We start from the raw sequence: 81,171 nt of genomic DNA on the forward strand, positions 1-81,171 counted from the left end.
TTTACAACTAAGAATGAAGGGGGCACCGGAATCGGGCTCTCTACCGTGAATTCAATCGTAGAGCAGCTCGGAGGGGCTATTGAGGTTGATTCACAGCAGGGAGTTGGCACTGAGTTTCGCATCATCTTTCCACTCCTCGCCGTAGAGGAGCAGACGGAGCTCTTGCAGGCGCAGGATGACTCGAAACCTCTCAAGGGGCGCGGTGAGCGAGTGCTTGTTATTGATGATGAATATGCCGTGCGTAATGTGCTGGGCCTTAGTCTTAGCCACCTTGGATACGCGATTGAGACCGCAGCCTCGGGGCTTGAAGGTATCGAGAAGTTTGTTAACGCCGGTGGGGATTTCGATCTCGTGATCCTCGATCTATTAATGCCGGGACTCTCTGGCGAAGAGGTCTTTAACCGGATCCTGGAGATTAATAGAGGCGCGCGTGTTCTGATCGTCAGCGGCTTTAGCTCTGAGCATGTTGTCCAGCGCATCCTTGAGTCTGGGGGTAGGGACTTTATTCAAAAGCCATTCTCAATTGAAGTTTTATCTAGAAAGGTACGCGGGTGCTTGTATGATTAAGGAGTACAAGGTCCGCAACATAACGATCAGTCCTGGGCTCGTTCTCTCCCCTATGAGCGGCGTAACTACTAGACCATTTCGCAAACTTGTTAAGCAACTAAACCCCAATTCTGTCGGATTATTGGTGAGCGAGTTCGTTTCCGTAGAGGGCATGACGAGGGGCTCGCTCCGCACACTAGAAATGATGCGATTCTCTGAGGAGGAGCGCCCATACTGCGTGCAGATCTTTGGGTACGAAATTAACCGTATGCGCGATGCCGCTTTGATGGTTCAGGATCTCGGCGTCGATATAGTTGATATTAACTGCGGCTGTCCAGCTCCTAAGGTCGTTAAACGGGGGGGCGGTTGCGAGCTGATGCGACAACCGGAGCACCTCGTGCAGATCGTGCGGGCGATTAAGGGCGCAATCTCTATTCCACTCACCCTTAAGATGAGGGCCGGATGGGATGATAGCTCGCGTAACGCAGTAGATCTTGCCAAAATACTTGAGTCTGAAGGGATAGAGGCGCTCGCAGTTCATGGTCGTACTAGGGCGCAGCTCTATCGTGGAGAGGCGGACTGGAGTTTGGTAGAGCAGGTGGCTAATGCGGTCTCTATTCCGGTAATGGGAAGTGGGGATGTTGTTGATCGCGCATCAGCGGAGCAGCGCTTAGTAGGCAAGGTCGCTGGGCTCTTTATTGGCCGCGCCAGTATGTCGAATCCGCTCGTGTTTAGTGAGATTATGAGCGGGGCACCGAGCGCTTTGCGTGGTAATCAAAAACTTATGTTATCAATCCTGTTTCGTTACATAGAGTTGTTGCGAGAGGACTTTCAAGATAGCGCCTGTCCTGGAAAGCTTAAGCAGCTCGCCTCTCAGATGTGTCGAGGGGCGCCGTGGAGAAAGCAGCTCCTGACCATCAATACCCTCCCAGAGCAGATACAGCTTCTTGAGATGGTGCGGGATGGCGCTTGGAAGGGTATCATCGGGGGTGAGCTAGTTGAGGAGGCCCCTGTGCGAGATGAAGATGGGTCTTGTGACCAGTACGCTATGGAATAACTGTGGAATAAGGGTGGAATAAGGGCGTAATAAGAGCCTAATAAGAGCAGAGTAACGGAATTTAAGAGTGCTAAGAATAAATAATATCTACCGAGGTTTTGGCGAGAAAGAGGTGCTCAAAGGGGTCGCCCTTACGCTAAAGCCATCCACTATCACCGGTTTAATCGGGCCAAGTGGTGGTGGTAAGAGCATCCTGCTGAAGATTATTGCACATACATGCAGCAGTGATGCCGGCACGGTTGAGTTCGAGGGGGGGTGCGGCGTTGACGACGTGGCCCTTATGTTTCAAGAGGGGGCGCTCTTTGATTCTCTCTCCGTATACGATAACGTGGCGTTTCCATTGGTACAGGGCAACGTACCCACAAATGGATTGCCTACCGAGCAGCGTGAAATGGTGTGCAGTAAGGTTGGCGAGATCTTAGCGCGGGTAGGACTTACCAAGGCGGCCTACAAGTTACCGGGACAGTTAAGTGGTGGGATGAGGCGGAGGGTTTCTCTTGCGCGCGCACTCGTAAGCCGACCACGTATCTTGCTACTCGATGATCCAACGAGTGGGCTTGATCCTGTGGCGAGTAGCGTCATTATGGAGCTAATCGTAGAGCTGCACCGCGATTATAAGCCGATTACTTTTATCGTTAGTCACGATCTGCGAAGGCTCTTGCCAATAGCGGATCGTATCATTGCGCTCTTTGATGGTAACGTAGCGTTTGATGGCTCACTTGACGATCTGCGCCAGGGAGCTTCAGCATCGGTGCGTAGTTTTGTCGCCTGTCGCTTCGAACTCGGAACTCCGAGTATAGAGCCGTCAGTTATTGTATAAGGATTTATTGTGGCATTCATGAAGCATAGAGCGATAGAGGAGTCCCGTGAGCGATTTCTCTCAGGTATTGGGGTACCTAGTAAGGGCACCTTCGTAGCCGATGACTTTCAACAGGCAGCTATCTCAAACTTAGCGGCTGGTATCGACACACTCGTAGTTGCCCCTACCGGCTCAGGCAAGACCTTTATCGCTATTCAGGCGATGCGAGACTTACTTAAGAAGGGAAAGTATCCGATCTATACCACCCCGCTTAAAGCGCTTTCGAATACGAAGTATACCGAGTTTCAAAATACATTTGGGCCTGAGCACTCTGTCGGATTGCTTACAGGTGACAGAAAGATTGAGGGGGATTCCGATATCGTTATCGCGACGACCGAGATCTATCGTAACGAGCTCTATCGAGGCTTTGGTCGATACTCGTTAGTTATTCTGGATGAGGTGCACTATATCGCAGACCCGCAACGCGGTGCCGTGTGGGAGGAGAGTATCATCCTAACGCCTAGCACCTCTACCCTGTTGATGCTCTCCGCTTCAATCTCAAACGCCGAGGAGATCGCGTCCTGGATTGAAGAGGTTAGAAATAAGGAGTGTCGTATCGTTCAAAAGATAGAGCGCCCGGTAGAGCTGCGCTATGGATTCCTTCATCCACGTTACGGTGTTATCCCACTTAGTGATGAAAAGGGGCACCTCTCACCAGAGGTTGCGCACTACTATAGTGGTGCTAGTCTTGACGGAGACGGGATGCGTGTCTCAGGCTCGTATCAGGAGCAAGGGGGCTCGTACGGACGTTCGCGTAACGGGGGTGGTAGGGGCCCGCGTGGTGGCGGTGGTGGCGGTGGTTCACGTCGCGGTAGTAGCTCGGGTCGGGGGCGTAGATAGTTATGCAAGATTTTCCAGTTACGACTATCCTACGAGAGCTTGAAAGAGATGGCCTGTTGCCTGCGATCCTATTCAGAACGGCGCGCAAACAGTGCGATGCAGATATTGATAATCTGCACCGTAACGAGCACGCAATCATGCCGGCAGAGCAGCAACAAAAACTAGAGGCCGAAGTTCAGATTATTATCAAAAAATATGGATTTGAGCAGGAGTTCGTTACGACTTATCCGCAATACAAGGCTCTCATAGCGACTGGGGTTGGGGCGCATCATGCAGGACAGCTTCTGATCTGGAGGCTTCTTCTTGAGGAGCTAATGTCACGCAGCATGCTACGCATGATGGTAGCAACTGGAACGGTTGCTGCAGGGGTAGATTTTCCAGCTAGAACCGCCGTAATAACGGCACACAGTAAGCGTGGCTCAGAGGGCTTCAGCGTGCTCTCTGCCGCTGAATTTCAACAGATGGCGGGGCGAGCAGGGCGACGTGGTAAGGATAAGGTAGGGGTATGCTTAATTACCCCCAGTAAGTTCTCGGATGCACGGGTTCTGCTTGAGGTCTCAAAGCGACCACCTGAGCCACTTAAGTCAGCATATTTTGCAGCGCCCTCAACGGTGCTCAATCTTCTTAAGTACCGTAACGTTGACGATCTGGAATTTACTGTTGAGCGTAGCCTCGGCGCATTTATTAATCGACGCGATGCCGGCAGATTGCGTGAGGAAGCTATTAACGAGCAAATGGAGATCGAGGGTGATTTAGAACTTAAGGGTGAGCCTCGCAAAAAAGCCGACAAGCGGGTTCGCAGAAAGTTGCGCGAAGCCGATGAGATTGAGAAAAAGCAGGAGACCTCACTTGAACTCTCACTTGATGGTCTACGTAAGCTTGGGTATGTCGATGGGGGCAGCCTAACCGATAAGGGATATTGGGCGGCGGAGCTCTGTACGAGCCTAGTCCTTCAACTTGCTGAGTGTATCGAAGATAAGCTGTTTGATCAGTGTGCGCTCTTTGAGTTGGTGGGGCTTATCGCCAGTATCGCAGGGGATCAACATAGACAGTATTTTAAATTAAAGAACAATCCTATCAAGCCTGAACTATTCACCAAGATCGGGGCAATTGTGCAGCGTATTAGGGACAACTATCATGGGCCGGGTGCAGTAGATGTAGCGGTATTGCCGGATGCCGCTCTAACCGTTATCACATGGATGGACTCGGAGTCGTGGGTGGAGTTCTCTGGTTTGCTAAGGTTATCTGGAGTTGCAGATGGCGATGTGGCGCGCCTGGTCAGTCAGACCGCTGATCACCTTAACCAAATAACCCGTCTTGAAAAAACCCATCCTATCCTGGCGCAGTCCGCCAAGGTGGGACGCAGCAGACTACTGCGCCCGCCGTTTTCGGAGAGTCTGATTACGACGTAGATAAAGATTGTGGAGCTTTTCACGGAAACACTTCTGGAGTAGAAATGTATATTATGATGATAACTAGATTCGCGTGCGTTAGCCCCGATTAAGGGGCGAGTTTGCGGAGCAAACAGGGGTGGGAACAAACCCCTCAGGGGTCGATTTGCGGAGCAAATCGGGGGTGATAATACTGACTATTCACCCCCTTAAAATGAGCGTCCCCGATCAGGGGACGACAAGAAAGGTGGGGCTTTAGGACCGATCGCAAGATTAAATCCTTTTAACCACCGACAAGTTTATACTGGGGTGAATAGTTATGAAGATACTGGTAGCGGTAAAACGTGTTCCTGATTGGCAGCTTAAGCTCAAGCTTCTGGCCGATGGATCCGGAATTCAGACTGATGGCGTCAAATGGATCTTAAATACCTTTGATGAGATAGCTGTTGAAGAGGCTATCCGCCTTAAGGAAAAAGGTGTGGCGAGCGAGGTAGTCTTGGTCAGCATTGGGCCGGCCGATATGCGTGCTCGACTCGAATACGCGCTTGCAATGGGGGCTGATTCAGCGATCCTGGTAAAGCACGATGGTCCAGCTGACTCGGACCTCGCCTCACGGGTCATAGCCGAGGTCTTTAAGCGCGGCTCCTATGGGATGATCCTAATGGGTAAGCAGGCGATAGACTCAGACAGTAATCAGACGGCGCAACTGGTGGCAGCGCGCCTTAATCTGGCGCAAGCATGCTTTGCATCAAAGGTAGTAATTGAGGGACCAAACGCACTCGTCACCCGCGAGATCGACGGGGGGCTTGAAACGATAAAGATACCGATGCCGTGCGTTGTATCAACTGACCTGCGTCTTAATGAGCCGCGCTATGCAGCTCTGCCTAATCTCATGAAGGCTAAGAAGAAGCCTTTTGAGGAGTTGAGTCTTGAAGCGCTTGGGGTCTCTCCACAGCTCAAGCTAGAGGTGCGTAGGCTTTCATTGCCACCAGTGCGTAAGGCTGGTCGCAAGGTCGCCGATGTGGCGGAGCTTATAAGCGTGCTGCAGAACGAAGCAAAGGTATTTTAGGGGGTTCAGATGGGAAAAGTTCTGGTTTTTATTCAACACGATCAAGGAAGGATCCTCAAAGGATCGCTTGTAGCTCTTACCGCAGCACGACAGCTTGCGGCAGCCTGGCACTGTGAGGGCTTGGTTGCTGTAACGCTTGGGCCAGGGGCGCAGGTTGCGGCTAACGAAGCTAGCTCTTATGGATTCAGCACCGTGCGCTTCTCTGAGGCAGCGCTATTTGAAAGATATCGAGCTGAGCCATACAGCCGCGCCATTACGCTGGCGGCCAAGGAGCTTGGAGCTGATTGCATAGTGGCGCTTGCAAGTAGCACCGGCAAGGACTGCTTGCCTCGAGTAAGCGTGTTACTCGACGCGGTACAAGCCTCTGAGGTGGTCGCGGTAAATAGCGATGGAACCCTTAAGCGTCCGATGTATGCTGGAAATATCATGGCCGATGTTCAGCTCGCTGCTGGCAATAGGGTGGTGACAATTCGAGGAACCGCCTTTGCGCCTGCCACTAAGGAGGAGGGCGGGGGCTGTGAGGTGCAGAAACTACACCTTGCTGGAGATCCTGAGCTATACGAGCAGCCCCGCTTCGGCGAGATAGTTAGCTATGAGCAATCAAAAGCTGATCGGCCAGAGTTATCAGATGCGGCGGTAGTAATAAGCGGCGGGAGGGCGCTCGGCTCAGCCGAGAATTTTGAGAAGGTTATTTTCCCCTTTGCAGATGCGCTTGGGGCCGCTATCGGGGCCTCACGTGCCGCGGTTGATTCAGGGTATGCCCCGAACGATTGGCAGGTGGGACAGACCGGCAAGGTTGTTGCGCCAAGCCTCTACATCGCCGTAGGTATCTCTGGAGCCATTCAGCATCTGGCTGGCATGAAGGATTCTAAGGTAATCGTTGCAATTAATAAGGACCCAGCGGCTCCGATCTTTGAGGTAGCTGATTATGGTCTAGTGGCCGATCTCTTCGTGGTTGTGCCGGAGCTTGCGGCGGCCATCAAGAAGGCCAAGGGGGCTTAATTTATGATAAGGCGAACATGGATACTATTATCTATGTTTTTAAGCTTAGGAGCTGCGCTCCTAATAGTGCTGACCGCCTGTTCACGAAACGCACCGGCGGATGGGGTTGATCTGATCTTCAAAAAACCGAGCGGTGAGAAAACTGAGGTGTTTCGCATGGAGGTAGTGGCGACTAATTCAGATCGCATGCGTGGTCTAATGTTTCGCAAATCGCTGGCTTCAAATGCCGGCATGATATTTCTTTTTCAAGAGGAGCGTGAGCATAGCTTCTGGATGAAGAACACCCTGATTCCGCTCGATATGGTGTTCGTCTCAAGCGCTTGGAAGGTCGTTGGAGCTCTTGAGAACGTGACACCACTGACCGAGGATCCTCGGACCGTAGGAATTCCGAGCCAGTATGTACTTGAGTTCAGCGCCGGAACGATTAAGCGTCTCGGTGTTTCAAGCGGTGTAGCGGTCGAGGTGACCGGGCAGCTGCCACCGATTCAGTGATAGTGGTATGATATCTTCAAAGGACCCGCAACAGAGAGTTGTATATTCAACTGAGCATGGAACCATCTGTGGGGGTTGTAATAAGCCGCAGCTAAAGTGCTCCTGCTCTAAGGATGCGCGCGGCGCCGTTATCGGGAACGGTAACGTTCGGGTTCGTCGTGAAACTAAGGGGCGTGGTGGAAAGACTGTAACGAGCATATCTGGATTAGCTATGAGCCAGGACGCTCTGACCCTGCTCCTAAAGGATTTCAAGCGGTTATGTGGAACCGGCGGAGCCCTTAAGGATGGGGTGCTAGAGTTGCAGGGGGAGCACTGCGACCAGGTTCTGCAGGAGCTTGCTAGTCGAGGAATTAGAGCCAAGCGTAGTGGTGGCTAGAGGGCCCCTATTACATTATAGTCTCAGTCGAGTTATTAATGTAGGTGGTGCTTATATGTTTGGTGGCGGAAATAAGATAAAGCTAAGCGATACGGTATTTCAGAAGGCCAGGGTGGCTGCAGGCATCCTGGGGTGCTCACTAGAGGAGTTTATTGAGCGCTCTATTGAGGGCGAAGCTGAGAGAACGATGGCGCAAACCTCGAATAAAGAGCCTACTCAGGCTGAGGTTGATGAGATCTCTAAGCAGTTACAGGGGCTGGGCTACCTTGAGTAACGCTATCACAGCGCTACAGGCGGCTCTGGCGGTGATCTTCGATCTACTTTGGAGGCCCTTACAGCTATTGGGTGTGGGGTATCAGCTCGTTTTAGTAGCAATTATTTTTGGAATCGTGATGGTGCTCCTGTACGGGAGGATCTCAAAGCAGGCAGCGATCAAGCGAGTTAAGAATGAGATCGCAGCGGGGCTGATTGAAGTCGTACTTTTTCGGCGCGATATTCAGATCTCCCTTAGGGCGCAGGGGCTCCTCTTACTCGCAGGGATGCGTTATTTCTTGCTTGCGATGGGCCCGGTTCTTATCCTCGCCATTCCGTTTACTATTATCTTTGGGCACCTTAATCTGCGCCTCGGAGCGCGACCTTTTGCCGTGGGTGAGGAGGGGGTGCTTGGGAAGTTCCCTCTGGAGGTTATCGGGGATAGAACGAATAAGTGGTCCGCTGATCACTGCTTTGATCCAGCGCTTGTACCGGGTGTGATCCTCTCAAATAAAACCGAGTGGAAGCAGGGCCCGTGTGGTATCTGGGATCTAGCTCCTAGTATACTAGCAAGCTTTGGACTTCCTGTGCCTCCTGAGATGGATGGAACGCCGATTCTAAAAGCCTAGAGTGTGGAGCTAAGTAGGGCGAGCGCTACAACCTCTTTAATGCTGCTCTGTACGGTGTTTAATGCGGTATCAACTCGTAGGGCAGGGTGCTGCGGCTCCTCGTACGGGTCATTTATGCCGGTAAAGTTCTTGAGCTCCCCGGAGCGGGCCCTCTGATAGAGCCCGTGCGGATCGCGGCTCTCACAGATTGATAACGGCGCTGTGATATAAACCTCAAGGAACCTATCGGCTCCAATTATCTCCCGTACAGTCATACGGTCCTCTGCGTAGGGAGAGATAAAGGCGCAGACAACAGTTATTCCAGCCTGATTCATTAGCGTTGCAACCTGAGCGGCGCGCCTAAGATTCTCTAGGCGATCCTCTCTAGAGAAGCCGAGCCCATTATTAAGTCCCCGACGTAGATTGTCGCCGTCAAGGAAGTAAACCGGTAGGCCCTCGTCAAAGAGCGCACGCTCAACACCCTTTGCTATTGTAGATTTGCCCGAGCCTGAGAGACCGGTCATCCAGATGGTCATAGCCTTATGGCCAGAGCGTGCCTCACGCTCGCTTTGAGTAACTAGGGTAGCCTCTTGATGCAGATTGCGACCGGGTTGCTCGGTATCTTCATCGCTAAGCTCGTCTGACCTACCACGATCGATAATCATACCCGCCCCAACCGTAAGAAACGTTGTGGGATCGATAAGTATAAAGTTTCCTGTGGCGCGATTCTTCTGATAGGGGTCGATAAAGAGTGGAGTTGTGGTCGTAAACGAGAGGCGTCCGATCTCGTTAGTTGTAAGGGGCTCGGCGGGCATCCTACCCAGTGTGTGAATATCTATCTTGTAATTTACTTCTGAGATGTAAGCTTTAGATTCCCTGGTAGTGTGCCTAATTACATAGCGTGTACCGAGATCCATCGGAGTATCTCCGAGCCAAACTAGCATGGCATCGAACTGAGTCGTTACGCGCGGCACGTTTTTAGGTCTAACGAGCATATCGCCGCGCGATATATCAAGTTGATCTTCGAGTTGTATCACGACAGCATCTCTGCTGCTTGCCTCATTAAGCTCCAGCGTTGTGACCTGTGGGCCAGCTTTGATAATCCGCTTAACGCGTGAGCGTGTCATGGCGGGCAGCGAAACGAGCTCCTCTCCGACTCGGATGATGCCAGAGCTAACGGTGCCGGCGTATCCACGGAAGTTCTGATGCGGATTGATTACGTACTGAACCGGAAAACGGAGGTCCACTAGATTCTGATCACCTGCGATATAGACATTTTCAAGGTGCTCAAGAACGGTCTCTCCGCCGTACCACGGCATCTTTCTGCTACTCGATACTATATTATCACCCTCAAGCGCAGAGACCGGAATAAACTTAATCTCACGAATGCCTAGCTTGGCTGAAAACTGTGTAAAGTCTGAGACGATCTCCTCAAATCTTTGCTGCGAGTATTCGACCAGGTCCATCTTATTGATTGCCAGCACTATACGGGGCACACCGAGCAGTGCAGTTATAAAAGCGTGGCGCTTAGTCTGCTCAATAATACCTGTGCGTGCGTCAACAAGTACTATCGTTAGATCGACGTTTGAAGCCCCAGTTGCCATGTTGCGTGTGTACTGAACGTGCCCGGGAGAGTCGGCCAGGATAAAACGGCGGCGCGGAGTTGCAAAATAACGGTAGGCAACATCTATAGTAATGCCCTGCTCCCGTTCGGCCTTAAGGCCGTCGGTAAGGAGTGCTAGCGAGAGGCGTGTTGAGCCGCTCTTTTGTGCCGCTACTTCAAGAGCAGCAAGATGATCCTCATACACGTTACCAGAATCGTGTAGCAATCTACCGATCAGTGTGGACTTACCATCATCGACGCTACCGGCTGTTGAGAAACGCAGCAAAGAGGCCGGTAAAGTAGGGGTATCGAATGTTTGTGGTGCAGAGCTCATTAGAAGTACCCCTCCCGTTTTTTAAGCTCCATCGAGCCATCAGTATCGAAGTCGATGATACGGGTAGCTCGTTCTGAGGTCTTCACATGAAGCATCTCGTTAACGATCTCCTCCAGTGTCGTGGCCTCTGAGCGCACGGCGCCGGTACAGTGATAACATCCAAGACTTCGAAAACGACACACGACCTCTTCAATCCTCTGACCAGTGAAGGTTCTAGGATCAGACTCCATTACTGGGATTAGATTATTACCTCGAACTACCACCTTTCTCTTTTGGGCGTAGTAGAGCGGGACTATTGGGATCTGCTCTTTTAGGATGTAGCGCCAGATATCCTGCTCGGTCCAGTTCGAAAGCGGAAAAACCCGCATCGAGTCGCCCTGAAGAAGTTTACCATTGAAGAGGTTCCATAGCTCAGGTCTTTGGTTACGGGGATCCCACTGGCCATGTTTATCGCGGAAGGAGAAAACTCGCTCCTTAGCGCGACTGCGTTCCTCCTCACGGCGAGCACCACCGATAGCAGCATCAAACTCATTTATCTTAAGCGCTTCGAGCAGTCCGCCGGTTTTAAGTAGGGCGCAGCACTGTTGGGTTCCTAGGGTATATGGATTGGCATCAGCGCTTAAGGCCGCTTCATTTCTATGAATAATTAGGTTTAGTCCGAGCTCACGAGCTGTCCTGTCCCTAAATTCATACATCTCTGGAAACTTATAGGAGGTGTCTATGTGCAGCGCTGGAAAGGGGATCTTTCCCGGGAAGAAGGCCTTCTGTGCTAGCCGTAAGAGCACTGAGGAGTCCTTACCAACGGAGTACATAAGAACGGGGCGCTCAAACTGCGCCGCGACCTCACGCATGATATAGATGCTCTCAGCTTCAAGTTGCTCTAGGTGAGATGGTGGATGCATATAGCTCTGATTTTTAGCATGCAATGGGGCTCGGTAACAGCTCTAGGGCCCCTTTCTAACATCTTTAATGTTGCATAAATTAAGTCAGTTGATGCATCATAGCAGACTATGAATATATCAATAATATCAGGTAGCCACAGGGAAAATTCGCAATCTGAGCGCGTGGCTCGCTACATCGAGCAGGACATTAAATCTCAGGGTATGCAGGGCACTCTAATAACCCTTGCAAAGAACCCACTTCCGCTCTGGGATGAGGGTGTATGGAGCGGGGAGCCCCACTGGGAAGCGACCTGGGGTCCAATAGCAGAGACCCTACAAAAGAGTGATGCGCTAGTTCTAGTCTCCCCAGAGTGGTCTGGCATGGTGCCTGCAGGCCTAAAGAATTTCTTACTTCTGTGCGGTACTAAAGAGGTTGGCCACAAACCCGCCATGATAGTATCAGTATCGAGCGGAGTTGGTGGAAGTTATCCGATCGCAGAGTTACGGCTCTCATCGTACAAGAATAACCGCCTAGTATATGTGCCCGACCACGTAATAGTGCGTAACGTTGAGACGATGCTGGTTGGTGATACACCAGCAGATGATCGTGATGCAGAGATCCGTAAGCGACTGCATTATTCACTTGAGATCCTAGCCGAGTACGCCAAGGCCTTTAAGGGTGTACGCGCCAGTGGAAAGATTAATGTAAAGGACTTCCCCTACGGGATGTAATGTAATGCAGGGTTAAGCAAGCTTTGGCAAACCCTCCCAAGGTCCGATAACGTTACTTATCGGTCAATTATGCGACCAGCTTGAATATAGCGTGGTGGCCCCTCTTTCGATTCATCCCCGCACACGCGGGGAACACCTCCCCACACCGATCTACTCTCTCGATCTTATCGGTTCATCCCCGCACACGCGGGGAACACAGCTAATTAAATCGTGCAACATCTTTGTTTAACGGTTCATCCCCGCACACGCGGGGAACACCTGTATTCTTCCGCTTTATCTGTTGTTGTCGACGGTTCATCCCCGCACACGCGGGGAACACGGGAATTCATAATGTCGCCTCCAACGCTTCGGGCGGTTCATCCCCGCACACGCGGGGAACACACTTGCTCGTCGCTTAATTCTAATCGTATTAGCCGGTTCATCCCCGCACACGCGGGGAACACAGATGCGCTCTCAGACTGCTACTCAACGTCACCGGTTCATCCCCGCACACGCGGGGAACACACTCAGGCTCGAAAAAGAGTTCGGCATGACACCGGTTCATCCCCGCACACGCGGGGAACACGCTCAGATAAAGATAAACGAAAACTGCCTAAAACGGTTCATCCCCGCACACGCGGGGAACACAGCGGTCCAACAGGGGATCACAACGGATCAACCGGTTCATCCCCGCACACGCGGGGAACACTGTTCCCGTAACTTACTAATATCAGTACGTAAGTAGCTAGCCCTCATACTTACCGAAAGTTGTGACTTGTTTTATGGGTCTTTAGGCGGCAGAAATGAAACTAGCTTCATTCCGTCCAGCTCCACCGGAAGACGACGGTTGCTCCCAAGTGTAAAAAAATCAAACCCCGCCTCGGTATTAGTAGTCCAAGCAATTACAGCATTCCCTTCAGCCAATCCCTGTTGTACCTGAAGGCAAATCATAGCCCTAGTTTTTTGAGACACATCACCTATATAAACTCCCGCTCTGACTTCAATAAGCCAGACTGCTAAGCGGCCTCTTATGCGCTGGGGTATGTTCTCAGTTACGATGACCAACATCCTTATTCCCATGTTGTTCGGGGATGGCTACTGGAAGTGCCTCCGCGTGAGCAGGCGGCTTTTCAATCCCCCCGGCAGCCAACACCTCTTCTATAAGAGGAATCAACCTTTGCAAAGTTTTATTCGCCCGAAAACTGTCTCGACACTTATGCCTAACCTCTCGCTCAATTGGCCCCTTAGGCGAGGCGGCTACCTCGAAGGCAATCGGAACTACTGTGTCAAACTTTAATATATCGGCAATATCATACACAAACGATTGAGGCTTTCCTGTATGAAGAAATCCGATTGCCGGAGCATACCCAGCCGCCAACACGGCGGCCTCTGTAACTCCATATAAGCAGGCCGTTGCCGAACTTAAACTTCGATTGATGTCATCACTCGCCTCCCAGCTTTGAGGATCATACTTTCGCCCTTTCCATGCTACCCCATATCGTTTGGCGAATTGCTGGTATAAGGCCTTCACTCGCCCGGCCTCAATACCCCTAAGTTGATTTATGCTTCTATGTTGTGGGGGTGCCTCTCCAAACCGCATCTCGTACATTTTGCACACTACTTTAAGACGCAACGTTTCATCTAAGGCAAGTCTAGCTTGGTAAAGGAGTCGATCAGCTCTGGCTCCGCCAGGCTGTCCAGATGCGTAAAGACGAACTCCAGCCTCCCCTACCCATACGAGCAGACATCCAACATAAGCGGCGAGCTTAACTGCAGCATGCGACACTCTGGCACCTGGCTCGAGCATCAAGCACGTCACCATACCGATAGGAATGTGCGTCCGTACACCAGCTGCATCAACAACAACAAATGCACCATCTAGTACGTCCAGCTGCCCCTTCTCGATGAAGAGCATGGAGACCCTTTCTTTTATCGGAATTGGCTTAGGCGCTGAAAAATCGTTCATGTGACGGGTCTAATCAGCATAAGCCCACACCCGAACCCCTTGGCTGGCCCTAGCCCATTTTTGAGGCAGAAAAGAAATTTGTCACTATCAACTACTTGCAGCACTCCTGATATGTCAACAGTTGAGAGCGCAACAGCGTGAGAGGTTCGCCTCTTAAAAAAGCGGCGTTGAGTATATTCAGAAAACAAAAGAGAGTCGGCCCTGATTGAGAAACCATTTCTCTCAGCCCGTGCTTCGATCCATCTGCTAATAGAAGTTGAGATAATATCTTGCATAGAACTGCACTCTACGCCCTGTGCTCGGCGAATAAATTTCTCGTTCATTACGACATCGTGCCTGGTAGAACGCGTTTTTTTGCTACCTGCTAGAGGTACTACCTCATGATATTTAGCAACAATAGGATTGACCCTGACGGAGAATTGAAAACAATCCCCAGCCGTTATAACCGGCTCAAACCGTTTCGATTCTATTGTGAATAATGGATGCTTCTCCGTAATAGAATTGATCGACAGGATATAAAATGTTGGGATACCACCAGCTACTTGACGGTAAAGAAACGACCTTTCCTGCTCTGGGCCGCTTGACGCTATCTCCCAGATCAATTGATGAACTCGATATTCGTCATGCAGAGTTTTGGCTGCATCTTTTGGGCTTCGAAAAGTTATCTTAGAAAAAAACATCGCGTAAATTCTCCTTTCCTACGGCATTTTTACATAGCCGATGGACTCAGATCTCATTCCAAACTGCCAGCGATGGCGACTTATTATATCATCGCTTCGCTGAATAGTTCTCGTTGCGGTAATCCCTGCATTAATACCCGCCTCCCATACTATACCTGTATCGCTACCAATGTTCCTAAAAGGCACCCATGCTTTTTCTCGGACTTCAGAAGGGACGGCGAACTGCTGCTGTATAGAGAGGAGTGTGGGCCCCTTCACTATTTGGGCAAGAGTAGGCATTGCAAGTGGACAACTCTTTCGACCTAGATATAATGGTCGTTCCGGAAAAATTAGCTTCTCCTGTAGTTGAATGAGTGTCTCAGCATCTCCAAAGCAATAGACTGAGAAAACCGCATCACAGAGATATTCTCGAGACGATAAAATAGTTTCCAGATCTTCGGCTTGAAGCTCAGCAGCTCTTGTCCGATATCCAGCGCCTCGTTTATTAGGCGGCACCTGTACGGTATGGTAATCCGATATCATAGTTTCTTCACCATCGATACGAATAGCAAAGTTAAGCCCATTATTGAGCGCAAGTATTCGGCTCTCATCTACACACCGATCCAGTCCCATAGCTCCCGCAAGGAGTCCTATAAGCGCAGATTTGGATGGATATCGAAAGCTATTTCGGATCTCACCAACAGCAATATCCCCCCAGGACTGGAGCGGCGAATAAAGAAAGAATGCTAAAGCCTGATTCATAACTACTCAATAGTGGATCCAAAGCTGATTAGCTCGCCTAAGGATCCTTGCTTAGTCGGCACGCTCAATTCATATCGAGAGTCAGCACATTTGCCGAACACCTGATCAAAACTATCCCTAGTATCCTGAAGTTGAGCAATTGCATCCCTCAATACATCTTGTCCTCCTATGGGGTTCAAAAAGCTTGATGATAAACTTCTAGGCTGTCTCGTGCCTCGCTCTACCAATACATAGGATGCATATGAACCATGGGCAAAGCTATTCTGCTTACCTGATGGACTGGAGGTACAAACGGCCTCTATAAGCCCCTTAAGCCCTGCGGAGGCAAGCGCCCTATCCTTTCCTAAGTTAGTTACCAAACGATCAAGATCGATACACACGTACTCATAAAACACTCCGGAACCGAACTCAGTTATGCCAATATGAGCGGCACCCTCTCTCTCAAATGCCCCCTTGAGATCATCCACGGCAGTAAAATAATCATCCTCTAGCGTAACCTTCTGCACACTAAAGGCATGAGCAACCTGCACAGCTGCTTCCACGTTGCATTCCTGTGCAGAAGCAAGCATACGACCAAACATGGCCACGTCTACACCACCAGGGGCCTTTTTGAGCACACTTGCTAAGTCTTCATCTGAGCAATCCCCCCCACTTGCAATATTCGATAGAAGATCCTTGATAGCTTCAAGCTCTAGCGTGCCAAGAAACACCAACTGCTCTGCTTTAAGACTATCTTTATCTTTCTTAGCCTCTTTCTTCTCTCCCGCGAAGATAGCGACAAGTTTCGAAGCCACGTTCTTAAGCTTATCCGCACTGATTCCAAGCTCTAGCCCGAGCTTCTCAACGTAGTGCCCGATCTCCTTGGTCCGGATACCAAGATTGCCCTGCAAGTTCTCGGTAAATATGCGTGATGTACGCCATGCTCGCTTGAGAGACTGCGACGATATGCGAAGCCGAGTTGCACCCCCTACCACAGCGGTCTTGGGTCGCCCTAAATCATCTCTATTCAAATTGGATGGTGGATATGAGGTTAGAGTATGAATCTGCACAAAGTTAGCCATTTTTTCTCCTGATATGTAAACTATTCTTTACCTACTTAATATGCTCATAGAAATCTGTCGCGAATCTCTTCTTGGCTGTATCCCCCCAAAAGAAGATGAGCTTTGATAACTCAGCGGGATTTGCTCGCCCACCCAGCAATGCAAGCACTCGTCTCCATTGATCCAAGAGCCTATCGTAATTACCACGCTCCTCCTTAAGTAGTCGTCGCATCCGATTTTGAATTGCTGCTTTTTGTTCCGCCGCCTTCCCTAGTTGCTCACCCATAGACTCATTACTAGCCTCCTCCACCCAAGCCAATGTTCCAGCTATGAGAGCTACAGTTTCTATTGACACTCTACTATTCTCAAGAGACTGAAATGCACGTCGTAGCGAATGGACTTCGGGTTCCAATATTATTTCAAGAACAGAGCCGCACCTCCGCAACCTTGCTCTAGCACCGGGGCATTCTTTGAGCCGGCTCCACCACTCCGCTGCTAGGCTCCCCACCTCAGTTCTCAAATTAGCCGTGCTCATACTTTCGCCTCCTGCTCAACATGTCTGGTCTTTTTCTTAGCCCGTTCCAAGAGTACTGGGGCAGATAGTGGAAGTTCCAGCATTCCCTCAAGCTTACTCCACCGCTGCTTAAAAAGCTTTTGCAAAAATGCTCTGCCAGCAAACACGCGAGGAGAGTCCACTCCCACTAGATCTCCCCCAAGAAGCAGTTGGTCAAAAGTATTACGTGTGGTGGCTACTACTACCTGCAACCACTTAGTCTTGCATGCGATTCGACTAGATTCATCGGATTCTGAAAGCACTCCTGCTAACGCAAAAAACTCGCCTTCGAGCGAATTGTTAAGCTGCTGAGCATATGAAGCCATGTGCGACTTTTTTCCTAATGCAATTTTAAGGGCTTTCTTGAGAATATCTCTTGCTTCCTCAGCTGCCGAGACCAATCCAAACATGTCTTTTGCGTACCGCTCCACGCTGCTCTCATCAGGAAATAGATATAGAGGAAGCTGACTTTGTACCCAATTGCGGGGCTTCGCATCGTGCATGGCGTATCCGAAACACAGCAGGCGCGACGCACCCTGCTGGTTTTCAGCTTGCTGTCGCCTGACGACTAACGCTGGCTGAGCTCCTTGAGCCTGCGCTACAAGGCCTAACCAATTTCGGAACGAAATCCCCGCCTGTGGCGCTTTAACTGTGAATAGGAGCCCCTCTTTGGTTCCCCTATATGGGGTAAGTGGGTGTATCCAATTCTCGGAATAATTAGCACCGTAATTTTTTGTCACGTAATGCTCGCACCCTCTATCTGGCGCTAGTGCTGTAAAAATGTTGCAGGCTCTTTTATCTGAGGAAAAAAGTAACCTTATGCGCCTTGAGCAAGCCCAAAACATGAGGAGCGGATGGGCGTCTGCTGGCTCAATCTTTTCATCATTTTCACTTGTACGAGTTTGCGTAAGCCATGGAAAAATAAGCTCTTTTGATCTATCAACACTGTCTGATGAGTAGTTAAGCTCCTGGCTTTGAAGAACATTTCTCCAGACTGTTTCCCACAGAGAATCTCCCTCAAGCACAGATGTCAGCGGACCCCCTCCTCGTAAGGAGGTTCTATGCCCCTGCCCTCCAGACGGTGCATTTAATTGAAGGGTCAGGAGTGCTAGTGCCGCAGCAGGAAGAGATAGGAAGGGGGATGAACCGCGTTTTACAAAGAAATCCTTGTTTAACTTTTCAGATTGCTCTCCAGGCTCGTTGATGATTAAACGATTTATAGGGACAGGATCATTCAGGGTGTCTAGAGACACTTCTATATCCTGCATGAATCGAGGACCATCGCCGTCAAGATTAAACGCAAAGGTAAATTGTGCGAATCTTTCTTGTAGAACGCTTGGATCGGGCGGAGTTGCAAGAAATCGCCGCCAGCTCCTCTTATCATCTGGAGGAAAGGCTGTTTGGACTAATCCAATTAAAAACTGAAGAAGCGCCCCATTAAAGTCAGGTCGTGGACTAGCTACGTCGATTGCAAAATCTTGCCCCTGCAACGAAACCAACTCATGGGGCGCTATAAGGGCCATAGCCCCGGACTGTAGCCTTACTGGGATCCACCGTTCCCTGAGTAAATTAAAGCAATTCATCCACCAGCAGCTCCAAACCTGACTTTTTATCGTACTTAAAAAGGATCTGTTCTTCACCCTTGAGCTTCATTAGAGAGCCAGAAAAGTACCCTTCTTTTGAATGCGCCACAACAAAATTCCGCCAACGATGCTGAGGCTGATTTTTCAAAAACTCCAACGCTTTACAGCACGCTTGAGAATAAGCCTCTGGCGATAGCTCCCTAAAACCCCTAGGTAAGGAGATCTCGCTTAACTCCCACCCATTAGGCCCCTGATAAATTGGTACAATACCTAGCTCGCACTCCCTTACGAGTGTCACGATACGCTGTTCGTTTGTTAGCCGCGTCGGCGTATCGACATCTGACGACCACTCATTACTGATGCAGTTATATCCGTCAATAATTTTGAGTATATTAATACTTGCGATACTAGTCTTTCCTCTATCAGCTCCCTCCGCTCTATCTTCAACTTCAACAAGCTCTGGTGGTAAGTGTGTCGAATAATCATCTCCATAGACCGCTTCAATAAAGGGACGAAGATCCTCAGGGACCCGTAACTCCTTTTTCTCGAACAGGCACTTTGCTGTTAAAAACAACTGCCCATGATGAGGATAGACGAAACTAGCTGGCCTTGAGAAGGCGGAGTACCAATCCTTCCCTGGACGATCCGTAATGATAGGACCATAGACATACAGAAGCGGCTTGCCTCTCTCGTCTGCGCCAACAATTCGATTTCCACTAGCGTCCCGAGAGTGCCGCATGAGACGCCCCGCTCTTTGGATAATCAAATCCATAGGAGCCAGGTCTGTTATCATCACATCGAAGTCCAGGTCTAGGGATTGCTCTACTACCTGAGTTGATATCAAAATACGCCCAGATCGATCTTTTGCTCCTCCATTAGGTCCGAAGACCTCAAGCACGCTTTCCTCTATTTCCAGCCTATCTCCGAAACAGAATCGCGAGTGAAAGAGAGTTACTTTGCCGATGGCATTAGCACCAGACTGCTGGAGGTGCTCACTAACGGACTGATACGCTAAGCGAGCATCCTCAATTGAATTTCTAATCCAGCAAACGCTCTTTCCTGCCTGAACTGCCTTCGCTATCTCAGCCTGGACCGAAGATTCTTCCGATACATAGCAAATATCAACAGTTCTCCTTACTGAAGTTCTCGTGGAAAAGGTCTTTCTAACAATATCTGCTCTAGAAACTATCTCCATTGATGGATATGGATTATCTGGCAAGCGTTTAACAGAGAGATCTGCTCCAAGCCCTTTGCGGTAAGCCGCAATAAATTTATCTTTCAGTGATGCAGGAAGGGTCGCAGACAGCAGAATTACTGGGGCTTGAAAAGCACCCTGAAACTCAAGCAACGCACAAAGCAGTTTAGTCATGTACGTGTCGTAGGCATGAACCTCATCAATAATAAGAACGCTTCGAGCTGCCCCAAAAAGCCGTAAACTTTGGTGCCTTATTGGCAAGACCCCTACGAGAGCTTGGTCAATAGTTCCTACCCCAAAGGAAGCCAACAACGATTTTTTGCGAGAATCTGCAAACCACGCTGCGCAGCCTACTTCGCCAGGCTCATCGTCACCTGCGACAGATGTTGTGGCAGTCTCTGGGAACATGAGCTGACTAAAAGAATGGCTCAGGTCTCTCCGTGAGTGCGACAGGACTAATGATGGCCTGCTATTCTCGGTGAATACATTTTTAAAAACATTCTTTACTCGCTCAAACACGCCATTAGCCGTTGCCATGGTGGGAAGAGCAAAAAAGATACTCTGGGCGAGGCCATGTTCAAGCAAGCGATGCGCCAACGATATTGCCGCTTCTGTTTTCCCCGCACCCGTTGAGTCCTCTATTATAAACAACTGCGGCACAGCAGGAATCTCTACTGTCGCACACAGGTCTTGCAGAGGGGTGGGCTGTTTTATGTGACTAAATATGACTTCTACTCCGCCAAAGGACCTGACGGAACACGGAAGGATTCCTAGTTCATGGATCGCCTTTTCTGCGAAGGGAATCGCGCAATCATTCCAATAGTCACTTAAAGCTATGCGTGTGGACTGAAATGGAAATCGTTGTGAGCTTGAGCCTATCCAATCACACAGAACCGCAAATCCTGCGAATATCCATGCGCCAGTGCTTGTCAACCGACAATCTTGCGAGTACGTAGTATCGGAGCAGACGCGGATCGGTTTAATACATAGCAAAGATGAAACATCACTTACGAACTCAGCTGCGGCGCTCTCAAAGTCTAGCGGAAATAATGGGGTACTAAGAGCCATTGCCTTAGCTCTATCAGGGGGCATGCCGTGATGTCCAAATACGGCCCTTAGTAACGGATCCAAAACATCAAGGGTATCATCAACATTCGCGCACCCTTCAATAATAGGCGCCGAGCCTCCAAACAGAATCTCTTTAATTCGAACACTCTTGTGCCTAAATAACAACCAACCGGCGCTATCATGACGCAACAAGTATCGAGCATTACTCTCCTTGACTAAAAGTTGCCGTAATAGATCGGGTCGAAGATTTTGAAATGATTCGGCAAACTTTCCAATGTCATGCAAGGCCAAGAGTAGGGTAAAAAGCGATCTACTGAGAGGTTTCGCGCAAGGATGTAGAAAACAGGATAATCGCTCCTGTAATTGATCATCAAGAGACAATAAAACGTGCCCAACCGCTGCTACATCCAGATTATGGTATGGCAACAGGTGAAAGCTGTTGGAGTTCTCTTCGGCTTTAGCCCAAAAGTTGTAGTATGACCGATTGGTGTTGTTCATACCTATTGTAAAGCAAGGTTTAATTTACAGCAAACTCTATTTATAACACCACATCTACTGGATCCATAAACATGCGTCTCGCCAGGATGATGCAGGTCCGCTAAGTGGGGTTGTTGCTATAAAATCAAAGACTGACGGAGGGGGGCCTGCTCCCGCCTACATCAACGCCGGCTTATGAGTTCCAGCATCGCCTGCAAGGATCATAACTGAGTTGCATGAGAGCTCAAGACAGAGAAGGTCTCTAGGCCCTAGCTTAATTCGACGACGCTCCTCTTCTGTGCGGCCCGTTACGATACGGAGCCAGCAGACCTCCTCGCCACTTAACTTCCCCTGCTGTCCGCGTGGCTTATCTCGATAAAGTTTAATGAGGGTATCTGAATCGCTCTCGCTCTCACCACTCTGCAAGACGACGTTCTCATCGAGCGCTTCAACACCGTAAAGAAATGCGCGTGTGGTTGCCCAAAGCCCTCCAATAGCATCGATCGGAAGCACCATATCTAGGCTACCCGGGGCGCCAGGAGCTTCGGAGCCCTCAATTATCGGTGTGTAGAAAAGTCTAAGACCCTGCGCTTCTGGGATTAGTTGCAGGCGTCCAAAGGATTTGTTGATCGAAAAAGTAACTCCGCCGCGGTACATAGAACCTTCACCTTTTTTAAAACCTGTGCATAATAGAGACGTTAGTCAATTTGCAAGCGTAAACTACAACAAGCATACTACAACCCCTAAAGATACTTACCTACTAGTCTAAAAGCAAGATTATCTCATTTCCTAAGCTTAAGGGGGCCCGTTCGTGGCCCCTTAGGAGGATCCTTCGGGGGTACTGGCGCCTTTGCTTCACTTGCTTTCTTAGCAGTTACGCTCTCTGTCGGGGGCTCGGGAGCTCCCTGCTGCGTAGTAGTAGTGGCAGAAGCGGGCTTTGCAATAGTTGTTACGACGCCCCGCGGCCGTGCTCCACCGCGCGGCATCATATTTAACTTAAATGATGAGGGCGTTCCAGGCTCTGAAGAGGCAGAGGCGGACGAAGCGCCTCGTGCGCCCCCTGATTTATCACGCGGAAACTCAGGCTCTGCAGCTTGCCGTGGTTTAGAGGCAAACTTGGCTGAGATCTCATCCTGCTCCTGAGAGAGGATCTGCTCATCGACCCAATCTGCTAATCCGATCTCATCAACTTCAAATCGCTCCGGCTTAACAACAAACTCTCGCCCCTCCCAGGTTTCTGGCAGGCTAGCGTTAAACCAAAACGAGCGCCCCTTGACGATCTTGCCGTTTCCTAGATCGAACCAGGCCAAACCCTTCTCTGCCGACATCTCATGCTTAAGCTCTTCGGCGCTAACGAGATCCTCCTCATCCTCTGAATAACTAACAGTTTGAGACTCCCCACCTGTTCGGCGCGCACTAATATCAAGCGGCCCTTTTAGCAGTGTGCTAGAGAGCCCCGTTGTAACGCCAGCACCGATCGATTTTTTGGTGCTTGTAATCTTTCCGAACCACTCGGTCATATCAGCGGCGGTACGGTTATCCCCGATACGCATCATGACCTTTAAGTTTACGTTAGCCATCACGCGTTCATAAAACGCCTCACTCAATCCAGCGGCCGCATCGGTAAGTCCACCTGTCGACTGCGCGCCGAAGAGCAGCGCAAAGCGGCCACGTCGCGCAAGCTCAAAGAGGTTCGCCCAGGTTGGTCCAAAGGTAGAGGATCCCTCGTCGATAATAACTAGGTGCGGGTCCTCAAGGTTGTGAATGCGTGAAGAGGTAATCTCACCGATCGATACCTCAAGGTCTTCACGAAATATTTTGACCATTCTAGCCGCACTCTCGGCCTCCTCTAACCTTGGAAGCATGTAGTAGATGATCTTTCCGCGCAGAATAGCGTCGGTAAGAACGAGGTCGGTATACTTAGTGCAGAAGACCTCACCCACCTCGCTGCCTGCAATTGCGTGCAGTTCAGAGGCGATACCCCGTAGGTTATCGGTAATACGAGCTGTATCAAGCACACCCTTTACGCTGCGATAGCTGGATGCCAGATGGCCGAGCTCCACCATGGCCTGGCGGGCTCCGATCTTATTAAGCATGTTTCTGAGGTGCGGATAAGCGATCTGAAATGCTGAGAGCGATACGGCGATATCACGAATAGACCACGCTAGGCCAAAACTCTCCATGGCGCGCACCATGCGATAGATTGAATCGGCTGCTAGTCGGTCGTAGTGCTTAGTTGAGCTCTGATCCGATGTTGGTGGGAGCCCTGCACGCAGAACCTTACGCGCCTTAACGTCGGCGCGCTGATTCGTCATTACAAAGTTATATGCATGCACACTTTCGAACGGATCGACGATGATCAGATCCTCAATTCGGCCGGTCACCATCGCCATTAGGATAATATGAGCGAGGGTCGTTGAATCACGCTTTGCGTCTATGAAGGTACAACCACTAGCCCTGCCACGCGCCATCTGTTGAAAGATAAGGGATTCAAGCCAGAGTGTTTTTCCTACTCCAGTCTTTGCAAACACGGCACCATGTGTGCATATCTCATCATCATCTACCCAGAGCGGTTTTCCTGAATCTAGCTCAAAACCGATCAGATACTTGTCGAGCATCTTTTTATTTTTAGCACGCGCATCCTCGACCGCATGGCCTAGGCAATCCCGTTCAGGTGGCATTCCCAAGACCGCCTTACCACCCCGAAATATAGATTCCCTTTGGCGCTCAAGCTCAAGAGCATACTGCTTGCCCCATTCAAAGGCGGTGCGACCAAAGGCCGCGGCAGGTATTAATCCCAAGCCGAAAAGAACCATCGGATCGGCAGAGGCGAGCGCTGGCGACATAGCAGCTCCAAATGCCCCTAGCGAGGTCAATCCAGAGGTCAGTAGCGATCGTTTGATCCGTGCCTCTCTGATCGCCGTATAGTCTGTTCGTCTATAGTTACGTGCCATATATTAAAGTCGTTCCTTTACGCACTAGCTGGACTCAGTTCCGAAGGTGACTCGTCCGCAGGTTTTTCCTCTATGCCCTGTAGCAACTTTTCGTAATCCTCTGTCGTTTCCGACATAGTTGCCTTATCTGCATATTTAAAGCGCGAGCTCCAACTGCGGCCCCAACGTTGCTCAAGCTTTGCGCCGCGCAGGGGAACCATCCCGGCCTTGCCAAGCAGGCCGAGTGAGTTAGCCCCTTCTAGTCGTTCCTTTGACTTAAACACGGAGAAGATTACAGAGCTATCTGGAACGGTATAATCCCCTACCCGCCTAGCTAGCCAGCCGTACGATGCGAGCACTATGCGCATAGCGGACCAGTCTCTGAGATCCTGCGCCGAGATTGCGTGCAATTTTTCAAGCGTTAGAACCTCCTCGTTGCTTAGAGGTGGCATGATTCGCTCTAGTGAGTTACTGGCGAATGAAGGACCGTCCCCCTTTTCTACCGCGATGGCTTTTAGCCTCTGGCGCGAACTGGCCGCTGCTAAGAGCACCTCCATGCGCCTAATCTCTAATGGCTTAAGGGTCTCTCGAAGGAGTGCAACAACCCGCGCTACAGGTATAAAGAGTAGATCTGATCCGGTAGCATAGCTATTCTGCGCTATATCAGAGATCGATCCAATTGAACTCTCTAGAAATTCACTACTCCACGCAATATGTGACACACGCACAAGTCCAACTAATTCAACTTCGTCCGCTACATCTATTAGCTCATGTGGACAGGCCAAAAAGATCTCCATCCATTGCCTGAGTCCCCAAACATCAGAGCGCAGATCCACCGGCATTCGAACCGGTGCAAAGGCGCTTGAACGTGCGGCATAGATTAGCGATCGTCTAATACGAGAGCGTGCGTCAAAGCTGTAGTCCTGCGGGTACTCAAGCACCGAGTGTAAAACAGCGCGCGCGCTCAAATGCGGGAAGTTAGAGCGGCGGATCCAACGCCCCCCCTCATACGAATGTACCAGCACCTTTCCGCACTCAAGAGCAAGGATTGTGGTTGCAACCTCAGCCGCCGGAATACGGCCAAGCTCCTGTCTAAGAGCCGGTGTGAGCACTCGATGCAGCGCTGCACGTACCAATAGTGCGTACTCTTCGGAATTAAGGGGCTGTGCGTCTCCACTTGGGTGCGGTTCTTCTAATCCAGCATGCACCTCTCCAGCAGCGTACAGGGCGTGTAACGAGAGTGCTGCAGATAGGAGGTCCTCCGTATGCTCCTTAATGCTACTAGTAGCGAATGCAGTTGCGAGTAGGGACTCCTCCTCTTGCAGCGCCACATAGGGAGCGATCGCGCCGTTTTTAACAATAATTGCGGTGAGAGCTTCGTTGGTACCGTTGACTGCGCCGTACTCATTTAGAACCCGCCATACTCCTGAGGCGCGCGCTTCAACTGCTGTAGAGAACTGCGGACACGCAAGCCCACGGATCTGAATATCTGGCGCGCCTTCGGGAGTTACCGCATCTAGGCTGGCTCGCGCACCGGAATAAAAAAGGCGTCCGTTACCCATCTGTCCGAGAGCATCCGCGCCGACATAGGCCCGATAGTAACGCAGCCCAAAAAAGAGCGCTACGATACACGCCACGATCCAGACACGGAGTGAGGCTATGATTAGAAAGGAGAGCCGCAGCAAACCCTCATGCAGTGAAAGGTATATCTGAGAGAGTAGTCCTATCTCGCTAGCTGAAGCATAGGCGGCCGGACTTGCCAGGGCATTCCCAATAAGGATAGCGCTAATGTCGTTGAAGAGCTGTGCTTCGGTCTGAGTTCCGTGACGTACGAACCACTGCGAGTATTCGCTGAGATCCAAAGAGAGGTTCTCACCCCAAGCGCTACCAGTTTCAAGTAGTTGCTTGTTAAGCTGTGCTATCTCTGTGACCTCTAGCTTGGAGCGCTGCACAAAGTAGGTGGTTATAAGAAGCGCAAAGATAACCACGAAGAGCGCAACAACGCCCTGCACGATAAGGCGAGATGCCCCCCCCCTCTTCCGGCCAGCGTGGTGGAGAAGATCCATATCGTTACTGTCTGGCGTAGAACGACCCTCTGCCACTAAAAGCCCCTTCTAAATAAAACCTGTTACTACAGCCGCCTTGCCCCTACCAGGCAACGTTTAAGGAGTATCATTCCCCCTTGTTATCAGATCAAGCGACGTATCTAGACTATCAGTCTGGCCCAAACACCCTGATCGTACCAGATCCGAGCGATAGTAACCCGTTAAGTCACGGATCTCTGACCCCTCAGCATATCCATCTAGAGACTTAATAGCGTAAGCCGCGTAAGTCCCCTCATAGGAGGGTATCTCAGCTACCTAACTATATCTCGGTATAATTATCGATTTACAGAATAGCTGAGATCTCTCCAGTAGTAGGGGTAAAAGTGGCGATAGATACACATGGTAGGTGAGAGAAATTAGATTTTACGAAAAAAGCTAAAGGAACCAGATGGTTACGGCGAAGAAGGGGTGTGTGGGGATGATAGTGGGAACGGCGCTGCTGTGGAGCTCGCTCGGCTATACCGAAAATAAACGTGCTCCAATAGGGCTAGGAGAGGCCAATCAGGAGACCACTGCCGAGGCTGTGGCGCACTATGCACGCTCCAGGGCGCTCTTAATCTCGGCCCTGAACGAGTTCGATACGGCGAGGAAAATAGCTCGTCCTGACGAGCTGTTAGACCCTGTTAAGTGGCGTAACACACTGATTGATCGTGCCGAAGATCTGGAGCGGGTTCTAGATCCGCAACCTAAGGCCACGAAGGGAGGGATAAAATTTTCGGCGGATCCACGACTTTTGCCTGAAGCAAGTAAGTAATGAGCGTTGATTACTAAAAGAGGCTTGAACGATCTATGGATAACGGTGAAGTAATACCCTGCTTAAACGAAGACTGGACCTTTGCCGGTTGCAAGCTCTTTGAATGGATGGCCGGACTGACCAGTGCTTTTCTTGCTAGTGCTCTGGTTGAGAAGCCAGCGCAACATATGCCGATGTTGGTGTTGATCTGGATCGGTATCACGCTCGGGCTGGCAACTATGCGAAAAAAGTTTCCGGATGAGGAACGTGGAGTGAGAAATGTGTGCATGGTGGCGTGTGGATTCGAACCCCCAGGTATTCCCGCTCCTTCGAAGCTACAACCACGCTGGAGTGGTGCTCCGATACGGAAGCTGAATCCACTGAGTCTCTACATGCAGCTTGAGTTGGATGCCGTGGTAAATAAGCCGCGTAACAAGGATCCAAGGGCGTAACGAGAAGGTGGTAAAAAAGGTTTGTAATGAGCAAGATTAAAGAGGTTACACAGGGCATAAAAGATCGAGTTGCAGATACGCAGCTAACGGCAGCTCGTGGCAGCAACGATACGATCCGTTTGTGGGAGAATTATAAGGATCAGGCCCTGATGTGGCGATCGCTCTCACTTATTCAGTTTCCAACGACCCTAATCGCTGTAATCTTTGCCTTAGTCATGTGGTCCACGCGCGAAATTATCCTGAGCGTGCCATCAAAGCCGATGCCAGGCGTGTATGCAGCTCAAGATATTCCTGATAACGAGTTTATCAATGTAGCCAACGATTACATTAACATGATCGCTACTTACCAACCCGGAACAGCTCGCAAGCAATTTGATATAGCGAGCAGCATGCTTAAAGAGCCCCTACTTACGAAGTTCAAGGAGGAGATGTTACAATCAGAGCTACCTGCCATCGAGAACTCAATCCGTACTCAGGTGTTCTTTGTTGATCCACTTGCCACGCGCGTTGAGCGAACTGGCAACAACGTAACGATATCAGTCACTGGCGAACGGTGGAAGGTGATAGCAGGGGCCGAAGTTCCAACCGTTACCAGCCGCTACCGAGTTGAGATGACGACTATCCCACGTAATCCGATTAATCCGTACGGCATTGTTATCACCAACGTTGTATTTACTCCAAACACACGGGGAGAGCGCAGTGGTGACCCGCTGAGAGGAACAGGAGCCGACTAATGAAGCGAGGAAATAGTATGTATTATAATGTATTCACCATACTTCTCGGAATAACTGTGGCGCTCGTTGCGCAGCCATATAGTGCATCTGCGCGTGATGTTCAGTACCAAAGTGGCAATGGTGAGATAGAGGTGTGGATTAATATTGGAGAACCAACCGAGATCGTCTTTGAAGGAGGTCGCATCAAGGATGGTTTTAAAAACTCGAACGCCGGCATAGCCATCGAGAACAAGGGAAATGCGCTAGTCGTGTTCGGAAAAGAGAATATCAATGAGAACGGAGAGGCGATCCTAGTACGGCTAGACGATGGCAGATCTTACCCACTCCGTATTCGGCGCGCTACTGCAGAGAGCCCACGAGATGCCCAGATTTCAATCGGAGATGGCAAGGGCGCCTTTGGTGCTCCAGAAGAGGAGTCGATGCCAGAGCCGTATAAGGAACGTGGCTATGAGTACGCGCCAGCAAGTAAGGTTTCTGGATTGATGCGTGAGATGGTTCTCGTTGCAGAGTTCGGCAAAAGGTCGATAGCAGGTTACCAGATTAGTGAGAAATTCAAGGGACAAGAGGTTGTCAGCGATGGTGCTGTCTTGGCAAAGATCGACAAGATCTTTATCGGCGCTAACCTGTGGGGGTACGTACTGGATACAACCAACCTGTTGGACCAATCGCAGAAGCTTAATGCAGCTACGTTTCGTATCGATGGAACACGCGCCGTATCGGCATCCTCCTGGGAATTAAGCGCACGACCTCTTAACGTAGAGGAGCAGATATCAAATAAACATAACGCAAAGGTCTATATTGTAACGCGAGCCCGTTAACGAGCAGGTGAAGTATGTCACAAATATTGAAAGATTTCATGCTCCGGTTGCGGAGCGACAGGAAAACGCAGGTCATAACGGGAGTTGTGGGTATCGCTATATTATTCCTGATCTTCGGTGAAAGTGGCGGAGCCCGTCGTCGACAGAAGGGCGATCTCAAGCAGGTAAACGTTGGAGCAAACGATCCTAATGAGCGTTGGACCGATCTGGTTGAGCGCTTTAACGGACAGTTAAACTCCCTGACCCAGAACACAAACGCACTGCGTGAGGATGTTGATACACAAAAGAAGGCCATGCAGGAGTATGAGGCAACTACGGCAGAGATCTTTAAGAAGATCCTTGAGCGTCTAGCTGAACTTCAAAATTCGACATCTACGGCCGGCGGAAACACAGCGCCGAAAGATCTAGGTGATATAACCGGACCAGGGCTAGCTAGCGCTGATCCGAACGAACTTGAGTCTATCGCCGCTTCCGACGCTATTCCAGCGCAGCCCCCTGCTCCACCAGTTAAGGTTCGCCTGGCGGCTATTATGCCTGGTGATTCTGTGCGAATTAAGCTCCTGGCAGGTGTAAACGCACCGACCGATGGAACGCCGTATCCCGTTGTTCTCAAGTTAATCGGAGATATTATCGGACCGGATGGCAACAGTATTCCGCTCGGTGAGGCGCGTGTTATCGCAGCAGCGCAGGGCTCCCTGACAGATTCTCGTGTGCTCTTTCGATTGACCAGACTTAGTCTACGACTTCCAAACGGACGCCGTAAGGAGTTCACCATAGATGGCTGGATCGTAGGTGAGGATGGAATTCGTGGTATGGAGGGGGTTCTGATAGATCCAATAGGTAAAGCTATCGCCGGTGCCGGTTTCGCCGGAGGTCTATCAGGATTGGGACAGGGTTTAGCCGCTGCAAATAGAAACACCTTATATTATAATAATAGCGGCAGTCAAAGTTCACAGTCACAGGTTGACCAGAGTCAGATCCCAGCATATGCGGGAGGGCTCGCACTCTCATCCGCAGCTCAGGAGTGGCAGCAGATTATTCGTGAGCGTTTACAGCTCTTAGTTCCGGTTGTTCAGGTGCTCTCAGGACGCGAGGCTACGGCGGTATTCTCGCAGTCGCTTGCTATTCCTGACCTGCTTGAGCAGATCGACGATGAGAACCCCTCGGTTGTATACACGTCATTAGATTAACGGTTGAGGTAAGGCGCATGAGAAAAGTAGCAACATTAGTAATTCCGCTCCTAGCGAGCGTGTGTTCGGGATGCAACCAGGTCGGAAACATCCTCAATCCATTCTATGAAAGCCCATCAGAGGTTGCGTACTTTGGCGAGAAGAACGATGCGGCTCTGAATGACTCCGGCGGTGGAAAGGCAACACGCGCACGTGAGGCGCTTGAGGCCATGAGCAGCTACCAACGAACGCTCTCACCGCAACCGAGTAATCCGGTTATTCAGCCCGCCGTTGTTCGGCTAATGTGGATACCTGATCACCTAAACTCTCACGGAGATCTTGTTCCTGCTCACTACTATTACCTTAAGGTAAAAAAGGATGCTTGGGCTGTTACAGATGCATTCGAGATCGAGGGCCAGCTCGGTGGAGCCCAACAGGGCTCGGCCGTTGGCTTCGTTAATCCGGAGGATATTCGCTAATGATTATGCGAGGATTTCTTCTATTATCTCTACTGCTAACAGTTTCCGGCTGCACTAAGGGGCCAAAGGAGTACCAACCGTACTCTGCGACTAAGCGTACTATCTTTCTCCCTGCTGTGCGCAGTGCAGGGGCTGAGCCGGTTTATGCACGCACCCGTTGGACCCATCCCCCAGAGGTTCTGCCACAACGTGAGCGCCCTGGAACTAAGGACTCAATTGAGGGCCGTAGTGCCCCGATGCTTCGTCCAGTATTTCACCTTGAGTTAAAAAACGCCTCGCTTGAGGAAACTGCGCGGGTCTTAGCCGCAACCTCACGTTATGAAAGCTACGCAGATCCCTCTATAGCCCTGCATAAGATCACAATTGAGAATCTCGGCACAATTGACGAACTCGGGCAAATTATAGAGAGAAAGGCGCAGATTCAGGTTGTTATCGATCATCAGAATAAGGAGGTGCGATTTCTGGCCCCAACGGCAGAACAGCCCCGACTTTTTAAAGAGTAATCGAAATGGGTATTAATAGGTTAACGCGAAATAGGTTGTTTCAAGATGAGGAGCTCTTTAACAAGCTGCTCCCGTTTGCACGTTATGATCAGGAGAACGAACTCTTCATTCATACCGACGCATCGATCTGGTCGATGTGGGAGCTGCAACCTAAGTGGATCACCAAGGTATCAGATGCAGAGGCGTTCCAGCTTACAGAGCGTGTTCAGGAGCTGCTGGATTCACTGGAACATACTATCTCGGCACAGGTTTCCTGGATAACGACCTTCGATGTTGAAGATCTGCTACGTAACTGTATCTCCTCGTATCCGATCTCTGGGCCGGCCGGCTGGATGACTAGACGCTGGGTTCGCTCTATCAGACTCGCTAGTCAGAGTCGCTCGCTGCAACGTAGGCCGCGTCGACTAAGACTCTTTATCTCTTTTCGCTATGATCCACCCTGGGAGGGCAAGGGACTACTTAACCAGATCGCTCGTACAATAAAGATGTTCATGTACGGAGCGGTTGGTCTGAGTGCCGAGCAACGCCAGGCCGAATACATGGGCTTTGCTAACAAGTTTAAGGGCATCATCGATGGCTCGGCGGCCAAACTAGCTGACCTCGGATTTTATCCTAAACGGGTCGATGGTCAGTCTCTAATCAACCTACTTTATCCTATCCTTAATCGTCGTAGCGTTAAACCGGGCAAACATAGGCGTGGACGTACCACTGCCGTTCCTGTGCCTGAGTACGATCCTGATGATCTGCTAGCAAATCAGATCTCTGAGACCCCCGTAGAGCATCCTCGTGATGGAATTATTCGCAAGGATGGCCGTATATTCCGTTCCGTATCGATGGTGAAGCCCCCCAAATCCTGCATGCCGCTTATGATTGCGCCGTTGCAATCAGCGCCTTATGAAAACATTATAAGCGTCACGTTCTCTAAAGATCCCAAGGAGAAACAACTTGAACGGCTCGATAGACTCGATGGCACCCTCGGTATGCGAGAGCGTGCCTGGGGCGGACGATCCAATCAGAAGGTAAGCCATCAGATCTCAGCCATTAGAAACGCACGCCAAGAGCTATACGATTCACGAGAGCAGATCGTGCGTGTTGGGGTGCACCAGACCTTCCTATGTCAGAACGATGACGAGGCTATACGCGCAACGGCAGAAGCAGTCGCCACCTTTCCACAGCTAAACGGTGCGCGCGGCATGGTACATGAAGTTTCTGATATGGCGGTGCTCATTAACACCCTGCCAGGCGCCTACGATCCAGCAAGTGACGGTGCAGGCTGGACAACAGTTGTACAATCATCAAGGGCCGTTCGAATGTTTCCGTTGTGGGGTAACTGGCGCGGGAGCGCTGGAGCCCAGATTCTCCTTCCAAGCCTTTGGAATCGCGAGCTGATTGGTTTCGATCTCTACGACTCAAACATAGCGCCGAACGTTTTGATTAGCGGAGTGTCGGGAGCTGGTAAGAGCTATCTGATGTGCTTTTTGATCTCGATGCTCAATCGGGGCCACTACGCCACACTCTCAGATGGTAGGATTATTGAGAGAAATCCGATCACCTTCATATTTGATAAGGGTATGACCGGACAGCCGTGTGGTTTTGAAAAGCTCGCTAAACTTTTCGGGGGGCGTGTATACGAAGCAACCCCCTCTAAAGCGCCTGCTATGAACTTCCTGGCGCGTCTTGGAGCAATAGCTCCAGACTCTCGAAACGACGACTATAAGGACCTCGTAGATATGTGCGCGGATGTGGTCTGCGATATGGCTACCGATGGCACTAATATTCCAGACCGCCTTGAGCGCGGAAGTGTTGCTGAGTCCCTGATTGAGGCTCACCGTATTTATCGCAGCGGCCCTATGCGTCGTGAATTTATATTGAGCGATTGTGTGTCGGTTCTGCGCGCACCACGCCGAGTTGATGAAACAGATGATATTGCACGACGGCGCCAACGCATAGCGCTCCTAATAGCCGACTACTACGGCGAGGGAACCTATGCTCGATTCTTCGATAGACCTGGCTCACTCAAGCTCAAAGAGCGCTTTATTGTATTCGATCTTAAAGCTTTGAGTCGTAACCCTGACTTGCAACGTGTCTTTCTTAAGATCGCGATGGTCTGGGCGGATACCGTCATGAACGATCCGAGCGAGCTTGATACTCGTAAGATTCTGGTCTTCGATGAGGCACATGAGCTAATCGGAAAGACCCAGGCTAATACTATTGAGACAGCTTTTCGTCTCTATCGTAAGAGAAAGGGGATCGTTATCGCAGCATCACAATCAGGAGAGGATTTCTACGTTGGATCTGGTGGACAAGCGATCGTACAAAATAGCGCGCATAAGATCTTTTTGCGCCAGGATCCAAATAAGTTCCACCTCACGGCGCAGGCTTTCAATCTAACCCCACAGCAATCAGATGTGATCATGCGCTTACGAACTGTAAAGGGGGTCGAGTCTCAATTCTACCTAATCTCGGATCTAGGTGAGTCGGCGCTTGTATTGCCGGTAGAACCTGCTTTCTACTGGGTCAGCACAAATAACGGAGACGATAATCAGCTTTTTAGTGATGCTTTAATACGACATAATAACGATTTCAGTAAGGCTCTAGAGGAGATCGTTCTGATAGCTCCATATGGGGCCAAGGATCTCCAAGAGCGGAGGATGGGGGGCGCAGGCTTCCAGCCGGACGATGCAGGTAGTGTATCCGGGGCATTAAATTCGATATTGGAATCAGGATTAAGGGATTCAAATGTTTAGGAGGGTGTGGGTATGAAGATCTCATTAAATACATTAAGATTAAGCACAGTGGTGCTTGCCATCTCAACGCTCCTCCTAGCAGGGTGCTCTAAAACGACACAGACCGAGATAGTTCAGCCTGCAGTTATTGAATATCAGGTTCGTAACGTTCCCGGTGTTGTTGAGTATATCTGGGAGGAGCCGATGGTAGATGTCGTCGATGTTCCGCCGGGGCTTGATCCAGAGGGACATTATTATCGACCTGGTCACCAAGAGGTTATAGAGATTCGCCAAGGGCGTTGGGAGTACTATAAGCGTCCGAAACAGAAATAGCGGAGCATGAAAGTATGAGTCTGATTAACTATAAAAATTTATTTGCGCCACTCGGTAGCAAAATTCAGATGGGTGCTCTCATTATTCTGGCATTTCTCGTTTTTGTTGTGCGGTTAGCCGGTTCGACCATCGAACAAAACGCTCCGATCGAGCGGGACAACGGTTCAAAAGCGCAGTTTTCTAATTTTCTTGATGACCAACAGCAACTGATGCAGTCCGGTAAACAGGGCAAGGGCGATAGTAAGCTCAATGACCTGCTAGATAGCACCAGCAAAGGTAGCACTAACCGTCCACGGGGCAATCCATCAAATGAGATGGAGCCGGAACGGTTAAACGATATTAAGAGGAAGCTTGGGTTAGAGTAGTAGTGTAGCTCTAAAGCGCTAGATTCTAGGAGGACAGATAAGGGTTTTGCTTAGGTCAAAGAAGGGTTGCAGCAAATAAAGTGAAGCAACCCTGCCCACTGTAGCGATCAGTGGTTAGTGGCCGAAAAGGTTAACAAGGGTCTCCTATAGATGAGAACGGTCTTTTTTAGTATTTATTGGATAAAGCTCTTAGCGCTTAGCGGCGCTATTGTAGCAGGTGTTATCACCTGCTCGCCGCTAGCCTATAGTCAGCCTAGGGGTGGGCTTGAGGGCTCGGAGGACCTGCAAAAGACCCTTATGAACGCCGAGCTAGCCATAATGGAGGGGCTCTCTGTGCAGGCGCTAGGCGCACAAGCTCCAAATTCTACCCTACCTTCTACCCTGCCTTCCAGCCTGCCTTCCAGCCTGCCTACCAGTCTGCCAATCGTAGTGCCCAGCAAAAGATCAGTAGTAGCGCCACTACCGGTAGTTACTAAGCCAAAAGCACCGACAATTCAGGCTCTCCCCGTGATTCCAGCTATTGGTAAAACTGCGCCCTCTGCCCCTAATACAGCAACGCTGATTCCAGCAAAACAAACTCAGCCAGCAGCTAATACAACCGATCTGCAGAGCCAAAACGAGGCTCTGCGCCGCGCGCTTAAGGCGCAAAATGACCGAATTACTCTTCTAGAACAGGAGCTTCAGGAGTCGCGTAACGAACACTCCCTCGCTGAGGTCGAAGCACGCAGACTTTCAACTATGGTTGATGCCAAGACCCGCGCCAGCCTCGGTAAGTATAACGTCCCTATGCCAGCTACCTATTCGCAGCCGGTGATAGAGACGCAAAAGGTTGCCCCTCTGCCGCACAACATTCCAGTTGATGTTAAGCCACCTAGCCCAAACGCAGAGCTTCAGATCGCAACTATCTCAGTTGATAAGGCCGACCTGCGCCTGGGACCTGGCAAAAATAATTCTGCTCTGATGTCGCTCCGTCGTGGCTCGCGCCTCGCCGTAGAGGCACGCCAAGGTGAATGGTATCGGGTCTTCGCTCCCAATGGACAGAGGGCCTGGGTGCACGCAAGTCTAGTAACTTTTGGCGAGGGGGCCTCAAGCCTTAATGACGGTAGCTCCGTTCGGGTGAAGGGCTTCACTACAAACGTTGAAGAGGAGGCGTTTAGACGACTCCAAAAGATGAATGCTGGAAACTAGCGTATGCTTTCAACCTCTGCTAACCGATATCTGGCTACTCTCCCTCTCACCTTCTTGGTGTTAACTCTTCCTACTATCTTTGCTCTAACTCTTCCAACGCTCGTTTACGCTACTCCCACTAAAGCGACAGAGGCTCTTCAGGCTATATCTACTAAGTCGACCTTCGTTTATCCCGTAATGGGCCCCCGTAAGTCGGGTAACTTCGGAACCCGCAAGCACCCAATTAAGCGCGTTCACCAACACCATCACGGTATCGATCTAGCTGCTCCACAGGGTACTCCGATCCGATCTATTGCAGACGGGCAGGTCATCTTTGCGGATCCTTACGCCGGCTATGGAAAGTTAGTCGTAGTAAAACACTCAGGGGGTCTCACCAGTCACTATGGACACTGCGCCGCGTTCAAGGTGCAGCCGGGTGCCACGGTTCGTGCCGGAGATATCCTAGCTACAGTTGGAAGCACCGGCATCTCAACCGGGCCACACCTGCACTTTGAACTGCGCAAAGGTGGCATTCCACTTAATCCTGAGCAAATCTTGCCCGGGCTTGCCAGCGCCTCTGAGGGATAAACTGCGGCAGCTTAATCTCCCTGTTTTATGCTATTTTCTGCTATTCTCGCTGGAAATAGCTACTTAGAGCCTAACTAGGCTACCCGGCTAATTGATCTAAAAAAACAATTCCAGGTGCTTCTTTTATTAGTCTGTTATGCAACACAGCTGATCGAATCTGCTATAACCTTTAATGAAACTGGGGCGTGCTAGTTCACGCCGTTAAGAAACAGATAGAAACGAAACAACAAATAAGTTAATAACGAGGTCATATGAAAAAGTTAGTAAAAATTGTATCTGAGAAGATTAAGACGGCGTGTCAGTACACAGCGGCATCATTCGCTGCTCCAAGTGAGGCGCAGGTACGTACGATTATATTTCTTGCTGGAATAAGCATGCTTGCAATAAGTTTATCGCTTGATGCTACTGCCCAGGGAACAGGAGGAGGAGGAAATACGTACACGAAATATAACGATGCTAAGGTCGCAAATGCGGTTAACGCAATCATGACGTACCTTGAGGGTTCGTTCGGAGCGTTAATCATGGCTGCATCTGGAATCGGCGCGATTATGAGTGCTGCGTTTGGTCAGTATAAGGCTGCCCTCAGCTTGATGGTCGTAGCGGTTGGCGCATTTATTTTGCGCTCAATCATGTCGACCTTCTTTAATGACCAGAATATTCAGAACTAAGAACAAGCCCCATACGGGGAGTTCTTGTTGGGCGTCAGGGGAGAGATCTCCTGACGCCTTTTTTATTGTGGTGCTGGGAGCCGCCCCTTCTAGGACAACTTCCCCATCACCATCTTAAGAAGTGCGGCATCCTTTTCCTTTGAGATACGAGCCTGCAGGATCTTTTTCTGCGCGCTATCCCTTGGATCTAGTCGAGCGTAAGCTAGGGTGCGAGCCAAGGGCTCTTGGTGCTGTGCAAGGAGCTCCAAAATCTCTATAGAACCGACCCATTCGTTGTGCCTTAGGTAACGAGCCGCCTCTAGATTAAAGATATCTGAGCTGTCCTGTGCGCTTCTAGCCAGGAGTAACAACAACACCGTATCGGGCGCGGGCCTTAGACCGAACCAGGCCGCTATAAATGGGGTGCGCTTACCTGCCTCCAATTGAAGAGCTGAGATAAGCGCTATGGTTTGCTCACGCGTTAGTCGGTTCCCCTCTCCAGATAATAAGAGCAGAAGGTTAGTATCGCTCTCCTTAAAATAGCGCTCCCTGAGCATGAGAGCAGCCCCCTGCCTAACTCCCTGCAGGGGAAAGGTTAAGAGATCTCCATACTGTGAAATAGTGAAGGATCGTTTCGGTAGTTTGTTAAGAAGTAATGATAGTTTATCGATGCTCCCTATGGAGCTCCACTTTGCGAGGTCCTCGATATCAAACCAGCCGAGCACCTGTCCTAGCTCCCCTCCCCTATCTCTAATGGCTGCTAGAAGCTGCACCGCCGCTGCATCGTTCTGAGCAACGATAGGCATAAGGATAATGAGACGCGCTAGGGTGCCCTTGGAGCTTGAATCTCCCCCCATAAAGGCCTCAAAGAGGTTAGGGTTGGTATTACCAGAGATAATTCCGGCTAGGGCTAAGCTCTCCGGCGCACCGGCCGACGAGATCCCAAGCTCCCCAAGCTGTCTAAATACCGATCCTACGGGATCGGCAAGGTTTGTGAAGAGAGAGAGCGAAAGAAGCTTTAACTGAGGGCTTGGATTATTTGGCTGCATCTGACCAGCAACGGCCATAATTACAGCAGGGTGCAGCGAGGCTAGCGGTGGTATGCCCTCTAGCCCCTGCGGTAGAAGGGGTGCCAAAGTCAGGCTCAAAACCGCCTCCTGATCAGCTCTTGATAAATCTTTGCGCCATAGATCGGTCAAGGCAACCCTCATTAGGACCGCCGTAGTTCCTGCAGGATTAGCCCCCGCCATAATGGATTTAACAATGGTGTTCTCCGCCGATGGTTCATGCTCTAGAACCGCTGCTCTAGCAACGCGCAACATACGCTTGCGATCAGCGCTCTCCCAGTCGCTCTCATACTCGGCGTTACGATCGGGGGCTAAGATCGGGATGCGGTGCGCGATCTGAAAATATAACGAGGGATAGCGATACCGTATCAAGAGGGTTACACCCAATAGAAATACAGCGATAAGCCAGAGCTTTTGGAAGCTGCGGGGCTCTCCCCTATGAATGGGATTCTGAGCTTTGCGGGATGACGCATTGTTGCTATGTGCGAGTGTTGCGTTATCAGAAGAGCCAGGACGGCGTACCAATCGACCAGCGCTCGAAGGAGGGCCTACGTTTCTAACGTTAAACACCTCCTCTACTTCCTCCAAAAAGGGACGTTGTCGGGGCGCTGGTAGGGCAAGGCGCTCTAGAATCTCCCGTTGCTGCGAGCTAACCCCATCCCCTAGCAACTCTGTAAGAATAAGACCCAATCCGAAAAGATCGCTAGTATGAGGCACCTCCTCATCTGGGCTCACCTCTGGTGCTAAAAAACGATCTCTTGAGCCGTTCAATGCACCAAAAAGTGGATCGAGTAAGCTTAGCGAGCCCCCTGAGTATGCGAGGTTAGAAAGGGAGAGGTGTCCGTGTACCAGATTTCTCGCCTTGAGCTGGCGCACCTGTTGAATGACAAGAGAGGCAAGGGCTAGGTTCTTAACCCCTGCTATAATCTCGCCCAGCTCTAATTGATCTGCCAGTGTCTGGGGTACGTACGCCCTGATAGAGAGAAATTGTTTGAGGTGCGCTCGTCGCTCGATCCGAATCGAACATCCCGGTAAGGCCGAGAATCCCTCCATCTCAGCAGAGTAGGTTTTTAAGAGAGCCTCACTCAGTGGTCGGGAGAATCGCAATAACACCACCCGCCCACCATCTAGGATTAGGGGCCGAATATCCCACTCTTCATCCCCAAGCTTGGGCCCAAGCATAACATTTATGCATACCGCCCCGGCTGGGAACCATTCACGGTAAGAATCCAAGATACGCTGCTGCGCTGAGTTTAGTTCATCGGGTAAAATAAGCTTCATAAGATGCTAAACCTCTTAGCGGCGCTCCTGAAGCACGCTATCGATCTCCACTTTCAGGCGTGGCAGGATCTCCTCATACGAGAACTGTCCTACCAGGGTACCTGCACGCTTGAGATTGACGTGAGTCGGGGCACACCACAACCCGAGATCGGCATCATCTGTCTCGCCTGGACCGTTAACTCGGCATCCCATTACCGCAATCGTCAGCTTTTTATCGGCGAACTGTAGGGTCATCTCGCGAACCTGCTGGGCGAGTTCAACAAAAGCCTCGTTCTCTACCCGTGAACACGATGGGCAGGAGATGATATTTAGCCCCTCGTGCTCAAAGCGCGGCACCGAACGGAAACGTCCGGCATAGATATCCTCTACGATCTTTTTGGCAAGAAGGACCTCCTGATGCTTCTCGCTGTGCGGTAGGGTGAGCGAGACCCTGAGCGTATCGCCTATGCCCTGCACGAGCAGGTTCTCAAATGCAACGCGGGTCTTAATCTCACCCATCGGAAGCATGCCCGCCTCGGTTACACCGAGGTGTAGCGGAATCTCTGGAAACTCAACTGCGAATTTGCGGTTGATATCGATCACATCGTTTGGGTCCGAGCTTTTAAGGGAGACCACATAGTTTGTGAAGCCTAGATCTTCAAGGTAGCCGATATGCTCACGAGCGGAGCTCATTGCAACCTCTAGCGGGTCCTCTCCGTGCGCGGCCAGGGCTGGATCGAGTGAGCCAAAGTTTACACCGACACGAATCGCTAGGTTGTAATCACGCGCCACACCTACGATATACTTAACCTTCTCGTGCACCGGAACGCTTGTCTCATGGTGATAGAGGTGTCCCGGATTGTAGCGGATCTTTTGAACGTACGGAGCAACGCTCTTTGCAAGCTTATAGCTCTCCTGTAGGTCAACAACGAGGCGTGCGCTGGTGCCCCTACGCAGCTCTGCAAGAGCCTCAACATCTCTGCGGCTATCGATGGCGATGCGAATAATGTCGGCGCCGTGTTGTTCAAGCAGTGCGATCTGAGCGGCGGTTGCGACTAGATCCTGGGTCTTGGTGGCGCACATCGACTGGACCGAGATAGGGCCAGAGCTGCCGATTACTAGATCCCCAACCTGAACGGTCCTGGTGCTGCGCCGTTTAATCTGCACTCCAGAGGTAGCCCCAATCTGTGCCAAGCTCTCACCCATATAAACTACCGCGCTCCGCATAAGTTGCTGTTAAGACGAACTAGAGTCTAACTTTTTAAGCCCCTTAAGGCTATATCCATAGAGCTACCTAAGTAGCATTTCATGCCCCCATAAAATCCCCCTGTTAAGACCGTATTTTTGTTGTATCATTGGGTGGTTAGGTCAGGCTTTGTAGGAGTATCTGGATGCAAAAATTTGCTCTATTGGTGATAGCAAACGGATGTAGCGGTAAATTACGTTAAGCAAAACCCACAAAATGCCGTAGATGGCTTGTGACATATACGAGGGATATACGACATAAACCGACTTACCTCTGAGAGTACCGTTTAGGAAAAATTATGACGAACATTGATGACCTTGGAGAGATCTTTGCAAAAATAACAGAGGAATATGAGGAGCCGGTTCCGATCGGGGGGCGCTGCGAAAGCCGTGTCTATTATCGTGTCGGAGATCTGAGTGATGCGGAACTTGATGCATGCGCCGAATATGTCGCAGGGCGCATTAAAAATGTAGTCTCCCCACAAAAGCCGCAGCTGTTTCTAAAGCTACCCGGAGGATATTCGTTCTTTGCTGAGCGGCTCTGTGCAATCTATTCTGAGCTCTATAACAAGGGCAAGGAAGTTCCCCTTGAGCAATATATGGAGAGCAAGATGGCGAACGGTCACGGGGAGAAATATCGTGGCTACTCCTCCATCCTGGTTACCGATGTAATCACCACCGCGCGCTCAAGCCTTGAGGCGCACACACGAGCGACCCTACGTGGGGTTCCGGTACTGTGTTGGGCAACCCTTATTGATAGAACCTTCGGGCCTGGCCCAGTGCCGGTTGTGTCTGCATTCACGGGCGCGCCGGTAAGGGTTTTAACGCAGGTTGGGTAAACTCAGTACTGTCTTAAAGGTGCCTTAGCGTCTCTTAAGCTGAATAACCTTTGCGGAAGTGCCGACAGCTAGCTTTAGTTGCGGTATGCTAGCTGACTCTTCATTTCGCTCGTTAATCACCTGTTCACCTAGCAGTTCAAGGGTTGAGAGCACCGTTAAGCTCTCTTCGGAGAGATCTGCTGCTGGACGAACTACACGACTTCGCTTAATCAGTACATCTAGCTCGTGATGAACAGCCTGCCCGGCCTGAACCCTAGCCTTTAGGCTTACCAACAGGGTTGCAAGCGAGGTCGCCTTAATAAAGTCCCCCTTCTCTGCACACGCGATTAGATCACGTTGCGCAAGCACTAGCTCGCTCTCACTGGCACGCCAAAGGTTCTGAAACTCGTTGCGCAGCGCAAATACGTCGTAGATTAACTTCTTAGTGTTAGGTGAGTCTGCTGCTTCTGTAAGCTTACGTAGCAACAGTCCATTTATATCGCGCCACTCTGATACCTGTGCAGCTGAAAGCTCGACAGAGGCCCCCTCCATCCGCACAAACGAGGTGTTGCCTGCGCTATTGTATAACCTTAAAGCTCTACGGCTTTTTTGAAGTAACGCCATTACGCGGGAGTGGAAGGATTCGGATTCCATTATTACTATCTCTTAAAGTAACTAGTCAGCATATTCCAAAAATATTCGCATACAGTAATGGCAGTCAATAGCCCCTCAGGGGCCGATTTGCGGAGCAAATCGAGGGTGAAAACATTAACTGGTCACAAAATCTGCCGTCCCCGATCAGGGGACGACCAATCGAATTACCTATAAAACTTCGCCGTAATCTGAGTAGCTTGAATCGCGACATTAAACTACGGTGACCAGTTATCTCTTAAAAATCTAACGTGCCGACTTTTAGCAGCGCTTTGAGGGATAATCAACATCTATATCTAATACGTCGTTATACGCTACCGGATATCTCCATCACACCATGAAAGGTTCCAGCTACCTAGCAAATTACGACAAGCGGCCTTCGATAAACTACGGTGACCAGTTACGCCAACCCATGCAGGTCTAGCGCCGCCCAACGCAGCTTTATCTTACTGTAAAGCTCTGTGAAGGTGTCATTTTCAATCGACTCCCGGATGCGCCTCATCAGGCTTAGATAGTGTGTAAGGTTATGGATACTCGCTAATTGTGGTCCCAACATCTCGCCAGCCTTAAAGAGGTGCTGAATATAGGCGCGCGAGTAGTTCCTACACGCCAAGCAGCTACAATTTGGGTCGATAGGAGCCGTATCATCGGCGTATCGGGAGTTCTTAATGTTAAAAAATGGAGGATCGTTTTCTACGAACACCCGCCCGAAGCGCCCCGAACGGGTCGGCATGACGCAATCAAAGATATCGACCCCCTGTGAGACCGCCTCTACGATGTCCTCTGGCGTTCCAACCCCCATCAGGTAATGCAGCCCATCCTTTGGGAGCTGACCTACGTGGTAACTCAACACCTCGTACATGGCGCCCTTGGGCTCTCCAACGCTTAATCCACCGATCGCATAGCCATCAAAGGGCAGGCTCGCTATCTGCTCAGCCGCGCGGGTACGGAGCTCCTTATGGCACCCCCCCTGAGTGATTCCAAAGAGACACATCTCAGGATCCGTGCGCGCAGCGAGCGATCTCTTAGCCCAACGAAAGGTCATTTCAAGTGACTTCTCAAACTGAGCAAAATCAAAATCACTTGCGGCGCACTCATCAAGCGCCATAGCGATATCAACACCGAGGGTCTGTTGTACCTGAATAGATCTCTCGGGTGATAAAAATTGCTTTGAGCCGTCGAGGTGCGAACGAAACTCAACCCCCTCCTCAGAAAGGGTGCGGATGCCCTTTAGACTAAAAACCTGAAAGCCCCCGGAGTCGCTTAAGATCGGACCCTTCCAACCACTAAAGGTGTGGATCCCTCCTAATCGTTGAATACGCTCAGCTCCTGGACGGAGCCAGAGATGATAGGTATTAACCAACATAACCGAGGCGCCGCACTCGGCTAGCCGCTCAACATCGACCCCCTTAACTGAGGCCTTAGTGCCGACCGGCATAAAGGTCGGGGTCTCAAAGGCTCCGTTACGGGTCAGAAACGCTCCGCGCCTAGCCTTACCAGAGAGCTTCTTTAGTGTATAGCGAGCCGTCATACTATTATCATCCCATCCCCATAACTGAGGAACCTATAGTTTTCATTCATTGCAGACTCATAACAGTTGGCCAGAAGTTTACGACCCAATAAGGCCTCAACCAGTAAAAGATGCGTTGTGCCGGGTTGATGAAAGTTGGTTATAAGGGCATCAATCAACCGAAAATCAAATCCGGGGCGAATAAAAAGCTGTGTAGCAGTAGTATCGTTTCGAGCAGCCCCCTCGAGCGCGCGTGTCACAGTTGTTCCTACAGCGATCACCCGCCCACCACGCTCCTTGGTCTCATGTAATGATTCAAGGGTCTCTGAGGAGACCTCAAAGCGCTCCGCAGGGGGTGGTCGCAATACGCCATTAACGAACAGGGACTGAAAGCTCGCCGTGCCGACATGCAGCGTAACCCTTGATACGGAGCACCCAAGCGAATCAACCAACTCGTTAATTAATTCCGGAGTAAAGTGCAGCGAGGCGGTCGGTGCTGCGATAGAGCCCGCATGTTTTGCAAAGATACTTTGGTAATCACTGCGGTCCTGCTCATCCCCGTGTCCGGAGCGGATATATAACGGTATCGGCATCGTGCCGTAGCGATAGAGTAGCTCCGCTACAGGGGTTGCTGGTGTAAGGGATGAAAATTCAACGATAACTCTATCGTTATGGTGGGATGGCACTACATCTGCTCGCAAATCATCGCCAAAGATAACAACACCACTGGCCCTAACTTTGCGTAGCGGTCGCCCCATGCAGAGCCACCGTGTTGGCCCCTGCTGCTCTATCAAGAGCAGCTCAATTTCTGTGTCCGGTGCCTGTGGCAGCCTTCCAAAGAGTCTGGCGGGCACTACCCTGGTCTCGTTAAAGACTAGGTGATCTCCCCGTTTCAAAAAAGCGCCGAGTGCGGCAAAGGTGGAATGTTGTATAGATCCTAAGGCTCGATTCACTACCATCATCTTGGCGCTATCGGGTGGATAAACAGGCCTCTGTGCGACCGCGCTGCGTGGAAGCTCGTACGAATAGGGCTCAAGCCCATCTAGCTGTTGTGCACTACCCGTCATACTTAGCTTTTGGTCTTACCGAAGGCCTCAAAGAAGTTAATCGGCATCGGAAATAGTATGGTAGAGCTGTTTTCAGCCGAGATCTGCTTGAGGGTTTCAAGATATCTAAGTTGCAGGGCGGTGCTCTCTTTAGACATAATAACTGCCGCGGCGGTTAACTTCTCCGCCGCCTGAAATTCTCCCTCAGCTTGAATAACCTTGGCGCGGCGCTCACGCTCGGCCTCTGCTTGGCGCGCTATAGCACGCCGCATCTCTTGCGGTAGGTCGATATCCTTAATCTCCACCACAGAGACCTTAACGCCCCATGGATCAGTGTGGCGATCGATAATTTCCTGAATACGTTGATTGATCTGGTCCCGTTTTGAAAGGAGATCATCAAGCTCAGACTCTCCGCACGCGCTGCGTAGCGTTGTCTGAGCGATCTGACTAGTGGCATACAGGTAGTTCTCGACGGCTAACACCGCGCGCGATGGATCGAGTACTCTAAAATAGAGCACCGCATTGACCTTAATAGAGATATTATCGCGGGTGATAACGTCCTGCGTTGGAACGTCCATCGTTATGATGCGCTGATCCACCCGTGTTAGTTCATCAACGAAGGGGATAATAAAGCGCAGTCCGGCTTCCTTCATGCCTTTGTATACTCCGAAGCGCAGCACCACACCGCGCTCATAGCTGCGGATTGTATAGGAGCTAAAAAAAAGCAGCGCAGCTAACGCTATTACGATAAGAATTATTATACTCATAGGGCATCCCTTATTTCTTCTCTACACACGCTCAACAAGTAGCGTAAGCTCCGCTTCTACCGCAACGACACGGATACGCTCACCGCGTTGGATGATACCGCGCTTCGTTGTTGCTCTCCAGATCTCACCTCGAACCGAGACGGAGCCGACCTCAGAGAATGAGTCTAGCGCCTCGCCCGTATGTCCAACCAGCCCAACAATATCAAACTTTGCGTCCTCTGCACCTCCTCCTAGGCTAGCTCCTAAGTTCAGCAGAACGAGCACAAGAGCAATGAGGGCTAGTACTGCCAACACTAAGTATGTAATCACAGGGGCAGGATAGCACGACTAATCACGTGTGAATATGTGAAAGGCCCTCTAGGTAACCCGCCTTATTGCAGATACGACACAACGCCCTTAAGGTGGCCCCATACCGTGCGCTTTAGCTCCTGACTTTGCTCCATCTCGGCTAGCCCATGCGTGCGCAGGACCATCGTTTGATCAAGTGCATTGAGGGAACCTAGCTCCTGCTCGGACCCGAACACTATCGTAAGCGCTGTGGGGAGCTCTCCCACAGATGATCTCTCAATAGCAAGGCCCTGCTCGGAGCTGGCCGCAACGGTTGTCCGGTACTGCTCAGGTGTAAGCTTTAGCGCCTTACTGCAGATCGAATCCAACAGAAGGCTTTCTGCTGTGGTTAGCGCCCCCTGCGCCGTGACCACAATAATGGCGCACTTTAATTGAGAGGTGCTCTTTGCTGCAGGCTTAAGGGCGCTCCTAGGAATACCAGCCGGATAGAGGGCAGCTACCTTATCAAGATAACGCAGTAGTGTTGAACGACATTTAGGGAGCATGAAAATACCTTATCAAGTTAGGGTGTCTTTCGTAATACCTCTAACGATACTGTCTACGATGCTGCGTGAGATCTGCGCTTTATGCGCAGTTCCAATCTGCTCCTCTTTGCCATCTTTGCTAACGATCCAGACGCGATTTGTGTCGTGATCGAAAGCCTCGTGCGCCAAGTTCCCAACCATTAGATCGGTGTTCTTTGCACTTAATTTATGGCGTACCTCGTTTAAGAGCTCCTCCTCATCCCCCGTTTCAACGGCGAACCCAACCAGAAAGGGACGCGCTGTCTTACCCTTTTGAATGCCGATACTTTTAAGAATATCTAGGGTTGCTTTAAGTTCAAGTGCGCGCGGCTCGTTCGATTTTTTAATCTTTTTACTGGATGGATCTGCCGGAGTATAGTCAGCAACCGCAGCCGTTGTAATAACAATATCAAACTGCTCGGCTGCCGCACCAAACCCAGATATGGCCCGTTGCGTCATCGCCTCGTACATCTCAGCCGCTGAGGTAACCGCGACACAGGTAATATCACGGGGTATATATGGCGTACGACCAAGGGGTCCATGCACAAGCGTTACCTCGGCGCCCCGTCTATAGGCCTCCTTTGCAAGTTGAATCCCCATTTTTCCAGAAGAGCGATTTGAGATATACCTGACCGGATCGATCGCCTCACGTGTTGGACCGGTTGAGATCAGTACGCGCTTGCCAGCTAAGTCCTGGGGCGCGACTGCGCGCCGAAGGTGCGAAAATATCTCGCGCTGATCAGCTAATCTGCCACGCCCTAACCAACCGCAGGCGAGTGGCCCAGAATCTGGCTCAACGAAATGCACCCCACGTTGCTGAAGCCGCATAATATTATCGATAGTGGCTGGATGATCGTACATATTAACGTTCATCGCGGGAGCCACTACTACTGGCGCCTTAGTTGCAAGGGCAACAGCCAAAAGCGGCGACTCTGCAAACCCGTACGACAACTTGGCGATCAGATCTGCACTGGCCGGTGCAATCAACAACACATCGGCCCAATCTGCAAGTTCGATATGTCCGATAGCGCCCGACTCAGTCTCGTTCCAAAAGGTGTTGGTTACGGGCTTACCGGTAATAACCTCCAGGGTAAAGGGGGTCACGAATTTAGCTGCGGAATCGGTCATAACGACCCGCACCTCACAGCCATGCGTTATAAGGTAGCGCGCAAGTTCTGCACTCTTGTACGCCGCAATAGAGCCACTAATACCTAGTACGACCTTAGTTTTCTTACGCACCAACTTCATCTGACCGTTATACCAGAAATGGGTTGTTTTTGCGCTCCCTGCCGACAGTGGTGTCATCACCGTGACCACTTAGGACGCTTGTTTCGTCCGCTAGGGTAAGTATATTTTGCTTAATAGATCTAATTAGTTGCTCGTGATTGCCACCCGGCAAATCGGTTCGTCCAATAGATCCAGAAAATAGTGCGTCCCCGCTAATTACCGTGTTTTCTTCTGGAAAATAGAAGCTTACATGCCCCGGGGAGTGCCCAGGGGTAAAGAGCACCTGCGCCCGATGTGGGCCGACCGTCAGGGTCTCACCCCCCTGAACGGCGATATCGGGCTCCGGACAGTCGTGCCAGTCGGCAAGCGGTAGTCCGTACATCTGAGCTATTGTGCGCACCTTAGAGCGCATCACCTGCTCGTTTGGATGGGCTATTAGGGGGCACTTTAGCTCCTGCAAGAGCGGCGCTACCCCGCCACAATGATCTAGATGCGAATGGGTTAGCCAGATCTCCTTTACCCGAAGCCCCTCTCTACGAATAACCTTCAGAATTTTATCGGCGTCACCCCCTGGGTCAATAACAACACACTCCTTGTCTGTATCGCTCCAAACTAGGCGCGCGTTCTGCATAAATTCTGTTACTAGGACCGTCTCTATTTTTAGCATTCTGTTACCTTATTGCCGCCCGCAGCTGCGAGGGAGTGCTGTGTTTTGCATCAGAGAGCAAAAAATTAGCTATGCCGTACGCTATACCGTTAGCAAGTGAATCTCTAAACTGATCGCGCGAGAGCTTGGCCCCATCCTCAGGATGATCCACAAAGAACATCTCAATTAAGCTGCACGGCATATGCGCCCCGACCAGAACAAAGAAGGGCGCTTTCTTAACACCTAGAAATCGGGCCTGCCGATAGGTTGGAGCAACCGTGGCCTTAACTGAGTTATTAAGCGTGCGGGTTAACTGCATTGAATCCTCAAGCTTTCCGCTCTGAATTAGATCACTTAACATAAATGAGAGATCATCTAGATCGCCCGCCGCCGCTATGCCGTTCTCACGCTCGGCGAGCTTGCGACTCGCCGCATCGTTAGTATTATCTAAGTAATAGACCTCCAGCCCCCTACCGTCATGATCGGCTGAGGCGTTTACGTGCAGACTTATAAAAGCCGAGGCATTCTTTGCATTTGCGTATGAAGTTCTGCGCGCCAGCGGCACAAAATCATCATCCTCACGGGTTAGGAGCACCGGAATCGAATAACGCTTAACAAGTAACGTTCGTACACGACGCGCTATATCAAGGGTAATATCCTTCTCTAGAGCTCCGCTGTGGCCCACAGCTCCTGCATCATATCCGCCGTGTCCAGGATCGATCACCACCGGCCGTAGGCTCCACCTACGGTTAAACTGAGTTGACTTTACGGGTCGTGGGGTCTCTAGATCGTTAGTGGGCATAAGAACCTGGAAGGTTCCATTACGTAAGCTCTGCAACCGCTGCTGCGCTATCTGGCGAGTCGGCCCGGAACTCTCCGCAGCACGCTGATAGATAGCGCGAACGTTGCTCGCACTAGCACCCTTCGTTATCTCAATATCACCAAGTAAAACCAAAGCCGCACCCTGCTCCCCGTCCTGATTTCTGGCGCTAACTAAGGGCTCTAGGGTTGCTGCGGCACGGGTCAGGTAAGGTTTTTGCTGCGTGATATAAAAGAGCCTTAGATCGGTATCAGCCGAATAGATTCGCAGGCGCGCGAGATCCTCCCTAGCACGGGACTTTAAAAGGACCGTTTGCATCTGAGAGGCTAGCTTGCTCCATGCCTGCTTATAGTCTGCTCCATCTCCTAGCGGGTCGTTATTACGGAGGCGTAGATACTCGCTTCGTAGAGCTGCTACGGGCCTGGATGATTCTGCTGCTGCCTCTAAGCGCATAATACCGAGTAGGTATAGCGTTAGTATGAATAATGAGGTTGCTCTACGCAGCACTTACTGTAGCTCCTTTAGCTCATAGATAAGGGCGAGCGCCTCACGCGCACTTATATCATCAACGTTAATCCCCTTGAGGCGATCCTTAAGCTTAGTTGCAACTGGACAACTCTCCGGTAAGCGAGGCGCAAATAGATCTGGTTGTTGGAGCACCCTGCGCTCAACTGTTTGAGCTGAGCTGCTGGCCGGCAGACTGACCGGCAGACTCGATAGCACCTCATAAGCACGTTGAATTACCTCAGCCGGAAGTCCTGATAACTTAGCGACCTCTAGTCCGTATGAACGGGGTGCGGGGCCAGAACGAATCTCGTGCGTAAAGATAATCTGATCATCTTGCTCTATTGAGCCAACCGAGAGGTTGGCAACACTTGAATGCGCAGCCTCAAGCGCTGTAATCTCGTGGTAGTGTGTGGCGAAGAGCGTTCTGCATCCAATAGAGAGAGCAAGTTGCTCAAGGATAGCCTGCGCCAAAGATTGACCATCGGTCGTAGCTGTTCCGCGCCCGAGCTCATCGATTAATACCAGCGAGCGAGCCGAAGCGTGCGCCAAGATATGTGAGGCCTCACGCATCTCAACCATAAAGGTTGACTCACCCTCGTGCAGATCATCTGCCGCTCCAAGTCGCGCAAAGACCCGATCGACGATACCAACCCTAGCCGACTCCGCAGGAACGTAGGAACCGATCTGCGCCAGAATAGCAATCAACGCAATCTGCCGCAGATAGGTAGATTTCCCCCCCATATTCGGGCCAGTTATAACGAAGCAGGTTGCACCATTAGGCTTAAATGAAACTGAATTCGGAATAAAGGCCCCCTCTAGTAGGGAGGAGATAATAGGGTGGCGGCCCTTAATGATCTCAAGGGTTGATTCAGCGACTATCTGCGGCTCGACCCAAGCGTTTCTCTCTGCTACTAGCGCTAGGCTTGCAATACAATCAAGGGTAGAGAGTGCTGCGGCGATACTACGTAGCTCTCCTACAAAAGCTGAGATCTCACTACGAAGCTGCACAAAGAGTAGCTGCTCACGCCGAACCTGCCGGTCAACGGCCGTAATGACAGAATCCTCATGCTGTTTAAGCTCCGGTGTTGTATAGCGCTCAGCGTTGCCCATGCTCTGCCTACGCTGGTAGTGCGCCGGAACCTTTGCGCTCTGTGAGGTGGGAACCTCTAGGAAAAAACCGATGACGTTATTCGATTTAACCTTAAGGGTAGAGATCCCAGAAGCCCTGCGCTCCTGCCCCTCAAAATCAGTTCGCCAGGTATCGGCGGTCGCTCGAATAGCGCAGATCTGATCTAGCTCTGCGTCGAATCCAGCTCTGATTACCCCTCCATCGTGGGTTACATGCGGGGGATTATCAACCAATGCACGACTTAGAAGTTCCAACGCTGCTGTTGGTGGCGTTATGGCAAAGCTCGCCTCCTTAAGTAGCCGCGCAGTTGCTAAGGCGAGCCGCTCCTGAATCCCAGCCATTCTATCCAAAGTTTCCCTAATGGCCGCCAGATCCTTAGGCGAGGCTATATTAAGCTGAGTTCTGGCCGCCAAGCGTTCAAGGTCACTTAAGCCCTCAAGCTCATGCAGGATGCTAGCTGCATGCGGGGTCATCTCGCCTAGCGCCTGTTGTCGTTCAAGGATAGCGTCTATATCTAGTAGGGGCGCAAGGAGCCAATTACGAAGCAGTCGCGCACCACCAGCGGTGGCGGTAGCGTTAATAAATCCCAGCAACGTTCCGCTGCTTGAGCCATCCTTAGTATTCTGCACGAGCTCAAGGTTTCTACGTGTTGCCGAGTCGATAACGACGTGACCAGCGGCGCGAAAAAGAGACAGCTCACTAATAGGAATCGGATTACCGAGTGAGATCTCGTCTAAGTAAGCAAAGAGCGCGCGCGTAGCCCGTTTGCCTGAAACACTAAGGGCGTGAAACTCCGCCGCAGCCTCTGTTGCAAGTCCCCGTTCAAGAGTAGTGGTGCCGGTTGGATCCGCTCTAAAACGGAGCGCACTAGCGCGTACTGCAGATTCGATGCCACGCACCCAAGAGCTGCGCCTATCAACCTTGTCTATTCTACCGACAGGGTCAATTTTGTTTCCAAAAGCTGCACGCGGAAGGATTACCTCGTGCGCCATCAAAGTTGCTAGCTCGCGTGGCAGCAGAGCTAGATCGATCGACTCCCTAATACTAACGATACCTGTTTGAGGATTCGTGCTGGCCAGGGATGCCGTTCGTCCATCAGCATCTACACCAACTGCCGCAATTAGACTCTCAGATGAGTCCGATGAGATGCTATTAAAGAGCCTCATCCCTGGGGTTACAAAACGTTCCAGTGCGCGTTCAACTCCGGCGCCCGATCCGCTCTGACTTACAACGGCGACGGAGAACCCGAGCGGCAAGAGGCGATCAACGTAGCTATCAAGAACGGAGAGCGGCACTCCGCACATCGGAATTGGGTTGGGACTATTCTTATCACGCGAGGTCAGGGTCAGGTTAAGCGCCTTAGAGACCGAAACGGCATCATCAAAAAAGAGCTCATAGAAATCACCCACCTGAAAAAACAGGATTGCATCCGGATAGCGCTCCTTATGCTCAACGTAGCGCTGCATCATTGGAGGTAAGGTGTCTTTATTGGGGGGCAGAGCCATAGTGTGGAATAAAACCATGCATCAGACCTATCGGTAAATAGATTTCGTTATACGTTCCGGATAAATACCACCTAAGTAAGACCGTTAGTGAGTAGTTTACGCACCTGTGGCATCAGAATAGTAGTATGGATAGATTTCCAGGGGTGCGGATCGTATTAATAGATGACGAGCCAGGGGTTCTCAGGGCACTGTCGATGCTTCTACAGGCTATGGGGTGCCAGGTAATGCCCTTTTCTGGCCCCAAGGAGGCCCTAGTATACCTGCAGGCAGGGATTGAAGCGGACCTTATCCTGAGCGATCAGCGCATGCCTGGGATGACCGGCTCTCAGCTCTTTAAGGTACTTAAGGATGCCGGAATCCTGCTGCCGTTTATCCTGATGTCAGCACACGCCAGTGAATCAGAGATCTCCGATATCATCTCACACCAGAGCAGCACCTTTCTTCCTAAGCCCTTTACGCCGGACACCCTTAGCAAAAGCATACGGAGCGTTCTGGGAGCGCTGATAAAAGCCGAGGCGATATAGCGTACCACGCACCAAAAAAAACGGAGGCGGATCACTCCGCCCCCGTTTCAGGAATTAACTATCTGCACCTTAGCGCCGACAGTGTTACTCCTCTTTATCACCACGCATCTGCTCACGGATAAGGTCTCCGAAGGTGACGCGTTGTCCCTCTTCCTCACCCATGTACTGGTGATCGTATCCACTATCCTTACGAGAACGATCCTTGATAGACCGTGAGCTCAGACTGATACGACGCTCGTTGATATCAACGTTTGTTACCTCAGCCTCGACCTTGCCTCCAACTGGGAAGGTCTGCGCAACGTCCTGACCCTTATCAAGTCCGAGCTGCGAGTTGTGGATTAGACCCTCAACTCCGTTCTCGATCTCAACGAAGACTCCGAACTCGGTAATCGCAGTAACGGTACCGTTGATCTTTGTGCCAACTGGATGACGTTGAGCGATAGTCTCCCATGGATCCTGAGATAGCTGCTTAACACCGAGGCTTAAACGCTCATTTGCAACGTCGATATCGAGGACAACCGCCTCAACATCATCACCCTTCTTAAAGAGCTCCTGGATCTCCTTAGGATCCTTGATCCTCTTGGTCCAAGAGAAATCAGAGATATGAACAAGTCCATCGATTCCCTCTTCGATACCAACAAAGATACCGAACTCAGTAATCGAACGAACCTTTCCATGAACTCGCGATCCGATCGGATGAATCCTCTGCAGATCTTCCCATGGATTAGGCATAAGCTGCTTCATTCCAAGGCTGATGCGCTGCTGCTCGGCATCTATTCCTAGAATAACCGCCTCAATCATCTCGTTCTCAGTAACGATCTTCGATGGGTGACGAACCTTCTTCGTCCAACTCATCTCAGAGACGTGAATAAGACCCTCGACGCCCTCCTCTAGTTCGATAAATGCGCCGTAATCTGTGACAGACTTAACGCGCCCCTTAATACGTCCACCAACTGGGAAGCGCTCCTGCGCTGTAACCCATGGATCTGGCAAGAGCTGCTTCATACCGAGGCTGACGCGCTCCTTCTCTGCATCGTACTTGAGCACGACCACCGGAACGCCCTGTCCTACCGAGAGTCTCTCTGATGGGTGATTGATACGTCCCCACGAGATATCGGTGATGTGTAGCAATCCATCGATTCCGCCTAGGTCGATGAACGCACCGTAATCCGTTACATTCTTGACGATGCCTTCCATGATCACGCCCTCTTGCAGGACCTTCAAGGTTGCAGCTCGCATTTCATCGCGCTCGCCTAGCAATACTGCACGTCGCGAAAGGACGATGTTGCCCTTATCACGTGTAATCTTAAGAACCTTAAATTCGTACTCTTGTCCTAGGAACTTGTCGAGGTTGCGGTGTGGTCGGATATCGATCTGCGAACCTGGAAGGAAAGCAGGAATACCGATATCAACGTGCAAACCACCCTTAACTTTCTGGATGACCATGCCCTTAATTCGTCCATTAGTCTTATAGGTATTCTCGATATTCTCCCATACTAGCTTCTGATCAGCCTTCTCCTTTGAAAGGAGAACCTGACCCATATCATTCTCAAGTGCTAGGATTAATACGTCTACCGAATCGCCAATGTTAATCTGAATTTTGCCCTCGATATGGACAAACTGCTCGGTTGGGACAACGCCCTCGGATTTGAATCCGATATCAACCGATACCATCTCCCTTCCCACATGCGTTACTACGCCGGGAACGATCTTTCCCGGTCTCATGTTGTCTACACTTTCGCGTAGGAGATTTTCGAACTCACTCGCAAATGATGATGAGTCGCCTTCGTTGCCTTTGAATCCGCCGAAGGAACCGGATGAAAATGAACTTGTCATAATACTGTGAACAGCCTGTCTCGATTCTATATTTAATTGTCAAAAAACCCCCACGCCTAGCTAGAGCAATCGAACCGAATTAACAGCTCCGTGCTAAGGATGAAGGTACTGGATGGTATAATCCTCTCCAGAAAGATATGTACTCGGGCTGTGGGCCATACAGACCCCCCTACCAAGACCCCCATGTTAGCGCCCTTACAGAACTTTTGCAAACCGCTTATATAAGGGCCGAGCGTTGAGATAGTGGGCTTATTAGGCCTAATCTGAGCCATCTTGGGGGTCAACACTAAACTCCCGACCCTGCCAGGCGGCCAACAGGTAGGTGGTAAATATCGTATAGTAATCACGCTCCGCTATGCTCAGACTGGGGTTGCTTAATAGCTTATCGGTTACGATCTTTAGGATCTTCAGGGTTGGGGTAAGGCCGGGCTGATCAGCATACATCAAGCTACTAAGCGCTGAGGTAGCATCGATTACATCTATCGCAGGATATCGTTGGCGTAAGACTGTGGCTTCTGTTAGCGGCTCCTCTTGCTTCTTTGTAGTGACCTGCTTTGACTTTAGCTTGCGGCAGGCATCGAAGATCATACGCCAGAAGGCCTTACATGAAGGACCATCCTGCTCCTGCTTCATAGCCACCTCGGCTAACGCTGCAAGCTTATCCGCCCTACCATCCTGCTCCATCTTAGTGCAGATGGCACGGAACTTGGGTTCGTAGCGATCAAACGAATAGAGCTCAAGCTTGTGCTCCACATGGTCCGCTTCAGGCTTACCAAGCGAGTCTATATCCTTTCTCGGATTAAATGGGGGGTCACCAGCAGAAACATCGCTGCAAATGAATGCCGATAGTATGAACAGTAAAATGAGGCTATAAAAAGGGGCACGTCCGAGCACTACTAATCTGCTCATGACAGTGCCCCCCATTATACAGCGCCCCCCATTATACAGCGCCCCCATTAATAGCATACCGACCTTGAGTTGGCTTACGCCTGCTCAGCCTGCTCAGCTTGCTGTTTCATGTCGTAAGCGGCTTCCCTCATCGAGAGACGGACCTTACCCTGTCTATCGACCTCAAGAACCTTAACCCATACCTCATCACCCTCGCTGAGAACGTCGCCTACGCAACGAATCTTCTCATCTGCGATCTGGGAGATGTGAACAAGCCCATCGGTTCCAGGAATAATCTCAACGAACGCGCCGAAATCTGCCAAGCGCTTAACGATACCGCGATAGATCTTACCAACAACAGCTTCCTGGGTCAGGCTTTCGATTATCGCGATAGCGTTCTGAACCTTGGTACTGTCGTTGCTTGCAATCGAAACGGTGCCGTCATCACCAACCTCCATCTTCACACCACATGACTCGGTGATCGAACGGATGGTCTTTCCGCCGGGTCCGATGATGTCTCGGATCCTGTCTGGATTGATCTTTATGATTACGATGCGAGGCGCATACTGACTGAGCTGGCCTTTCGGAGCACTGATAGCCTTATTCATCTCCTGCAAGATGTGTAGACGACCATCACGCGCCTGTATCATGGCCTTGTCCATGATATCGCGGCTGAGGCCCTTGATCTTGATGTCCATCTGCAGGGCGGTAATACCGGTTGCAGTACCACACACCTTGAAGTCCATGTCACCAAGATGATCCTCATCACCTAGGATATCTGTCAACACGACGTACTTATCGTCGCGCTTAATCAGACCCATCGCGACTCCAGCTACAGGCGCCTTAATCGGAACGCCGGCATCCATCATCGATAGACTTGCACCACACACGGTGGCCATCGAGCTTGAGCCGTTACTCTCTGTAATTTCCGATACGATACGAACTACGTACGGGAACTCCTTGATGCTAGGAACCATCGAACGAACTGCTCGCTCTGCTAAAGCTCCGTGACCGATCTCACGACGACCAGGGCCTCTCATAGGCTTGGTCTCGCCAACTGAGAACGGTGGGAAGTTATAGTGCAGCATAAAGGTCTTAGAACCATCGCCCATTAGGCTATCGATCCTCTGAGCCTCTGACTCTGTACCAAGCGTTGCAACAACTATTGACTGCGTCTCTCCGCGAGTGAAGAGAGCTGAGCCGTGCGTGCGGGGAAGTAGTCCGACCTCGATTGAGATAGGTCTAACGGTAGTGGTATCACGACCATCAAGACGAACCCCCTCATCAAGAGCTAGATCGCGCACAGCGTTGTAGTGCGCATCTTCAAACACCTTGGCTACGGTCTTTGCAGCAACTCCGGCATTTACATCTCCCTCTTTAACGAACTCTGCTGTGAGGGCCTTGCGAGCCGCTCCAACTGCATCGCGTCGAGCAAGCTTCTCACGCTCCTTAATAGCCACCTTTAGTTGCGGCATAACAAAGTCGGTCATGCGCTTAACTAGATCCGCATCGTACTCCTTAGGCTTAAACTCCATCGTCGGCTTACCGAGCTTCTCTTTAAGCTCAAGCTGCATGCCGTTGATTATCTGGAGCTGCTCTTGAGCAAGGAAAAGCGCCTCAAGCACCTCGGCTTCAGGAACCTCCTGAGCGCCGCCCTCTACCATCACGATCGCATCTCTAGTGCCTGCAACGATGAAGTTGAGGTCGGAGATTTGAATCTGCGCCATAGTTGGATTGATCAGCAGCTTGCCGTGCGCTCGCGCAACACGAACCCCAGCTATTGGCCCCTCAAACGGAAGCTCCGAGAGCATTAGGGCTGCGGATGCTCCGCATAACGCCAATACATCCGTATCGTTCTGATCATCAGCCGAAAGAACGGTTGCAATAACCTGAACCTCACGGTGAAATCCCTCTGGGAAAAGTGGTCGACATGGCCTGTCAATCAATCTCGAAACTAAGGTCTCTTTCTCGCTGAGCTTGCCCTCGCGGCGGAAGAATCCGCCAGGGATCTTACCAGCGGCATAGGTCTTCTCGAAGTAATCAACTGTAAGGGGGAAGAAATCTACATCCTTCTCTGCACCGTAACATGCAGTGACCAGAACTACGGACTCGCCGTAAGTAACGAGCACAGAACCTGAAGCCTGCTTGGCTATGCGTCCCGACTCAATCTTGAGCGTACGCCCATGAAACTCTCTTTCTACTATGTACATATTAGCCTATTGATGAGCGTCTGTGCCAAGCTAAACCGTGCACACACGAATATAATGAAAGGCGAGCAGTCCCCACCGAATAGCTCCGGTCCATCCTGGACGTGAACCTGTGGGTATACGCCACCTTTCTCCATTTTAAATTTTGCAACAACACTTACTTACGAAGACCAAGCGCTGCAATCGTCTTGCGGTAACGAGTAACATCCTCGTGACGTAGGTAGTGCAGCAGGCTCTTGCGGTTGGAGATGATATCAAGCATCCCCTTTTTTGAATGATTATCCTTAGGATTTGAAGCAAAATGCTTGGCAAGGATCTCAAGTCGACGGGTCATAAGGGCGATCTGCACCTCAGGGGAGCCGCAATCTTGAGAGTTGATTTGAAACTTCTTGATAACCTCAGATTGCTCCTGAGAAGAGAGTTTTAATGTGCCGGTTTCAAGGTCCTCTGCGACAATTCCGCCCATTTTCCTTGTTGTTTTAGCTACCTCTGTAGCGTCGGAAGATTCCATTCGGGACTCCTAACTTATTCAATTATTCTAGGTAGATATCAGCCCCACACGGGGCCGCGCCTCTCCACCATTATTCAATGCTTTCGCAAATAGTTAGGGGTAAGGTACCAGGCATATGGCGGAAAGTCAAAGTACCGCGTGCGGGATACCACCGCAGTACTACCCTCCCCCCCTTTCCTATCCCTCGACGGCATCACTCCCCATCTTATGATGGAAAGCGACCCCGCGATCTGAGCTCTCTAGGAAGGCCACCAGGTCAAGTGCCCTTTGGCACCCCTCGGCCACCGTGAGAGCATATGCTACTCTTTCCTTAAAGACCTTGCCCTGCACCTCTGGAACCGTGGACCAGGAGTAACCCCGTACCAATGATCTCCACAATACCAATGATCTCCAATGATCTATCAGGACCCCTATTACAATGTCGCTACCGCAGATCAGCTACTTGCGGAAAGTGAGTTGATCTTCCTATTCTTCAGGTCTGGGTATGGCAACAAGACAAATTATTGCGTTGGGTGGTGGTGGTTTTTCCATGGAACCATTGAATCCCCTTCTTGACCTTTATATTTTGAAACAGTCGGCCAAAGAAAAGCCGAAAGTATGCTTTATTGGCACCGCCAGCGGTGATGCTCAAAGCTATATTGATCGCTTCTACTCTAGTCTCAAAAAACTGAAATGTGAACCATCTCATCTTAGCCTTTTTAAGGGTCACACTGTTGAGATTGAAACGTTTATTCTCGATCAGGATATTTTGTATGTTGGCGGAGGGAACACCCGTAACCTTTTGGCCCTCTGGAAGGACTGGGGTCTCGATATTGCTATTCGCAAAGCTTACGAAAATGGAACTGTCCTGGCTGGAGTCAGTGCAGGTTCAATTTGTTGGTTTGAGCAAGGTGTGACAGATTCAGTCCCAGGCCGCCTTTCAAGTCTGAAATGCTTGGGTTGGCTTAAGGGCAGCAATTGTCCACATTATGATGGTGAGGCAGAACGTCGCCCCTCCTATCATCAACTCCTCAGAAGCGGTGAGATTCTTCCGGGTTTGGCAACTGAGGACGGCGTTGCTGCTCATTACATCAATGAAAAACTAAAAGAAATTGTTTCGTCGCACCCAGATAAAAAGGCATATTCACTCAGTCTTAAAAATAGTGAGCCTGTTGAGGAGGTTCATTCAGCAAAGTATTTGGGTGGCGAATCATTGCTAGTGCGAAGAGCTGCTGTTCAAGATGCGGAAGCTATTCATCTCGCTCATATGAAGTCCATTCAGGAGATTTGCTCAAAAGACTATTCTCTTCAGGAGATTCAGGTGTGGGGGCATCGTCCTTATCGCGCGGATCAAAGGGTTGGCTCAATCAAGAATGACTTGGTTTGGGTTGTCGAGGACAATGGGATTATTGAGGGGTACGGTCACCTCAAGATATTTGAGAAAGAGAGATTAAAGCACGGGCAAATTTTTGGCCTTTATCTTACACCAAAAGTTGTTGGCAAATCTTTAGGTAAAGCGATTGTTGATATGATGCTAGAAGAGATCAAAACCGCGAAAGTGGAGCGAGTCACCCTCCATGCTACGATCACAGCTCAAAATTTTTACCGCAAGATCGGCTTCACGGATACTGGTCCTGAAACCACCGTCGAAATCAGCGGTACGCCGATACGGTGCTATCCTATGAAGATGGAACTACAAGTTAACTCTTAAAAGGATAGTGAAGATCAATTCACTTTCCGCGAAAGATCATTGGTACAGGGATACGGCCATAAAGTTAAGGACTCAAGCACCCACAAGTGGTGTTTAGTTCCCCCGGCATCAAGCTGAAATTAAGCCTGATTAGAGTGCTGCTATGCTGCCCACCTCTCTTAACTTAATGGCCGTGGGTACGGGTTGACTTCTGGTCTACTACTTAGCTTGTCCCCTAGTGTTCTTCTGGTAGGCTAAAACGTGAATTGATCTTCCTATTCTTAATCGCACGCCTGGGCATTTATACCTAGCCACTCTGGAGAGTGGCGTTCCCAGCGCTTCGCCGCATCGTGGAGCAAAAGTGACCCGGTACCAATGATCAATACCAATGATCCATCACAGCAATACATTAATGATGCCCCCGAAGGTATTTTGCTTTCCACGCCTCTCTATAAATATTGGTCATACCGATCATGACTGAAGTGGTCCAGGCTAATGAAAATAAGCCCGTAAAGGTAATAAAGAATGCGAGTGTTCTCCATCCGTATGGAAGGTTGTCAGTAGCAAAACCTACCGTGGTGTAACAGCTCCCAGAAAATATAACTGCCAATAAAACGTTGCTAATCAAACCGAGCTTCAACAGAAAGAAAGCCCATATCAATACTTCAAAGATATGAATCAGGGCAATAAAGATAAAAGCTACATAAAAGTGAATAAATATCCAGTTGTACTCTTTATAGGCCAAGTTATTTGTAGTTTGGCGTTCAAACCTCATGATGACGTGGTTGATAGCGCTTCCATGAAAAACAAGTACTACCAACAAGAGTGCAGTGCCGACCAGAATCTCTCTTGCTAGTAGCCATAGAAATGAAAATTGGGTTAATTCAGTATCCATGGGAGTCGTTTTAAGGTTATTAGTCGATATTAGAAGCCAATTGTGAAGGATAAAGGATAGTAAGATCAATTCACTTTCCGCAAGTAGCTGACCTGCAGTCTAGACATTGCAACAGAACCCTTGAATAAGTATTGGTACAGTGTGACTTCTGGTCTACTACTTAGCTTGTCCCCTAGTGTTCTTCTGGTAGGCTAAAAAGTGAATTGATCTTCCTATCCTTAATCGTACACCTGAGCATTTATACCTAGCCACTCTGGAGAGTGGCGTTCCCAGCGCTTCGCCGCATCGTGGAGCAAAAGTGACCCCAAACTAAATATTTATTACCAAATATTTATAGGGGCAATCGTTCAGGCATATGGCGGAAAGTCAAAGTACCTTAGAAAAGATACTCCGCCCTATTTACCCTAGCCCTCGACCGCATCATTCCCCATCTTATGATGAGAAGCGACCCCGCGATCTGAGCTCTCTAGAAAGGCCACCAGATCAAGTGCCCTTTGGCACCCCTCAGCCACCGTGCGAGAATATGCTACTCGCTCCTTGAAGACCTTGCCCTGTACCTCTGGAACCGCAGAGGTAAAGACTATCCTATAGATCTCTCGCAGTGTTGCTAGATCCTCTCGAGTTCCCCCGTTCCTCTCTAGCCCGATACGATTAAGCCCCTGAATAGTCGCGCGGTCGCCCTGCGCCATACAATATGGTGGGATATCCTGCGCGACCATCGCCCCAGCTCCGATCATAGATACATCCCCCAGTCGAACGAACTGGTGAATACCGGAGAGACCCCCTACGATCACCCCGCTGCCGAGCGTAACGTGTCCTGCAAGTGCAGCGCCGTTGGCGATAACACACCGACTGCCCACTATTGAATCGTGCCCAACGTGGGTGTTTGCCATAAAGAGGTTATGGTCACCTATCGATGTGCGCATAATACCGCCCTCGGTTCCAGGCTGGAGGGTCACGCACTCGCGGATTATATTGTGGCTTCCGATATGAAGCTCGCTTGGCTCTCCATGATATTTAAGATCTTGCGGCGCTGCCCCAATTGATGAGAACTGGTAGAATATATTCTCGTCGCCAATCCTCGTTCGACCCTCAATAACGACGTGCGATCTGACAACGTTATTAGCCCCTATAACTACATCTGGCCCGATGATTGAAAAAGGCCCGACTGTAGTGCCCTCGCCTAGCTTGGCCGAGGAACTAACTATCGCTTTTGGATGAATCGACTGACTGCTCATTAAATACCTATACTACGTAGCTATACTGCCGCAGCTGTCAGCGTGCCTGATGCAACGATCTTGCCATCAACTAGAACCTCTCCCGCGATAATCCAGAGCGGATTACGCTTCTTAATACTTTTCATATGAATATGAAGGGTGTCGCCCGGAATAACTTGACGTTTCCACTTAAAACCATCAGCACCAACGAGGTAAAAGACCTTACCACTGAGGAGCTTTGGCTCTGAATAGCGGGCAAAAACCGCGGCCGTTTGCGCCATCGCCTCCATGATTAGTACGCCCGGCATAACCGGATGCTCGGGGAAATGTCCTTGAAAGAAGCCCTCGTTGGCCGTTACATTCTTGACTGTAACGATGTTAACATTCGGCTCCAACTCAATAACTTTATCAATTAGTAGAAATGGATAACGGTGCGGGATCCACTTCTGAATCTCGTTGATATCCATAAACACCTTATGCTCGTTTTCCTGTTGCTCTTGTATTGCCATACTCCTACAGCGCCACCCTTTTCTTATCTAAACTTTTTACAACTTCATCGGTAATATCAATCCGCTCTGACGAGAAGAGCACCGACTTTCTGTCTCGCTCAAATACGAACTGATACTCCTTCTCCTGTGCGAGAGCCTTTACTAACTCGTTAATCTGACTAACTACCTTTGAGATCTCTGCATCGTTGCTACGAGCAAGCTTCTCCTGAATATCCTGAAATATGCGCTGAAATTCAACCTGCTTGCGCTCAAGCTCCTCTCGACGAGACTCAAGAGCCGAACCGGATAGAATGGCGGACTGCTTCTCAAGATCTGAGCGCTGCCTTTCGAAGTCAGCCTTAAGGGCTGCAACCTTTGCTTGCCCCTTCTTAATCTCTACCTCTAGATTGTTCTTGGCAGCCTTGCCGATAATCGACTCCGTTATCACCCTCTGGGTGTCGATAATGACTATCTTCTGTGCCTGCGCAATAGTTGTGGAAGATAACCCAACCACCACAAATACACACACTAACCACCCTATCTTCATAGCGATCCTCTACTAAGCCCCTGGGTAGTTACCACACCACAATCTAGAATTACAGTCTATAACTACCGTAGATAATCTAACCTCTCAAAGGTCCGCTGTCGAGAGCCCACCGCCATAACAGCATTGTAACGATTTAGTGCAGATACCCGCCATCCTCAGGGCTTCCAAATGCAAAATCACCCTGATTTGACCCTCGTGAACGAGATTTAACCTTAACCCCAAGCGCCCTCTTAAGGGGCTCTAACACCTCTGGCTTTAAGCCAGGAGAGAACTCGGCTGAGTCCTGGCTTGAGCCCTGAACCATATTTAGTTCGCCAACATCATTCACAGCCCCACGCAACCAGTCTGCCGCAGCCGCACGCCAGGAATGCCCCGAAGCTCCGTGCCCCTTGGCCTGTGAGCTGAGGTAGGCCGAGATTGAGAGGTAGTATTTTAACTTCCAACGGATCGGATTGTATTGGGGTTTATCAAAAAACTCATGCGCTATTTGTAGCGTGCGGTGCGCTTCTTCAAAGATCTCTCCACTCCGAGTTTTTCCGACCTCAAGCAACGCCAGCCCGGTGACGGCATTCGTTAAAGCAACGTCGAGTTTAGAATCGAGCTCCTCATATAACTTTCGTGCACTGTTCAGATGGCGAACCGCCTCTACAGGGTCCTTAGCTATAACGCACAGCTGCGCCAGGGTTGAGAACAGCTTGGCCTTCGTTTTTAGCGCCTGTGGGGCATTTCCGAACGGCTCAAGAGCTAGCTCAGCCTCATATAAGATCCTATGTACCTGCTGCAACTTCTTCTTAGAGATATATCCACGCTCGGTGAACTCCGCCATGGCGAGTGCCTGAACCAGCGCCGCTCGCTTTTCACTCGCTGAGATATAGGCCCGTCGCTCGTCTTCAATAGCGACCGAGGTAGCACAGATCTTTTGCGCTTTGTTCCAATCGCCTATAGCGGCGTAGCAGGAACCCAGCATATATCCGGCCTGTGCCTGTGCCATCTTGAGTCCGCGGGTTCTAAAGAAAGCCTCACACCGTTTTGCACTCCTGGTTGCAGCAGCGCTATCTCCCATTATTTGCGCAGCGGACACCACACTGGTACCGATTAGGCCCACAGCCATCTCTGAGCGCAACGCGTCTTCAAGCGCAACTCCAAACTCCTGCGCCTTTTTAAGCTCCCCTAGGGTGAGCGCGCTCTGAAGTGCTCCAAGCTTTGCAAGTAAGGCCCCTTGCAGCAGCCCACCCCGCTCTGCCTGAGTGAGCGCTTTGGTAAAATAGGTCATTGCTCGTGAATTATAGCGCTGCGCAGCCGCAGCCTGCGCCAGCAATAAGAACCCCTCAAGCATCCCAGAGAGGTATTCGTTTTCTTCGAACAGTAGACACGCGCCCTCAATTAACTGCGCCTCGTATGAATTAGTCTTTAGCATTCGAGCAATTGAGAGTTCGGCCACCCCGCGCGCAACCGCCCCCAGAGGTACAGCCTGGGCACGTAGCATTTCGGGCGATACGGTTGTTATCGATCTATCGGTTCCGGCCCGTTCTACATGGTAACGGGCCCGCAAAATTTCAAAGGCCAACTCGGAGCCCCTCTGCTGATAGCTCAGCTCGCGCTCGATCTTCTCAAGGATTAATTGCGCTGGAAGCAGCTCCGGTTGTGGCGCATACATATAGGTCTTCGCGAGCTCGAGTCCAACCTGCGCTTGCAGCTCCGAACTATTCGCACTACAACGATCAAGTTCAGCTAGGAGGGTCGTCCTAGCTCGTATTAATTCTGAATCATGCAGCACCCCGAGCGCTACTCCAACAAAGAGCGCCCGCGCAAGCAACATCGCCGCACGAACCTTATCGGCATCCGAGTGTCCTGCGTGGTGAATCTCTACGTAGAGGGCCTCTATCGTTCCTACGTTGTGTGTAATCGTACCCTCCTCCATCAACTCGCACAGCGCCGCATAGCCCTTAAAGAGGCGATGACGCGGGGTTGTCTCAACTATCTTACAAACACTAATTGCAAGTGATCTAGCCGCTCTAAATTGCCCAGCCTCTATCAACAGCTCAAGCGCATCTACTGCGTTCCAGGTGGCTGTCGTCGCGTGTTGCTCTTGAGCGATAGTTTTTAGAAGCTCAGGAAGCATATCTCGTGTAAGGGTACACGGCTTATCCTGTGATTCGATCATTGGGGGTGGCATTGGGGATGGCTTCGTCATAAATATTCCTTAAATGTTCTTCTGTGGGCACTTGGCAGGGGTATCCTGGAAGGCGAGGATCGTTTCAGTCAGAGCGGCCGCTTCAGTTTGCGAATCTTTATCCGACACCGTCACCTGCCACGCCGTCGGGGCAAGACTAGCTAGGCTCTGTAGCTCACTAAGAATGAATGAGCTGGCGCGCTGTGTCCCGATTACCAATAACGGACACCTTAAACGGTGGAGATACGATTTTACGTTAAAACCCTGCAGCCCAAGACGCAGTGGAAGTCCGAACGGAAGTTTCCCTTCGATCCGATCCACTAAGCGCTCCCAACGACTAGGGTGTGGCCGCGAGCTTGAATCAATAACGACCAGGGTACGAACCAACTTGGGATTTACTAAGACAAGATTCTGCGCCAACGTGGCCCCCGCCCCCAACCCGACTAGGCTGGCCTGTCGTATAGCGAGCTTTGCTACCAGCTCCGAGAGGATTTCCGATAGGGGCTCCCATGAAGTAGCCGTTACCGCAGCACTTAAGAGGGTAACCACACGCGCCCTCTGACTAAGTTGCAGCGCGATCTCATGCGCCAGCGCTATATAGTTGAGATCGTCTACAATAATAAGAAAAACACGCCCTTGCCCGATATCCGAGATAACCTCAACCCTTAAGTGCGGGAGAGCTACTGGTGTTTGAGATTCAGTATTCATGGCAACCTGATAAGGGTACATAAAGCGCTCCCGCTAGTCTACCTATAGGAAACGTAAGTAAGGGTATCTATTCAAAGGGTCAGACAGACCGGTGTGCGTTAGCCCCTATAAAGGGGCGAGTTTGCGGAGCAAACTGGGGTGGAAACATTAACTGGTCACAAAATCTGCCGTCCCCGATCAGGGGATGACCAATCGAATTACCTATGAAACTTCGCCGTAATCTGAGTAGCTTGAATCGCTACATTAAACTACGGTGACCAGTTACAGAAAAATGGGGTGAATAGTTACCCATTTGATCAAGTAGTTGAGTTGTGTCACCTTGGTAGAGGGAAGTAACGGGGTGGGCTAAAACCAGGCGTTCCAAGTATTTATGACCAAAGCTATCGGGCAGGAAATCCAGGGACCTTTTGAGGTCACTTCATCTGAGGAATCCCTGCTCTCACCGCTACCCCTACAGTTTGGAACAAACAGCGCTGTGGATCTCGCTTCTGTTGATGACGAGGACGCCGCTGTTGAAACCATGGAGCCCCCGGAACGCCGCTACGGGTGCGCCAACTACGATAGCTGTCTAGATCTCGCCGCCGCTCTTAACTGGGAGAGCTTTACCTGCAAAAGCTGCTCCGGAACCATCAACGAGAAGCTCTACTGGCGTGCACACCAGGCAACGAGGAAGGATTCAGTCGCTAGAGCGCTCTGCGATCTACCGCCGCTCTCAGCAGTCGGAACATCTGCCAAGGCTAACGACAAGTAGCAGGCGCCGCCCCCTTCTTTAGCCCCATCCATAAGAAGCCCCCAAGGCCAGCCAGCAGATAAGACTTGGCGCGCAGAACTAGCCCAACTGCTAGTGCCTCACCTGACGAGGCACCAACGGCGTGCAAGAAGAAGAGAAAGGCCCCCTCCTGTATCCCTAGCCCCTGCGGCGAGATCGGTAGCGCCCCAACTATTAGGATAAGGGGCACAACGACAAATAGATCTCCCCAAGGAATATCTACCCACCCTACGGCATGCCCAACCGCCGCAGTGTTGAGGATCGTAAGGAGATGAAACGTTACCGAGAGCAGAAAGGCCCGTAGCAAAAGCTTGCGGTCAATCATTCCCCATCTCAAGCTTTGCTCAACCTTTTTAAGGATCTGCACGAAGCGCTCTGGAATGTTTATCCAACGGGCGAGCTTTGCAGTATATCCACGAAAGAGCGCCACACTTACAACTACCAGCGAAAGCGCTGTGCAGATAACAACGATGGTCAGCTCCTTTGGAATATTAGGCGCAAATAAGAGCGCTATCAGCGCCATACTTATCATCGCAATAAATCCAGTATAACGCTCAAGCATGGTGGCCGAGACCGCATGCACCTTGTCAACATTAGCCCCGATATAGAGACTACGCACCACATCCCCCCCCAGGTAGGAGGGCATAATAAGATTAACAAAGTACCCTACCAGGTAAAGTCGATAGAGACGCGTTACAGTTGCTACGATCCCCAACCGCGCAAGGAATATGCGCCACTTTATAACGCTAACTAAAACAAGAAAAAATGAAAGTACTAAAAGAATAAATAGATCGAACAGAGAGATATAAGCCAGGGAGGTAACCACACTCCTAATATCTGCTAGGTATACTAGGGCTACGAGCACAGCAAGCCCTACGAGATAACGTAGCGCCTTGAGTATGAGGGTCTTCATTGTGGGGCTCCTTAATCTTCCCTAGCAGGCGTTACTGTTGTGCGGTACTAGGCGAAGCAAAGAGCTGCAGCTCTCCGATCGACCAGTCCATCCGAGCGTCCTGTCCAGTCTGGGTTAAAATAACACCAGAGATAACCCTAGCAGGAAACCGAAATTTAAATGCCCTATTAATCTGATATAAGTAACTGAGCGCTGCGTAATCCTCAGGCGGCAGAACGCTCTCCCTAGTTCCATCAGGAAGTAGTAGCTCGATCTTAAGCCCGCGTGGGCCATCGTATGGCCACATTCCGATATCATACCCTATCCCTTGCACGACAAGGGGTGTTGTAAGGGTAAGCTGATAGAACATTCCGGGGCGTTGCGGCGCGCCGCTTCCCCAACGAGTAGCAAAGTCTCCGTCAATCGCCTGCTCAGCACGTTGCGGGCCAGAGGCCTTAACGCTTGCAATATGATCGCTTGAGATTATAACGGAGGGCTCAGTACCCTGTTCAGGAGTGCTAGAGAGTTTGAGGTTATAGATAATAACGTAACCGCTCGCCTCAATTTCAGAGAAGGATACCTGCCCTACCCTAAAAGCCTGCCGTACCAGCTTTGCCTGTGCTGGCACTAGCACTAGTGGAACGATCTCTCGCTGCTCGGGCTTTAAATTACTCTCATATTCTGGAATACGAACTTGATATGGCTCCTGAAACATCGAAAAGGTAATACGCTCCTTGGTCTCAAAGGCAAGGCGGTATCCGATCCAGTAGTTCGTTCGAACAAAGTTAATCCCTAACTTATCAAGGGTAGTGATAAGCTGCGTATGATCGCAGGCAACTCGCTCGCCTGCAAATACAATAGGCTCCCCACCAACGGCGCGACCACCTGAATAAGCGGAGGTTACGTTCAGAAAGATGAGTCCTGCCAGCAGTAGCGCCGCAAGCCCCCTAGACCAGCGCGCGCTATAAGCAACAGCCACCCCACTTATGGCAAATAGACTTACATAGATCGGCAGCAGATATCTTGGCGCCTGTACGAGCCATCCATACGAGCTTATCGTAAAAATTATACAGCTTACCGGAATAACGAGCAGCGTTAGCTCTACCGGCGCACTGCGGTCAACCTGCCCCACAAAGAGGCTAAGGATCTGCCGCCAGCGTGCGATGATAACTACAAAAAAAACCACCCCATAGATTAGATAAGCGCCGGTAACAGCCCCTGGAAAGATCCCTTCAACGCTCCAGAAGCGCACCGCGCCGAATAAGATCGGAAGAGCTACCGCGAAGAGCCCCGCACTGTGCTTAGCAATCTCATCCCCATCTGCCAAACCGAACATACCGAACGATCGGAAATCATGCGTAAAATTATATAGCCAAAAGGGCGCACTCCCGATCAGAAAGGCGGCTGTTCCATAGGCAACGATACGGGCCGTACTCGCAACTGAAAGCGCACCCGTAAGCAGCTCACGTGCAAGACAAAGCGCGCTAAAGATCGCTACCGGAATAATAAAATATACGATCTGATTATTAACCCACCAGCCAAGCCCTAGGATTATACCGAGTAGCACCGGATAGCTGCGCCGTGTAACGGAGCCCTGTAGCCAGCGCGTTGTGAGAAGTAGCGCCAGGGCTCCAAGCAGCAGGATCTCAATAAAACCCCCACGCGCCTTGCTGCTCCATATAATAAGCCCCGCAGGTGGAAGAGCCATTAGCAGCGCCGCTACACGACCGGCCTGCAAGCCTCCCAGCACCGATCCAAGCCGATGCATAATGGGGACAAGCGCAACTGCAGACAGTAATGGGACGAGCTGTAGCGAAAAATTACTAATACCGAAAAGCGCAAAGGAACCACTGGCTAAGATCGCCTCAAGCGAGCCCATATAGTGCTGCCCGTAGTAGAAGGTCGGAATCCCGCGCCCCTCAAGGATATGCTTTCCCATTAAACCAACGATGGCCTCATCCGCATCGATGCTCCACTGCACGCCCCGCATAAAGTCGAGCCGTACTGCGGTAGCAACGATCATTAGAAACACTATCAGGAGGAGCTCCCGCAGGGTGCTTCGAGGTAACGCCTTAGCGCTATGCCGCACGATCGCTCCCTGTAATAATGGGGCGAATCTCAGTTGCGGACAATTTAGAGCCACTCACCCCAATCAACTCAGCAGCGGCACGATAGCCCTCAATCGTTACACGCCCAGTGCGCTCCCAGGTGAACTCCCTAGCGCGTTGATAGGCAGCCTCAGATAACTTCCTTGCAGCATCCCCGTCGCGCAGGATCTGAAGCACCGCCTTGCACCCCGCCCTAACGTCGTGCGGATTAAATGTAAGGCCTGTATCTCCAAGCACCTCGGGCATAGAGGAGGTGTTTGAACATACAACGGGCAACCCAGCCGCCATGGCCTCAAGCACCGGCAACCCGAAGCCCTCATACAGACTTGGAAAGAGAAAAAGAGCGCTCTCCCCGTAGAGAGCATGCAGATCGGAATCAGAAACATAGCCGAGATTGACCGTATCCGACGCCATCGAGAAATCCCACAGCGCCAGATTTAAACGCTCCTCCTCTTTGGCCGAGTTTACTCTACCGGCCATAACGAGCACCGGAGCCTCACCACCAACTCTCTCAACTTCGTGAATCACCTGCGAGACGATCTCAACTAAGATGCGAATGTTTTTACGCTCATCGTGACCACCAACGTACAGGATAATTGGACGTCCGGTAGGAATTCCAAGTCGCACACGGAGATCAAGGGAGTCCTCCTCTAAGCGATCCCCTGAGTAACTTACCCGCTGCTGATAGATCTCAAAGAAGCTTTGGTCAACGCCGAGCGGCGTTACCATAATCCTCTCGCGTGGAACTCCTAGTAGTCGGTGAATATCGTTGGCTGTTGTCTCGGAGATGCCGAGCAGAAATGCTGCCTGTTGAATCGAGCGAATCTCAAGCCAACGCGCAAAGGAAAACCTCCACCCTGGTCGATTTGCTCGATAAAGATCCTCTAAAATAAGTGGAATAAGATCCAGTACCGTTAGGACAAACGGCTTAGGACTCCAGGCCGGCGCGTCCATATGGGCTGGAAAGTGCACGAACGACAAGCCCTTCATGCTGCCCGCGTTCAGCTTTAAGGGATAAAGTAGCTGTTGGCGTACGGTCGTTCTTCCGACCGGCAGACAATTAATCGCCTGCGCGCACACTCCCTGATGCAGTAACGTTTTGTGATCAAACCACTCAACCAAGAGGTCCGGTTCGGTCGCCGCCTTAAGGGACCTTGTAAGCTCCGCTACATAGCGCCCTATTCCACGTTGTGAGTGGGACTTAAAGGCGGGATCAAGTGCGCTGATATCAAAACCAACCGAGATCATACTGCGCACGCCCTCGCGCTATCTTTGAGTGTGTGTAAGAGCTCGGCAAGGCGCGCCGTAAAGCGCTCGTAGCTAAAATCCTGCACCCGCAGCCGCCCAGCTTCAATAACTTTCGAACGGAGTTCTCCTGGCTTAGCCAGTTCATACATAAGTTGCGCCATCTCGGCGTACCGCTTTTCACGCACGATAACCCCACCAGCCCCAATAGTATCAGGAACCGCTCCAGCCCCGTATCCGATAACCGGCAGGCCGAAGTGCATCGCTTCGATAATTGGAAGACAGAAGCCCTCATGTTCACTCATGCAAACATAGACGCTACAGGCCTCGTACATGGCACGCACCTCCTCGTCAGCCATGCAGCCCCTAAATTCAACAGCATGTTCAATCCCCAGCCGTTGTGTCAGATCACGCAGAGAGAATGAGTACAGCTCGGTGTCTGTGTCGATTCCAACCAACCAGAGACGGCTTTTCTTTGTAATATGGGTATAAAGAAAGTAAAATGACTTAATAATATCTTCGATACATTTATTGGGAGCTAGTCGACCAACATGCAGTAGATGTAGCTCCTGCATGCCCCGCACTATATTAAACACCCCCTCGTTGCGTGGAAGATCCCAGCGCTGGGGATCAATCGGCAGCTCAAGCACCTCAGCCGCAAAGCCCAAGGTTCCAAGCTCTGCTGCATTAAATGGGGAGTCCGCCCAGATAACATCCGAGCTTGCGCAGATCTCTGGAAGCTCCAAAAGCCCCCGCTCGATATCAAGAGCAACCCGCCGATTAATTCCGTTATACCAACTGGCCGGTGTAATATTGTGATAGACTAGGATCCTGCGCCCTCTGCTCCAAGCAGCATAGAGTTCGTTAAGTGGAGAGCCTAAGGAATAATGCAGGATCAGATCCGCGCCTTGCTGATCGAGCACCTCTTTGTACGGTCTTGATCGACCACGCATCTGTGGATGCTCTCCGATAGCATAGATCTCACTTGCATGTCCGAGCCCCCGTAAGGCGCGCTGCATCGCCAAGACCTCGGTCGAAATGGCATCACCGTAACTAAGTGTATGCACAAGCTGATGAACTGGTTGACGGCTATTCATAATGCCTCTGCAAACCTCTCTCTAAAGTAGCTATGCACACAGAGACCTATACCCATAGAAAGCGCAGCTACCAAGATTAAAGAGACAAAAGCGAGCCCACCTGGAACCACTCCATCAATTAGGATCTTCTGGTAGCACTCCGTAAGCACCGCAAAGGGATTGGCATCAAGTAAGAACCTGAAGCGCGCTGGCACAGCGGAGGCCGGGTACACTACGGGGCAGAGAAAAAACAGAAAGGTTAGCATATTACCAACCAAGTGCTGCACATCTCGATAGAAAACATTCAGCGCGCTTAGCGCCAAAACAGCCCCGTTTAGGATAATGAATTGAAGCAGAATAAACACCGGCACAAGGAACCATGTGGCGGGAATAGCCATGCCGGCCGCTAACATAAATATTATCAACATCGGTAGCGCCAACACGAAGTGAATCATCGCTGAGGTCACGCTGACAAAGGGTAAGATATGAGCAGGAAACATCGACTTCGTGATCAGGTGCCCACTACTAACGAGTGCTGAGGTGCCCTCGCTTAGGGCGCTACTTGTCCAGATCCAGGGGAGCAGTCCTGCAAAGACCAGCAGGTGATAGTGCTTACCGCCGTCAAAACGCATGTAGTAGCTAAACACCAGGGTATAGACCCCCATCAGGCAGAGCGGATTTAGAAACGACCACAAGAACCCCAGTAACGATCCACGATAACGGGTAGCGATATGCCTCTGTACCAAGGCCTGAATTAACGCTCTAAAGCGCCATAACTCCGCCCCTACTAAGAACATGGGCATACCTCGCTGTTAATCCGCCACTCTCTCACGGGTGAGATCACACCGACCTCGCGTCTATCCGAGCGCACTGAGAAATGAATAGCGCCCTTATGATAATCAAATGGGTAGCCGTCGCTACGGTGAACTGCAAGATCGAGCGAAAAAGCCCCATCAAGCAAGCTAGTTCTCTGCAAAGTACACTCTATCTCACCAGTACTCTTAAGGGTCGGAATTTTAATACGGTCTATATCCGTATTGGTGCCGAAGATCGGCAGTCCATCACCACGGTTAATTCCGATACCAAACACAACGTCACTCTGCTCGGAGTTCATGCGGTATGAGGCCCGTATAGAGATAGAATCATCGGGATGAAAGACCCGTTTCTCCTCCCCCTGAGCATCAAGGAGCTGAATCTGCGTAATCTCAACCTCTCGACTCCCCCAACGCGCACTCTCTAGAGCTGCCCCTGTGTCATCGCCAGAGCTTGCCTTTGGCTTACGCTCAACCTCAAGTAGCCCCTGCTCCTCGCCCTTCTCGATAAAGTGACGGTAAGAATCTATCACGCGCCTTGGGTACCCGCGCTCCTTAACCTCTCCTGCATCTAACCAGATCGCCTCATCACACCAACGCTCCACAGCATCAAGGTCGTGCGTTACAAGGATAAGGGTCTTTCCCTCTTTGCGTAGTTCTGCAATCCGATCCTTACACTTGGCGATAAATCCGGCATCGCCTACCGCCAGAACCTCATCCACCAGCAACACATCGGGATCGGTGTGAATGGCGATACTAAATCCCAGTCGCATAAACATTCCGGATGAATAGGTGCGAACCGGATCGTCAATAACATGCTCAAGCTCTGCAAACTTTACGATATCGTCAAATCTGCTCTCAATATCTTGGCGGGAGAGTCCATGCATCACCCCAGCAAGTAGCAAATTCTCTCGCCCGGTAAAATCGGGGTGAAATCCGGCCCCAAGCTCAATCAAGGCCGCAATCCGGCCTAGCACCGAAACTGAGCCGGTATCAGGCTTATAGATCCCAGTTACTAACTTAAGGAAGGTTGATTTACCTGAGCCGTTTCGACCAATCAGACCAACCGAAGCACCCTTTGGAATGCGTAGCGTCAGATCCTTAATCGCATGTGTTATAGTTCCAGACTCTACGCTAATTTTATTACGACGCCGAAAGATCGAGAGCAGCACGCTCTTGAGGGTTGTATAACTCGCTCCGGATCGGGTTCTGCGCTGAAAACTCTTTGAAAGATTTACGATATCAACAACGTAATCAACGCTGCTCGCAGCGCTTGCTTGAGTATCTTCCTGGTTATGAGTCACAGCGTTCCCCATGCTCTAGCAGCCCCGCTTAATGATATGAACCGCTGGAAGATTTCTCCACCGTTGCCCATCGTCCATACCGTAGCCTACGAACCACTCCGGCCCCTTGTATTCAAATCCGATCCAGCAGGGCACAAAGGAGGGGCGGTCTAGTAGCCGTCGGATTAACACAACGGTTCGCACATCACGCGCGCCACGCTCCATTAAATCTCTCTCCAGCGCCTCAAGGGTCCTTCCGGAGTCGCACACATCGTCAACGACAAGCACTACCCGTCCCTTAACAGCCAACCCATCGGCGTACACCGCTACCGAGGCTTTTTGAACACCGGAGGTTTCCGCCTCATACCCCTCGGTTCGAACGGGGGCGATCTCGATTGATGTAGGGAACTCCCGCACTAGATCGGCGAAAAAGAACACCCCACCCCTGAGAACCGGGATAACGAGAACATCCGTGTGGGATTCACCCCACACCCGTTGACACCAACTGCCGATCTCGGCTCCAAGTGCCTTTATTCGTATGGCTATCTCATTGGCCGAATACTGAATTGCAAAGTTAGCTGGAATCTGACGAGCAGACCCGCTATCGTTAAAGCTAATCACCGAATAATCCTATAGTATAAGTAACTAGTCACCATGTTCCAGAAATATTCTCATACGGTAATGACACTCAATAGCCCCTCAGGGGCCGATTTGCGGAGCCCGTCCAGCAGCGCAAGCTGCTGGCGCTGCAATGCGGTGGGGGTGAAAACATTAACTGGTCACAAAATCTGCCGTCCCCGATCAGGGGACGACCAATCGAATTACCTATGAAACTTCGCCGTAATCTCAATAGCTTGAATCGCGACATTAAACTACGGTGACCAGTTACTACTGGATTTCGCCTAAAAGATGCAATGACGACAACGGCTTGCGCCATTGCCTTGGCACTTGTCGCAACACTTCCCCTAAGTGCTTGCAAGGATTCCGATACTCCTCCATTAGACCCAACTCAGATGGTAGACCCAACACCGCTGGATTCCGAACAGGACACTAACCTTTCAGATGGCGACGTACCCGACCTTTCAGATGGCGACGTTCCCGATGAGAACTCGTTCGGCTCGGTCATTAAAACTATACATGAGAACCTTGAGCGGGCTACAGAACAGGTACGGGAGGCTGTAGGGCCGCACTCCGAGGATCTACAAAACCTGACAAAAGATGAGGTAGAGAAGCTCTTTAGGTGGGAGTATCGGGTTAAGGAGCTTTCAATAGCGTTAAGCGCCGAGCAGTTCCAGGAGGAGCTAGCTAAGTTAGGACTTGAGGGCTGGGAGTGCGTTAGCTTTCTACCGCAGGGCGATAAGACCAGGGTCACCTGCAAGCGGCGCCCCCGTGGGGCTCTCGCCTACCTTAAATATATTCCGGGGCTATAAACTATACCGGTCGTTATGCGTGTATGGTTCTCCGTTTCGTTCCTTTTCCTGCTGCTTTTAAGTGCCTGCGGTCCCGGCCGCTCCGCTATTAAACCAGGCGAGATCCCTTACGGCGAATACGTAACAGCCGAGGATGAGGCTTATGGACTGCAGGTGCTCTCCGTTCTTAATAAGAGCTATCCGATCGATCGTGATGACCGCAACGTTTGGCGCGTGCGTGACCTAGTGGAGCGACTAGCTAGCGCGGCTAACGCTGGACAGAGCCCCTGGAACGTATACGTCCTCAAGGGCGATAATGTTGTAAATGCCGCTGCTACTAGGGGAAATTTCGTCTTCGTTTGGACCGGCATGCTCAATACCGCCTATACCGATGGCGAGCTTGCAGCGGTATTAGCGCACGAGCTCGGCCACGTACTGGCCGGACATACCCGCCCAACCCCCTATGAAGAGGCGAGCTCTATCGTCTCAACAGTGGGTGGTGATGTTGTTGGTAGCGCTGTTGCAAGTCAGCCCGGGTACGCTGGATTGGGCAGAATAGCTGGGGGGCTGGTAACTGAGATGCTCAAGGCTTTCGTGGTTAATCCGGAATCGCACCGTCAGGAACTTGAGGCTGATCAGATTGGGCTTTTTCTTATGGCGGACGCCGGATTTGATCCGTACGAGGCGTTAGCACTCTGGTCACGCCTTGAGCAGGAGCATAGCTCTAGCGGAGGCTCCCTACAGTTTTTCTCCTCACATCCAGCAACGGAGGCTCGGCTTGAGGAGCTCGAAAAGCTCCTACCCGCAGCTATGTTGCGCTATCAAAGCGCTCAGACTTACGGTCACCGTTCATATGCTCCAGCACAGGTTCAGATCCCTGATTCTTTTGCAATCGAAGAGGGGCGCTAGAGCCTTGCTTTAAGAGCTTTAATAAACGAAAATTAGCAGTATATGTTTGATTTCCTACACAACAAGATCGAAAGCGCTCTGAAAAAAATTCGGGGCCGCAGCTCACTCTCCGCTAGCGACGTTGAAGCCACCATGAAGGAGATTCGTAGCGCCCTACTTGAGGGCGACGTTAACTTCAAAGTAGCCAAGGATCTCTGCGCCCGTATCACTGAAAAGGCCATAGGCTCCGACATCCTCAGAAGCCTTTCGCCCGACCAACAGATTATAAAGTTAGTACACGAGGAGTTGACCGCTACGATGGGCGGCGCCGCAGCGGAGCTTGATCTGCGCTCCAGTCCCCCTGTCGTTATCATGCTGGTTGGACTACAGGGATCAGGTAAAACTACAACGGCGGCAAAGCTAGCACGCCTCCTAAAGGAGTCCTATAAGCGCTCTCCACTCTTAGTTCCTGCGGATGTATACCGCCCTGCGGCAATTGAACAACTTAAGACCCTTGGTGCTGCGCTCTCTATCCCTGTTTTTAATTCAACGGTGAGCGATAAGCCGGTTGATATCGCTATCCGTGCCCGTGATTACGCTGCTAAGAACCTCTGTGACGTTATTATCATAGACACTGCTGGAAGGCTGCAGATTGATACAGCACTTATGGATGAGTTACGGCAGATCTCGGCCGTAATGAATCCGAGCGAGACCCTGCTCGTTGCAGATGCTATGACCGGACAGGAATCGGTCAACGTGGCACAGGGCTTCGACCAAACCCTTTCGCTCTCGGGCTTAATCCTAACGAAGCTTGATGGTGATGCGCGTGGTGGTGCTGCCTTATCTATGCACGCTGTAACGGGAAAGCCTATCAAATTTATCGGTACCGGTGAAAAGTCCGACGCGCTAGAGCCCTTTCACCCCGAGCGCATGGCATCTCGCATCCTCGGAATGGGGGATGTTCTCACCCTGATTGAAAAGGCGACTCAGCAGGTCACCCTTGAAGACTCGCTCGATTTAGAGAAGAAGTTCAAAAAGGATCAGTTCACCTTTGAAGATTTTCTTAATCAGATGCGGATGATTAAGAAGATGGGAAGCATCTCCTCAATTGCCTCTATGATCCCTGGACTTAACAAGATAGCCAAGCAGATCGACCCAGAGAAGCAGGAGCGCGAGTTTACACGCCTGGAGGCTATTATCCTCTCGATGACCCATCAGGAGCGGCGCCAGCACGATATTATCGACGGCAGCCGTAGGCGTCGTATCGCCAAGGGCTCCGGTACAACCGTTGAGGATGTAAATAAGCTTCTTAAGCAGTTCGTAGAGATGCGAAAGATGATGAAGCAGCTTATGAAGATGGGACCAGGCGCTATGGCTGGGCTGATGGGCGGACAGGGCCTGGGCGGCCTGGGGGCTATGTTTGGTCGCCGCCGCTAGCTAATAGATTGATTTTACTCACTACTACTAAGTCTTATCGACCTTGTAGTAACCCTACGTACTACGAAACTGGTGAGAGTTTTTAGGGAGATAACGTTGATAACTATCGCTAACCCTCAAACCCTTTACCAAAGCAGCCCTTCTGGTATACAGTACGCTTCTATTTTTTGTTCGGCTCCATTTTTCTGGTAGCCTTTTAAAGGAGTTACTGTGGCAGTTGTACTTCGTCTAGCGCGACTCGGTAAGCATAAATCACCCGCATATCGCGTTGTAGCAACCGAGAGACAGAATAAGAGAGACGGTAAGTTTCTTGAAGTTGTGGGTACTTATAATCCCCTTGGTGATCCAGCTCGGGTCTCTCTTAAAGAGGACCTCATTAAGAAGTGGCTCGGCCTTGGTGCCAAGCCAACAGAGGTGGTTCGTTCTCTTATTAGAAAAACGATCCCTGGTGTGGTTGAGGCCATTGAGGCTCACAAGACTAAGAAGACTCTGGCAGCTCGCAAGAATAGAAAGCTACGAGCTGCTGCTCGCGCTAAGTAAGCAGGCGATCTGAATTTAGAGATCTATTAGCGGTCGGTTTCTTCAATGAAACGGCCGCTTTTTTTTGGTATATGCTTTGTGTGGAACGTTGAACTCCTAACAATATTTCCCGATATCTTCCAGAGCTTTCTTAAAACTAGCCTGGTAGGAAAAGCCGTTACGCGTGGGCTTTTAACGGCTACCGTTACAGATATTCGGGATTTCGCTGCGGCACCGCACTACAAGGTGGATGACTCTCCTTACGGTGGTGGTGCTGGAATGGTGATGCTGCCCGAGCCATTGGTAAAGGCGATCGAGGCTGCTAAGTCACGCCTACCAAACGCGCCTGTTATTCTACTCTCGCCGGCTGGTCAACGCCTGACCCAAGCCAAGGCTGCTGAACTTTCACAGACCGACTCGATTATCTTTGTATGCGGCCGCTATGAGGGAGTTGATCAACGGGTGATTGATCTCGTTGTCGATCAGGAGGTCTCTATTGGCGATTTCGTTGTTATGGGCGGCGAAGTTCCTGCAATGCTCGTGATCGAGGCCTGTCTTAGGTTACGCCCCGATGTTATTCACAACAGCGAGTCTACGCACCAGGAGTCCTTCTCGCCAGCACTTGGAGATGGAAGCGGCGATGGAACCTTAGTAGAGGCGCCGCAATATACCCGCCCCGAGGAGTTTCGTGGACTACGGGTGCCAGATACCCTACTCTCTGGTAATCACGCTTCAATCGCAAAGTGGCGTTTTTCTGAGGCCAAACTAAAAACAGCGACACTTAAAGCCAGCAAAGAGAAACCGCGTGAGTAACAAAAATTTCAGCCTGAACGTTGCGTTACTGCACGACGGGATGGTCGACAAGACCGGTCGTTTAGTTACGACCTCAGTTACCCTAATCGATGTACACGATATCTCGCGCAGCTCTCGCACCTATGGCGCCGAGGCGCTCTTCGTTGCTCATCCTTCACAGACAATTAGAGCGCTCGTACGTACCATTAAGAAACATTGGGACGGTGATTTCGGTTCTACTTACAATCCAAACCGTCAGGATGCGCTCGGTATTCTAGATATAGTTACCGACCTCGATGAAGCGATCATGAAGATTGAGCAACGTAGCGGTAAACTCCCTAAAATCATCGCAACCTCAGCACGGGACGGAGATGACCGCATCTCATACCCGGCGATGCAAGAGATATTCTCTACTGAGGGAGGCTCCTATCTTCTGATCTTCGGCACGGGTTGGGGTATGGGCACGGAGCTGATGGAACGGGCTGATTATGTCCTAAAGCCTATCAACGGCCCCAGTAACTATAACCACCTCTCCGTTCGAGCAGCATGCGCCATTATCCTTGACCGCTTACAGGGCGTGTAGGTAGTGCCGGTTCAAGCGATTTACACGAATTAAAAACAATATTTGAATTACTCCGCACGCTCAGGCAGGATAGGCCACGCTAATCTGTCAGTAATATGTAGCTGCGAAAATCTATGCAAAAAATAGAGCGAATCCCACCAGTGCAGGGAACCTTTGAGGAGCGGGTTGCTAATATAATTGAGACACCCGACGCCATAAAGGCTCAAGATAACCTACGCTCCCTTCTGGATGCAAATGTGCCCACAGAGCAGTTAGCATCGGCGCTCCATAGGATTCTGGCCGCAAAGAGTACCGTTAGAAGTATCGCTCTCATCACACTTTGCTACCTAAGGGTGTGTGGAGACGATGCCGTTAGAAATGCGGCTAAACTCATGCTTTTAGAGCCCTACTCTGCTGATAAAGATTCTATCCGGTCGTCCTCCGTTATAGCTCTGATCAATCTACCAACCCACTCAGCAGAGGAGTTAAAGTTGATCGTCAATCATGTTTGGCATAGATGTCCCTCTATCAGATTGGAGGTACAGAGGGAGCTGCGAAGCTTACATACTGAAAAGATACTAGCTTTAATCGCTAGCAATCGCCCAAATGTCGCAGCTGGGGACAGGAACGCAAAGGACTTCGAGAACTTCCTTAAGATCTCTATTGGTGCAGTGTTAGGTACCTGACCCAGTGAATAGTTGCAAATTATGGGATCTTACCGGATCCCTTTCAGAGTGCTACACTCTTAAACATGGGCTCATATCTTCTCTCAGTTTTTGACACTGGATTTAATGCACAGCTTTTAATCGCCGCACTCCTGGGTGGGCTAATAGGGATTGAACGCGAGATCGCGGGCAAAGATCCCAGCATCCGCACCTTTGCTCTAATCTGCATGGGAAGCTGCATCTTTACTATCCTATCCGTGGATAGCGTTCAGGCCTTTCACTCAGGAGATCCGGGACGTATCGCCGCTCAGATCGTACCAGGTATCGGTTTTATCGGTGCTGGCACGATCTTTAGATCCAAGCAGGGAGTTTCAGGCTTTACCACCGCAGCTCTTATGTGGGTAACAGCCAGCGTCGGAATGGCGGTCGGGTTTCACCGCGAAGACCTCGGAGCATCAGCAACGATGATTGCGATCGTAATAACCCTATCTCTGCGAATTATTCACAAATATCTACGCAAACACCGCAGCAGTAACGGTAACTATAGCGGTAACGATAACGAGAACTCATCTCCTGCGCCGAAGGATGCCTAATCAGCACTCAAGTTACCTCTACGTCCTACCCCTTCTTGTTAGGAAAAACGGTTCCTCACCAATAAGTGTGGGTGGGAAGCTACTGGATGAGGGCATAACTATGCGCGGCAGTTGGAAGAAAAGCCGGTCGAAGAATGTAAGATAATGGATGCTGAATCCCTGCGCTGGAACGTGAACCGCTTCCCGTCACCTGCTCCCGCTCCCGCTCCGATAGCGGAAACTTATTTCGAAAAGAACCGATTAATAGAAGATATGTTTTGTCATGAAAAGCTCGAAGTCTATCAAAAGTCGGTTGAATTACTGAATAGGTTATTAGTGTTATTCGCCTCCTCC

Annotated in this window: 81 protein-coding genes, 1 pseudogene and 1 CRISPR repeat array; of the genes and pseudogenes, 39 read left to right on the forward strand and 43 right to left on the reverse strand. The window is 50.7% G+C overall.

Annotated elements, in window-relative coordinates:
- The 11 genes from NTV65_10640 to NTV65_10690 form a co-directional block, all read left to right on the forward strand.
- The coding region (locus tag NTV65_10640; protein ID MCX6115652.1) for a response regulator at window positions 1-567 on the forward strand (567 nt) is incomplete at its 5' end.
- Window positions 560-1,603 carry a tRNA-dihydrouridine synthase gene (locus tag NTV65_10645; GenBank protein ID MCX6115653.1) on the forward strand — a complete coding sequence of 348 codons (1,044 nt, stop codon included), beginning with the start codon at window positions 560-562 and terminating at the stop codon, window positions 1,601-1,603. The genes NTV65_10640 and NTV65_10645, both read left to right, overlap by 8 nt.
- Window positions 1,604-1,670: 67 nt before the next feature.
- Entirely contained in the window at window positions 1,671-2,423 is a 753-nt protein-coding gene (locus tag NTV65_10650) for an ATP-binding cassette domain-containing protein (GenBank protein ID MCX6115654.1), read from the forward strand.
- Window positions 2,424-2,441: 18 nt separating this feature from the next.
- Window positions 2,442-3,302 (forward strand): DEAD/DEAH box helicase, encoded by an 861-nt coding sequence (locus NTV65_10655; GenBank protein MCX6115655.1) that lies wholly within the window; start codon window positions 2,442-2,444, stop codon window positions 3,300-3,302.
- 2 nt (window positions 3,303-3,304) lie between these two features.
- Complete coding sequence (locus tag NTV65_10660) at window positions 3,305-4,714, forward strand: hypothetical protein (protein MCX6115656.1); 1,410 nt, start codon at window positions 3,305-3,307, stop codon at window positions 4,712-4,714.
- 298 nt (window positions 4,715-5,012) lie between these two features.
- On the forward strand, window positions 5,013-5,762 hold the full coding sequence (locus NTV65_10665; GenBank protein ID MCX6115657.1) for an electron transfer flavoprotein subunit beta/FixA family protein: 750 nt from the start codon (window positions 5,013-5,015) through the stop codon (window positions 5,760-5,762).
- A 9-nt stretch (window positions 5,763-5,771) separates the two neighbouring features.
- Complete coding sequence (locus NTV65_10670) at window positions 5,772-6,764, forward strand: electron transfer flavoprotein subunit alpha/FixB family protein (GenBank protein ID MCX6115658.1); 993 nt, start codon at window positions 5,772-5,774, stop codon at window positions 6,762-6,764.
- Window positions 6,765-6,767: 3 nt separating this feature from the next.
- Window positions 6,768-7,256, forward strand: coding sequence for a DUF192 domain-containing protein (locus NTV65_10675; GenBank protein ID MCX6115659.1), 489 nt, complete (start codon window positions 6,768-6,770; stop codon window positions 7,254-7,256).
- Between the two features lie 7 nt (window positions 7,257-7,263).
- Window positions 7,264-7,632, forward strand: coding sequence for a stress response translation initiation inhibitor YciH (locus tag NTV65_10680; protein MCX6115660.1), 369 nt, complete (start codon window positions 7,264-7,266; stop codon window positions 7,630-7,632).
- A 55-nt stretch (window positions 7,633-7,687) separates the two neighbouring features.
- On the forward strand, window positions 7,688-7,906 hold the full coding sequence (locus tag NTV65_10685) for a hypothetical protein (protein MCX6115661.1): 219 nt from the start codon (window positions 7,688-7,690) through the stop codon (window positions 7,904-7,906).
- Complete coding sequence (locus tag NTV65_10690; GenBank protein MCX6115662.1) at window positions 7,899-8,513, forward strand: hypothetical protein; 615 nt, start codon at window positions 7,899-7,901, stop codon at window positions 8,511-8,513. Before NTV65_10685 ends, NTV65_10690 begins: the two co-directional genes overlap by 8 nt.
- On the opposite strand, the gene cysC is transcribed toward NTV65_10690, so the two are convergent.
- Window positions 8,510-10,429, reverse strand: coding sequence for an adenylyl-sulfate kinase (gene cysC, locus NTV65_10695; GenBank protein MCX6115663.1), 1,920 nt, complete (start codon window positions 10,427-10,429; stop codon window positions 8,510-8,512). The two genes, NTV65_10690 and cysC, sit on opposite strands and share 4 nt — an antisense overlap.
- A complete protein-coding gene (gene cysD, locus NTV65_10700) occupies window positions 10,429-11,331 on the reverse strand; it encodes a sulfate adenylyltransferase subunit CysD (protein MCX6115664.1) in 903 nt (300 codons plus the stop codon). Before cysD ends, cysC begins: the two co-directional genes overlap by 1 nt.
- Window positions 11,332-11,439: 108 nt before the next feature.
- Between cysD and NTV65_10705 the strand changes: the two genes are divergently transcribed.
- Complete coding sequence (locus tag NTV65_10705) at window positions 11,440-12,042, forward strand: NAD(P)H-dependent oxidoreductase (protein ID MCX6115665.1); 603 nt, start codon at window positions 11,440-11,442, stop codon at window positions 12,040-12,042.
- Window positions 12,043-12,149: 107 nt separating this feature from the next.
- A CRISPR array of direct repeats spans window positions 12,150-12,730; the repeat unit is 29 nt; unit sequence CGGTTCATCCCCGCACACGCGGGGAACAC.
- A gap of 71 nt (window positions 12,731-12,801) precedes the next feature.
- On the opposite strand, the gene cas2e is transcribed toward NTV65_10705, so the two are convergent.
- The 11 genes from cas2e to NTV65_10760 form a co-directional block, all read right to left on the reverse strand.
- Window positions 12,802-13,089 (reverse strand): type I-E CRISPR-associated endoribonuclease Cas2e, encoded by a 288-nt coding sequence (gene cas2e / locus NTV65_10710; GenBank protein ID MCX6115666.1) that lies wholly within the window; start codon window positions 13,087-13,089, stop codon window positions 12,802-12,804.
- Entirely contained in the window at window positions 13,070-13,987 is a 918-nt protein-coding gene (gene cas1e / locus NTV65_10715; protein ID MCX6115667.1) for a type I-E CRISPR-associated endonuclease Cas1e, read from the reverse strand. Before cas1e ends, cas2e begins: the two co-directional genes overlap by 20 nt.
- A complete protein-coding gene (cas6e, locus tag NTV65_10720; GenBank protein ID MCX6115668.1) occupies window positions 13,984-14,667 on the reverse strand; it encodes a type I-E CRISPR-associated protein Cas6/Cse3/CasE in 684 nt (227 codons plus the stop codon). Before cas6e ends, cas1e begins: the two co-directional genes overlap by 4 nt.
- A gap of 18 nt (window positions 14,668-14,685) precedes the next feature.
- The gene (cas5e, locus tag NTV65_10725; protein MCX6115669.1) at window positions 14,686-15,408 is read right to left on the reverse strand and encodes a type I-E CRISPR-associated protein Cas5/CasD; all 723 of its coding nucleotides are present in this window, start codon (window positions 15,406-15,408) and stop codon (window positions 14,686-14,688) included.
- A gap of 2 nt (window positions 15,409-15,410) precedes the next feature.
- Window positions 15,411-16,469 carry a type I-E CRISPR-associated protein Cas7/Cse4/CasC gene (gene cas7e, locus NTV65_10730; protein MCX6115670.1) on the reverse strand — a complete coding sequence of 353 codons (1,059 nt, stop codon included), beginning with the start codon at window positions 16,467-16,469 and terminating at the stop codon, window positions 15,411-15,413.
- A 31-nt stretch (window positions 16,470-16,500) separates the two neighbouring features.
- Complete coding sequence (gene casB / locus NTV65_10735) at window positions 16,501-16,983, reverse strand: type I-E CRISPR-associated protein Cse2/CasB (protein ID MCX6115671.1); 483 nt, start codon at window positions 16,981-16,983, stop codon at window positions 16,501-16,503.
- A complete protein-coding gene (gene casA / locus NTV65_10740) occupies window positions 16,980-18,584 on the reverse strand; it encodes a type I-E CRISPR-associated protein Cse1/CasA (protein MCX6115672.1) in 1,605 nt (534 codons plus the stop codon). Before casA ends, casB begins: the two co-directional genes overlap by 4 nt.
- A complete protein-coding gene (cas3, locus tag NTV65_10745; GenBank protein ID MCX6115673.1) occupies window positions 18,571-21,345 on the reverse strand; it encodes a CRISPR-associated helicase Cas3' in 2,775 nt (924 codons plus the stop codon). The genes casA and cas3 overlap by 14 nt, the downstream gene beginning before the upstream one ends.
- A 156-nt stretch (window positions 21,346-21,501) precedes the next feature.
- Window positions 21,502-21,981, reverse strand: coding sequence for a hypothetical protein (locus NTV65_10750; protein ID MCX6115674.1), 480 nt, complete (start codon window positions 21,979-21,981; stop codon window positions 21,502-21,504).
- A 125-nt stretch (window positions 21,982-22,106) separates the two neighbouring features.
- Window positions 22,107-24,278, reverse strand: a complete 2,172-nt coding sequence (locus tag NTV65_10755; protein MCX6115675.1) for a TraM recognition domain-containing protein — start codon at window positions 24,276-24,278, stop codon at window positions 22,107-22,109.
- Window positions 24,279-24,295: 17 nt separating this feature from the next.
- The gene (locus NTV65_10760; GenBank protein MCX6115676.1) at window positions 24,296-26,359 is read right to left on the reverse strand and encodes a hypothetical protein; all 2,064 of its coding nucleotides are present in this window, start codon (window positions 26,357-26,359) and stop codon (window positions 24,296-24,298) included.
- 391 nt (window positions 26,360-26,750) lie between these two features.
- Here NTV65_10760 and NTV65_10765 point away from each other — a divergent pair, with 391 nt between their 5' ends.
- From NTV65_10765 to NTV65_10825, 13 genes are all read left to right on the forward strand, one after another.
- Window positions 26,751-27,116: a hypothetical protein gene (locus NTV65_10765; protein ID MCX6115677.1), complete on the forward strand. Its 366-nt coding sequence runs from the start codon at window positions 26,751-26,753 to the stop codon at window positions 27,114-27,116.
- Window positions 27,117-27,151: 35 nt separating this feature from the next.
- Window positions 27,152-27,547 carry a hypothetical protein gene (locus NTV65_10770; protein ID MCX6115678.1) on the forward strand — a complete coding sequence of 132 codons (396 nt, stop codon included), beginning with the start codon at window positions 27,152-27,154 and terminating at the stop codon, window positions 27,545-27,547.
- Window positions 27,548-27,573: 26 nt separating this feature from the next.
- A complete protein-coding gene (locus tag NTV65_10775) occupies window positions 27,574-28,281 on the forward strand; it encodes a TraE/TraK family type IV conjugative transfer system protein (GenBank protein ID MCX6115679.1) in 708 nt (235 codons plus the stop codon).
- Complete coding sequence (locus NTV65_10780) at window positions 28,281-29,099, forward strand: type-F conjugative transfer system secretin TraK (protein ID MCX6115680.1); 819 nt, start codon at window positions 28,281-28,283, stop codon at window positions 29,097-29,099. Before NTV65_10775 ends, NTV65_10780 begins: the two co-directional genes overlap by 1 nt.
- A 14-nt stretch (window positions 29,100-29,113) precedes the next feature.
- Window positions 29,114-30,289, forward strand: a complete 1,176-nt coding sequence (locus tag NTV65_10785; GenBank protein MCX6115681.1) for a hypothetical protein — start codon at window positions 29,114-29,116, stop codon at window positions 30,287-30,289.
- A gap of 17 nt (window positions 30,290-30,306) precedes the next feature.
- On the forward strand, window positions 30,307-30,747 hold the full coding sequence (locus tag NTV65_10790; GenBank protein MCX6115682.1) for a hypothetical protein: 441 nt from the start codon (window positions 30,307-30,309) through the stop codon (window positions 30,745-30,747).
- A 5-nt stretch (window positions 30,748-30,752) separates the two neighbouring features.
- The gene (locus NTV65_10795) at window positions 30,753-31,250 is read left to right on the forward strand and encodes a hypothetical protein (GenBank protein ID MCX6115683.1); all 498 of its coding nucleotides are present in this window, start codon (window positions 30,753-30,755) and stop codon (window positions 31,248-31,250) included.
- A gap of 5 nt (window positions 31,251-31,255) precedes the next feature.
- On the forward strand, window positions 31,256-33,997 hold the full coding sequence (locus NTV65_10800; protein ID MCX6115684.1) for a TraC family protein: 2,742 nt from the start codon (window positions 31,256-31,258) through the stop codon (window positions 33,995-33,997).
- 12 nt (window positions 33,998-34,009) lie between these two features.
- Complete coding sequence (locus NTV65_10805) at window positions 34,010-34,309, forward strand: hypothetical protein (GenBank protein ID MCX6115685.1); 300 nt, start codon at window positions 34,010-34,012, stop codon at window positions 34,307-34,309.
- Window positions 34,310-34,323: 14 nt separating this feature from the next.
- Window positions 34,324-34,674, forward strand: coding sequence for a hypothetical protein (locus NTV65_10810; protein MCX6115686.1), 351 nt, complete (start codon window positions 34,324-34,326; stop codon window positions 34,672-34,674).
- Window positions 34,675-34,824: 150 nt separating this feature from the next.
- Window positions 34,825-35,862: an SH3 domain-containing protein gene (locus NTV65_10815; GenBank protein ID MCX6115687.1), complete on the forward strand. Its 1,038-nt coding sequence runs from the start codon at window positions 34,825-34,827 to the stop codon at window positions 35,860-35,862.
- A 3-nt stretch (window positions 35,863-35,865) separates the two neighbouring features.
- Window positions 35,866-36,429, forward strand: coding sequence for a M23 family metallopeptidase (locus NTV65_10820; protein ID MCX6115688.1), 564 nt, complete (start codon window positions 35,866-35,868; stop codon window positions 36,427-36,429).
- A gap of 251 nt (window positions 36,430-36,680) precedes the next feature.
- Window positions 36,681-37,097, forward strand: coding sequence for a hypothetical protein (locus NTV65_10825; protein MCX6115689.1), 417 nt, complete (start codon window positions 36,681-36,683; stop codon window positions 37,095-37,097).
- An 89-nt stretch (window positions 37,098-37,186) separates the two neighbouring features.
- Here the strand turns inward: NTV65_10825 and NTV65_10830 are convergent, their stop codons facing one another.
- Both NTV65_10830 and NTV65_10835 read right to left on the reverse strand, forming a co-directional pair.
- Window positions 37,187-39,424 carry a hypothetical protein gene (locus NTV65_10830; GenBank protein ID MCX6115690.1) on the reverse strand — a complete coding sequence of 746 codons (2,238 nt, stop codon included), beginning with the start codon at window positions 39,422-39,424 and terminating at the stop codon, window positions 37,187-37,189.
- Between the two features lie 15 nt (window positions 39,425-39,439).
- Window positions 39,440-40,570: a flavodoxin-dependent (E)-4-hydroxy-3-methylbut-2-enyl-diphosphate synthase gene (locus NTV65_10835; protein MCX6115691.1), complete on the reverse strand. Its 1,131-nt coding sequence runs from the start codon at window positions 40,568-40,570 to the stop codon at window positions 39,440-39,442.
- 377 nt (window positions 40,571-40,947) lie between these two features.
- Here NTV65_10835 and NTV65_10840 point away from each other — a divergent pair, with 377 nt between their 5' ends.
- Window positions 40,948-41,487, forward strand: coding sequence for a hypothetical protein (locus NTV65_10840; GenBank protein ID MCX6115692.1), 540 nt, complete (start codon window positions 40,948-40,950; stop codon window positions 41,485-41,487).
- 24 nt (window positions 41,488-41,511) lie between these two features.
- On the opposite strand, the gene NTV65_10845 is transcribed toward NTV65_10840, so the two are convergent.
- The 10 genes from NTV65_10845 to mutS form a co-directional block, all read right to left on the reverse strand.
- Window positions 41,512-42,120: a hypothetical protein gene (locus NTV65_10845; protein ID MCX6115693.1), complete on the reverse strand. Its 609-nt coding sequence runs from the start codon at window positions 42,118-42,120 to the stop codon at window positions 41,512-41,514.
- Between the two features lie 397 nt (window positions 42,121-42,517).
- Complete coding sequence (tgt, locus tag NTV65_10850; protein MCX6115694.1) at window positions 42,518-43,648, reverse strand: tRNA guanosine(34) transglycosylase Tgt; 1,131 nt, start codon at window positions 43,646-43,648, stop codon at window positions 42,518-42,520.
- Window positions 43,645-44,694, reverse strand: coding sequence for a tRNA preQ1(34) S-adenosylmethionine ribosyltransferase-isomerase QueA (queA, locus tag NTV65_10855; GenBank protein ID MCX6115695.1), 1,050 nt, complete (start codon window positions 44,692-44,694; stop codon window positions 43,645-43,647). The genes tgt and queA overlap by 4 nt, the downstream gene beginning before the upstream one ends.
- Before the next feature lie 2 nt (window positions 44,695-44,696).
- Window positions 44,697-45,440 (reverse strand): slipin family protein, encoded by a 744-nt coding sequence (locus NTV65_10860; protein MCX6115696.1) that lies wholly within the window; start codon window positions 45,438-45,440, stop codon window positions 44,697-44,699.
- Window positions 45,441-45,461: 21 nt separating this feature from the next.
- The gene (locus NTV65_10865) at window positions 45,462-45,749 is read right to left on the reverse strand and encodes a hypothetical protein (protein MCX6115697.1); all 288 of its coding nucleotides are present in this window, start codon (window positions 45,747-45,749) and stop codon (window positions 45,462-45,464) included.
- Between the two features lie 62 nt (window positions 45,750-45,811).
- Window positions 45,812-46,273 carry a hypothetical protein gene (locus NTV65_10870; GenBank protein MCX6115698.1) on the reverse strand — a complete coding sequence of 154 codons (462 nt, stop codon included), beginning with the start codon at window positions 46,271-46,273 and terminating at the stop codon, window positions 45,812-45,814.
- Between the two features lie 12 nt (window positions 46,274-46,285).
- Window positions 46,286-47,596, reverse strand: a complete 1,311-nt coding sequence (gene coaBC, locus NTV65_10875; GenBank protein MCX6115699.1) for a bifunctional phosphopantothenoylcysteine decarboxylase/phosphopantothenate--cysteine ligase CoaBC — start codon at window positions 47,594-47,596, stop codon at window positions 46,286-46,288.
- Window positions 47,547-48,185: an MBL fold metallo-hydrolase gene (locus tag NTV65_10880; protein MCX6115700.1), complete on the reverse strand. Its 639-nt coding sequence runs from the start codon at window positions 48,183-48,185 to the stop codon at window positions 47,547-47,549. The genes coaBC and NTV65_10880 overlap by 50 nt, the downstream gene beginning before the upstream one ends.
- Before the next feature lie 4 nt (window positions 48,186-48,189).
- Window positions 48,190-49,491 (reverse strand): N-acetylmuramoyl-L-alanine amidase, encoded by a 1,302-nt coding sequence (locus NTV65_10885; GenBank protein ID MCX6115701.1) that lies wholly within the window; start codon window positions 49,489-49,491, stop codon window positions 48,190-48,192.
- Window positions 49,492-52,143 carry a DNA mismatch repair protein MutS gene (gene mutS, locus NTV65_10890; GenBank protein ID MCX6115702.1) on the reverse strand — a complete coding sequence of 884 codons (2,652 nt, stop codon included), beginning with the start codon at window positions 52,141-52,143 and terminating at the stop codon, window positions 49,492-49,494.
- A gap of 107 nt (window positions 52,144-52,250) precedes the next feature.
- Here mutS and NTV65_10895 point away from each other — a divergent pair, with 107 nt between their 5' ends.
- Window positions 52,251-52,649, forward strand: coding sequence for a response regulator (locus NTV65_10895; GenBank protein MCX6115703.1), 399 nt, complete (start codon window positions 52,251-52,253; stop codon window positions 52,647-52,649).
- Between the two features lie 84 nt (window positions 52,650-52,733).
- Here the strand turns inward: NTV65_10895 and NTV65_10900 are convergent, their stop codons facing one another.
- The 5 genes from NTV65_10900 to NTV65_10920 form a co-directional block, all read right to left on the reverse strand.
- Window positions 52,734-54,485, reverse strand: a complete 1,752-nt coding sequence (locus tag NTV65_10900) for a 30S ribosomal protein S1 (GenBank protein ID MCX6115704.1) — start codon at window positions 54,483-54,485, stop codon at window positions 52,734-52,736.
- A gap of 258 nt (window positions 54,486-54,743) precedes the next feature.
- On the reverse strand, window positions 54,744-55,394 hold the full coding sequence (locus NTV65_10905) for a hypothetical protein (protein ID MCX6115705.1): 651 nt from the start codon (window positions 55,392-55,394) through the stop codon (window positions 54,744-54,746).
- A 74-nt stretch (window positions 55,395-55,468) separates the two neighbouring features.
- The gene (pnp, locus tag NTV65_10910; GenBank protein ID MCX6115706.1) at window positions 55,469-57,583 is read right to left on the reverse strand and encodes a polyribonucleotide nucleotidyltransferase; all 2,115 of its coding nucleotides are present in this window, start codon (window positions 57,581-57,583) and stop codon (window positions 55,469-55,471) included.
- Between the two features lie 154 nt (window positions 57,584-57,737).
- Window positions 57,738-58,091: a 30S ribosomal protein S15 gene (gene rpsO, locus NTV65_10915; protein MCX6115707.1), complete on the reverse strand. Its 354-nt coding sequence runs from the start codon at window positions 58,089-58,091 to the stop codon at window positions 57,738-57,740.
- Between the two features lie 177 nt (window positions 58,092-58,268).
- Entirely contained in the window at window positions 58,269-58,457 is a 189-nt protein-coding gene (locus NTV65_10920; protein MCX6115708.1) for a hypothetical protein, read from the reverse strand.
- A gap of 118 nt (window positions 58,458-58,575) precedes the next feature.
- Here NTV65_10920 and NTV65_10925 point away from each other — a divergent pair.
- Window positions 58,576-59,223 (forward strand): annotated as a pseudogene (locus NTV65_10925) (peptidase E).
- 114 nt (window positions 59,224-59,337) lie between these two features.
- Window positions 59,338-59,781: a GNAT family N-acetyltransferase gene (locus NTV65_10930; protein ID MCX6115709.1), complete on the forward strand. Its 444-nt coding sequence runs from the start codon at window positions 59,338-59,340 to the stop codon at window positions 59,779-59,781.
- Window positions 59,782-60,169: 388 nt separating this feature from the next.
- On the opposite strand, the gene NTV65_10935 is transcribed toward NTV65_10930, so the two are convergent.
- The 6 genes from NTV65_10935 to NTV65_10960 form a co-directional block, all read right to left on the reverse strand.
- The gene (locus tag NTV65_10935) at window positions 60,170-60,655 is read right to left on the reverse strand and encodes a hypothetical protein (GenBank protein ID MCX6115710.1); all 486 of its coding nucleotides are present in this window, start codon (window positions 60,653-60,655) and stop codon (window positions 60,170-60,172) included.
- A 404-nt stretch (window positions 60,656-61,059) separates the two neighbouring features.
- Entirely contained in the window at window positions 61,060-61,893 is an 834-nt protein-coding gene (gene lpxA / locus NTV65_10940) for an acyl-ACP--UDP-N-acetylglucosamine O-acyltransferase (protein ID MCX6115711.1), read from the reverse strand.
- A 20-nt stretch (window positions 61,894-61,913) separates the two neighbouring features.
- Complete coding sequence (gene fabZ, locus NTV65_10945) at window positions 61,914-62,381, reverse strand: 3-hydroxyacyl-ACP dehydratase FabZ (protein MCX6115712.1); 468 nt, start codon at window positions 62,379-62,381, stop codon at window positions 61,914-61,916.
- Window positions 62,382-62,385: 4 nt separating this feature from the next.
- Entirely contained in the window at window positions 62,386-62,907 is a 522-nt protein-coding gene (locus NTV65_10950; GenBank protein ID MCX6115713.1) for an OmpH family outer membrane protein, read from the reverse strand.
- Window positions 62,908-63,040: 133 nt separating this feature from the next.
- Window positions 63,041-65,101: a hypothetical protein gene (locus NTV65_10955; GenBank protein MCX6115714.1), complete on the reverse strand. Its 2,061-nt coding sequence runs from the start codon at window positions 65,099-65,101 to the stop codon at window positions 63,041-63,043.
- A 9-nt stretch (window positions 65,102-65,110) separates the two neighbouring features.
- The gene (locus tag NTV65_10960) at window positions 65,111-65,809 is read right to left on the reverse strand and encodes a hypothetical protein (protein ID MCX6115715.1); all 699 of its coding nucleotides are present in this window, start codon (window positions 65,807-65,809) and stop codon (window positions 65,111-65,113) included.
- Window positions 65,810-66,158: 349 nt separating this feature from the next.
- On the opposite strand from NTV65_10960, the gene NTV65_10965 reads away from it, so the two are divergent.
- Complete coding sequence (locus NTV65_10965; GenBank protein MCX6115716.1) at window positions 66,159-66,539, forward strand: hypothetical protein; 381 nt, start codon at window positions 66,159-66,161, stop codon at window positions 66,537-66,539.
- On the opposite strand, the gene NTV65_10970 is transcribed toward NTV65_10965, so the two are convergent.
- From NTV65_10970 to NTV65_11000, 7 genes are read right to left on the reverse strand one after another with little or no spacing between them, the layout of a single operon-like run.
- Window positions 66,526-67,470: a lysylphosphatidylglycerol synthase transmembrane domain-containing protein gene (locus NTV65_10970; protein MCX6115717.1), complete on the reverse strand. Its 945-nt coding sequence runs from the start codon at window positions 67,468-67,470 to the stop codon at window positions 66,526-66,528. The two genes, NTV65_10965 and NTV65_10970, sit on opposite strands and share 14 nt — an antisense overlap.
- 31 nt (window positions 67,471-67,501) lie before the next feature.
- Window positions 67,502-69,538 carry a hypothetical protein gene (locus NTV65_10975; protein MCX6115718.1) on the reverse strand — a complete coding sequence of 679 codons (2,037 nt, stop codon included), beginning with the start codon at window positions 69,536-69,538 and terminating at the stop codon, window positions 67,502-67,504.
- Complete coding sequence (locus NTV65_10980) at window positions 69,528-70,805, reverse strand: glycosyltransferase family 1 protein (GenBank protein ID MCX6115719.1); 1,278 nt, start codon at window positions 70,803-70,805, stop codon at window positions 69,528-69,530. The genes NTV65_10975 and NTV65_10980 overlap by 11 nt, the downstream gene beginning before the upstream one ends.
- Window positions 70,802-71,899, reverse strand: coding sequence for a glycosyltransferase (locus tag NTV65_10985; GenBank protein ID MCX6115720.1), 1,098 nt, complete (start codon window positions 71,897-71,899; stop codon window positions 70,802-70,804). The genes NTV65_10980 and NTV65_10985 overlap by 4 nt, the downstream gene beginning before the upstream one ends.
- Entirely contained in the window at window positions 71,896-72,681 is a 786-nt protein-coding gene (locus tag NTV65_10990) for an ABC transporter permease (GenBank protein MCX6115721.1), read from the reverse strand. The genes NTV65_10985 and NTV65_10990 overlap by 4 nt, the downstream gene beginning before the upstream one ends.
- Complete coding sequence (locus NTV65_10995; protein MCX6115722.1) at window positions 72,666-73,994, reverse strand: ABC transporter ATP-binding protein; 1,329 nt, start codon at window positions 73,992-73,994, stop codon at window positions 72,666-72,668. The genes NTV65_10990 and NTV65_10995 overlap by 16 nt, the downstream gene beginning before the upstream one ends.
- 15 nt (window positions 73,995-74,009) lie before the next feature.
- The gene (locus NTV65_11000; protein ID MCX6115723.1) at window positions 74,010-74,594 is read right to left on the reverse strand and encodes a phosphoribosyltransferase family protein; all 585 of its coding nucleotides are present in this window, start codon (window positions 74,592-74,594) and stop codon (window positions 74,010-74,012) included.
- Window positions 74,595-74,887: 293 nt separating this feature from the next.
- On the opposite strand from NTV65_11000, the gene NTV65_11005 reads away from it, so the two are divergent.
- The 9 genes from NTV65_11005 to NTV65_11045 form a co-directional block, all read left to right on the forward strand.
- On the forward strand, window positions 74,888-75,403 hold the full coding sequence (locus NTV65_11005; GenBank protein MCX6115724.1) for a hypothetical protein: 516 nt from the start codon (window positions 74,888-74,890) through the stop codon (window positions 75,401-75,403).
- Window positions 75,404-75,418: 15 nt separating this feature from the next.
- Entirely contained in the window at window positions 75,419-76,291 is an 873-nt protein-coding gene (locus NTV65_11010) for a M48 family metallopeptidase (protein MCX6115725.1), read from the forward strand.
- Between the two features lie 42 nt (window positions 76,292-76,333).
- Complete coding sequence (gene ffh / locus NTV65_11015; protein MCX6115726.1) at window positions 76,334-77,707, forward strand: signal recognition particle protein; 1,374 nt, start codon at window positions 76,334-76,336, stop codon at window positions 77,705-77,707.
- 210 nt (window positions 77,708-77,917) lie between these two features.
- The gene (rpsP, locus tag NTV65_11020; protein ID MCX6115727.1) at window positions 77,918-78,247 is read left to right on the forward strand and encodes a 30S ribosomal protein S16; all 330 of its coding nucleotides are present in this window, start codon (window positions 77,918-77,920) and stop codon (window positions 78,245-78,247) included.
- Between the two features lie 45 nt (window positions 78,248-78,292).
- Window positions 78,293-79,039, forward strand: a complete 747-nt coding sequence (gene trmD / locus NTV65_11025) for a tRNA (guanosine(37)-N1)-methyltransferase TrmD (protein MCX6115728.1) — start codon at window positions 78,293-78,295, stop codon at window positions 79,037-79,039.
- A complete protein-coding gene (locus tag NTV65_11030) occupies window positions 79,032-79,601 on the forward strand; it encodes an RNA methyltransferase (GenBank protein MCX6115729.1) in 570 nt (189 codons plus the stop codon). Before trmD ends, NTV65_11030 begins: the two co-directional genes overlap by 8 nt.
- 113 nt (window positions 79,602-79,714) lie before the next feature.
- Window positions 79,715-80,266: a hypothetical protein gene (locus NTV65_11035; GenBank protein ID MCX6115730.1), complete on the forward strand. Its 552-nt coding sequence runs from the start codon at window positions 79,715-79,717 to the stop codon at window positions 80,264-80,266.
- A 65-nt stretch (window positions 80,267-80,331) separates the two neighbouring features.
- Complete coding sequence (locus NTV65_11040; GenBank protein MCX6115731.1) at window positions 80,332-80,838, forward strand: MgtC/SapB family protein; 507 nt, start codon at window positions 80,332-80,334, stop codon at window positions 80,836-80,838.
- A 111-nt stretch (window positions 80,839-80,949) separates the two neighbouring features.
- A partial coding sequence (locus tag NTV65_11045; GenBank protein ID MCX6115732.1) for a hypothetical protein occupies window positions 80,950-81,171 on the forward strand: 222 nt, incomplete at its 3' end.

This window comes from Pseudomonadota bacterium, assembly GCA_026390555.1.
Classification (GTDB): Bacteria; Bdellovibrionota_C; UBA2361; order UBA2361; family OMII01; genus OMII01.

What these genes read in the sequence shown, in the direction of transcription:
- NTV65_10645 (MCX6115653.1), top strand. Translation starts at nt 560, where the DNA reads ATGATTAAGGAGTACAAGGTCCGCAACATAACGATCAGTCCTGGGCTC.
- NTV65_10655 (MCX6115655.1), top strand. Translation starts at nt 2,442, where the DNA reads ATGAAGCATAGAGCGATAGAGGAGTCCCGTGAGCGATTTCTCTCAGGT.
- NTV65_10660 (MCX6115656.1), top strand. Translation starts at nt 3,305, where the DNA reads ATGCAAGATTTTCCAGTTACGACTATCCTACGAGAGCTTGAAAGAGAT.
- NTV65_10665 (MCX6115657.1), top strand. Translation starts at nt 5,013, where the DNA reads ATGAAGATACTGGTAGCGGTAAAACGTGTTCCTGATTGGCAGCTTAAG.
- NTV65_10670 (MCX6115658.1), top strand. Translation starts at nt 5,772, where the DNA reads ATGGGAAAAGTTCTGGTTTTTATTCAACACGATCAAGGAAGGATCCTC.
- NTV65_10675 (MCX6115659.1), top strand. Translation starts at nt 6,768, where the DNA reads ATGATAAGGCGAACATGGATACTATTATCTATGTTTTTAAGCTTAGGA.
- NTV65_10680 (MCX6115660.1), top strand. Translation starts at nt 7,264, where the DNA reads ATGATATCTTCAAAGGACCCGCAACAGAGAGTTGTATATTCAACTGAG.
- NTV65_10685 (MCX6115661.1), top strand. Translation starts at nt 7,688, where the DNA reads ATGTTTGGTGGCGGAAATAAGATAAAGCTAAGCGATACGGTATTTCAG.
- cysC (MCX6115663.1), bottom strand. Translation starts at nt 10,429, where the DNA reads ATGAGCTCTGCACCACAAACATTCGATACCCCTACTTTACCGGCCTCT.
- cysD (MCX6115664.1), bottom strand. Translation starts at nt 11,331, where the DNA reads ATGCATCCACCATCTCACCTAGAGCAACTTGAAGCTGAGAGCATCTAT.
- NTV65_10705 (MCX6115665.1), top strand. Translation starts at nt 11,440, where the DNA reads ATGAATATATCAATAATATCAGGTAGCCACAGGGAAAATTCGCAATCT.
- cas2e (MCX6115666.1), bottom strand. Translation starts at nt 13,089, where the DNA reads ATGTTGGTCATCGTAACTGAGAACATACCCCAGCGCATAAGAGGCCGC.
- cas1e (MCX6115667.1), bottom strand. Translation starts at nt 13,987, where the DNA reads ATGAACGATTTTTCAGCGCCTAAGCCAATTCCGATAAAAGAAAGGGTC.
- cas6e (MCX6115668.1), bottom strand. Translation starts at nt 14,667, where the DNA reads ATGTTTTTTTCTAAGATAACTTTTCGAAGCCCAAAAGATGCAGCCAAA.
- cas5e (MCX6115669.1), bottom strand. Translation starts at nt 15,408, where the DNA reads ATGAATCAGGCTTTAGCATTCTTTCTTTATTCGCCGCTCCAGTCCTGG.
- cas7e (MCX6115670.1), bottom strand. Translation starts at nt 16,469, where the DNA reads ATGGCTAACTTTGTGCAGATTCATACTCTAACCTCATATCCACCATCC.
- casB (MCX6115671.1), bottom strand. Translation starts at nt 16,983, where the DNA reads ATGAGCACGGCTAATTTGAGAACTGAGGTGGGGAGCCTAGCAGCGGAG.
- casA (MCX6115672.1), bottom strand. Translation starts at nt 18,584, where the DNA reads ATGAATTGCTTTAATTTACTCAGGGAACGGTGGATCCCAGTAAGGCTA.
- cas3 (MCX6115673.1), bottom strand. Translation starts at nt 21,345, where the DNA reads ATGAACAACACCAATCGGTCATACTACAACTTTTGGGCTAAAGCCGAA.
- NTV65_10750 (MCX6115674.1), bottom strand. Translation starts at nt 21,981, where the DNA reads ATGTACCGCGGCGGAGTTACTTTTTCGATCAACAAATCCTTTGGACGC.
- NTV65_10755 (MCX6115675.1), bottom strand. Translation starts at nt 24,278, where the DNA reads ATGGCACGTAACTATAGACGAACAGACTATACGGCGATCAGAGAGGCA.
- NTV65_10765 (MCX6115677.1), top strand. Translation starts at nt 26,751, where the DNA reads ATGGTTACGGCGAAGAAGGGGTGTGTGGGGATGATAGTGGGAACGGCG.
- NTV65_10770 (MCX6115678.1), top strand. Translation starts at nt 27,152, where the DNA reads ATGGATAACGGTGAAGTAATACCCTGCTTAAACGAAGACTGGACCTTT.
- NTV65_10775 (MCX6115679.1), top strand. Translation starts at nt 27,574, where the DNA reads ATGAGCAAGATTAAAGAGGTTACACAGGGCATAAAAGATCGAGTTGCA.
- NTV65_10780 (MCX6115680.1), top strand. Translation starts at nt 28,281, where the DNA reads ATGAAGCGAGGAAATAGTATGTATTATAATGTATTCACCATACTTCTC.
- NTV65_10785 (MCX6115681.1), top strand. Translation starts at nt 29,114, where the DNA reads ATGTCACAAATATTGAAAGATTTCATGCTCCGGTTGCGGAGCGACAGG.
- NTV65_10790 (MCX6115682.1), top strand. Translation starts at nt 30,307, where the DNA reads ATGAGAAAAGTAGCAACATTAGTAATTCCGCTCCTAGCGAGCGTGTGT.
- NTV65_10795 (MCX6115683.1), top strand. Translation starts at nt 30,753, where the DNA reads ATGCGAGGATTTCTTCTATTATCTCTACTGCTAACAGTTTCCGGCTGC.
- NTV65_10800 (MCX6115684.1), top strand. Translation starts at nt 31,256, where the DNA reads ATGGGTATTAATAGGTTAACGCGAAATAGGTTGTTTCAAGATGAGGAG.
- NTV65_10805 (MCX6115685.1), top strand. Translation starts at nt 34,010, where the DNA reads ATGAAGATCTCATTAAATACATTAAGATTAAGCACAGTGGTGCTTGCC.
- NTV65_10810 (MCX6115686.1), top strand. Translation starts at nt 34,324, where the DNA reads ATGAGTCTGATTAACTATAAAAATTTATTTGCGCCACTCGGTAGCAAA.
- NTV65_10815 (MCX6115687.1), top strand. Translation starts at nt 34,825, where the DNA reads ATGAGAACGGTCTTTTTTAGTATTTATTGGATAAAGCTCTTAGCGCTT.
- NTV65_10820 (MCX6115688.1), top strand. Translation starts at nt 35,866, where the DNA reads ATGCTTTCAACCTCTGCTAACCGATATCTGGCTACTCTCCCTCTCACC.
- NTV65_10825 (MCX6115689.1), top strand. Translation starts at nt 36,681, where the DNA reads ATGAAAAAGTTAGTAAAAATTGTATCTGAGAAGATTAAGACGGCGTGT.
- NTV65_10830 (MCX6115690.1), bottom strand. Translation starts at nt 39,424, where the DNA reads ATGAAGCTTATTTTACCCGATGAACTAAACTCAGCGCAGCAGCGTATC.
- NTV65_10840 (MCX6115692.1), top strand. Translation starts at nt 40,948, where the DNA reads ATGACGAACATTGATGACCTTGGAGAGATCTTTGCAAAAATAACAGAG.
- NTV65_10845 (MCX6115693.1), bottom strand. Translation starts at nt 42,120, where the DNA reads ATGGAATCCGAATCCTTCCACTCCCGCGTAATGGCGTTACTTCAAAAA.
- tgt (MCX6115694.1), bottom strand. Translation starts at nt 43,648, where the DNA reads ATGACGGCTCGCTATACACTAAAGAAGCTCTCTGGTAAGGCTAGGCGC.
- queA (MCX6115695.1), bottom strand. Translation starts at nt 44,694, where the DNA reads ATGACGGGTAGTGCACAACAGCTAGATGGGCTTGAGCCCTATTCGTAC.
- NTV65_10860 (MCX6115696.1), bottom strand. Translation starts at nt 45,440, where the DNA reads ATGAGTATAATAATTCTTATCGTAATAGCGTTAGCTGCGCTGCTTTTT.
- NTV65_10870 (MCX6115698.1), bottom strand. Translation starts at nt 46,273, where the DNA reads ATGCTCCCTAAATGTCGTTCAACACTACTGCGTTATCTTGATAAGGTA.
- coaBC (MCX6115699.1), bottom strand. Translation starts at nt 47,596, where the DNA reads ATGACACCACTGTCGGCAGGGAGCGCAAAAACAACCCATTTCTGGTAT.
- NTV65_10880 (MCX6115700.1), bottom strand. Translation starts at nt 48,185, where the DNA reads ATGCTAAAAATAGAGACGGTCCTAGTAACAGAATTTATGCAGAACGCG.
- mutS (MCX6115702.1), bottom strand. Translation starts at nt 52,143, where the DNA reads ATGGTTTTATTCCACACTATGGCTCTGCCCCCCAATAAAGACACCTTA.
- NTV65_10895 (MCX6115703.1), top strand. Translation starts at nt 52,251, where the DNA reads ATGGATAGATTTCCAGGGGTGCGGATCGTATTAATAGATGACGAGCCA.
- NTV65_10900 (MCX6115704.1), bottom strand. Translation starts at nt 54,485, where the DNA reads ATGACAAGTTCATTTTCATCCGGTTCCTTCGGCGGATTCAAAGGCAAC.
- NTV65_10905 (MCX6115705.1), bottom strand. Translation starts at nt 55,394, where the DNA reads ATGAGCAGATTAGTAGTGCTCGGACGTGCCCCTTTTTATAGCCTCATT.
- pnp (MCX6115706.1), bottom strand. Translation starts at nt 57,583, where the DNA reads ATGTACATAGTAGAAAGAGAGTTTCATGGGCGTACGCTCAAGATTGAG.
- rpsO (MCX6115707.1), bottom strand. Translation starts at nt 58,091, where the DNA reads ATGGAATCTTCCGACGCTACAGAGGTAGCTAAAACAACAAGGAAAATG.
- NTV65_10930 (MCX6115709.1), top strand. Translation starts at nt 59,338, where the DNA reads ATGAAGTCCATTCAGGAGATTTGCTCAAAAGACTATTCTCTTCAGGAG.
- NTV65_10935 (MCX6115710.1), bottom strand. Translation starts at nt 60,655, where the DNA reads ATGGATACTGAATTAACCCAATTTTCATTTCTATGGCTACTAGCAAGA.
- lpxA (MCX6115711.1), bottom strand. Translation starts at nt 61,893, where the DNA reads ATGAGCAGTCAGTCGATTCATCCAAAAGCGATAGTTAGTTCCTCGGCC.
- fabZ (MCX6115712.1), bottom strand. Translation starts at nt 62,381, where the DNA reads ATGGCAATACAAGAGCAACAGGAAAACGAGCATAAGGTGTTTATGGAT.
- NTV65_10950 (MCX6115713.1), bottom strand. Translation starts at nt 62,907, where the DNA reads ATGAAGATAGGGTGGTTAGTGTGTGTATTTGTGGTGGTTGGGTTATCT.
- NTV65_10955 (MCX6115714.1), bottom strand. Translation starts at nt 65,101, where the DNA reads ATGACGAAGCCATCCCCAATGCCACCCCCAATGATCGAATCACAGGAT.
- NTV65_10960 (MCX6115715.1), bottom strand. Translation starts at nt 65,809, where the DNA reads ATGTACCCTTATCAGGTTGCCATGAATACTGAATCTCAAACACCAGTA.
- NTV65_10965 (MCX6115716.1), top strand. Translation starts at nt 66,159, where the DNA reads ATGACCAAAGCTATCGGGCAGGAAATCCAGGGACCTTTTGAGGTCACT.
- NTV65_10970 (MCX6115717.1), bottom strand. Translation starts at nt 67,470, where the DNA reads ATGAAGACCCTCATACTCAAGGCGCTACGTTATCTCGTAGGGCTTGCT.
- NTV65_10980 (MCX6115719.1), bottom strand. Translation starts at nt 70,805, where the DNA reads ATGATCTCGGTTGGTTTTGATATCAGCGCACTTGATCCCGCCTTTAAG.
- NTV65_10985 (MCX6115720.1), bottom strand. Translation starts at nt 71,899, where the DNA reads ATGAATAGCCGTCAACCAGTTCATCAGCTTGTGCATACACTTAGTTAC.
- NTV65_10990 (MCX6115721.1), bottom strand. Translation starts at nt 72,681, where the DNA reads ATGCCCATGTTCTTAGTAGGGGCGGAGTTATGGCGCTTTAGAGCGTTA.
- NTV65_11005 (MCX6115724.1), top strand. Translation starts at nt 74,888, where the DNA reads ATGACGACAACGGCTTGCGCCATTGCCTTGGCACTTGTCGCAACACTT.
- NTV65_11010 (MCX6115725.1), top strand. Translation starts at nt 75,419, where the DNA reads ATGCGTGTATGGTTCTCCGTTTCGTTCCTTTTCCTGCTGCTTTTAAGT.
- ffh (MCX6115726.1), top strand. Translation starts at nt 76,334, where the DNA reads ATGTTTGATTTCCTACACAACAAGATCGAAAGCGCTCTGAAAAAAATT.
- trmD (MCX6115728.1), top strand. Translation starts at nt 78,293, where the DNA reads ATGAAACGGCCGCTTTTTTTTGGTATATGCTTTGTGTGGAACGTTGAA.
- NTV65_11035 (MCX6115730.1), top strand. Translation starts at nt 79,715, where the DNA reads ATGCAAAAAATAGAGCGAATCCCACCAGTGCAGGGAACCTTTGAGGAG.
- NTV65_11040 (MCX6115731.1), top strand. Translation starts at nt 80,332, where the DNA reads ATGGGCTCATATCTTCTCTCAGTTTTTGACACTGGATTTAATGCACAG.